The following is a 115,343-nucleotide window of genomic DNA, read 5'->3' on the forward strand; positions in this document are numbered from 1 at the left end:
ATGAACGATTTCTGGCAACACTGTTCCGCATTGCTGGAGCGTGAGTTAACGCCCCAGCAGTACGTGACGTGGATCAAACCGTTGGCCCCGGTCGCCTTCGACGCCGCTGCGAACACGCTCAGCATCGCCGCGCCGAACCGCTTCAAGCTCGACTGGGTCAAGAGCCAGTTCTCCGGTCGCATCGCTGATATGGCCCGCGATTTCTGGCAAGCCCCGATCGACGTGCAATTCGTGCTGGACCCGAAAGCCGGCATGCGCCCGCAGCAGGCTGCGTCGGCACCGGCGCGTCCGGCTTCGTCCGCGCCCATGGGCGGTAACGCCGGCGGCGGCGCAGCCGTGGATGCCGCCGTCGGCGCCGTGCAGGCGGCGCAGTCCGCGCGCGCGGGCGGCATGAATCCCGGCATGCAACAGCAGGCAAACGCCCGCGCGGCCTCGGCCGCCGCGGAAGATGCCGCGGACCTTGACCTGCCCAGCCTCGACGCGAACGAAGCCGCGGCCGCGCGCCGCACGTGGCGCCCGGGCCAGAGCGCGGGCGCGAGCGGCAGTGCCGAAAGCGACTCCATGTACGAGCGCTCGAAGCTCAACCCGGTGCTGACCTTCGACAATTTCGTGACCGGTAAGGCCAACCAGCTGGCGCGCGCCGCGGCGATCCAGGTCGCGGACAATCCCGGCATCTCGTACAACCCGCTGTTCCTGTACGGTGGCGTGGGCCTCGGCAAGACCCACCTGATCCACGCGATCGGCAACCAGTTGCTGATGGACAAGGCCGGCGCGCGGATCCGCTATATCCACGCAGAACAATACGTGTCCGACGTGGTGAAGGCATACCAGCGCAAGGCGTTCGACGATTTCAAGCGCTACTACCACTCGCTCGACCTTTTGCTGATCGACGATATTCAGTTCTTCTCGGGCAAGTCGCGCACGCAGGAGGAATTCTTCTACGCATTCGAGGCGCTGGTCGCGAACAAGGCGCAGGTGATCATCACCAGCGATACCTATCCGAAGGAAATTTCGGGTATCGACGACCGTTTGATCTCGCGCTTCGACTCCGGCCTGACGGTGGCGATCGAACCGCCCGAGCTGGAAATGCGCGTCGCGATTCTGATGCGCAAGGCGCAATCGGAGTTCGTGAGCCTGAATGAAGACGTCGCGTTTTTCGTCGCCAAGCATTTGCGCTCGAACGTGCGCGAACTGGAAGGCGCGCTGCGCAAGATCCTCGCGTATTCGAAATTCCACGGCCGCGAAATCACGATCGAGCTGACCAAGGAAGCGCTGAAAGACCTGCTGACGGTGCAGAACCGTCAGATTTCGGTGGAAAACATCCAGAAAACGGTCGCCGACTTCTACAGCATCAAGGTCGCGGACATGTATTCGAAGAAGCGTCCGGCGAACATCGCGCGGCCGCGGCAGATCGCGATGTATCTGGCCAAGGAGCTGACGCAGAAGAGTCTGCCGGAAATCGGCGAATTGTTCGGCGGGCGCGACCACACCACGGTACTGCACGCGGTGCGCAAGATTGCCGACGAGCGCAGCAAGGACGCGCAACTGAACCACGAATTGCACGTGCTGGAACAGACGCTGAAGGGCTAAGCGGCCCCGCTGGAAAAATCGACCTGTTTATTTCCGAACTCGCCCCCATTTTAGTGAGGCGGTTCCTTTTTCAGGCACAATACAGGTTTAACCGCCCGGCGGCCGCGGGCGGGTTTCACGCCGTGACAGGCGCTGCGTGGCGCCGGCGCAGAGTCGCGGCTGTGAGCTGCAACGCTTACCTGGCAAGGCGCGCAGGCCGTTATATCAACGAAGGAACTCTATGCAACTGGTCAAGACCGAACGCGATAACCTCCTCAGGCCGCTGCAAACTGTGAGCGGCATCGTCGAACGCCGCCATACGCTGCCGATCCTCGCCAATTTGCTGATTACCAAGAACGGCCCCGACGTGTCGTTCCTGTCCACTGACCTCGAGTTGCAAATCACCACGCGCGCGGATTTCGGCGTGGGCGGCGACTCGGTGGCGACCACGGTGGCGGCAAGAAAGCTCCTCGACATTCTTCGCGCCATGCCCGACGGGCAGGTCACGCTCACGCTGAACGACAAGCGGTTGACCGTGCAATCCGGCAAGAGCCGCTTTGCGCTGCAAACCCTCGCGGCGGACGAATTCCCGACGGTCGCGCAAGCTAAAGACTACGGCGCGAACCTTGTGGTTCCGCAGAAGACGTTCCGCCAGTTGCTCGGCATGGTCCATTTCTCGATGGCCCAGCAGGACATCCGCTACTACCTGAACGGCATGCTGCTGGTAGTGGACGGCGACCAGCTGATGGCAGTCGCAACGGACGGCCACCGCCTGGCGTTTTCGTCGATGAAGATCGAGGGCTCGTTCTCGCGTCAGGAAGTGATCATCCCACGCAAGACGATTCTGGAACTCCAGCGTCTGCTGGAAGACATCGACGACACGCTGAAGATCGACATCGCGCAAACGCAGGTGAAGTTCACGTTCGGCCAGGTCGAACTCGTGTCGAAGCTGGTGGAAGGCAAGTTCCCCGACTTCCAGCGCGTGATTCCGAAGTCGCACAAGAATCAGTTCGTGATTGGCCGTGAAGAACTGCAGCGTTCGCTGCAGCGTGCCGCGATTCTGACGTCGGACAAATTCAAGGGCGTGCGCTGCATTATCGAGCCGGGCCAGTTGAAGATCATGTCGACCAACGCCGACCAGGAAGAGGCGCAGGAAGAACTGGAAATCGCATACGACGGCGACAGCGTCGACATCGGCTTCAACGTCACGTATCTGCTCGACGTGCTCGCGAACCTGAAGGTCGACATGTTGCAGGTGAGCCTTGGCGACGCCAGCTCCAGCGCGCTGATCACGATTCCCGAGAACGACGAATTCAAATACGTGGTGATGCCGATGCGCATCTGACGCGTCCAACACCTAGAACACACCAAGGGGCGCAGCGCCCCTTTGGCGTTTTTATGGCGTTTTGAAAAGTCCCGAGCAGCAACCTTGCAGTAACGCAGAACCGGAAAAAATCCATGACTGAAACGAACAATACGCAACCCGACAACAGCTACGGCGCCTCGTCCATTCAGATCCTCGAAGGTCTGGAGGCTGTGCGCAAGCGGCCGGGGATGTACATCGGGGATACATCGGATGGCACCGGTTTGCATCACCTCGTGTTCGAGGTGCTCGACAACTCGATCGACGAAGCGTTGGCCGGGCATTGCAACGACATTCAGGTGATCATTCACGCCGACAACTCCATTTCGATCACCGACAACGGCCGCGGCGTGCCGACCGGTCTGAAGATGGACGACAAGCACGATCCGAAGCGCAGCGCCGCTGAAATCGTGATGACGGAACTGCACGCCGGCGGCAAGTTCGACCAGAACAGCTACAAGGTGTCGGGCGGCCTGCACGGCGTGGGCGTCTCGTGCGTGAACGCGCTGTCGGCATGGCTGCGTCTGACCGTGCGTCGCGACGGCAAGAAGCACTTCATGGAGTTCCACCGCGGCGTGCCGCAGAACCGCGTGATCGAAGAGATCGACGGTGTGGCCGTTTCGCCGATCCAGATTACCGGCGACACCGAAAATCGCGGTACCGAAGTGCATTTCCTCGCCGACGAAACGATCTTCGGCAATATCGAATACCACTACGACATTCTGGCCAAGCGGATTCGCGAACTGTCGTTCCTGAATAACGGCGTGCGGATTCGCCTGCTCGATCAGCGCAGCGGCAAGGAAGAAGATTTCGCGTTCGTCGGCGGCGTGAAGGGCTTTGTCGAGTACATCAACAAGAACAAGTCCGTGCTGCATCCGAATATCTTCCACATCAGCGGCGAAAAAGACGGCGTCGGCGTGGAAGTGGCCATGCAGTGGAACGACAGCTACAACGAGAACGTGCTGTGCTTCACGAACAACATTCCGCAGCGCGACGGCGGTACGCACTTGACCGGTTTGCGCGCGGCGATGACACGGGTGTTGAACAAGTACATCAACGACCATGAAGTCGCGAAGAAAGCGAAAGTCGAGACCTCGGGCGACGACATGCGCGAGGGTCTGTCGTGCGTGCTGTCGGTGAAGGTGCCGGAGCCGAAGTTCAGCGCGCAGACGAAGGACAAGCTGGTGTCGTCGGAAGTGCGCGCGCCGGTGGAAGACGTGGTCGCCAAGGCGCTCGAAGAGTTTTTGCTCGAAACGCCGAACGACGCGAAGATCATCTGCAGCAAGATCGTCGACGCCGCACGCGCGCGTGACGCGGCTCGCAAGGCGCGCGAAATGACGCGCCGCAAGGGCGTGCTTGACGGCGTGGGTTTGCCCGGCAAGCTCGCGGATTGCCAGGAGAAGGATCCGGCGAAGTCCGAGATTTACATCGTCGAGGGTGACTCGGCAGGCGGCTCGGCGAAGCAGGGGCGCGACCGCAAGTTCCAGGCGATCCTGCCGCTGCGCGGCAAGGTGCTCAATGTCGAGAAGGCACGTTACGACAAGCTGCTTTCCTCGGAGCAGATCGTGACGCTGATTACCGCGCTCGGCTGCGGGATCGGCAAGGAAGACTACAACCTCGAGAAGCTGCGCTATCACCGCATCATCATCATGACCGACGCTGACGTCGACGGCGCGCACATCCGTACGCTGCTGCTGACGTTCTTCTATCGTCAGATGCCGGACATGATCGAGCGCGGCTATATCTACATCGCGCAGCCGCCGCTGTTCAAGATCAAGGCGGGCAAGGACGAGCGGTATCTGAAGGATGAGGCGGAGGTGAACGCGCACATCCTCAAGCTGGCGTTGCAGGGCTCGGAACTGCTGGCGTCCGAAGGCGCCACGCCGATCACCGGCGACGCGCTCGGCGAACTGGCGCGTGCGTATTTGCTGGCGCAAGCCGTGGTGAACCGTCTGAGCCGTCTGTACGACGCGGGTGCGCTGGAGGCGGTAATGGACGGCGTGGTGATCGATCTGTCGAGCGAAGCCGCGGCGGAAACGTCGGCGAAGGCGCTGGAGGCCAAGCTGCGCGACGACGCGTTGAAACCCGAGGTGACGGTGACGACGATGTACGACCCGGTGCGTGAACTGCGCTCGTTGAAGGTCGCGCGTACGCATCACGGCAATCAGAAGATTTCGGTGCTGGATGAAGAGTTTCAGTTGACCGCCGACTATCAGCAGTTGATCAATACCGCGAATACGTTCAAGGGTTTGATCGGCGCCGGTGCGGTGATCAAGCGCGGCGAACGCAGCATGGCGGTGACGGACTTCAAGAGCGCGATGAAATGGTTGCTTGCGGATGCCGAACGCAATATTTCGAAGCAACGCTATAAGGGTCTCGGCGAGATGAATCCCGAGCAGCTTTGGGAAACGACGATGGATCCGGGTGTTCGTCGCCTGTTGCGCGTGCAGATCGAGGACGCGATTGCGGCCGATGGGATCTTCACTACGTTGATGGGGGATGATGTGGAGCCGCGTCGGGCGTTCATTGAGTCGAATGCGCTGAGGGCGGGGAATATTGATGTTTGAGGGTGTTGTTTCTCAGAATAGATGGCCGAATTCTCACAAAGTTGTCCATGAGAACGTTTGTGAGAACGACGGCTGTCCCCGATGCTGTCTCCTCTGTTGACGTGAAAGTCTCTACGAAGTAGCAGCCCAAGGGGGCGAGGGTAACGCGTTTATTCAGCCAGTATCTTCTGATGCGGATAGGTCTCGACATCGAACTTAAAAATGCGTACATGGCGCTATTCAACGCCATCTTGCGCGAGGCCGCAGTGTCGGAACGCAAAGAACGCAGCCACGTATGGGGAATATGACCAGTCGAGAAGTGGCGTCGGATAGCCGTGGTGCTGCAACAAATGCAGAAATCCTCCGCGGCTATCGTTATCGAGCATGTTCATTGGCTGCGGCAAGGAGCCGCTCAAACGGTTGTACAACAGCCGCATGTCTTCAGCGTCATACCGGAATCCGCCCGGCTTTCACGGTGGTAGAGGGAACGTAGGGGCCACTCGGAATTCACGTATGCCCTATAGGCGCAGGTGCGGTAAGGGCTACGCGCTAGATGACACGGGACTTTCGCTCGATTAGACTTAGGCAAAGACTGGGGGATATATGGGTAGTGGAGAACTGGGAACCGCGAATTCCTCGCAAAATGGATTGGCGCTTACTGCAGAAATGGTGGCGCGCGCGTGGCGCGATCCTGATTACCTTGCCAACTTGCCCCCTCAATTGCAGGCTCAAGTCCCCCCATCGCCAGTTGGCCCGTTGGACTTGGGGTTAGTGGGTCGGGCAGGGCAAATTCAGATTCACGCTGGAACAATCGCGGCGACCTGCAGTACCATCGCAGCACGCTGCAGTACGATTGCGGCGAGCTGCAGCACTATCTCCGCAGGTTGCAGCACCATCTCCGCAGGATGCAGCACGATCTCGGCGGGATGTAGCTCCATTTCCGCCACGTGCAGTACCGTCGCTGCAACATGCAGCACCGTAGCAGCCAAGTGCAGCACGATTGCGGCAACCTGTAGCACCATCGCCGCCAGTTGCAGCACCATCGCTGCAAACTGTCGTCCGAGAAAACGCTAAGCATCGTAATCGGTTGTCGCAAGTGTTGTTGAACCGAGCCCTTGGAGTTCTGGAACGCGCTGGCTGTTCCGATGAATTCAATGATGTAATTGCCGAAGCGAGGCTCCAAAGGTGGCTTGAGAGCCCTGCGTTTTCTAACCGGCGTGATTTTGAACAATTCCTTCGGGATTGTAGTGTTAGCGAGGAGACCTTCACCCGCTGCTTGGGGATCGTGCCGGACAGTGAAGGTGTCCAGTCTGTACCCTCATCTTGGTTCGCCAACGAGGCGATACCGTCTGGCAAGGCGTTTGCCTCCGAGAATGGGATTGGTTCGTACCTTAGCTTGGTCGAACCATTGCTGCGCGAATCGACGAGCCAAGTCCAGGCGACAGTTGATGCGCAGAATGACAGATACGGCTCGGAGTTATTTTCGGGGCGTGTAGTCGAGTCTCTGGCAGATGCTCTCTACGAGCAAATACTACTGGTGATTGTGAAGCCGCTCACCCTTGAGCTTCGTATCGCCAGCATTTCTGGAACGCTCCGCGGTGACGTCGGAGAGGATCGCTTTAAGGATTTCGCTAACGACCTTTGTCGTCCCGAGACGCGACAGCGCCTGTTCTCGCAATATCCGGTGATGCTGGCACACTGCCTTCGAGTCTGCGATCAATGGCGTAGATCAGTTACGGAGTTTCTGGAAAGAACAGCAAAGGACATTCTTCTGTTGCAAAAGTCGTTCTGCGTTGGTCAGCAGGTGCTTTCAGCCCAAGTATCAACTGGTGATGCGCACAACGAAGGGCGACGGGTCGTAATCGTAGACTTCACAGATGGGAAGCGACTTGTTTACAAGCCCCGATCCTTGAAGGTCGAGTCGCATTTTCAAGATCTGCTTCAATGGCTGAACGACAAGGGGCTTGATCCAGCGCTGAGAACGATTCGAGTACTGGACCGAGATTCTTACGGTTGGAGCGAGTTCGTTGAAGCTTCCGACTGCGTCTCGATGGAAGATATCCAGCTCTTCTATAGACGAGTAGGTGTATTGCTAGCGCTTCTTTACGCTGTCGGCGCTACGGATGCGCACTTCGAGAATCTAATCGCCGAAGGTGCCCACCCGGTTCTGGTTGACCTAGAGACACTCTTCCATCCGAGCTTGGCCATCGATAACGATGGCTCCGGGAGCACAACTCCTAGTGCAGCAAATCGATCTGTCCTATCTGTGGGTCTACTACCAACGCCAGTTCGTGTTGGAGATCAGATTGTCGACATGAGTGGCCTCGGTGCAAGACCTAATGAAAAAACGCAGCTGCAGACAATGGGGTTTGATGCGGTCGGAACGGATGAAATGCACATCACCAGGGTGCAGTTTGTGCCAGAAACGACATCGCATCTTCCGAGATTACAAGGTCGGCAGCACAGGGCAACGGAGCACATCCAATCTGTTCTCGAAGGGTTTCGTACAGGCTACAGGTTGCTCGTCTCTTGTGCAGGAGAACTTTTGGCGGCTGAGGGACCAATAGCCGTCTTTGCAGATTGCGAGGTGCGCGTCCTGCTCCGGCCTACCGCAACCTACGCGTCTTTATTGCAAGAGAGCTATCATCCACACGCATTGTCGGACGGCACTGAGTGCGATAGGGTCCTCGCTCAAATCTGGAGCAATGCGACGAGCAACCCGATATGGGCGGTGGCTGCGCCGCATGAATTCGCGCAGCTTCGTCGCGGGGACGTTCCATACTTCTCCTGCCATACTGCAAGCACAACGGTCTCATCCGGGGACGGAACTCAGTTGAATTCTATTCTGTCATCAACAGGGTTCGAAAGCGTTCAGTTACGTATCGTGTCTATGGATGAGGCAGATCTATGTCGGCAAGAATGGATCATCTGCGCGTCTTTCGCGTCGCTTGGTGAAGGCGGAACTGATGGAAGCGATGCGTTAAAGGGCTGTGAACCTTGGCGAGGGTGCGGTAGTGAGAATGCTCAAATTGCCGCAGTAAGGATGTTGGACACCCTCGCTTTCAAGCATGGCGACAGTGCAACATGGCTGACATTTGCGCCAGTTGCGTCTAGGAGTTCGGCGTCATCGCTTGACCATATCGTCACCGAGGTGGGCATCGATCTCTACGATGGACTGGCAGGCATTGCCTTCTTCCTCCTGGCCTCTGCCAAGTTCGCTGGAGACTCGCGCGGTCTCGATTTGGGATGGGCAGCATTGAATGAGCTCGAACGGCGTTTAGCAATGACGGCGGCAGACCAGCCATACGGAGCGTTCTCTGGAATTTCAGGTGTGTTATATGTATACGCTCACGTAGCAACGTGGTTCCCAGAAGTACACGAACGGCTCAAGGCAAGGACTGGGCTATTGGTGCCAATCGTCGCCGAAAAATTGCGCGATGACGAAGCGTGCGACCTGATAAGTGGACGAGCAGGAACAATTCTTTGCCTCCTTGCAGTTCACGATGCTGGGCTCAACGAAAGCGCGCTAGATCTTGCCACTCAGTGTGGTAGCGAAATTGTCCGCATCTTGAACAAGGGCGCTGCACATGAGGTGTCGCGCCTAAAGCTTCCGAACTACCGGGGCATCTCTCATGGACTATCCGGCGTTGCCATGGCAATGGTGGCGCTCGGCAATGCTACGCACGAGTCGATCTTCGTCACTACGGCCCTAGCCTTTTTTAGCCTGGAAGGTAACATGACCGAAGGCGGAGTTTGGACGGACCCGCATGACTTACATCATGTTGGGCAGGCCACGTGGTGCCACGGGGCCCCTGGTATCGCACTAGCGCGATTGACCGCGTATTCACAGTTGTTGGGTGAGCCGCTGATCGAGCGGGAAGCTCGGAGGGTGCTTGGTGAGTGCCTAAAATTACCGCTGATTGACAACGAGTCGCTCTGCCACGGAAATCTCGGCAACCTCGACGTACTCGCACTTGCCGTAGATGTTTTCCCTTGCGAGCAGCTTTGGGGAGATGAAATCGAAGAGAAACGGACAAATGTCCAAGCTTTGATCACGCGGGAAGGATTGCGGTGTGCAAGACCAGGATACATCCCTGTTCCAAGCCTAATGACTGGAGTCGCTGGTATCGGCTATGGAGCGCTCAGAATGTCTTTCTTATCCGGGATTCCTTGTGTCTTGACGCTCGCGCCGCCATTTTCGACATTTGACGACTGTGGCAAGGAAGAGCAGCGGGTGCTCAATCGCCGTAAACCAGCGACGTGATCGAGTAAGCCTGTATTAAAGAAACCGGCGAAAACTTCCGTCCAGGCAGCGTGGCTGTAGACGGTACCCCCAGTCTTGAGTAGCCGCGCGAGGGTGCATCGTGAGTGACCGTTGATGCCGCGGGATCGAGGCAGTGTCACCCGTGATTTGCTCGCCGCAAAGTGGTCGTTGAGCAAGGGCCCAGGAGACCCCGGTGGAAACTGGACGACGACCTTGAACGGCCGTTCATGGCCGATGACCGCCTGGTGCGGTCGGCGCAAACTGCCCCATTGCAACCGTTCAGGTTTCATTGAGCAATGTCAGCTTTGCAGAAAGCTGACCTTCTCCGTCACTCGCCGCACCGTCTGCCCCATGACACATTGTTGCCCCAGAGCGAGTAGGTCGAATCTTGAAAGACCTGGATGTCCGCCTGCAATGGAGGCTGGGTACATGGAAATCCGTAAGGGCCTCACCCTCACTCCTTGAGCCAAGCCTTCTTGATCGCCTCGAAGTTGAGCTGCTTCCATTCTTCCTTCCAGAGCTGGTAGTACGGGATGTCGGTCGACGAGGGCGGCGGGTCGCAACGCTGGACCTTGACTAACGACGGCATCACCACAGACTCACCGATCAGCAGTGCCTCTCCGGCGCTCAAGGTCGGTAGCTTGTCGCAAAGATTGCCAAGCGTGTCAGGCAGCAGGCGTGCGACGTAGCTCTGGTCACTCGGGTTGGTCAGCCGCATCGCAAGGAAGTTGCTGCACTGGGAGAAGATCGTCTCGGAGATCTCCGACGGGCGCTGACTCGACAGGAGCAGCGTCACACCGTACTTGCGACCCTCCTTGGCTATGCGTTCGATCGAGAACTTGGACGCACGAAAGCGCGCCAGGTCGCTGTTGGGTACGTACTTGTGGGCCTCCTCGTACACGAGCAGGAGCGGCGTGTCGGTGTTGATCTTCTCCTTTGCCGCAGTCCGCATCACCTTGTAGTGGTACCCGTACTCGAACAAAATTCGCGAGATCAGCGACACGGTGATGCTGAGGACCTCGAAGGGGACGCCGCTCAAGTCGACGATCGTGACGTTCGACTGTTCGTCTCCGTAGCCGATCAGGCTCTTCAGGGTCCCCACCAGCGTGGCTGTGTCGGCGGACGGACCGAAGAGAAACTGCAGGCGGTCCTGCTCCACCTTGGCCTCGAAGCGCGCGAAGAACTTGTCCAGCGACTTGTCTGCGTAGCTGCCCGGGGTGATGCTCTGGCCTTTGGTCGGATGGAAATCGAGTCGCTTGGCAAAGTACAGATCGAGCCGCTCGTTCGCGGAGAGCTGCAGGCCGTGGCTGTTGTCGGTCTTGCCTTCGGGCAGTAGCGTGTAGCTGCCATCCACCACCATGTACCGCGCCTCGTTCTTCGAGTTCACGGTCTCGCTCTTGATGTTGTACAGCGCGTTCAGCACCTCATGGATGTTGAACTTCAGCGGGCTGTCGTAAAAGACGTTCTTCGCGCTGGTGTTGTGGCGCCTCTTATTCTCCGTCACCAGCTGACGGAACACGGCCGACTGGTCGTAGTTGTCGCGCTCGCCCGTATCCAGCAGCACCTCCTCAAGTTCCTCGCTATTGAGCAGCCAATAGGGCAAGGTCAACGTACTGGCGTCGAGGAAGTTCGCATCAGGGAAAGCCGTTCGGTACTCGGAATGGATGTCGAAGATGACGACGTGCGAGTTATTCAGCGAGTATTGGCCGTTCTTCGCGCTCACCGCCGTCTGGATGATCTTGGCTATCGTGTGGGATTTACCGGCACCGGTGGACCCCACTACGGCCAGGTGTTTGTTGAAAAACCGATCGCCGTCCACCGGCACGGTGATCTTGTCGTTGGACACCAGAGCGCTGAAAGCGAACTTCTTGGCCGGGTCGACCGAATCCTCGAAGATCTTCTTGATGTCGTCTTCAGTCGCCGGCGTCACGCCCGTTGGCGGAATGGTCAGCGTGTCGCCGCCGCGGATGAACTTGCCGTCGGCGATGATTCCCAGTGGGAGCGCCTCGATGATGTGGCGGCGCTCTGCCTTGTCGTTCACTTCAATGCAGAAGTTCTCGATGATAGCGATAAGCGCGCAGTCCTCGCTGTCGGTGACGCGCAAGTACGAGCCCACCTTGAGGCTCTTGTCGTTGGCGAACGCCGAGATGTTGCCAACCGAGATCTTCACCTTGTCTGGGAAGACCGCGATCACTTCGGCCTTGATGTCTTGAGAATCGCTCATGCCTGCATGATCTCCTGAAGTAGATAGGCACTGTCACTCTTGATCGAATGAAGCCCCCTGGCCTTTGGCACGAGGGTACTGTCGAGTGGCGTGGCCTTGTAGAAGTCGTAGACCTCGACGACCAATCCGGTGCAAGCAGCGATGGTCGGCGCCAGCTGCTGTTCACCGGGGACGAACTTGATCGTCCAAAGGTTGTCCTTGGTGGGGGCCGCCGTCAGCATGGCGGGCGAGAACTCGGCGCCTTGGAATGGATAGCCATCATTGAAGACCACGCCCTGCGTCCATAGGCTGGCCTTGAGCTCGATCAACTGCTCGGTCGTCACGCCCCGCAGCAGCACGTAGGGGCAGAACCGGTCGGTCGCAGGCGTTCGCTGGAGCTCCTTGTGCGAGAAGAACTGGCCGATTCGAACGAGCATGCGGGTGGCCTTGTCCACGTCGTAATCATCGGCCATGTCCATCACGAAGAACCTGGCGGCCTTGGGTAACTTTGTCTTGCCGAAGTAGAAGTACCTGCGACGGACCATTCGCGCGAAATACTCGCGTCCCAGGTGCTCCCGCAGCCAAGCGCTGAAGACCACCTCCTTGCGGTTGATGGCCCTCAAGAACTGATCCTTGGTGATCTTTCGCTTGGCCTCGTCCGCCTCGATGGCCAGCCCCTGAACGACGTTTATCGCTACCGGGTAGAAGAAGCTCAGCGCGTCGCCGGTCGAGCAATCGGGGATCTCCGACTCTAGGAGCTTGAGCACGTTAGCTTGCTGATTGTCGTAGGACAGAGCGTTCACATCAATGTCCAGCAACGCACGAAAGGCGGCAAGCTGGACATCGGTGATTGTCAGTTCCTCGTGCACCTTGTGGACCTGCTTGTCCTTCGTGTAGGTTAGGAAGTGCTCTTTCAGGAACTCGTCCGTCAGCGGGAGCGTGAGCTTGTGCTGACCGCCGCGGTAGTGGCCGTACAGCCGGTACCTGAACACCTGGTCGGTAGGGCAGCCCGCGGCATGGAAATGCCGCAGCATGTGGATTACCTGTTGATACGCGCATAAAACTGACCCACTTCCGCTAGAAATTTGCATCGAAAATTGACCCACATGTTCAACTGCCTGCTTGGACGCCAAGCAGGAGAACGGAGTGATAACCGTGAGCATGTTGGCCAAAATTCGGCGGATGCATTTCCGCGATGGCGTCCCGCTCCGGGACATTGCAAGACAGACAGGGCTTTCGAGAAACACTATTCGACGATGGTTGCGCGAACCGTCGGAAAGCGAGCCGAAATTCGCTAAGCGCATCAGCAACAGCGTCGTCGACCCGTGGTCAGAGCAACTGCGACTATGGCTGGTCGCCGATACGAGGCGTACAAGACGGGAACGGCGCTCGGCAACGCAGATGTATGAGGATTTACGGGCGGCTGGCTACGACGGGAGCTACGACCGCGTGTCTGCCTTTGTGCGCAACTGGAAGAAGGAGCGCGATTCCGGAGCGCAGCGTGGCGCCTTTGTGCCGCTCGCCTTTGAGTATGGTGAAGCATTCCAGTTCGACTGGAGTTGCGAGTATGTCTTCATCGGTGGACTCAGACGACGCGTAGAGGTCGCACACATGAAGCTCGCCGCGAGTCGTGCCTTCTGGCTTGTGGCCTATCCGACCCAAAGCCATGAGATGCTGTTCGACGCCCACGCACGAGCATTCGTCGCGTTAGGCGGCATTCCCCGGCGCGGCATCTACGACAATATGAAGACTGCCGTCGACAAGGTTGGCCCGGGTAAGGAGCGAGCTATCAATGCGCGCTTCCACGCGATGTGCGGCCACTACCTGTTCGAGCCTGAGTTCTGCAACCGGGCCGCTGGCTGGGAGAAAGGCATCGTTGAAAAGAATGTCCAGGACCGCCGCCGGCAGATTTGGCACGATGCAATCGGTATCCGGTGGGAATCGCTTGAGGTCCTGAACATATGGCTGGCAGAACGCTGCCAACAGGCCTGGAAGCAACTGAGACATCCGCAATGGCCTGAGCTCAGTGTGGAAGACGCCCTCGCGGATGAACGCCCTCGGCTGATGCAGGTTCCAAAGCCGTTTGATGGCTACATTGAGAAACCCGTGCGCGTCTCGCCGACGAGTCTGGTACATCTCGACCGGAACCGTTATAGCGTGCCGACGGAGTTTGCACATCATATTGTTAGCCTGCGTAGCTATCCGACCTACATCAGCCTGGTGGCTGACGGCATCGAAATTGCCCGCCACCCCCGCAGCTTCGACCGCTACCAAACCTTTTATGACTGGCGGCACTACATCGCTTTGGTGGAACGAAAGCCCGGCTCTTTGAGAAACGGCGCGCCGTTCCTGACGATGCCAGAACCGATGCTTCGCCTGCAGAGACACCTACTAAGGCAGACCGGTGGCGACCGCGTAATGGTCCAGGTCCTGGCGGCCACCCCCGTTCATGGCCTGGAGGCCGTGCTGGTTGCCGTCGAGCTTGCGCTCGAGTCCGGACGTCCCAGCGGAGACCATGTCCTGAACATCCTTGCCCGACTGAAAAGCCAGTCGGCTCAATCGGGCGACGGGGTGAGGACAGCAATAACGCTCAAGGTCGAACCGCTTGCAGACGTCTACCGTTATGAACGACTGCGCGTAATGCGCGACGAGGAGGATGGTCGTGTCGAATGAAACTGCCGCACTTCTCAAGGCGCTAAAGCTTCACGGAATGGCGCAGGCGTGGCCCGAACTGGTAGCACAGGCACGACACAGTGACTTTGAACCGGAGAAATTCATGCAGATGCTGCTGAAAGCAGAAACGGCTGAACGGCAGGTTCGGTCAATCAACTACCAGATGGCCGCCGCACGCTTCCCCGCGCACCGTGACCTTGCCGGCTTCGACTTCGAGCAGGCTAGCGTCGATGAAACTCTTGTGCGAGAGCTCCACACTGTCCGCTTCTGCGAGTCCGCGCAGAACGTAGTGTTCATCGGTGGACCTGGCACAGGAAAGACGCACCTGGCGACGTCCATCGGTATCGACGCGATACAGAATCATGCAAAGCGGGTCCGGTTCTTCACTACGGTTGAACTCGTCAACCAGCTTGAAGCCGAGAAGGCAGCCGGCAAACCAGGGCAACTGGCAAATCGTCTCATGTATGTCGACGCCATTGTTCTGGACGAGTTGGGCTATCTCCCGTTCACTCAAACGGGCGGTGCACTGCTGTTCCATCTGCTCTCGAAACTTTACGAGCGTACGAGCGTTCTCGTTACAACCAATCTGAGCTTCACTGAATGGTCGAACGTCTTCGGCGACGCGAAGATGACAACTGCGCTGCTTGACCGGCTCACCCACCACTGCCATATAGTGGAAACAGGCAACGATTCCTGGCGCTTCAAAAACAGTACGGCGGGGCAGCCCGCTTCGCGGGCTGCAACCCGTAAAAGCTCACCCAAACGACAAAAAGAGGAGGAAATCGACGCACCAGATTGATGTTTATCAGCATCAGGGGTGGGTCAATTTTAGATGCAAAAAGTGGGTCAGTTTCCAGTGCAAATCAACAGCCATGCTCTTTCCCAAGATCGTAGGCGTAGACGCGGCCGTTGTTTTCCTTGATTGAATCCAATAAATCCATATTTCACCAGTTTTGTTAATTTTTAAAACTACCGGAAATCTAAATCCACGTTTCAACGGGAAAAGTCTAGCGGGCGTTTCTTTATCCAAAAAATACGACGCCTTGATTTGAATCAAGCGCGTGCGGCGTTCATCCCGATTGCGGAAATGCCTGCAACCATGCAGCGCGTTTTATGCAGGAAAAAAGGCTAACGCCACCACGTCGCCGGTCATTTCGTCCACTGGAACCCATCTCCACTTTGTGTAGACGCATTTACACCGTGACGCCAAAGGACTTGAATTAAGATGCGCACGACATTGCGGCGAGTCGAATACCAGCAGAAGCAATAAATACACGCATCGCCCATCCCGCTTATTGAAAGAGGTCGATTCCGGGCATCGACGGATATCGGCACATAACCCGTTGGCAATTAAAAAATAAGGACTTTCATGAAACCCCTAGCGATGGTTGTCCTGGCTGCATGCCTCACCTTGACGGCGTGCGGCGGTGACGACGTATCTGACGGCAGTGGCACCTCGTCGTCCTCGGGAAACGGCGGTCCCGGCTCGTCGGGCAATCCGTCGTCCCCCGGAAACGGCGGCACCGCCCAGGCGCAGGCCGGTTGGTCCACCGCCGCGGCGATGGACGGTAAAGCAGCCGAGTTCGAACCCAGCACAACGATCGACGCCAAGGGCAATTCGCTCGTCACGTGGATGTCGAACGGCCCCAGCGGCACCACCGGCAACGAGATGTGGGGCTCGCGCTACGTCGCCGGCTCGGGCTGGTCCACGCCGACACGCCTCGACACCAGCGATGGTAGCGACGCCATGACGGGCACCGGCACCGGCGCGCCGCAACTCGTCGGCAATGCCAGCGGCCAGGCGGTCGCGTTCTGGACTCAATGGATGCCCGCTGCCAGCAAGTATGCGTTGTGGGCGCGCCCCTATAGCCCGAGCGCCGGCTGGGGAACGGCAACCGAGATCGCGCCGAACATCACCAGCTTGACGTACACCGCGGGCATCGACGCTCAGGGCAACGCGCTCGTCGCGTGGCCGCAATCGATCAGCCTGCTCGACTCGCGCATCGCATGGACACGCTACACGCCGGATGGCACGTGGTCGACGACCGCGCTGATCCAGATGCCGGCGCAGACCGGCCCCGGCGCCGTCACCGGCGACACGACCAACGTGCGCCCGATGATTTCAGTGCTGCCGTCCGGCAGCGCGGTCCTCGCGTGGGGGCAGACGAACAGCACGCAGTCGGCGATCTGGACCGCCACGTTCGATCAGACCGACGGCTGGACCAACATCAATCAGGCCGTCTCGAACACGAGTCTGTTCACCTCGATCGACACGCCGACAGCTGGCATGGACGCGAAGGGGAACATCACGCTGGTGTGGGGGCAACTCGATGCAACCGGCGGCAAGCTCTACACCACCACGATGTCGCAGCGCTACGTCGCGGGCACCGGCTGGCAGGCGGCGCAGGCTGTGGCGCCGGAGATCACCGAAGCGGGTGGTTTCATCGCCACGCCGATACTCAGCGTGGGTGCGAACGGCGTGGCCGCCGTCATGTGGGCGCAAGGCGGCGTCGCGCTGCAGGCGAGCGTTTCCGACGCCAACGGCAACTGGGGACCGCTGCATCAATTGACCGCGAGCATCGACCCGACGACGGTGCAGTATCCGCCGATCGTCGTCGATCCGGCCGGCAACGTGACGGCGGCGTGGCAGGACGCGGGGACGCCGGGCTCGTCGGATGTCATCGCGGCCAGCTACCGGAACGGCGCGTGGACCACATCGACCCTGTTCGGCCAGGACCCGCAGGACGCGTCGTGGCCCGCACTGGCCGTCAACGCATCCGGCGCGATGTCGCTGGTGTGGCAGTTGTACATCAACAGTGTCGGCCCCGAATTGCAGGCCAGCTTCTATACGCCGGGCACGTGATCGCGTCGTAGACATCGCGCAGAAAACCGTCGTCGTCGCCCTCGGCGACGACGCGGGCGCGCGGCGCGGTCGCCACGACGGCGGCATCCGCGTCGTCGCGCGGAAAGATTCAACCCATCGAAAAGGCATCGCCATGCAAATCAAGCTTGATTCGACGCTGCGAACGATCATCGGCGTTGGCATCGTCAGCGCCGTGCTGTCGGCGTGCGGAACGACGAAAATGAACATGATCGACGTACAGCGTTCCACCGCGAAGACCATCGGCCTTGCGTCCTCCGACGAGCTCACCATCGATAACGTGCAGTACGGCCAGAAGAATGGACTGGGCGGCCAGCAGGTGAGTTACGACGCCACCACCGGCAAGGGCCGGCGTTTCACCTGTACCGTGTTCATGATTCCCGGATTAACGCCGATCGACAGACCGACGTACAACAACTGGGAATGTCACCCGCATAGTTAAGGGCTTGAATGACGACCACGATATGCGTCCCACGCTCAGCGATTTTCGAATCGCCGGATGAGGCAATCCTGCGATAGGATTGGCAGCGATTGAATTCGTTTGACGCGTCGGCAGTATCGGCAGTATCGAAAGCCAGGCGCACGAAAAAGGACTGGTCGTCACTGAAAATCGGTTTGATCGTACTCGTTGCCATGAATCAACTGGATGCCGTTCCCGTTTTCAAATTCTCCACGGTCGATTATCCCGAGCGGGACCGTTTTCACCTGTGGGTCAAAGACAACCTCTGCGACTGCAGATTCGAGGACGACGGTTACGGTCCGTTCAATGCGGAAGCGACCGGCGCCGCGCTCGGCCCGCTGATTCTCTCCGGGCGTCGCTGGCCAGACCGGGCGAAGCCGTTGACTTACTCGGTGTATCGCAACGCCCGGCGCATCCGGATGGACGGCCAGGATTCGTTCCGCTTCACGTTGTTGCTGGGCGGGCGGTTCTTTTGCCGGTCGATGAGTCCGGAGTCGATCAAGACGCCCGGCCATCTATTCTTTTACGACGTCGCGCAACTCAACGATTGCACGGTGGAAGCAGGCGACGTGATCAGTATCGTCGTGCCTCGCTATCTTCTGCCGAGCCACGCCGCGTTGTTGCACGGTCACACGTTGACGAGCGGTGTCGGCCGTCTTCTCGGCGACCACCTGCTGTCGCTGTTCCGCAACCTCTCCATGCTGCGTCAGCAGGACGTCCCCAACATCGTTCAATCGACGCTGCTACTCATGGCCGCCGCCGTTTCCCCAACCGCCGACGCCGTGCGCGAGGCGAGCGGTCCGATACACACGGCATTGCTGGAGCGGGTTCGTCATTACATCGACACGCATTTGCTGGAGCGCGATCTCACACCCGAGCGGATCTGCCGCGATATCGGCTTGTCGCGCGCCAAGCTGTACCAACTGTTCGAGGACGACGGTGGGGTGATGCGGCAAATCCGGCGCAGAAGACTTCGGCATGCGTATCACGTGCTGGGCGACCCGCAGCAACAGCATGTCCGTATCGCGGAGATTGCCTGGGCGCATGGCTTTCCGGATGAAAAGTACTTTTATCGGCTTTTCAAAGCGGAATTTGGCCACACGCCGAAGGAGACGGTCGAGCAGCGGTCGGGGCCGGTGTTGCTGCCGTATGGCAAGGTGGGGCAAGAGCAACGCATCGGTGCGGGAGGGTTGCCGGGGTGGACGTTGCCGTTTGGGGTGTTGAATAACTGACGGGCTAACGGATGGGCTACCTGACTCGCTAGCTGCTAAGTAGGCGCTTTATCGCCGGCCGGCGAGTCTCGCTGACTGACCGGCCGGCCTGGCATACACCGCTACTCAACCGATTCAACCCCGTCTCAATCCACCGCCTTCAAAATCGCCGCCAACTTTCCGCAATTCGCCTTCCCGCCCGTCTCCAACGTATCCGGACAAATCAGACCTTCATAAAACGCCACCTGTTGATCGCGTACCGACGATTTGCAGTTTTCGTATTCGAGTTCCGCATCCGGCGCGGGATTCTTGCCCCAATCGTTGAACGCTTCGCGCTGGAGCGCGCAATCCGTGTCCGCCTTATACGTCCACACCAGCAGGTTCTTTTGCAGCACGTCGCGCTGCGCGTCGGGTACATCTCGCCGTAGCGCTTGATAAAGCTTGTCGGCCCGCGCAGCCTTGGCCGCGGTCTCCTGTTGCGCGCAGGCGATTTCCTGATCCCGGTTGAGATTGCTTGCATCGCAGTCGGCTTTCGCGTGCGCGGTGGAAGCGATCAAAGCCAGCGCGCCTGACATTGCGAGCCTGACGATACGCAACGTAATAGGTCTCATGCGAGCGTCCCCCTCGAAGTAATGAAAAAGCGATTGCACCGTCCGCACGATTTTCCAGAATCGAACGGCAGGTCGTCGTTTTGTTTAAATTCACCGATATGCAAATATGCGACACGCATCTGATTAATTTCGGCGTCGCCATAGCTTCTTCGATTCGACTGCGATAATCAACTCCGTTTTACGATTCGCCCATTACCCAAGCCCGATCACTCCGGCTACCATACCGACGCGTCACGCCTTTTCACCGAAACGAAATCGAATTGTTTATGTCCGCGTTTCCCACGCCCGCCGAACTCAGCCGCCTCCTGCCGTTCGCCGCGTCCGCCAGGCCGTGGCGTCTGGTGCGCTACGCGTGCACGGATTGGCTGGTCATCGCGCTGTGCTGGGTGGCGATGGCGCGCGTCCCGCATCCGCTCGTCTATGCCGCCGGCGTGTTGCTGATCGCCGGCCGTCTACAGGCGCTCGGCGTGATCCTTCACGACGCCTGCCATCTTCCGTCGCGACGCAGAAACCTGCCGCTCGTCATCGTCGAGGCGCTGGCCGGCTGGCCGATCGGGTCGTCGATCGCGGCGATGCGCTATCACCATCTGCGGCATCACCGCGCGGTGTGCACGCCGGAAGATCCGTATCTGCACCGTCTGGCCGCACGCGGCGGCTGGATCAAACGCGCGATGATGCTGCGCGGCGCCTTGCTGCCCATCTGGTGGCCGCTGCGCGCGGTGATGTCGCCGCTCGCGTTGCTGTGGCCGGCGTTCCGTCCGTGGTATGCGCGCGGCTTTCTTCAGGAGCGCTCGAAGCGCGATCTGCGCCGGCATCCCGAGATCATCGCGTGCGCGCGTGCCGATCTGCCGCATTGTGTCGCGTATCTGCTGGCGATCGCCGCCGTCGTCCATTGGGATCTGCCGTTCTTGACCTACTACGGGCTGCCCTGGGTGCTTGGCGGGATCATGAACGCGAACCGCGTGCTGATCGAACACGATCACGTCGAGCAAGGCGAGCGCTCGCAGCAAGCCGTGTGGGCGATGACGCATACGTGGCACTACGGCTGGGCCGGCAAGCTCGTGCTGTTCCCGCGCAACATCGGTTTCCACCAGGTGCATCACGTCTATCCGGCGTTGGCGCTGGAACATCTGCCGGCGGTGCATCGTCATCTGCTCGAACGGATTCGGGCGAGTTCGCAACAAACCTGAAGCAACGCGGCGCGAGAGTTCGCGCGCGCGTCAGATTTCGAACTTCATCAGCTTCTCGCCGCGCTGCGCCTCGGGCAAGGTTTCGCCACGCCGCACGGCAGCCAGCAAACGCTCGATGCCCACATGCACCACGTCCGCGCGAACGTTGTGCGGCTCGAAGCCGGGCGCGTTATCCAGTCCCTGCCGATGCGCGCGCATGATACGCACGTCCTGCTGAATCACGATGTGGGTATAGAGATGCAGCAGCGGTCTGATCGCGCGCAACACCCAGCGCGGCAAACGGAAACGGTACGCGATGTAGGTGTACACGCGTGACCGCCGGTCATCGATCGGCGTGATCTGGCTGACGATCAGAAACCCCGACCGGCTGCCCCACAGATAATCGCAACGCGTGACGTTCGGCGCGAAAAAACGATCCGTATGAACGAGCGGCTCGCGATCGGGATTCGTGAGCCAATCCATCATGCCGATCTTGTCCTGCTCGTCGTGATAGGTCACTTCGACGCTATCCGCCTTCAGCGCCACCGACGCCTCCATCGCACTGCCGCGGCTCGAGCGGAAAATGCCGTCGTGGACGAACACGGTGTGCGGCACATCCATGAAATTCTGCGCGAGCATGCCGATGTCGCCGTCGAACGTGTTCACCATGAAATACGACTGCCACGGCGCTTGATCGTAGAACGGCATGCGGAAGATCGGCTTTGCATCGGTATCGGCATCGCCTTCGCCGAGGAATACCCAGATCAGGCTGTCGTGTTCGCGCACCGGCAAGCTGCGTTGCTTGAATGGGTAGTCGCTGGGGGCGGCGGCGGGCTTCACGCCGTCGATCGTCGGAATGTGGACGACCTGACCGTCGCCGTCATAACGCCAGCCGTGATACGGACAGACGAGGCAATCGTCGGCCAGCTTTCCTGCGGATAAACGCGTGCCGCGATGCACGCATTGATCGATCAAGGCCGCGACATCGCCATTGGCGCGTCGAAACAGCACGATGCCCAGACCGAGAATTTTGACGCCGAGCGGTTTTCCGCGCCGCAATTCGCGCTGCGTGCACGCGACGAACCATTGTTCGTGCATGCCGTCACGGGTGGCGCTGGAAGTAGCGGAGGCCGAGGCACGAAAGGCAATCGGTTGTTCGGGTTCGCGATCTACGGTCGGCATGATGTCAGTCGCCGGTCAGGGCAAGAAGTGCGCTCGCGGTATCGAGCCGGCTCACGAGCATGCGCGGCTTGGCGTCGCCGGCGCGAATGCCGGTTAGCTCCGCGGCGTGTTGAATCGCATGGGCAAGCCGCTGGGGCAAGCCTTGAAGCTGCCGTACTCGTACGGGTCCGAGTTGGCCGAGGCGGCGCGCGTGAGCGTAGTGGAATGCACGCTGCAACGCGGTATCGACTATCGACGCTAACGCAGCCGTATCGCTTGACGTATTGCCGCCCGCCACCAGCAGCACGTAATGCGGTGTTTGCGAGTCGATGCAGGGAACGAGGCACAGCGTGTCGTTGATATCTGCAAACGTGTCGGCGAGCACGCTCGTGACTGTCGCCTCATCGAGCTTTTCGCCGACGAGGTCGCACTGCGCGCCGGCTCGGCCCGCGAATTCCACACGCGGCGTACGACCAGCGAAGCCCGTGACTCGCACCCGATCGCCGAGCAGGTAGCGATACAAACCGCCAGCCGTCGTCACAACCACCTGCACGACATCTCCGACGCGCAGATCGGCCGCATCGCACACGCGACCGTCGTCGAACACGAACTCCAGAAAGTGGCTTTCGATCGCGAGCGGGCAGCCGTCGTCCGAACCGAACGGCAGCGTGACCACGGCCTCCGTCGCGAACAGTCCCTTAGGCAGCCAGCGCGCATGCGGAAACCGCGTGCGCAATTGAGCCGCGTAACGGCGGCTCGGGCCGTCCATCCAGCAACTGACGGCGGCAAGCCGGGGCCACAGCGGCTCGCATGTGCCTTCGGAAAGGGCGGCACGTAGCGCGGTTTTGCGCGCGGCCGGCAACATCGATTCCAGCCACGCCAGCGTCGCGCCGTGATCCGCCTCGTTGCCTTCGAACAGCGGACGCAGGAGGCTCGACAGAAACGTCGGACTCCACACGCTGATGAAGCTTAGATCGTCAGCGGCAATCAGCGCCAGCAAGGTCTGCCGACGCCACGCGTCGGTGTCGTCGGAAAACGGCGGCACGATCAGCGTCGGCGCGAGACCCGCGACGATGCTGCCGCCGAGATAATCCAGATCGCTCGCCGAGCCGATCGGAATGCCGTTCGCGGCGCATCCGTTCGCTTGCAACGGCGGCGACATCGACCAGTACGCGCGACCGTGTGCGATCTCCGGCACTTGCCCATAAACGTCGGCAAGCCACACCACCAGCGCGCGTTGCATTTCGTCGAGAAACGCCGGCGTGTACGGAATCAGCTTCTGCAACGCGCTGTTGCCGCTGGTGCGCTCGAAAAACCGTGGCGCCTGCGCGCTCAGCACGGGTTCCGTCTCGCGTTGCGCGCGCTCGATCCACGGCAGTAAATCGGCATACGTCTGCAGCGGCACGCGCTCGCGATACTGCGCGGCATCGCGGATATCGGCAAAACCGTATGCACGTCCAAACGCCGTATCGCGATTCGTGTCGAGCAATTGCCTCAGGCGTTTTGCCTGCGTAAGCGCCGGGTCGGCAATGGCCGCGTGCCACGTATCGAGCGCGGGATGTGCGGCAGCGAGGAAATCCCGCCACGCGTCGCGCGTGACATTCGAGTCCGTCGTCATCAGAAGTACGTCTTGTCGAGCCGGGACAGATCGTCGGGCAAGCGTTGTGGCGGCAAAAAGATCTGCAGCCAGCCGAACCACAACGGCCGCGTTTCCTTCACGTTCGACGCCGCATGCAATTGTTGCCACCGCAGATTCGGCCGCCGATGATGCGTGAGGTTGTAGTTGAAGTTCAGGAACGCCCAGCGCACGAGCGTCGGCGCGCGCATGTTGTACGTACCTTCCACTGCATCGAGCGGCGTGCGCATGTGATACACCCACTGCAACGACGACCACGAAAACGCGAACGCGGCGTAGGCGATCAGAACGACGTCGAGCGTCCAGTGAAACAGCCAGCCCGCGAACAGCCACGCGGCCACACCGCACAGCACTTCGATACGAATCCGCTTGAAATCGCGCAGCGAAAAGTCCTTGAAGGCCGCGGCGTAGGTATTGTCGTCGCCGCGTTTCGACCAGCTACTCGCGATGCCGGCCGGCAGCAGGGCCAGAACGATACTGCCCACCAGTCCGCCAAGCCAGATGCCGCCCAGGATCGCCGCGTAATACTCGATCCGCTTGCGCAGCAGCGATTCGTCCAGCGTCGCGAAATCGGCCCGCTCGGCGCGCGTGCGATTGCGCACGTGGTGGCCGAGGTGGTTGATATGAATCAGCGTGGCAGACGCGCCGAACATCGTCGAGGCCCACCACATCATCAGATAGTTGAGTGTGCGGTGCCGATGTCCGAAGCCGTGAAAGGTCTCGTGCATCATCGAGAACACGCCCTGCAACACGAGGCAGAACGGAATCAGGATCAGCCATTTGAGCGGACCCGCGTGGGTGGTCGATAGCCACGTCAGCACGGCAATCCAGAACGCCGTCTGCAACGTCAACACGACGAGGTTGGCGAGATCGAAAGCGTGCGATTGCGTGGCGGTATTTTTCTCGGTCGAAATGGGCATGCCGGCGTTGAAAACTTAATGTACGCGAAGGATACCCCGGATATCGCCGATTAATCCAACAAGCGCAAACCGGTCGTTCAGGGGCATGCGAATTGAATAAGAAAATCCCGATTAGACTTGGCGAACGCGTGCATTCCCTTTATCTTTGCCACCTTCCAATCCGGCGCCCGGCCTGTCGATCGATATGATTTTTTCCCGCAAACGCGTCAGTGAATCTCCGCCGGTTGCCGATATCGTGCAACGCGATTTGCGCTTTACGCTCGACGACACCATTCCGCGTTACTGGTATCGCGGCTGGTGTCACGTCACCCGATTTTTCGACGCGTTTTCGATCATGTTTCCGCTCGGCGAAAAGTTCTTTATCGACAGCGTGAAGCAGTTTCGCGATGAAATACCGGCCGGCACGCCGCTCGCGCGGGATGTGGCGGGTTTCACGCATCAGGAAGCCACGCATATTCGCGAGCATCGGCTGTATAACCAGCGTCTTGCCGCGCAGGGCGCGCCGACCGCCGAACTCGAAGCATTGATCGCGCGTCGCCAGCAAGGCAGTTTGCGCAACATCTCGCGCACCACGTGGGTCGCGCTGACCGCGTGCCTCGAACACTACACCGCGATTCTCTCGGACCAATTGCTGCGTCACCCCGAGATATTCGATGGCGCCGATCCCGCCATGGCCGCGATCTGGCGCTGGCACGCGATCGAGGAAACGGAACACAAGGCCGTTGCCTTCGACGTATTGACGGCCTTCGAACGCAGACCGCTGCGCCGCTACGTGATCCGCTGCGGCGCAATGCTCGGCGTGTCGGTGTTCTTCGTGATCGACCTGGTTTATTTCGTCTACCGGCTGGCCGCGTGCGACCGGCAACGCGGCAACTGGCGCGAGTGGTGGCGTCTGCTGGGCTGGCTGTTCGTGCGCCCCGGCATCTTCACGCGCGTGATGCCGTCGTGGCTGTACTGGTTCGCGCCGTGGTTCCACCCGAACCGGATCGACAGCCGTGAGGTGCTGGCGCGTGCGCGTCGCTCGCTCGACGGGGAATCGGCGACATGACACCTGACTTCCTGCTGCGAGATCCACGATGAATGCGACACGTCGCTGGACGCCGCTCGGCTTCGACGACTGGCAACGCCATTTTCCGGCGACGCCCTTCGCGCGCCAGACCGACGGACTCGACTGGACCGATCGCTTTATCGACTGCTGGAATCACGCGTATCCGCGCTTGCCGCGCGATACCGTGGTCGTGCTGGTGGCGGGCCTGTACTCGGAGTGGCTGCCGCGCTGTCATCGCGATGCGTTGCTCGCGCTGCGCGGCGCCGGTTATCGCGCGATGCGGCTTCCGGTTCGCTCGTCGCGCGGCGTGATCGCGCAAGGCGCGCGTATTGCCGCGATGCTGCGGACACGGTTGAAAGACGGCGAGCGTTTCGTCGCGTTGACGCATAGCAAGGGCGGCATCGATACGCTTGCGGCGCTTAACCACGCGCCGGATCTGCGCGCGCGCTGCGATGGCCTCGCGTTCGTGCAGCCGCCGGTCGGGCCGGCGTCGATCGTCGACGACATGCTCGGCTTCAATGCGACGCCGGCGTTGGCAAGCACGCGTTTGCAGGACCGCATCGGGCGGCGCTTGCTGCGCACCCGCTGGGTCGCGCAAGGCACGCTCGATATCAGTAGCCGGCGCGATCCGCGCGTCGCGACGATGCTGGCGGCAATGCCGCGTGATCTGCATTGCGTGCATGCGGTGACGTGGTCGATCGAACGCAGCTCCCGCTTCGACGCTTACCATGAGCGGCTGAATGCGCGGCGTCCCGGCTGCGCGCACGATGGGCAGTTCTATCTCGAACATCAAGTGCTGAACGGCGTGCCGCAAATCTGTCTGCCGGAACTCGATCATGGGCAGCCGGTGCTGGGCGGTTTGGGTTTCGATGCGGGGCGTTTCTGGCTGGCGTTGGCGGATCTGCTGCATGTGAGCCGCGAGTCGACCATCCGGGTTGCCGGTGACGCGCTAGCGCGGTCCGACGCCTACACGAGATAGATCTCGAAGCCCGGAATTCTCGCAGCCGATGCGCTGTCGATGGCCGCGCCCGCGCGTTCGCTCGACAACGTGTAGAGGTCCATCGGCACCCGCGTCAGGCGATAACGCGCGAGTGCGGGCCACAACGGATCGTCGTCGTAGAGACAAAGCTGCACCAGCGCGTACCGGTTACGCAGCGTCGACCACGCGGCGTCGAGCAACGCGGCGAATATCTCGGGGTCGCGTTGCTTCACCTGCAGATGCGTCAGATAGACGTCGAGCAATGCCTCGCCGGGCGGGGCGATTCGAGGACGGCCGAACATCGGCGCGAATGCGTTGAACGCCACGCGGATCGCCTGCAGCGATAACGGCAGCTTTTCCAGCACGATTCGCTTGATGCGTCCGGCGTCCCACGGCGCGACGCAGCCGACGAGATTGCCGCGCGCATCCAGCGCGAGCAGAAACGATTCGATGCCGAAGTCTGTCCAGGTACTCAACCGGCGTTCGAACTCGCGCTCGTCGAACACGGGGCCGAACGGTTGCGCTTTCGACTCCGCGTCGAGAAACGCCCGGAGTGCGTCGGCATGATGCGATTGCGCGCGCACGACGCGGATCGGTCGGGCGGGGCGTGAGGTTATGTCGTCATCGCGGTCATGCAGCGCATTGAAGCCTTGCCAGCCCTTTCGGCCATGAATCGACACGTTGCCATAGCCACGCCAATGCGTCAGCGGCAAACGGCCATGACGCCTTGTGCCGAGCAAGGATTGCGCGGCCAGCTTGTTGTCGCGAATCATGCAGCAATACGCGTGTTGCACGCCCGCGTCGCGCTCCAGATCGGCGAGCCGGCCGCGCACCTCGTCCATCCAGCTGCGCGAGAGCCGCCGGTCGGGCACGATGCGCAGATCGCCGAGATACGCGACTCGCTGCACGCGATCGTGCAGATAGCCGTCGCGCACGACCAGACTTGCGATGCCCTTCACGTCACCAAGCGCATCTTCCGCGAGCCACGTACGATGATCGTCCGCGTGACAACGATGCAGCGCGAAGTAATCCGGCGACCGATCGAAGCGCAACGGCAGCGCGCCCTGCATCGCGTGGTGTTCGCAGAAGCCGAGAATAGCCGGGTTGTCCGCGGACGACGCGAGGCGGATCTTCATCGGTCAGCCTGCTTCGCCGCCAAAGAGCCGCCGCGCCATGGGGCGAAGATTGGCCGGCGACAGCTCGCACAGGCACACGAGTTCGTCGCCGCGCGCGTAGTGCGGATTGCGTTGCAGAAAATACGCGACGTCCGGCAGCCTGAGATGCGCGTCCGGAATTTGCGCAAGCTCCGGTGTCAGCCGACCCTGCGGCTTCTCGAACGACAACACGCCGGTGGCGCTGTCATAAGCAGCGCCGAAGCGCTGGGTGGCCAGATGATCCATCAGCGCCTGTCGATCCGGCGAAACGGACAGGTCGCTGCGTGGCGCATAGTCCCGGGCGAAGGCACGCAAATACCGGTACGTGCGGTGCCCCTTGCAGATAAGAAACCAGTAAAGCGGCACGTCCAGATTTTGCCGTTGAAGTTCGCCGGCAAAACGAATCCACGCAAATGCCAGTTGCTGACTGCCCCAATGCGCGGGATCGATAATCGTATCGCCGGAAAAAATCACCCGCAGCGGCGTGCCATTCCATTCGCTGTCGTATAGCTTGAGCGTGGAAAAACCCTGAATGACGTGATCGGCGTCGCGCAGAATAATGCAATGGCTTTTGTCGTTCAGATCCTGCCTGAACAGATCGCGCTGCGCGTCGCAATAAGACGCCGAATAAAGCGCGTACATCCGGTCGATTTCAGCCGTGCTCAACGTGGCACGTTCAATAGGCGTCGCGCTGAGGCGCATGAGTCGATTTTGTCTGGCGGAGCGGGTTGATATGATACCCGACCTATTCCCGCATTCCGCATCTCATGCCCAACCCAGTCACGCGATCGGCCGCCAACTCAATACCATTGAAAAAGCCGTGGACGTGTCTGGCGATTTATCTCGTGCTATCCGGCGCTTTGTATTACGTCGTCACGCATTTTCCTTTTGGCACGATCCGTATTATTTCGCCTTCTATGCTGGATGAATGGACGCCGCTTTTACCCGCGACGGTGCCGCCGTATATGAGTTATCTGCTCGTCATGCCATTGCTAGTCTGGTATGGACGCGACAGGGCGTGGTTATTGCCGGCTTTCTTTGCGGGCGCATTGGCGACGAGTCTCTGCCTGCTGAGTCATCTGTTCTGGCCGACGGAGATGGCGCGCCCCGTGGTGGCGGCCGGCTGGATCGCATGGCTGCGGTCCATCGACTCGCCGCTCGCCGCATCGCCGAGTGGACACGTGGCGTTGCCGATCGCGATCACCGTCGTGCTGGCGACGCTGCGCGTGCGCGCGGCGGCGTGGTTTGCCGCATGGAGCGTGGTCTTGATGGTGACCGTGCTGACGACGGGACAACATTTCGTCGCCGATGTCGCGTGGGGCGCCGCGGTCGGTTTACTGGCCGCCGCAGTCACCGCACTCGCGATGCGCTGGCGCGTCGACCTGCGAACGCTGGCGATGATCCTGCTCGAATGGCTGTGCGTTGTCGTGACGCTACGCGTCGCGTTCGCGTTGGACGACTGGCGTCTCTATCTCGTCGCGGCCGTGATTATCTCCACGCGACAGCACGCGCTTTTCATTCTCTATCACGATGCCGCGCACTATCATCTGACGCGGCATCGCCGGGTCAACGATTTTCTGATCAACGTGGCGATCGGCGTGCCTGGTGTCGTACCGGTCGAGTTCTACCGGCCTCTGCATCTCGCGCATCATCGGCATGTGGGAAGCGCGCTGGACCCCGAGCGGCAGTTTCTTTACCGCGACCAGCGCTGGCAGTTCAGACCGCTCGGCACGTGGCCGCTCGTCAGGCAATTGATTGGCGATCTGCTTTTGCTCAACACGCTGCGTACCATGCGCGCCTATCGACAAGCCGGCGGCGCAGCGGTCCGTCCTACCGTACCGATACTCGCCGCGTGCGTCGTGTGGACGGTGATTGCCGGCTGGCTGATTTATCTGTGCTCCGCGCACACGTTGACGATGCTTGCGGCGCTCTGGTTCGGGCCGCTCTTCACGGTAAGCGTGTTGCTGCAGAAAGTGCGCAGCTTTTCCGAGCACAGCGGCGGTCCGGGCGTGACGCCCGGCTGGAGCGACTGGACTTACTCGTGGTGTGTGGGTTGGCTCGGCCGGGCGTTCATCTGGCCGTATCACATCAACCTGCATCTGCAGCATCATCGCAATCCGAACACGGCGTGGTACGACCTGCCGTCGCAAGTGCGGTCAAGCGATCATGTGATGTCGTCGCGCGGGCTCGTCGGTCTACTTTGGCTCGGCAGACGACGCGTTTCAGACACGCGGCGTGAACCGCAACGCAATTAGAAGTCGCGCCTCACGCAGTACCACAGCGCGCCCGGCACTTCTCGCAGCGATGAATAGATGTCGCGTCGCTCGAAGAACGCCGGATATGTGCCGCTCACCTCATCGACGCCAAAGCGCTTCAACGCGATGATCGCGCGTGGCACGTGGAAGTACTGCGAGACGGCAATCGCGCTGCGCAGGTTGTGCGCCTTCATATAAACGCTGGCGTTGCGCGCGGTGTCCCAGGTGTCGAGGCCCTTGTTGTCCATCACGATGCGATTTTCGGGAACGCCCTGGCGCATCAGGTCGCGTTTCATCGCAAGCGCTTCGTCGGTGCCGTGTTTGTCGATGCCGCCGCTCACCATGATCTCGCGGCACAGTCCTTTCGCGTAGCACTCGCGTGCCGCGTCGAGCCGCGCGGAGAGCCGCGCCGACGGACTGCCGTCCGCATGGACCTTATTGCCGTAGACGATCGCGAGATCCGCTTGCCGGGGCCGCGCCAGCAGACCCGCGCACGCGACGATCAATGCCGCGGCCAGCCAGAGGCCGACGGCCCATTTGAGTAGTGAAGTCAGCACAGGTTTTTAGTCCGCTGCGGTTGAGACGTCGTGTTAAATGCGCGGTCGATCGATTGGATCTCGCTCGTGTCCGCTTTTCATATGTTCTCCAGCAGACGGGCAATGACTTCAGGCGAAGGCAACTGATCCTTCAGCTTTCTCGGCAGTGTCTTGGTAATTTCGTAGGTTGCTACGCCAATCGGCTTGCGCGCGTCGCGCAATGCGTACTCGACGATCGTGCGCGTTTTCTCTTTGCACAGGATGATACCGATAGACGGATTTTCGTCCTCTTGTCGTACCTTTGCATCGAGCGCCGCAAGATAAAACTGCATCTTGCCGACAAACTCCGGCTCGAATTCTCCGATCTTCAACTCGATGGCGATTAACGCGCGCAAGCGTCTGTGGAATAGCAGCAGGTCGATGAAGTATTCCTTGCCTTCCACGTCCAACCGGTACTGGCTGCCCATAAAAGCAAACATGCCGCCCATGGCGCGCAAAAAATCCTCGATACGAACAATCAATGCTCTTTCCAGCTCGCGCTCGCTGTGTTGATCGCCCAACTCGAGGAAGTCGAAGGCATATTCGTCCTTCACCGCTAGTTTGGCCTGCGCGCGCAGGCTTGGAGTTAGCGTCTGGTCAAAATTGGTTTGGCTCAGCAGTGATTTCTCGTAGCTCTGATTGTCTATCTGGTGGACCAGCACGTTTTTTGACCATCCGAGCTTGCGTGTCATGCGCAGGTAGAACTCCCGCTCCTGAGCGACTTTGCAGCGTTGCAGGATGATGAGATTGTGTGACCACCCAACTTGTGCAACCAGTGGTTGCACTTTTGCGTCGCTGCGGTAGAGCAGATAGAACTCACGCATGTAGAACAAATTGCGGCGGGAAAAACCGCCCACGCCAGGAAAGGCGTCCCGCAAGTCGCCGGCCAGCTGCTCTGCGATGGCGGCGCCGTGGGTGGCGTCTTTCTGCCGCTCCACGATCAGCTTCCCAATGTCCCAATACAGGCCGACCAGCTCCTTGTTAACTGCGCGCAGCGCCGCGTACTGCGCGGACTGGATGCGCGCCTTAACTTCGGCCAATAAGGCCGGATACTCCTTCGTCGTCGTGGCCGGGACTGTGCCGGTCTTCCGCAGCGCTGGCGCTTATAGCTTGCGAGACGTTTTCTTACTCGTCACCAATGATCTCCTCGTCGGCGCTGACGGGCTGTCCGTCACCAGCGTGGAAAGCGACCATTACCAAAAGACGACAATCCGCATGGTTCTCTCGCTAACCTAACTGTTTGCGTTGTGGGTAGGGCAATGTGTTACCTGCTCATTGATTTTAAGGGGGGGCGCGAGAAAGGAAAATAGTTGTGTTGCCGCGGCAAACGGCCGCTTAGGGAAAGATCCCTGCATTCAATCCCCAGTTGCGTCGTCCGCGCAATCCCACACAATCCGCTCGAACAACGCCTTCAACTTCTCACCCCGCGCCGCGTTCAGCATCGCCACATGCGCGACCCGGCCCGCGAGATGCGCACGAAAGTCGGAATGATCGTCGCGATTCTGCGAGCGCGGTCCGTGCCTGACGCAATTGGTGAGCGTCGCCTTCAACGCATCGAAAGCGGGCCGCGCGATATTCGGGTGCGTATTGACGACCACGCCCGCCAGATGTTGACGCGCGCCGCGACGCATCACACGCGTCTTTCTCAGATTGAGCGTGAACCCTTCCTCGATCGCGATCGCGGCGACGCGGATCGATAGCCGTTCGGCCATGCGGGCGAGATCGTCGCCGCCGGAGAAGGCGAGGTCGTCGGCATAACGCGTGTAAGTCGCGCCGATCGAGCGCGCGAGTCCGGTCAAGCGTAAGTCGAGTTGATAAGCGCAAAGATTCGCCAAAGCCGGCGAGCTCGGCGCGCCTTGCGGCAAATGACGGTTCCGGTAACGCTGTCGTTCGAGCCAGTCGATGCGGTCACGGACATCGGCTTCAAGCAGACGGCCGCTGGGGATGCGATTGGTACACAGCGCAGTGATGGCGCGGCTAATGGCCAATGAGTAGCCCAAAGCGCGAATCGTCGAGTAAACGCGTCCCGCATGCACCGACGCAAAAAAATCGCTCAGATCGAAGCGAATCACCACCGCTTTGTCCGCATGCGGCGCAGCGAAACTCACGATGTTCCTGCCCCGCCGAAACCCATGCGCCGCCTCATGCAACGGAATGCGATCGAGCAAACCATGCAGCACTTTCCGCTGCACGGCCCGCAAACGCGTCTTGGGAATTTCGATGAGTCTGCAACGACCGTCGCGCTTCTGAATCGCCTTATAGACATAGTGATGCAGCGGCGAGCTCGCGGCGTGCGCCGGTACCCGCCAGCGATCGGCCAGCCAGTCGAGTTCGTCGCACCCGGCATCGAGCCACGCGGCGAGGTCCGCAAGCGTGGCCAGTTGCGGCAAAGCCACGCCCTGCAACCACGGCGGCGCGGGCCGCTGAACCGGCGGACGCATCATCACACGCACCACGCGCGGACGGGCATCGCTACGCCACGCCGACACGAACCCCGGCGTTTCCGCGATCAATGTCGACAACTCGCGACGATCGACGCTGTCCCATCGCGCGCCAAAACGCGTTGCGGCTAGATGCGCCAATCCGCTCATCCACGCGGCGGGTTCGCCCAACGCGAGCGTCATCCGCGCGACGAGGGCATCGGGCTCGGCGGTGCCGGACAGCATCGCATCGGCAATCGCGTAGGTGACGTACTGCAACGAAGATGACGACATAGGGAAGAGAGGGCGGGCCGGCCAGTCAACGCGTCGAGTGCTGCGTGAGCCGTGTTGCGCACCGCGCAAGTGACGCTCATGCGACGAACTGCGGAGGTGATGTCGATCCACGGGGTAACCCCGTAGTGCCCGAAACGGATGCTGCTCGTCTCCAGGCGTGCTTGACCAGCCGTCCCGCGAGGCGACGATAAGCGAGCGGGACATTGCGTGTCAATGCGACCGAACGTCGACCGCGCGCCGAGATTTCCGAATCCGTCAGCGCGATCGCGACTTATCCACAGCATCCTCTGGACAACTTTTGTAAAAGCCTGCGTATACGGTGTGGGCGCGTTGTGGGCGAAACCTTGATAAAAATGCCGAGGCGTCTCGCCGGCCAAAAGTTTTCCCTGGCTCCGTGGGGCTGTCCGCGCGCACTACGCAGGGTTATCGATTCGGCAGAGCGTTGATCCGTATACGAAGTTTCAGGTTATCCACAATGCAGCGCGAGGCTTGTTAACTATTACTACGTATACGTATACGAAGATTATAAAAACCCTAAAGACGCCACCGCGCAGCGAAGGTCACTGCTCAAAGCAACGGTAAACAGATCTCCGTGACAAGATCGGGAGGCGCCGTATCCTTAGGGCTATTCAGATACTCCTCGAACACCGGCGCATCCGCCGCTTCGCGATCCGACTGCACGAGCCAGGTGCCGTACAGCCACTCGTACGCCGCGCGCATGTCGCTATATGGACCCTTGTGCCGCAGCACCGCGTATTCGCCGCCTCTCACCTGCGCGACCGAAACCGGCGGACTCACCGTCACCGATGCCTGAACCGGATGCGGCAGCAATACGCCGGCTTTCGAGCGCAACAGGTTTTCGTCGACCACGCCGGGATCGTCGTAGTAAACGCCGACCATCCGCATTTGCGCCGCCAACAGGTTGTGTGCCGCCAGCCAGCCGAATAGCGCATCGAATGCCTTGCCGACCTGCATATACGAACCGACGTGATCGACCGCCAGAATCTCCATCGGCGCCACGTGACGAATTTCCACTTCACGTATCGTCATTGCCTTGTCTCCTGAAAGTGCCGGACGAAACCGGCTATGCGTGCCTTGCTTGCGATACTGCGCTGGCGGCACGCCGAACACCGCGCGAAACGTGCGCGAAAACGACTGCAAACTGCTGTAGCCGGACCGTTCGGCGATGTCGGCGATCGACATCGAACCGTTCGCGAGATAACCCGCCGCGCGATGCAGGCGCAACCGGCGCACTGTCGTGGCGACCGTCTCGCCGTACATCGCCTGGTAGATGCGGTGCCAGTGATACGGCGACAGACAGGCGATCTGCGCGAGGCGATCGATGTCGAGCGGCTCGTCGAGGTGATCGTAGATATGGTCGAGCACGCGGCCGAGGCGGGTTTCGTAGCGCGCCCGATGGGCGGATTCGTTCATGACTGAGTCGACTGGAGAATGACCGGTTGAATGGAAAACAAAGTATCACGGCGGCGTTTACCAAATCCTGCGGACTTTATCGCCGCGATCTTTGCCGAATTTCGATAACACCTCGAATAATGGCTCACTACCATCGGTTGAAACCTCTCCGCCCATGCGCCGCAACGCCTTGCGGCGCCGAGTAAGCGGCCATTACAGGGAGCTCCGATGAAACCGGAATCGAAGAGTCAGCACGTCGGCAAGGTCACCCATCACGAGTTGAAGCAGACGCTCGGCACGTGGCAACTGTGGGGGATCGCGGTCGGTCTCGTGATTTCCGGCGAGTATTTCGGCTGGAGCTACGGCTGGGCAAGCGCCGGTACGCTCGGCTTCGTGATTACGGCGGTGTTCATCGCCGCGATGTATACGACCTTCATTTTCAGTTTCACCGAACTCACCACGTCGATTCCGCATGCGGGCGGTCCGTTTGCGTATGCGCGCCATGCGTTCGGTCCAACCGGCGGCTATCTGGCGGGCGCCGCCACGCTGGTCGAATTCGTGTTCGCTCCGCCGGCGATTGCGCTCGCGATCGGCGCTTATCTGCACGTGCAGTTTCCTGGCCTCGAACCGAAGCACGCGGCGATGGGCGCGTATCTCGTCTTCATGGCGTTGAATATCGTCGGCGTGCAGATTGCCGCGGCCTTCGAATTGTGCGTGACGTTGCTCGCGATTTTCGAATTGCTGGTGTTCATGGGCGTGGTGTCGCCCGGTTTCCAGTGGTCGAACTTCACGAAGGGCGGCTGGGCCGGTGCGGACACTTTCAGCATGGGTTCGTTTCACGGCATGTTCGCGGCGATTCCGTTCGCGATCTGGTTCTTCCTCGCGATCGAAGGCGTCGCGATGGCCGCCGAGGAAGCCAAGAACCCGAAGCGTTCGATTCCGATCGCCTACGTCACCGGCATTCTGACGCTGGTCGTGCTTGCCATCGGCGTGATGGTGTTTGCGGGCGCGGCGGGCGACTGGACCAAGCTGTCGAACATCAACGATCCGTTGCCGCAGGCGATGAAGTTCATCGTCGGCGAACACAGCGGCTGGATGCATATGCTCGTATGGCTCGGCCTGTTCGGGCTGGTCGCGTCGTTCCACGGCATCATCCTCGGCTACTCGCGGCAGATCTTCGCGCTGGCGCGCGCTGGTTATCTGCCGGAGTGGCTGTCGAAAGTGCATCCGCGCTTCAAGACTCCGCACCGCGCGATTCTGGCGGGCGGCGTGATCGGCATCGCGGCGATCTATAGCGACGAGCTGATCCAGTTCGGCGGTCAGACGCTCACCGCGAACATCGTGACGATGTCGGTATTTGGCGCTATCGTGATGTATATCATCAGCATGTTGTCGCTGTTCAAGCTGCGCCGCACCGAGCCCGGCATGGAGCGCCCGTTCCGCGCGCCGCTGTTTCCGGTCTTTCCGGCGTTCGCGCTGGTGGCGGCGGTGATCTGTCTGGCCACGATGGTTTACTTCAACTTTCTGGTGGCGATCGTGTTCGCGATCATCCTCGCGCTGGGCTACGTCTACTTCCTGTTGACGCGCCATCAGCGCGAAGCGGCGCCGTCGGACGCGTTGCTCGAAGAATGACGAAGCGAGCCGCTGCGCGAGCAGCGGCGATGGAGTCGAGATGAGCTACACCGAAACGATCGGCAGCCGCACGTATCGCTTTGCCGATCTGAAGACCTTGATGGCGAAGGCCAGTCCGCAACGTTCGGGCGACCAGCTCGCGGGCGTCGCGGCGGCGAGCGAGGAAGAGCGCGTCGCCGCCAAAATGGCGCTCGCGGCGGTGCCGTTGCGCACGTTCCTCGACGAAGCGCTGATTCCGTACGAGAGCGACGAAGTCACGCGGCTGGTGATCGACGAGCATTCGCCGCAAGCGTTCGCCGAGATCGCGCATCTGACGGTGGGCGATTTTCGCAACTGGCTGTTGAGCAGCACGACGGATGCCGACGCGCTCACGCGCATCACCGCCGGCCTCACGCCGGAGATGGTCGCGGCCGTGTCGAAACTGATGCGCAACCAGGACCTGATCGCGGCGGCGCGCAAGCGGCCGGTGATCACGCGCTTTCGCAATACGGTCGGCTTGCCGGGCCGCATGTCGGTGCGCCTGCAACCGAATCATCCGACCGACGACGTCAAGGGCATTGCCGCCTCGATGCTCGACGGCCTGATGTACGGCTGCGGCGACGCGATGATCGGCATCAACCCCGCCAGCGACAATCTCGCCGCGATCACCAGGCTCCTGCTGATGATCGACGACTTCCGTCTGCGCTATCAGGTGCCCACGCAATCCTGCGTGCTGACCCACGTCACCAACACAATCGCCGCGATCGAGAAAGGCGCGCCGGTCGATCTGGTGTTTCAGTCGATCGCGGGTACGGAGAAGGCGAACGCGGGTTTCGGCATTTCGCTGGCGCTCTTGCAGGAAGCGTACGAAGCGGGGTTATCGCTGAAGCGCGGCACGGTCGGCCAGAACCTGATGTACTTTGAAACCGGCCAGGGCAGCGCGCTGTCGGCGGATGCGCATTTCGGCGTCGACCAGCAGACCTGCGAAGTGCGGGCCTATGCGGTCGCGCGCAAGTTCAAGCCGTTTCTGGTGAACACGGTGGTTGGATTCATCGGACCGGAGTACCTGTACGACGGCAAACAGATCACGCGCGCCGGTCTCGAAGATCACTTCTGCGGCAAGCTGCTCGGCGTGCCGATGGGTTGCGACATCTGCTACACCAACCACGCCGAAGCCGATCAGGACGACATGGACAATCTGCTCACGCTGCTCGGCGTGGCGGGCATCAATTTCATCATGGGCATTCCCGGCGCGGACGACGTGATGCTCAACTATCAAAGCACCTCGTTTCACGACGCGCTGTACGTTCGCGACGTGCTTGGCTTGCGCCGCGCGCCGGAGTTCGAGGAGTGGCTGGAGTCGATGCAGATCACCGACGCGCGCGGCGCGCTGCTGAGCGCATCGACGCAGCAACCGTTGCTGGAAGGCGCGAACGACTGGATGGGCATCGCATGAGCGACTTCCTCGAAAAGAATCCGTGGAATGCGCTGCGACAGTTCACCAACGCACGCATTGCATTGGGCCGCGCGGGCAACAGCTTGCCGACCGCGCCGCTGCTCGCGTTCAACCTCTCGCATGCGCAGGCGCGCGACGCCGTGCATCATCCGCTCGACACCGGCGTGCTGCACGAGCAACTGCGCGCGCTGAACTTCACGACGCTCGACGTGCACAGCGCGGCGCCCGATCGCGAGCATTATCTGCGGCGTCCGGATCTCGGGCGGCGCTTGTCGGCGGAGAGCCGCGCGGCGCTCGCGCAACAGCAAGCCGATGCGCCGGAAGTGGTGTTCGTGATCGGCGACGGGTTGTCGGCCTTCGCCGCATCGAAGCAGGCCATTCCGCTGATCGAGGCAGTGCGCCCGAAACTCGTCGACTGGAAAATCGGCCCGGTCGTGGTCGCGCGGCAGGCGCGCGTCGCGCTCGGCGACGAGATCGGCGAGCTGCTGAAGAGCAGGCTGGTGGTGATGCTGATCGGCGAACGGCCGGGGTTGAGTTCGCCGGATAGTCTCGGCGTCTATCTGACCTATGCGCCGAAAGTCGGCTGTAGCGATGCGCAGCGCAATTGCATTTCCAACGTGCGGCCCGAAGGACTCGACTATCCGCATGCCGCGCACAAGCTGCACTATCTGCTGATGCATGCGAGGCGTTTGGGTCTCACCGGCGTGGGTTTGAAAGACGATAGCGATGCGCTGCTGGAACGCGCACCAACGGTATCCGCGCTCGGCGATGAGTCCGAGCCGCCGGGCGCGGTGTAAGAGCACGGAGACATCGAGCGGTTTGACACGACACCGCCCGCACCATCGTTACCCTTCCGCCCGTTCCACCGGATGCGTTTCCAGCCACGCGTTCTCGGCATCCTCGAAGAGCCGCGAACGCGTCAAAAACCGCAAACCGCTCGGGCGCTCCAGGGAAAACATCCCGCCGTTGCCCGGCACCGCGTCGATGATCAACTGCGTGTGCTGCCAGTATTCGAATTGCGATTCGCTCATGTAGAACGGCACGTCCGCAATCACGCCGAGCTTCACATCCGACCCGCCGACCATAAATTCGCCCTGCGGAAACATCATCGGTGCGCTGCCGTCGCAGCAGCCGCCCGATTGATGAAACAGCACGGCACCATGTTCGGCGCGAAGCTTACCGATCAGTTCGACGGCGGCCGGCGTGGCGACGACGCGCGCGACTTCCTTCACCTCTTCCATCACAGGCCTCGCTGAAAAAAGCGCGAGCCGCAGGAGGTGGCTCGCGCGGACAGGGTTGCGAGACTTAGAAGAAGCCGAGCGGCTTGTCGCTGTAGCTGACCAGCAGGTTCTTGGTTTGCTGGTAGTGGTCGAGCATCATCTTGTGATTTTCACGGCCGATGCCCGATTGCTTGTAACCGCCGAACGCCGCGTGCGCCGGATACGCGTGATAGCAGTTGGTCCACACGCGACCGGCCTGGATCTGCCGGCCGAAGCGGTATGCACGCGTGCCGTCGCGCGTCCAGACGCCCGCGCCGAGACCGTAGAGCGTGTCGTTGGCGATTTCGAGCGCTTCTTCCTCGGTCTTGAACGTCGTGACCGATACCACCGGCCCGAAGATTTCCTCCTGGAAGATGCGCATCTTGTTGTGACCGCGGAACACGGTCGGCTTCACGTAATAGCCCTTGCTCAACTCGCCTTCGAGCTGATTGCGCTGACCGCCGATCAGACATTCGGCGCCTTCCTGCTTGCCGAGATCGATATACGACAGGATCTTTTCCAGCTGCTCCTGCGAGGCCTGCGCGCCGATCATCGTCTTGCTGTCGAGCGGGTGTCCCTGCGCGATCGCGTCGACGCGCTTCAGTGCGCGTTCCATGAAGCGGTCGTAGATCTTTTCGTCGATCAGCACACGCGACGGACACGTGCACACTTCGCCTTGATTCAGCGCGAACATCGTGAAGCCTTCGAGCGCCTTGTCGAAATAGCTGTCGTCGGCGTTCATCACGTCGTCGAAGAAGATGTTCGGGCTCTTGCCGCCCAGTTCGAGCGTGACCGGAATGATGTTCTGGCTCGCGTACTGCATGATCAGGCGGCCCGTGGTGGTTTCGCCGGTGAACGCGATCTTCGCGATGCGCTTGCTCGACGCGAGCGGCTTGCCGGCTTCGAGCCCGAATCCGTTCACGATGTTCACGACGCCCGGCGGCAACAGATCGTGAATCAGTTCCATCAGCACGAGAATCGACGCGGGCGTTTGCTCGGCCGGTTTGAGCACCACGCAGTTGCCGGCCGCGAGCGCGGGCGCGAGCTTCCACACGGCCATCAGGATCGGGAAGTTCCACGGAATGATCTGGCCGACCACGCCGAGCGGCTCATGAAAGTGATAGGCGACCGTGTCGTGATCGATCTCGGAGATGCCGCCTTCCTGCGCGCGCACGGCGCCGGCGAAATAGCGGAAGTGATCGATCGCGAGCGGAATGTCGGCTGCCATGGTTTCGCGCAGCGGCTTGCCGTTGTCGATCGTTTCAGCCACCGCGATGCGCTGCAGGTTGGCCTCCATGCGATCGGCAATGCGGTTCAGGATGTTCGCGCGCTCGGCCGTCGAGGTTTTGCCCCACGCCGTTTTCGCACGATGCGCGGCGTCGAGCGCGAGTTCGATATCGGCTTCGCGCGAGCGCGGGATCGACGTGAACGGCTCGCCGGTGATCGGCGATACGTTATCGAAGTACTCACCGCCCGCGGGCTTCACCCATTCGCCGCCGATAAAATTCGCATACTGCTTTTTGTACGGGAACTCGGTCGTCAGAAACTGCATCTCCGCGTGATTCATCTGTGTGCTCCTCACATGTTGAATGGGCTATATTCGGCGCGATATTTCGCTTGGCCGCGAGTGGCTAGAGCCAGAAGCGTGCCAATGCACCGCGCTGGTGAGCCGTGCACGCGCAGCAAGCAACCGCGCACGGGGCGAGGCGTAGCGCTGTTCAATCCGTCACGAATGAACGCGCCGTTTCTGATCAGCGTGTGTCGTGCTGTTCAGGAATTGAGCAGCGCACGCCGTAGGCCGACACGGCCAGGTAGAACGGGCCGGGCCGCGACGGCGTTCGGCATGGGAATTGCCTTCCTGTCCCGCTTCGATATCCGTTTGCGCAGTTCGCCATGACGATCGACATCCGAGCCCACCGAGAGACCAGTCCGACACTCACGCCGCAGCCGAGCTTTCGCGTGCAGACCTGCATCGCTCACGACGCCGACGAACAGGCGCGCAACCTGCACGGCTGGCATCAGACCTACGACCAGCTGACGGCCGGCAGTTTCGTCGGCGAATTGACGGAACTGTGCCTCGATCACATGCAGGTGTTCGTCGAGACGACCAGTCATACGCTGCGGCAAACCTGCGAGGTGCAGAAAGACGCGTACTGGTTCGGGATTCCAACCTGTCCAGCAGGGTCGGGCCGCATCGACGCGCAGGTGATCGCGGGCGATGCGCTCGCGTTCCGTCCGGGCGGCATCGAGTTCGAGCTGCTGACGTCGGCGGGTTACGAAATTTTCGGCGTGGTGGTGAAGGGCGAAGTGCTGCGCCGGTATGCGGCGGATGTCGAGCGTGTCGGGCTTGCCGATCACGTGCCGCACATGGAGCACACGGAGGTCGTGCCGATCGGGCGGGCGCGCAAGGAGCGGCTGTGCGCGTCGCTGCGGCATCTGCTCGACGACGGCGCCAAACGCGGCACGCCGCTGTCTTCGTTCGCACGCAACAACTTGCAGGCCTCGGTGCTGGCTTCGCTCTTCGACGTCGGCGCGTTGACGGCCGCCGAGCCCGTTGCGATGCCGGCACGTCCGCGGCGGCAGTCGATCGTGGCGCAGGCGCGCGAGTATGTGCTGCTGCATCGCGACCGCGCGATCGGCGTGCCGGAGTTGTGCGAGCAACTGCACGTCAGCCGGCGCACGCTGCAATACTGCTTTCAGGATGTGCTGGGGATGGCGCCCGCCACCTATCTGCGGGCGATCCGGTTGAACGGCGCGCGCCGTGAACTTTCGACGGCGGCGCGCGAGGCGCGCTCGGTGCAGGATGTCGCGGCGTCGTGGGGTTTCTGGCATCTGAGCCAGTTCGCGACGGACTATCGCAAGCTGTTCGGTATGCGGCCTTCGGAGACCTTGAAGGCCGCGCCGCTTTCCTGAAGCGAGGGCGAGGGCAACGTGTGGCTTCGCCCCATCGCCGAATTATTTCCGCAGCAACCGCAAGCCGTTCGCGACCACCAGCAGGCTCGCGCCCACGTCGGCGAACACGGCCATCCACATCGTGCCGAGACCCATCACGGTCAGCACGAGGAACACGCTCTTGATGCCGAGCGCGAGCGCGATGTTCTGCACCAGTACCGCATGCGTGGCCTTCGAGAGCCGGATGAACGACGGGATCTTGCGCAGATCGTCGTCCATCAACGCGACGTCGGCGGTTTCGATCGCGGTGTCGGTGCCCATCGCGCCCATCGCGAAGCCGATGTCGGCGCGCGCCAGCGCGGGCGCGTCGTTGATGCCGTCGCCGACCATGCCGACCGTCGCGCCTTGCTGCGACCATTGCGTGATCGCATTCAGCTTGTCTTCCGGCAACTGGTCGCCGCGTGCTTCGTCGATGCCGACCTGCTGCGCGATCGCGGCGGCGGTGTGCGGGTTGTCGCCGGTGAGCATGGTGGTCGCGATGCCGAGGCGCTGCAATTCGGCGACGGCGGCGCGGCTCGTCTCCTTCACCGTATCGGCGACCGCGAACAGCGCGAGCACGCGGTCGGCGCCGGCCAGCATCACGACGGTTTTGCCTTGCCGTTCGAGCGCGTCGAGCCGCGCTTCCAGCGAGGGCGAACAACGTCCCAATTCCTCGATCAGCCGGTGATTGCCGAGCCAGTACGACAGGCCGTCGATGTCGCCGCGCACGCCACGGCCGGCGAGCGCCTCGAACCCGTCGACCGTGACGCTGGCGATGCCGTCGCCCTTCGCCGCCGCCGCGATCGCCATCGACACCGGATGATCCGAGCGCCCCGCGAGACTCGCGGCGAGCGAGCGGCAGCGGGCGCTGTCGACATCGGCGAGCATGGCGAGATCGGTTTGCACCGGCTTGCCGTGGGTCAGCGTGCCGGTTTTGTCGAGCGCGAGGCGGCGTAGCGTGCGACCTTGCTCCAGATAGGCGCCGCCCTTGATCAGGATGCCCTTGCGCGCGGCCGCCGCGAGTCCGCTGACGATCGTCACCGGCGTCGAGATGACCAGCGCGCACGGACACGCGATCACCAGCATCACCAGCGCCTTGTAGATCCATTCCTGCCATGCGCCGCCCAGCAAAAGCGGCGGCACGACCGCCACCGCGAGCGCGACCGCGAACACGATCGGCGTGTACACGCGGGCGAACTGGTCGACGAAACGCTGCGTCGGCGCCTTGGTGCCTTGCGCTTCCTCGACCGCGTGGATGATGCGCGCGAGCGTCGTGTTGCCGGCGACGGCCGTGACGCGATAGTCGAGCGAGCCGGCCTGGTTGATCGTGCCGGCGAACACCGCGTCGCCGACGGTCTTGTCGACCGGCAGGCTTTCGCCGGTGATCGGCGCCTGATCGACGCTGGAGCGGCCCGCGACGATTTCGCCGTCGAGCGCGATCCGTTCGCCCGGCTTCACGCGGACCAGCGCGCCGATGGCGACCGCGTTCAGGTCCGTCGACCGCCAGCTGCCGTCGGGCTGCTGCACGCTCGCCTGTTCCGGCGTGAGTTGCATCAGCCCCTGAATCGCGTTGCGGGCGCGGTCGAGCGATTTCGCCTCGATCAGTTCGGCGATCGTGAAGAGCACCATGACCATCGCGGCTTCCGGCCATTGGCGCAGGAGCAGCGCGCCCGTCACCGCGATGCTCATCAACGCGTTGATGTTCAGGTTGCCGTTGCGGATCGCGAGCCAGCCCTTCCGGTAGGTCGTCAGGCCGCAGGAGACGATCGCGAGGAGCGCCAGACCCGCCGGCACCCAGATGGGCGCGCCGAGCCAACTGGCGGCTTCCGACGCGGTCGCGGCGACGCCCGCAAGTGCGAGCGGCCACCAGGGTTTGGCCGGCGTGGCCGCGGCGGCGGCTGCCGATCCGCCGGCAGTGGCGTCGGCCACTTCGGGCGTGAAGTCGAGCGAGCGCAGCGCGGCGAGAATCGATTCGAGTGCGTCCGGCGCGTGCACCACGGTCAGCACCCGCTGCATCAGGTTGAAGTCCATGCTGCGCACGTAGGGCATGCGGCTGAATTTCTTGCGGATCAGCGCTTCCTCGGTCGGGCAATCCATCTGCAGGATGCGGATGGCGGTGCGCATGTCGCTGCCGACGGCTTCCGATTGCGGCAGGCGCAGCGGGGTGGCGAGCGGCGCGGGAGAGCCGCAGCAACCGGCTTCGGCGTGGGCGTGGCTGTGGCCATGATGACGATCGTGACCCGCGTGATCGTGCCCCGCGTGATCGCCGTCATGGTCATGGCCGTGTTCGTGTTGATGCCCATGAGCATGCCCCTCGTGCCCATGGGCACAGGCTTTGACCTGCTCCGGACGATCGGCTTCGGCGTGTTCGGCGTGAGACATGGTGGCTTCCTGGTTCGATTTGTGGTCTAGTAAACACCTTGAAGCCACTACAAGGTCAAGGCCGCTATCCGGAGGGTCCATGAAAATCGGCGAACTCGCGAAAATCGCCCATTGCACGACCGAAACGATCCGTTTCTATGAAAAAGAGGGCTTGTTGCCCGAAGCGGAGCGCACCGAGGCCAATTACCGCAGCTATACCGGCAAGCACGTCGAACGGCTGCGTTTCATCCGCAATTGCCGCGCGCTCGACATGACGCACGACGAGATCCGCGCGCTGCTGCGTCTTACCGACGCACCCGCCGAAGGGTGCGGCGGCATCAATGCGCTGATCGACGAGCACATCGCGCACGTCGATACGCGGATCGACGAACTGCGGCAGTTGAAGGCGCAACTCACCACGCTGCGCGAGCAATGTCACGGCGAACAGGCCGTCGAAGACTGCGGCATCGTGCAGGGCCTCACCGACATGGATGTGAGCGCGCCGCGGGCGCGGCATACGCATCTCGGTTGATGCCCGAAGCTTGAAGCTTTGAAGCAATAGCGTCGTCGCAAAGCAGAACAGCCCACGTCAGCGCATGCCTGCGCTGACGTGCGCGTGCCGGTAGTCGGCGTTCACGGGCGCTCGCCGGTGAACGCACCGAACCCATCATCGAATCCAGTTGGAGAATCAACGTGTTTACCTGTAGAAACCAGTCCTGCGAAGCGCAGTGGGAGCAATCGGACGTCGTCATCAAGAACGAAGGGCAGGGGCTGCTGTTCCGCTGCCCGATGTGCGGCGCGCGCAATTACGTCGAGCGTTTCGACGCCGAAGACGGATCGGTGCTGTACGAACAGCTCGAAGGCCGTCCCGACTCCGGCCCGATGGCCGAATAACTTTTGCCTTCAGCCGACAGCGAGCTCCCTCATGAATAGTCCCACCTCCGCCGGCGCGCCGTTTAGCCAGCTACCGTTGCCGGCCGCCGCGCTCGCGAACCTGACGCAACTCGGCTACGTCGAGATGACGCCGATTCAGGCCGCGAGCCTGCCGATCGCGCTGGCCGGTCACGATCTGATCGCTCAGGCGAAAACCGGCAGCGGCAAGACCGCCGCGTTTTCATTGGCGCTGCTCGCGCGGCTCGATACCCGCAACTTCGCCGTTCAGGCGATGGTGCTGTGCCCCACGCGCGAACTCGCCGACCAGGTCACGCAGGAAATCCGCCGCCTCGCGCGCGCCGAGGAAAACATCAAGGTGCTGACGCTGTGCGGCGGCACGCCGATGCGTCCGCAAACCGCGAGCCTCGAACACGGCGCGCACATCGTGGTCGGCACGCCGGGCCGCATCATGGATCACCTGGAGCGCGGCAGCCTGCCGTTGCAGTCGCTGAACACGCTGGTGCTCGACGAAGCCGACCGCATGCTCGACATGGGTTTCTTCGACGATATCGCCACGGTCGTCAGGCAATGTCCGAAGGAGCGCCAGACGCTGCTGTTCTCGGCGACGTACCCCGAAGGCATCGTCAAGCTGAGCCAGCAGTTCCTGCGCAACCCGAAGGAAGTGAAGCTGGCCGAGCGGCACGACAACACCAAAATTCGCCAGCGCTTCTACGAAGTCACCGAGGACGAGCGTCTGCACGCCGTCGGTTTGCTGCTGAACCACTATCGTCCGGTCAGTACGCTGGCGTTCTGCAACACCAAGCAGCAGTGCCGCGATCTGCTCGAGGTGCTGCGCGCGCAAGGTTTTCATGCGCTCGCGCTGCATGGCGAACTCGATCAACGGGAACGCGATCAGGTGCTGATCCAGTTCGCCAATCGCAGTTGCTCGGTGCTGGTCGCGACGGATGTCGCCGCGCGCGGTCTCGACATCGCGCAACTGGAGGCGGTGATCAACGTCGACGTGACGCCGGACCCGGAAGTGCACGTGCACCGCATCGGCCGCACGGGCCGGGCCGATCAGGAAGGCTGGGCGCTGAGTCTCGCGAGCATGAACGAGATGGGCCGCGTCGGTGGTCTGGAACAGGCGCAAAAACGCGAGGTGGAGTGGCACAAGCTGTCCGAACTCACGGCCACGAGCAACCAGCGCCTGCTGCCGCCGATGGAAACGCTGCAGATTCTCGGCGGCCGCAAGGAAAAGATCCGTCCGGGCGACGTGCTCGGCGCGCTGACCGGCGAAGCCGGCTTCGAGGGATCGCAGATCGGCAAGATCAACGTGACCGAAATGTCGACCTATGTCGCGGTCGAACGCGGCATTGCGCGAGAAGCGGTGCGCAAGCTCAGCGACGGCAAGGTGAAGGGCAAGAAGGTCAAGGTCCGCAGGATGACCGACGCCTGAACGGTACTCGCGCGCCATGACGTAAACGCATGCCGCGCATGACAAAGTTTCGATTGTTGCGCTTCATTGGCTGATGCCTAATCACCGGACTGGATAGCACCGCCTCGGCGTTTTCGTGCCGAGGCGGTGACGTCGCCGGATGGAGAAAGGGAGAAGCCTTATGCAGAGCGCCACGCAAGCCCGCTCGAAACTGCCCGACGTGGGTACGACGATTTTTACCGTGATCGGCCAGCTGGCCGCGGAGCACGACGCGCTGAATCTGTCGCAAGGCGCGCCGAATTTCGCGCCGGACGCGAAGCTGGTCGACGGTGTCGCGCGAGCCATGCGCGCAGGTCATAACCAGTACGCGCCGATGGCCGGCATCATGGCGCTGCGCGAAGCGCTGGCCGACAAGGTCGAAACGCTGTACGGCGTGCGCTACGACCCGGCGAGCGAAGTCACGGTGATCGCGAGCGCGAGCGAAGGCCTGTATTCGACGATCAGCGCGCTCGTGCATCCGGGCGACGAGGTGATCTACTTCGAACCTTCGTTCGACAGCTACGGTCCGATCGTGCGTCTGCAAGGTGCGACGCCGGTGGCCATCAAGCTCTCTCTGGATGGTTTCCGCGTGAACTGGGACGAGGTCGCCGCCGCGATCACGCCGAAGACCCGCATGATCATCGTCAACACGCCGCACAATCCGACCGCGACCGTGTTCGGCGAGGAAGACATCGCGCGCCTGAAAGCGGTGACGCGCGACACCGGCATCGTGATCCTCGCCGACGAGGTCTATGAGCACGTCGTGTTCGACGGCGCGAAACATCAGAGCATGGCGTGTCATGCCGAACTCGCGGAACGCAGCGTGATCGTGTCGTCGTTCGGCAAGTCGTATCACGTGACCGGCTGGCGCATCGGTTACTGCCTCGCGCCCGCCGCGCTGATGGACGAGATTCGCAAGGTTCACCAGTTCATGGTGTTCTCCGCCGACACGCCGATGCAGTACGCGTTCGTCGATGCATTGGCGCAGCCCGACAGCTATCTTGGCCTGTCCGCGTTCTACCAGAAGAAGCGCGACCTGCTCGCGGATGCGCTGCGCGACTCGCGGTTCGAATTACTGCCGAGCGAAGGCAGCTTCTTCATGCTCGCCCGCTTTCGCGGCTTCTCCGACGAGAGCGACAGCGACTTCGTGTTGCGTCTGATTCGCGACGCGCGGGTCGCGACGATTCCGCTGTCGGCGTTCTATACCGACGGCACCGACTCCGGTCTGATCCGCCTGAGCTTTTCCAAGGACGACGCGACCTTGATCGAAGGCGCGCGGCGTTTGTGCGAAATCTGATTGCTCGCTGTTCTCATTGCTGACCGTTGATTGTGGCTTGCGCGTACAACGACGGCTTTTTTGACCACAGTAAGATCGTGGCGCCTTCGCGTGGCAGCGTGTCGCGCAAAGGCGCCAAAAACAGAATCGAAGCAGAACCGTAGAGAAGGGGACCTGTTATGAAATTGCTCAAGCCGCTCGTGGCATTGGCCTGCGCATTCGCGTCGCTCGCGGCGTCGTCCGCCGTCAGTGCAGCCGACACGTCCACGTTGCGCTTCGGACTCGAAGCGCAGTATCCGCCGTTCGAATCGAAGGGGCCCAACGGCGAGTTGCAGGGGCTGGATGTCGACGTCGGCAATGCGGTGTGCGCCGCCGCGCACATGACCTGCAAGTGGGTCGAGACCTCGTTCGACGGTTTGATTCCCGCGCTGCAAGGCCGCAAGTTCGACGCGATCAATTCGGCGATGAACGCCACCGAGCAACGCCGCCAGGCGATCGATTTCACCAGCGTCGTGTATCGCGTGCCGACGCAGTTGATCGCGAAACGCGACAGTGGTCTGCTGCCGACGCCCGCCTCGTTGAAGGGTAAGCGGGTCGGCGTGCTGCAGGCGTCGATTCAGGAAACCTTCGCGAAGACGCATTGGGAACCGGCCGGCGTGACGGTCGTGCCGTATCAGGATCAGAACCAGGTCTACACCGATCTCGTCGCCGGGCGGCTGGACGCGACGCTCGTACTCGCGCCCGCCGGGCAAACGGGTTTTCTGTCGAAGCCGAACGGCAAGGACTATGCATTCGTCGGTCAGCCCGTGCGGGACGACAAGATTCTCGGCAGCGGCATCGCATATGGAATTCGCAAGGGCGATACCGCGCTGCGCAACCAGTTGAACGCAGCGATCGCGAAAGTGCAGGCCGATGGCACGGTGAAGACGCTGGCAGCGAAATATCTCGGCGATATCGATGTGAGCGCGAAGTAAGAAGCCGGCGGCCAAAGCGCCGCGGTCTGCGCGCTCGCAACGGTGTCGACAAAGGCCACTTGCAGCGAACGAATTGCTGTCGACAAAGGCGAGCGAACCCGCCGCGCTCGCCGCGTCCGTTGACCTATTCCGCATGGACGCTGCCGAAATGTTGCTGTAAAGTGGTCCGCCTCCAGGCCCACCGCGCGGCATGCGCTGCCACCTCAAACAGCCGTCTATGGATGATTTGCTGCCCTACTACGAGCGGGAGCTGACGCTGCTTCGACAGACCGCGCGGGCGTTCGCCGAACGCTATCCGAAGGTCGCGAGCCGCATGCTGCTGACGAGCGGGGCCGACGGCGGCAGCGAAGATCCATCCATCGAGCGTCTGTTCGAATCGTTCGCGTTGATTGGCGCGCGGGCGTCGCAGAACATCGAGAACGACTATCCCGAGTTCACCACGGGGTTCATCGAGGCGCTGTATCCGCACTATCTGCGGCCGTTTCCATCGTGTTCGATCGCGTGCTTCGAAGTGGACAGCAGCCGGGCCGCGCAGATGTCCACGTCTGTCGTGATTCCACGCGGCACCCAGCTGTACAGTCCGCCGGTTCGCGGCGCCAAGGTGTTTTTCCGCACCGCGTTCGACGTCACGCTGTCGCCGCTGCAGGTGAGCGGTGCGCGCTTTCATGCGATTGCGCAGGCGCCGCGTTCGTTCCGTTTGCCCGCCAATGCCGGCGCGCAGATTTCGATCACGTTCGCGATCCAGTCGGCGCACGCGTCGATCGCCGATCTGAAGCTCGAGACGATCCGTCTTTACGCGCGCGGCGAGCCGCTCTTCAGCGCGGCGCTGCGCGACGCGTTGTCGATCCACACGCTGGCCGCGTACGTCGAACCGGCGTACACGGGCCGCTGGATCGCGCTGGATCGCGTGCCGCTCGCCGCGGTCGGCATGACGCGCGACGAAAGCCTGATGCCTTACCCCGAAGCCGTCGACGCGGCCTATCCGCTGCTGACGGAATACTTCGCCTTCCCCGAGAAATTCGGTTTCTTCGATTGCGATCTGCGCCAGGCCGGCCGTCTGGGTGGGCGCGAGTTCACGCTGCATCTGCTGCTGAAAGACATTCCGGTCGAGTCCGACGCCGCGCGCCTGCTGGAGTCGCTGGGCCCGCAGCATCTCGTGTCGGGCTGCACGCCCGTCGTCAATCTGTTCGACACGCAGGGCAAGCTCGGCAAGCGGCTGAGCGTGTCGTCGATCGGCGACGCCTATCCGCTTCTCGCGGACGAGCAGAATGCGCACGCCTACGAGGTGTATTCGGTCGATGCGGTTTCGCAGGTGACGGAGACGCCGCAAGGCGAAAAGTTGACGACGTATCCCGCGCTGCACTCGCTCAGCCACGACAAACGCGCGACGCTCTACTGGCGCACGCATCGCGACCCGCTGGTCGCGCGCAGCCAACCGGGGCACGAAGTCGCGCTCGGTTTCGTCGATGAGCGGATCGAATCGGTGACGCCGCCGAACGCGCTGGATTTCAAACTCACCTGCACGAACCGCGACTTGCCGGAGCAACTCGCTCACGGCTCGCCGGCCGGCGATCTGCTGATCGAGGGCGGCACGCTGGCCCGGCGTATCACGCTGCTGCATCGGCCTACCCGATCGCTGTACTTCCGTCACGATCGCGGCGTGCTGTGGCGGTTGATTTCGCAACTGTCGTTCAATCCGCTGCTGTTGAACGCGGGCCCCGCGCCGATTCGCGATCTGTTGCGTCTGCACGATCTGGCGGGCACGCCGGTGTCGGCGCGACAGGTGGAGGGCGTGGTCGATGTGACCGAGCAGGCGGTGACGGCGTGGGTGCCGGACAAACCCTTCGCGAGGGTGGTGCGGGGCATCGAAATACGCGTGACGGTCCACCCGAATCACTTCGTGGGGACCGGCCTGAATGTGTTCGCGCAACTGCTCGATTCGCTGTTGAGCCTGCATATCGCGCGCAGCGGTTTCACCCAGCTGGTCTTGCTGTCGAGCAGTGACGGCGCGGAATTGTTGCGTTGTCCGCGCCGCTCGGGGCGCGGACATCTGCTTTAAATCTGCCTGACCCAGACGCGTTACGTCCGACCGCTTTACGTCCGACCGCTTTACGTCCGACCGCTTTACGTCCGACGCCTACGCGGACAACGCGACAGCCTGCTCTACCGGCGGCAGACTGACGAGCATCACGCCGCGCGCATTGGCATCGGCAGTGGTGACGGCGAACGTGGGTTGCTGTTCCGCGAGACTGTGCGCGCCGGCCACCGCGACCGCGCTTAACGCCAGCACCGCGTTGCTCTCGCCGTTGGCGAAGCCGAGGTGCAGGCCGTGCGCTGCCGTTTCCGAAGTTGCCGCCGTCTCCGTCCCGCTGTCTCCGTCCGGCCATTTCGCTTCGACCACGCTCGTCACTTCCGCACGACGGCTGATGCGTTGATCCGCGTCGCTGACCAGCGCACAGGACGCGATCTCCAGTCCCGGCACGGCCGCTTGCGTGGCTTGCGCGCACGCCGCGTCGAGCAGGCGCGTAACGGTGTCGCCGCGTTGCTGCGCGGTCTGCTCGATCGGCCCCGCGAGCGGTGCGCTGACGAGGCGGTGAATGTGCGCGACCGGCACCATGCCCGCGGCGGCCGGATGCGCGAGCAGCAGCGCGCACGCGCCTTCGCCGAGGACGTGGCCGTCGGGATGCTTTTGCTCGTAGAGCTGGCCGAGGTTGTCGAGCGTGTCGACGGTTTGCTGGCCGAGCGACGAGTCCAGCGCGAGCACGACGTGCCGCGTGGTGACGGGTTGCTGACGAAGCGCGACGCTCAGTTCGTCCAGCACCGTCAACGCCTGCACGGGATCGGCCACGCTGACCGGGGGCATGCGTTCCATGCGCGGCATCCAGCGTTCGCGCGCGATGTGCGCGTCGAGCCATGCCGCGAGCGTCGGCGCGACAGGCTGCCAGCGTTTGGGGATCAGCAGATGCAGCCGGAACGATAGAGCGTCGCGGGCGTCGCGGGCGCCGCTCGCGTTGTGAGCCGGCGCGTCGTCGTCTGCATCGCCGAGCTGGACCGCCTGGCGCTCCATCAACTCGTCGAGCGTGTCGGCGGCGAGCAGCAGTGCGCGGCGGTGTTCGTCCTGCAGCGCGTGCGTCGAGCCATCCGGCAGCAGGTCGTCGTCGAACCGGCCGGGCGCGAGCGCGGCGACGCCGCCGGCAAAGACCTTCACGCCGTCCTGACGCGCCAGTTCGTCGTGCAAGCCGATCACGCCGGCCGCGCGCGCGGCGTCGGCGACTTCGTCGGGCGTGATGCCGGCGGGCAGCCGCAGGCTGCTGTCGAGCAGTGCCGTGGTCCAGTGCTGCATCGCGACTTCGTTCGCGGATACGCCGGCCGGCGCGCCGGCGGTTTGCGCGGCCGCGGCCGGACGTGGACTCGCCGGCGCCGACAGCGCACGGCGCGCGGCGATGACCCCGGCGGCCAGCAGCGCCGGCAACGCGAGCCCATACAGCAGCAGGTCGCGCCCGGTGGGCACGTGGTATGTCGTCTTCCAGTACAGCACCGCGACGACCCACACCGCGAGGAAAACGGCGACGACCGACGCGACGGTGCGCCACATCGAACGCGGGCGCGGACTTTCTCCGGTGGCGACGCTGGCCATGCTCATGCGCCGCCGGTGGTCGTCTGGCTGGCGATCAGCGTCGCGCCGCAGGCGGTTTTATAACCGTCGCGCGCCACGGCTTCGTTTTCGACAATGGCCGTATCGTCGCCGTCGGTAATGTGATTGGGGCCGTGAATCGGGCAACTCACCTTGTCATTGCGGCGAGCGATATTCTTGCCGGCGATTTTGGCGTTCACTGCCGCGCTCGTCACCGTGCCGCCGTGACTATGTTTGTCGCCGAGGACAATGAATGGACGTGCCATGCGCTGGTTTCCCCTTTTGTTCTATCCGTTCAACCGCCGGATATTGGATTGGCTGGATTGGCGGCGCACCGCCGGTCGAATGACTGCGATCGATTGACTGAAACGGGTCGCCCTGATTTTACTTGCTAATGCCGATGGAAGGCGATATTCCAATCGCGCCGCGGCATTCGTGCATTTAACAATTCGGTCAATGAGCGGGTGGACAAGCCATCGTCATTCTTCTGCGCGCTCTATCGCACCGGTATTGCCGCGCCAATCCCGGTAAGTCCCTCCAAACTGAAGTTTTCTTATAGCGTAAATATCCGTGGCTCATTTAAAATACCGCACCGAAAACGGGGGCGCAGGGCATTCCGAAGTTCATGAATAATTCGTGAGCGTGGCCAGAAACGGCCGAAAGCGGCCTGAAGCGGTCATATTGGCCGACTAACGGAATCCTGTTTTCTCGATGCGGCAATATGTACTTAAAAAGTGGTCGTCACTGAGAGCGGGGCCTTCATGAGCGTTATTGCGCAATACACGTCTTTGTTTGGCACATTTAATCGCCTGTATTCGCTCGAAGGAGCCGGTCCGCTATCGGCCATGCAGATAGAACGCTGGTCCGGGCGTGAAGCGCTTTGCAATAACTATCAATGGGATATCCACGCATTGGCGACCAGTCCGGCATTGGATCTGGAAGCCATGCTCGGGCAGCGCGCCACGATTCGCATGGCGCTTGGCGACGGCACATCCGTCACGCGCAGCGGGCTCGTGGCGGAAGCCGAATGCGTCGGCTATGACGCCGGCCTCGCCCGCTATCACCTGCAACTGGTGCCCTGGCTCGCCGCGTTGACGCAGGGCCGCGACGAGCGCACGTTCGTCAACCGGTCGGTGGCCGAGATACTGGAGCAGGTGTTTGCCGATTACAGCGCGATCGCGCGCTGGCGTTTCACCACGGACGCGAACCAGCGCATCGAGGCGCTGGGCGCGCGCGACTACGTGGTCCAGTACCGCACGCACAGTCACTACGATTTCGTTCGCCATCTGCTGGCGTCGGCGGGCCTCGGCTTTTGCTTCGTCGAGGACACGGATGCGCCTTCCGGTCACACGCTGCTGATTTTCGACGACAGCACGCAGCTTCCCGAGGACGATACTTCCGCGCGGCTCGGCGGTGTGCCGCAGCGCCTGAGCGACATGACGACCGCGGCGGACGACATGATCCTCGGCATCGGCCAGTCGCTTTCGTTGACCGCCGACCGCGTCACGCTGCTGAGCAGCGACTATCGCAGCAACCAGTCCACCACGGCGGCGGCGAGCCTCGGCAATCCGTCCGGCAGCCGCGAGCTGTACGACGATGTCGGACCGGAAGCCTTCGCGAGTCTGCGCGAGGCCGAGACCATCGCGCGCCGGCAGGCCGACGCGATCGTCTCGGCGGCGCGTTTCTGGACCGGTTTCAGCACGTTGCGCACGGCTGCGTCAGGCCGCGCATGGCGGCCGACCCAGGCGCCATGGGCCCAAGCCCAGGCGGGCGGCGGTGCGCAGGCGCCCGACGCGTTCCTGCTGAGCGCGGTGCAGCACGTCGGCGTAAACAATCTGCCGCAGACGGCCATGGCGGCGGTCGCGCAGAATCTCGGCGCGCTGCCGGACGCGGATCTCGATCCCCGCGTGCTCAAGCAGGCGCAGACCGGCGGCTACGCGAACCGCTTCGAGGCGGTGCCGCGCTCGCAGGTCTGGCGTCCCACGCTGGAAGACGGCACGGGGCAGCGTCTGAATCCGGTGGCCACGGCGCTCGGCGCGCAGTCCGCGATCGTGGCCGGTCCGCAGGGCGAGTCGTCGCCGGGCGCGACCGGGCCGGTGCATATGGATTCCCAGGGGCGTTTGCGCGTGCGCTTCCACTGGCAGGCCGACAACGACAGCGGCACCTATCCGACTCGCGCGATGCAGCGGCTCGCCAGCGACGGCCACGGCCTGCAGCAGATGCAGCGCATCGGCCAGGAAGTGCTGGTGCAGTTCGATCACGGGCTGATCGATCGGCCCATCATTCTCGGCGGCCTGTTCAACGGACGCGGCGAGGGCGGCGAAGCACCGACGCCCGGCGGCGAGGCGGGGCAGCCGCTCGACGAATCGGTCTACCGTCAGGCGAGCGATCAGATGGCGAGCGCGCAAGGCAATCTCGCGGGCGGCAACGCGCCGGCCTGGCACGGCGCGGGCGCCGGCGCGAGCCGGCACAACCACGCCGGCGCGCTGTCCGGTTTCAAAAGCCAGGGCTTCGACGGGCAAAGCAGCAACCAGCTCGTGGCGGACGACAGCGACGGCATGGGCCGTCTGCAAATGAGTACGACGCACGCGTCGACCCAACTGAATCTCGGACATCTGCGCTATCAGGCCGACAACTACCTCGGCAGTTTTCGCGGACAGGGCGTCGAGTTGCGCTCCGACGCGTATGGCGCCGTGCGCGGCGAACGCGGCGTGCTGATCAGCAGCTATGCGTCGAACGCCGGTCAGCCGGCGGGCGACATTCCCGCCATGCGCTCGCTGCTCGCGCAGCACAACAAACTGGCCCAGCAACTCGATCAGAGCGCCGACACGCATCTGACGCTACCGCTCGCATCGCAACGCGGCGCGACGAGCGCAGGGCAGTCCACCATCAACAGCCAGGCCGCGCCGCTCGACGCACTCGCGCAGAGTTTCGGCACCACGGTCGGCGCGGGCGGTTTCGCGCAAAGCGTGACCGATGCGTCGAGCCGTTCGACGGACAAGGCCTTGCCACATACCGGCGACGCGGTGCTCGGCATCGAAGCGCGCGGCGGCCAGGGTGTGCTCGCTGGCCAGGCGCTGCAGTGGACGGCCGGTGAAACCTTGAGCGTCGGCAGCGGGCGCGATCTCAACCTCGCGGTGAACCAGGCGCTGCGCGTGCACAGCGGCCAGGGGATCGGCTGGCTCGCGGGCGGCAATACATCGAACGGCGGCGGTCTTAGCGTGATCGCCGGCAAGGACAACCTCGATCTGCAAGCGCAGCACGACACGCTGGCGCTGCGTGCGCGCGACGAATTGAAGGTCGCGTCCATCGGCGCGGATGTCGAACTGAGCGCGCAAAAGACCGTGCATCTGGCGGTGAGCGGCGGCGCGCATCTGACCATCGAAGGCGGCAACGTCACGTTCGGCTGTCCGGGCGCGTTGACGATCCACGCGGCCCAGCATTCGTTCGACGGACCGGCGCAACTGGATACGCAAATGCCGTATTTCCCCGAGAAGGTGTGTGTGGAGTGTCTGCTGCACGCCATGCAGTCGGGCAGTGCACTGGCCGCGAAGGCAGCGTGATGACGACGGACGCTTCCAACTGGATCGACACCTATCCGTCCGATGCGTTGCCGCGTCTGCGGCGCGTGCTCGACCGGCCGGCCGACGAAACCGCGCGCCATTGGTACGCGCTGCTCGACATGGGTTTCTCGCGCGTGCTGCGTGAGCATCTGCACGAGCTGTATCCGGATGGTGCCGTCGTCGTGCTGTACGAAGGGCTGTACGACGGCGAAGACTTGCTGCCCATTTCGCCGTGCCTCGTGCCGCTGCCCGCCGACGCGGAGCGGCGCGCGGCCGTGTGCGATGGCTTGCTGCGCCACACCGATGGCCGCCCGATGCTGAGCCTGTTGCATACCGCGTACGAGGCGGACGCGTTGGCGGCCCATCTGCGTCGCCAGTTCGAGGCGCGCGCCAGCGACGACGAAGCGTTTCTCGTGCGCTACGCCGATACGCGCTGCCTGCCGTCATGGGCCGACGTACTGAACGAAACGCAGCGCGCGCGGTTTTTCGCGGGGCTCGACAGCTGGTGGTATTTCGATCGCGCGGCGGTGCTGACGCCGCTGCGATTCGACGCGCAAGCCGAACGCATCGACCGCGACATCGAAGTGAAATCACCAACAGACGACCCGTATCGCCTCGACCCGCAACAAATGGCTGCGCTGCGGCGGGCCGCGAAGATCGACACGTTGATTTTCCATATCCGCCAACGTCCGGAGAGTTTCGGACAGTTGCAGGCGAGCCCGTCGCAGGTGCATGCGGCCGTCAGCGCGGTGTGGACCGATGAGCCGGCTTCACCGGGCGCGGCGGCGCGCGCGGCGCTCGACGCGCTCGCGAACGCCGGCATGCTGGTGCCGCTCGACACGCGCGGCGAGCTGACCGTCGCCTGAGTACCGATCAAAGGATGAAGTGATGAACCGTAGTGTCGTATCGATGAAAAGTGTCTGGCATGGGGTCGTTTTCATGGCGTTGCTGCTGGGCGTCGTCGCTTGCTCGCCGGCACAGGATGGCGCGTCGAAGCAGCCCGTGGACGAAACGCTGAGCCTGAAACTGAACTCGCTGAATTACACGGATGTGCCCATCGGCATTTTCTATGTCGACGGAACGTGGGGCGGTACGTCGCCGAGCCGGCTCGGTAGCGGTGGGGGCAGCATTCTCTGCTGCGTTTCGTTGCCGGCCAAATGGCATCCTGGCCTGACGGTCAACCTCTCGTGGCAGGACGACCTCCTCTACAAGAAAGACGAAAACGCGATGGCGCATCGCGTCGTGCCGGTGGAGAAGTACGACTTCTCTTCGGACGGGTACTTGTGGGTGCTGTTTTTTCCGGACGACAAGATCAAGGTCTATGCCTCGCCGTGGATGCCTGGCGGCGCCGGTTTTCCGGAGGGGTTGCAAGCGCCGGATGAAGCGTGCCCGGTCAACTTCAAACTGCGCAACAGTGATCCGCGCTGTCCGAAGCCCGACCCGAGGATAAAGCCATGAGTTTTCGTTTTGCCACAGCGGAGCGGCCCGATGTTAGCGTGGCCGTTTTCCTGGCGTTGCTGTTGGGCGTCGTAGCCTGTTCGCCTGCACGGGCTGACGTGTCGAAGCGTCCCGTGGACGAATCGCTGAGCCTGAAACTGAACTCGCTGAATTACACCGATGTGCCCATCGGTATTTTCTATGTCGACGGAACGTCGGGCGGTACGTCGCCGAGCCGGCTCGGTAGCGGTGGGGGCGCCATTCTTTGCTGCGTTTCGTTGCCAAAGAAATGGCATCCCGGCCTGACGGTCAACGTCTCGTGGCAGGACGACATCCTCTACAAGAAAGATGAAAACGCGATGGCACATCGCGTCGTGCCGGTGGAGAAATACGACTACTTCTCCGACGGATTCCTCTGGGTGCTGTTCTTTCCCGACGACAAGATCAAGGTCTACGCGTCGCAGTGGATGCCGGGTTTCCCGGGTTTTCCGGAAGGCCTGCAAGCCCCGGACGAAGCCTGTCCAGTCAATTTCAAACTGCTTAACCGTGATCCGCGTTGTCCGAAGCCCGACCCGAGGATAAAGCCATGAGTTTTCGTTTTGCCGCGGCAGAGCGGCCCGATGTTAGCGTGGTCACGCCTGACGAACAGGCGGCGATTCTGCACAGACTGGCCGAGGACGACGGACTGAGTTGCTGCAAGACCCTGCACATCGGTCTTTTCTTCGACGGTACGCGCAACAACGCCGAACGGGACGCGCCGTCAAAGAAGCACAGCAATGTCGCGCGGCTTCGTGATGTTTTTGCTGTGGATAAATATCACCGCGTTATTTACGTCGCAGGCGTCGGTACGCCGTTCGTGGATGAGGTCGGCGATTACGGGTCGGGTTTGCAAGCCGCGGCAGGAGCGGCCGCTGGTTGGGCAGGGGAAGGACGCATCAACTGGGCGCTGTTGCAGATTCACAACCTGCTGCACGAATACGTTCACGATATTTCGCTGAGCGTCGCGGCTGGGAAGAAAGACAAAGACCTCGTGAAATCCATGAGCGCCGACATGAATTTCAAGGGCATCTACAGCGGCGGCACGCCGCCCCAACCCGGCAGTCTCGGCGACATCAAGGCGCGTTCCAGCGCCGGCGCCGGCGCGCTCAAACTGATGGCCGCCGAAAAAATCGGCGTCGAGCTGGAATGGAGCGTGGACTCCATCTGGGCGCAGTTGAAAGGCCAGTTCAGCACGAACTGGGTGGCCGCGATGCACGCCTGGGACATGAAACGCCGTCAGATCCTGAACGAGCGCCGCGACGATTTAAAGAAACGTATCGGCGCGCAACTCGCGCAGGCCAAGCCGAAACTGCAACGCATCCGCCTGTCGGTGTTCGGTTTTTCGCGCGGCTCGGCCGAAGCGCGCACTTTCAGCAACTGGCTCGTCGATGCACTGGACGCGAACGGCGGCGGATCGGACGCGCCCTTCAGCCTGGCCGGCGTGCCGGTGTCGTTCGATTTTCTCGGCATCTTCGATACCGTGGCCTCCGTGGGCATCGCGCAGGGTACCGCCGCGACGGCATTCGACGGTCACGGCGGCTGGGGCCGCAAGGAACTGATGGCGGTGCCCAGCTATGTGCGCCGTTGCGTGCATATGGTGGCCGCGCATGAGCCACGCGGCTCGTTCCCGCTCGATCTGATCGACCGCCAGACGGCCGGACGCGAAGAGGTCGTTTATCCGGGCGTGCACTCGGATGTGGGCGGCGGCTACGGCGCGGGCGAACAAGGCAAGGGCAAGGACGACGCCGACAAGCTCTCGCAGGTTCCCCTACTCGACATGTACCGCGAGGCACGCAAATCCGGCGTGCCGCTCGACATCAAAGGCCCGGGCGTCGCGGCGCGTGCCGCCGACGCGTTCAAGATATCGCCTGGCCTGAAGCAGGCGTTTTCCGCGTACGTGAAGACCAGCGCGAATTACTACTACGCCGCCGAAAACGGCACGCCGGGTCTGATGCGCGCGCACTACGGGCTGTATCTGCGCTGGCGTCGCATGCGGCTTGCCGATCTGAAATCGCAGGCCTGTTTCAAGGCGTCGCTGGCCAGCTATCCGCAGGACGCGACGGATCTCGACAGCGCCAACGTCGAGCTAAAGGCGGAATGGGACGATCTCGCCGACATCGAAAAGAACGGCGGTGGTCCGCCGACCGTCGGCCGTTACGTGCGGCGTTACGCGGACACCTGGGTTCGCGACAATCCGATGAAGGCCGCGAAGTACGCGCCGGCCGTGCTGCCGGCCGCCGCCGCGATCGGCATGTTCGCGGGCTTGCCCGGGCTATACGGCGGCCATGAGGTGGAACTGTTCCTGAACAGACAGCTCGCCGATAAATGGCAGGAGTGGCTCGAAGTCAAATCCGACTGGTACATGGGTCCGCCCGAGGCGCCCATCAGCGCGCTCTACGACAACTACATGCACGATTCGCGCGCCTGGTTCAAACCGTTCGGCGCCGACGACGACGCGTGGAACTACGGCCAGATCCAGGAGATGAAGGACAAACAGGCCGCGTATCAGCGCGATCATGCGGCGTGGCAGGCCAGCACCGGTGGTAGCTCGCCGAGTACCGCGCAGATTCTGCAGGCGGTCGGCGCGGGCGCGATGGGCATGGGACCGGCCGGCATGGCGACGCCGGCCTCCGAGCCCAAGCCGCCGCTCACCGCCGCGCAGACCGATGTGTTGAATCGCTACGACGCAGCGTCGCAGGCCGCGCAGAAGGCGCGCGCGGCGAAAGACCCGTCGGCGCCGAGCGACAGCGCGGTGCTCACCGATCCCGCCGTCACGAAGGGGCTCGCGCTGCAGAACAGCGGTCGCGAGTTCTACTTCCAATGGGGCTATCTGCGTTGGCGCACGGTGTACATCAACGGTGAGCGTTGGGTCGCGCCGCATGTGCCGACCGCGCAGGAGGACTACGAGGCAGCGCGCCAGGCGGCGCAGATGAACCTCGATACCAAGGGCCTTGGAGCGATCTTCCAATGATGCGCGCGTCATTCATCGAGCCGGCAACCGCGACGGCCGCGCGTCGCATCGGGTATGAACACGGGGAACCGACATGGATCTAGCCGCCGCATCGACGGGTGCGTTGAACGCTGCGTTGACGGGCTACGCGCAGACTACCCGCCACATCCAGATCGATACCGCGTTGCCGGGCAAGTTCGCGGTCGAACGCTTTCACGGCCGTGAAGCGCTGAACGAATCGTTCCGCTTCGAGATCGACGTGCTGTCCACCGAGCCGTTTCTCGACCTGACGCCGCTGATCGGCAGCGCCGCGCGTCTGCGTCTCGCGACCGGCGCGGGCGAGCGTTGCTGGAACGGCTACGTCACGCATGCCGCGTATGCGGACACCGACGGCGAAGTCACCCGCTACCGGCTCACGCTGGAATCATGGCTGGCGCTGCTGCACCTGCGGCGCAACTGCCTGTACTTCGTCGACCTCGACACAGAAGGCGTGTGCGAGCGTGTCTTCGGCGACTATCCCGAGGCGCGCCGGCGCTACGAACTCAAGGAGCCGCTGCGCACCTTCGCGCTGCGCGGGCAGTACCGCGAAACGGACTTCGCGTTCGCGATGCGTCAACTGTCGGAAGCGGGCCTGTCGTTTCGTATCGAACATGCGCAGGACGGCGGCAAGACACCGTCGGGCGATCACACGGTGGTGGTGTTCGACCGCCGCGCCGAATTCGCCAAAGGCAGCACCATCGCGTTCAATCAGCAGGACGTGGGCGACCCTGACGGCGTGATGACGCAATTCACCGAACGTCATCAGATCGTGCCCGACCGCGTGGTGGCGACGAGCTGGAAAGCCGGCGAACTGCTTGCGCTCGCGGGGCATGCGCAAGGCCAGCCCGACGACGGCGCGCCGGTCATGCCGGTGCGGGAAATTTTCGACGGTCAGCGCGCGGGCCGCTTCGATACGAGCGATGGCGCGCAGCGCTACGCCGAACAGCGTTTCGATGCGCTGCGTCTGCCGAAACTGACGCACCACGGCGCGGGCTCGTCGCGCACGCTGGAGACCGGCAAGGTGCACACGCTGACCGGCTATCTCGGCAAGACGATCGAGTTCGTGCCGCTGTCGATCGACCACGAAGCCGTCAACAATCTCGGCGCCGACATCGCCGGGTTGCTCGAACGCGGCGAGCTGGAGCAGGGGCATTACCGCAACCGCTTCGTCGCGGTGCCGGCCGGCGTGCCGATCGTGCCGCCGTATCGCGACCGGCCGACCGTGCATGGCGTGCAGACCGCGATCGTGGTCGGCGAGCCGGGCAACCGGGTCAGCAGCACGCGCGATCATCAGGTGCGCATCCAGTTTCCGTGGATGCGCGGCGCCGCGCCGCTGCCCGGCGGTCTCACCGATACCGCGAGCCGGTCGAATCCGGCCGGTCACGCGCCGGGCAATCATCAGTCGGGCGTCGTCGCGCGTCTCGCGGAGCAAACGGCCGGTCCTAACTTCGGACACAGCTTCACGCCGCGCGTCGGCGCGGAAGTGGTGGTGGGGTTCGATTCCGGCAACATCGACATGCCGGTCGTGCTGGGCCAGGTGTATGGCGGGCGCGTTCAGCCGCCGTTCGCGGCGGGCGAAGGCAGCAGCGCGAATCATCCGGGCACGCTGACCGGCATGCAGAGCCAGACGCTCGACGGGCAGTCCGGTAGTCGATGGGTGATGGACGATGCGTCGGGGCAGTCGCGTCACGAGGTGGTCAACGCGGTCGCGAACAGTGGTCTCTCGCAGGGTTATCTGATCGCGCAGCAAGGCGCGGTGCGCGGCGCGTATCGCGGCGAAGGGTTCGAGCTGGCGACGCAGGGCTGGAGCGTGGTGCGCGGCGGCGAGGGTGTGCTGGTATCGAGCACCGCGCGCGCGCAGGCAACGTCGAGTCAGATGGATATCGGCGAAAGCGTCGGGCAGTTGAGGCAGGCGGTCGATACCGCCAAACGGCTCGATGGCTCGGCGACCGGCGCGAAGGCGGGCGGCCTCGCCGGCAACACCGCGCAGGCCGATTTCCTGAAGGCGATCGATCCGCAGCAGGACGGCAAGTACACCAGTGCCGTCAACGGACAGAGCGCAACCCGGCCGACCGCGACGCAGCGCGAGGGCGGCGACCCGGTCGAGCGTTTCGCGACGCCGGCCGTCGTGCTGGAGTCGCCGGAAAGCATTGCGCTGACCACGCCGGCCAGCGCGGTGTCGTATGCGGCGGAGTACACGCATGTGACCGTGCAGGGCGATGCGCATCTGGGTGCCGGCGCGACGGTGGCGGGTGCGTCGAACGACGCGGTGAGTCTGTTCAGCGCGGCGGGCGGCGTGAAGGCGATCGCCAATCAAGGGCCGGTGAGTGTCGAGGCGCACACCGCCGCAATGGACATTCTCGCGGACCAGACCGTGCGGATCGTGTCGACCGAAGACCGGCTCGACGTGCTGGCGCGCGACGCGATCGTGCTGCAGCAGGGACCGAACCGGATCACGCTGAAGGGCGCGGATATCACGGTGGAGACGCCGGGGCAGTTTGTGGTGAAGGCGGGCTCGCATCCGTTCCCGGGGCCGGCGACGACGTCACCCGCACTGCCCGCGTTGCCGGTTTCGCCGCCGCCGGGCGATGCGTGCGATTTTCTGGCGAGTGGATTTGCGGGTGGCGGGGCGTCGGCGTCGTCCACGTCGGCGGCGGCGATGGCCACGGCGTCGAGTTCGACAACCGGGACGGCGGTGGCAACAGCTGCGACAGGCACGGCCGCTGCCGCTGCATCGGCGGGGGCGACCGCTGCGCTGTCATCCGCCGCGCCGCAGGCGTCGGCATTGGCATCGGCCGCTGCATCGGCTGCGGCGCCGGGCACCACGCAGGGCGCCAATCCAGCAGCGCCCGCGGCCGGCGCGTCAGGACCGAAGCCGTATATCCCGATCAGCAGCGAGCTTTCCGGGCCGCCGTCGAAAGTGCCGCCGGCGGCGCCGAGCATCTGCGCGCAGCAGCTGCAGGCGGCGAAGCAGAACGACTACACCGTCAGCATGGGCGCGATCGACTACTACGAGACGGACGCGTCGGGCAACGCGGTGCTGGACAATCAAGGTCAGAAAAGGCTTCTCAACTTCGCCAACTCGAGCGGCACGTTCGACATCGAGTACGCACCGGGCACCACCACGCTGACCGCGACCGTTCTCATCAAGGTCGTGCTGAAGGATCAGTATCTGCTGGATGCCAGCAACCAGCTCGTGCTCGACGCCGCCGGCAAACCCAAGTCGATTCCGTTCAACACCGACGGCCTCGCACCAGGCGTCAAAATTCGCCCGATCAACCGGACCGGCGGCGCGGCCAGCATCGCCGGATTCCAGCGGCGGATCGAGAGCCGTCTGAATCAGGACCACTACTATCTGCGGCCGAAAGCCTGCCCACGCGGCGGCGCCTGCACGTGCAAGGTGAAGGTCGCGATGAAGGTGCAGTTCGTCACCACGGGCCGCTCTCACGCGAGCATCAATCTCTATCCGAGCGCGACCCGGCCGAACTCCGCGAACTGGGGCGAAGTGCAGGTGATGTGGGATTCGAACGTGCAATGGTATGTGCCGATCTCGACGCAGAACGCGATCTCCCACGAAACCGGTCACCTGTTCGCGTGGCCGGACGAATATTTCGTCGGCGCGGGGACGGTCTATAAGGGGTACATCAACGCGCAGAAACTCGTCGACGTGCAGATGGCCGAACTGGTCGACAACTGGCAGCGCACGACCGATACGAATCTGATGGGGCAGGGCATGTACAACGCGAACCCGGCCATCCAGAAGTACTACATGCATGGTTTTCGTGACTGGTTCGAAGGCCGGACCGGCATTCAATGGGACGTGTTGAAATGAAGCGGACAGCGGTAATGGCGTTGGTTTCCGTAGTTCTTTTCGGAGTGACAGACATGGCAAGCGGCAAGAATCCGTCCGACTTTTTCGTCGTTGACGACGGGGCGGGATCGATGGATCGCCAGCCGCCCATGACCATCAAGGTCACGGACGGCGAGATCGCGTACTACGCGCGCGGACGCGACGTCGGCGTGTTCCCGGAGACGACGTACAAGGGCATCGGCAAATACGTGCTGAGCGTCGACAAGGCCGGCGCGCGGCAACAGATCGACGCGTTGAAGACGGCGCTGAGCAGCCGCAGCTTTACCGGGCCACTCACGCGCGGCGGCGCGGTGTTCGACTTTTCGTTCGAGAAGGACGGCCGGCATTACGAGGGCAAATACGATTACCAGCCGGGTGAAGCGTTCAACTCGCGGCTCGATCCGTTCTACGAGATCGCCGACAAGGTGCTGAAGGACGGTCATCCGGACATCAAGCTTCATCCGGTGTTCGCCGCGCATCCGGGCAAGGAGGGATTCGTCGTCGATCTGACGTTCCGCAACGAAGGGCAGGAGGCGGTCAGCATCGCGGGCCCGGATACGTGGACGCCCGATCTCAACCGGCCGGATCTGCGCAACGTGGAGATCGGGGCGATCAACCAGGCCGGCACGTCTTTTCACGTGCGTCTCACGAGCCGCTACCTGAGCGAGGCGTCGCGCGGCTACGCGTCGACGATCGCCGTGAAGCCGGGAGAAGCGGCGACGCTGACCTTCGAGGTTCCCTATTCCGATGTCACCTTCGGCAGCACTTCTTCGTCGCGGCGGATCACCTCGGGCAGCTACCGCTTTACCGGCCGGATGAGTATCGACCTGCTCGCGCCGGCCGAACTGCACGGCAACGTCCGGACTCCGATGAACGACGTGCAGCCGGTCGAGTTGCAGGCGCAGTGATATCTCGCGGCGGTTCGTACCGCCGCAGCGAATTCGAGGCATAGAGACATGGTGACGACTCCGGATATTCGACAGGCACTGTTCGGCGGCTGGTCGCAGCAGAACCGTTTCCTGCGGCTGACGACGTCGCTGGGCAGCGATGCGCTGGTCGCCGAAAGCGTGCAAGGCTGGGAGGCCATCGATCACGGCGGCTTCCGCCTGCAGGTGACCGCGCTGTCCGAGCGTCCCGATCTGCCGCTCGCGCAGGCGCTCGGCACGCCGGCGCTGATCGAGTGGCAAGCGGCAGAAGGCGGCGATGCGCGCCGGCCGCTGCATGGTCATGTCGTGTCGGCCGAACTCGTCGGCTATAACGGCGGGCTCGCGCGCTACCGGTTCGTGGTCGAGCCGTGGCTCGCGCTGCTGCGTCAACGGGTGGACAGCTACAACTACCAGGACGCGAGCGTCATCGACATCAGCGAGCAGATTTTCGGTTATCACACGCGCGGCGCGGTGACGCCCGCGTGGCGCTGGGCGCTCGGCGACCGCGCGAAATATCGCAAGCGCAGCTTGAGCGCGCAGGCCGGCGAGTCCGATTTCGATTTCCTCGCGCGTCTGTGGGCCGAAGAAGGTCTCTTCTACTGGTTCGAACATACGGGCGATGCCGGGTCGGCTAGCTTCGGCACGCACACGCTCGTGCTCGCCGATTCGAATCAACGCTTCACGCCCGACACGCCCGAGGTGATCGGTTTTCACCAGACCAGCGACGGCGATCCGCAAGGCAGCGTGCAGCACTTCATGCCGGCGCAGCGCTGGCGGATCGGTAGCGTGGTGCGCGCGAGCTGGGATCACCGCAGCCTGTCGACGCGACCCACCGGCGCGCGGGCGAGCGGCGCGGTGGTGCCCGGCGTCGATCGGGACGTCGCGGGTCCGTACGCGTTCCAGACGGGACCGGCGGGCGATCAGCGCGCGCAGCAGCAACTGGACGCCCAGCGGGTCGCGGCGACGCGCAGCGCGGGCGCGAGCACGCGCCGCGACATGCGGCCGGGTTTGCGCTTCGCGCTCAGCCAGCATCCGACGCTCGGCGCATCGGATGCGTTCGTGTGTCTGCGCGTCGAACATGAAGCGCGCGCCAATGTCGATGCCGCTGTGCACAGCGCAATCGCGCGCCAGGTCGGTGCGATTCCGCGCATGCTCGACGTGCAGGCGGACGGCCCGTCCGCCATCGGCGCGCTTGTCGGCGGCTCGCCGGCCGACGGCAACGCGCCGGTCTATCGCAACCACTTCTCCGCGCTGCCGGTCACGCAAACCTATCGCCCGCTCGCGGATGGCGGTCATGGCGCGCGCTCGCATCCCGTGGCCATCGTGCCGGGTGCGCAGACGGCGATCACCGTGGGCAGCGGCAATCCGGTTCATACCGACCGCGATCACCGGATCCGGGTCCAGCATCACGCGCAGCGCGGACAGAATGCCGCCAGCCGCGAAGATCATCCGCACGCGTCCAATGCGCCGGCGGATCAGGGCGCGGGTACGTGGACGCGGGTGATGACGCCGGTCGGCGGCGACAACTGGGGTGGCGTGAGCATTCCGCGCGTCGGCCAGGAGGTGTGGACCGAATGGCTGGAGGGACAGCCCGATCGTCCGGTGGCGGTGGCGGCGCTTTATAACGGTCAAGGCAACGAGGACGCGCAGCACAACGGCCAGGCCGGCGGCCCGAGCGGCAGCACCGGCAACGCGGCGGCCTGGTTCGCCGGCAATGGGCATCCGGCCGCGTTGACCGGCTTCAAGACCCAGGACCTCGGGCAAAGCCAGCAAGGCACGGGCGGCTACCGGCAGTTCATGCTCGACGATACGGCGGGACAGTCCGCCGCGCATCTGTACACGACGGACCGCAACAGCGGCTTGACGCTCGGCCACATCAAGCAGATTCAGGACAACCAGCGACAGGCCGATCGCGGCTACGGCGCGGAGTTGAGGACCGATGGGTCGAGCGCGCTGCGCGGCGGTTCGGGCATGTTGATCAGTTCCGCGCCCGGCGTCGGCCAGATGGATGCGGGTGGACCGGCTCAGGCGCTCGCGCAGAGTCAGCAGACGTTGAAGAACCTCGCCGATACGGCGCAGAAGCATGGCGCGGAGTTTGGGGCGGCGGCATCGGCCGCGCCGGCGGGTGGTGCGTCTTCAGGCGTTGCGGCTAGCAGTGCCGCATCCGCTGCGCCGGCCGCCGGCGCCGGTGCTGGCGCCGCGCAGGCCTCACCGCTGGCCGCGCTCGCCGGCATTCAGGCCAGCCACGACGCGCTCGGCGCGGTGCGCCAAAGCAGCGACGCCAACGAAGGCGGCGGCAGCGGCAGCGCGGTCGCGTGGAGCCGTCCGCATCTCGTCGCGCACGGCGAGCAGGGTCTGGCCGCGATTTCCGCGAAGAGTCACGTGTGGGTCTCGGGGAAGGAAACGGTATTGAGCGCCGGTCAGGATCTGCAACTGATCGCCGCGGGCAAGACGAGCGTCGTCGCCAACAAGGGCATCGCGCTCTACACGCAGGGACAAGCGGGCAAGGGCCGTCCGGTGTCCGGGCAGGGCATCGCGTTGCATGCCGCCAGCGGCGCGGTCAGCGTGCAGGCGCAGAACGGCGGCACGCTCGCCGCGTCGGCGCAGAAAGCCGTGACGCTGGCCAGTGCGCAGGCGGCGGTCAACGTGCAGGCGCCGAAGCGCGTGCTGCTCAACGCGGCCAAGGCCTATCTGAAGATGGAAGGCAACGGCATCGAGATCGGCGCGCCCGGCACCGTCGAGTTTCATGCGGCGAGCCATAGCCTGACCGGACCGCAAAGCGCGAGTGCGCAAGCCGACATGGCGCGTAGCCAACCCAAGCTGTGCGAATACACCGCGCGCGGCGCGGACGCGATCGGCGCCGGCACCATGAGCGGGGCCTGAGATGCCGGTATCCGCTGTGCTGGACGAGACGACGTTCCGGTCGTATCCGTACGCGCTGATCAATCCGCTTCAGGTGGACGACACCGAGTGGCGCGACTTGCGTTCGGAGCCGATCGTGCCGCCGCGCTTCAAGGACCAGGCCGAACTGTTTCCGCGTCTCGTCGAGCTGTACGACATGGACGAACGCGGCCGCGACGATCTACTGGCGCGCGCCCGTCGATGGGAAGCGGAATGCGGCACGCCGTATTTCTGCAGCCTGCTGCACTCGCAGGCCGAACCCGCGCGAGTGCGCGAGCACCTCGCCAGGCAGATGGTGCAGTACCACCACGCGCGCCGCGATTACGACGTGGTTCGGCTGCACGATCCGCGCGTGCTGTGGCATTTGAACTGGCTGCTCGGCGCGTCGCAGTGGGCGAGCCTGCTCGGGCCCGTGCAGCGTTGGGCGTGGCCGACCGCCGACGGCGCGTGGCAGTCCCGCGAACAGACCGCCGCGGCACACAGCCCGCGCGATGCACAGGAACCGCAAGAACCGCACGATGGGCACGCGCGCCTGCTCCTCGCGCCGAAGCAATGGGACACGCTGCTCCGGCTTGGCGACATCAACGAGACCTTGAAGCACTTGCGGCGGCGCGCGCCGCAGGTGCCGGTCGATGCGGCGCTTGCCCGGCGCATCGATGCATCGATCGAGATAGCGTGGACGCAGCATCGCCTGGCCGACGCCAGCGATCGTCAGCTCTACGCGGAGCAGGCCGTGCGTTTTCATGCCGACATCCATGCGCATCCCGAACTGCTGGCCTGTCTGGCTCGCGCGCAGGCGGGCGAACTCAGCTACGTGGGCGCTTGCCGTCATCTGAACGAGGCGGCCATGCAACGTTTAAGCCGTGAACTAGATCAATCGAAGGAACGCATATGACTGCCGCCGCCAATCCGCCGGTTCAAAGCTGCCCGTTCTGCGACCGCAGCGGCCTGCCGATTCTGCCGCTGCGTTACGCGGTGGCGCGCACCGATCTCGGCGGCAAGGCGCCGGACATCGTCGCGCCGTTCGACGCGGGCAGCGTCAATTTGCCCAAGGACAGCGCCAAGCACACGCTGCGGATTCTGCGCCCCGGCTATCTGTACGTGTTCGACGAGGTGCGAGGCGAGTGGGGCGGCTACGTGGTCAACAAGCGGGGGCTGCTCTACCACTTCGACGTGCACGCGAAGACGCCGCCGCAAGTGCCGGACAAGGCCTTCAACGATGCCTGCGTGCGCAAGGCCGACCCGTATCTGGCGCGCTGCATCACGGTGAAGGACGCCGCGCACGCGGGCAAGATCTGGCTGGCGTTCTCCGACGTGATGTGGACGGAGAACGTCCTCGCCGCGCATTCGGAGGCGGCTTACCGGAAGCGCCACATGCGCTGCATCGACATGGCCGACGTGCGTGCGCGCAAGGCCGCCGCGCACATGGATTCGTTCGATCGATTGAAGAACGTCGCCGAGTTCAGCAAGGTGCTCAAACCCGACACGAGCGCGACGCAGACGCACGATGCGCTGACGAAACAGGCCGCGGCGCTCGAACAGCAACTCAAGCAGATGCAGCAGGCGCGCGCGGCGCATCCGCTGACCGGCGCGGCGGCCAGCGCCGCGCAGAAGCAGGAAGCGCAGACGCAGGCGCAACTCGCGTCGGTCAAGCAAAGTCTGGCGGGGACGTGGCTGCCGGAAATCACCGTCGTATCGGACCGTGCGATCGGGTTTTCGCAGCAGCCGCTCAATATCCTCGGCGATCAGACCCAGGGGCTCACGGACTGGGGCAAGCAGGTCGCGAAACCGTACGAAGCCGTGATGGTGGCCGTGCCCGATCCCGCCGGCGTGGCCGCCGAACTCGCGCTGCTGATGCGCATGCGGATGCAGGCTTTCATGCGCGACGAACGCAGCGACAAGGACCGGCCGCGCAAGACCGCGCTCTCGGGCGTGATCGAACAGATTCGCGACGCGATCCGGACGCAGGCGGAACAGGATTTCATCAATGGCCGCGAAGAACAGGCGCAGCGCGACGAGAACGGCTACGTGATGTCGGGCGGCATGATGGCGATGCCGGTGGCCGGCAATGCGTCGCTCGCGGCGCTGGACCGCGCCATTACCGCGGACCAGCTACGCAAGGCCGGCGACGACGAGTGGAAGAAATACGACGAGCTGTATTCCGAGCCGCAGCGCGTGGCGTGGCAGAACAGCTTCAACACCGCGTTGCAATCCTTCGATCAGAACGTGCTCGGTCCGCTCGCGGTGGCCCATCGGGATCTGCTGAAGGGCGACAGCTTCTACAACTATTTCGACTGCAATTTCGACAGTCAGGTGGTGCAGAGCGGGATCGTCTACACGATGGTGTTCGGGCAATGCATCGCCGGCACGCAGGACAAAAGTTGTAGCGCGGATCTGTACAACCAGTGGCTCCAGGGCGACCTGACCGACAAGCGCAATATCCTGCTGCGTGCGCTGTGCGCGCATCAGGATACGCAGGCGAAGGCGATCCAGAGCGCGGTGCAGAGCAGCGTCGCGTGGGCGGAGTTGCCGTGGGACAAGCTGATGGGCATCGGCAAGGCGACCTTCGATCAGTTGCTCGAAGCGCAGCGGGATGAAATCGGCCGGCTTGCGACGCTGGTGGCCGGCGCCATCACCGCGACCTTGAAGAAGGTCGGCGAGAGCAAGCAGATTTATGCCGGGCTCGTCGCGCTTGGCGTGGCCGCGCAGCGGCCCTACGTGCTGGTCACGATCGAGGGCGGCAAGAAGGCGTTCCGCGCGTCGCTGATCAGGAACATGCTCAAGCTGAGCGGCAAGGCCAAATCGATTCCGCAGAACAAGATGGAGAAGGCAGTCGCCGACGAACTGCGGCGCCAGGAGATCTGCGGCGTCGATACCAAGGGCAACGACAAGAAAACCTGGCTCCTGATGATCGACCCCGACGAGGTCGGCAAGATGCCGAAGAATCTGAGCGTCGACGATCAGGCCAAATGGCTCGCGAAATCCATCCGCACGCCGCAGCAGGTCGACGATCTCAATCTCGCGGACTATCGCGAGTCGGTGGTGCGCGGCAGCGAGCGCATCAAGGTCAATCTGCCGTTCACCTTCGCCGTGCTCGCGCTGCTCGCGAACGGCTGGGCCATGCACTCCATCATGCAGGGCGAACAGGATGCGCTCGCGGTTCACCAGAGCGAGATGCGTCGCCGGGTCTATACGCAGGGGCTGGCGATCTTCGGCGCGATCGCGGATGCGATCGAGGGCGGCCTCACGCGACTGTCGGTTGCCGGGGTGCGCATGGGCCAGGCGGCGCTGGAAACCGGCATCAAGATATTCGGCGTCGTGGGACGCGCGGTCGGCGTGATCGCGGGCATCATGATGGCCGCGTGGGACGGCTGGCGCGCGTACGAAGAGTCCAAGGCCGGCCACACCGCGGCGGCCGGCGCGTACGCGGCGTCCGCATTGCTGGGCGCGGCGGCGACGGTGCTGCTGTTCATCGGCTGGACGGGTTGGGGCTTGCTGGTGGTCGGTTTGATGGTGGCGTGGGCCTTCGTGATGACGCTGCTCGTCAATAACAAGGTGCAGGACTGGATCGAATTGACGTACTGGGGGAAAAGCAAGGACACGCAGGCCAAGTACAAGACCTCGGAAATCGAAATGCAGCAACTCGAAGTGGCAACCAAAGGCTGAACGATGGAATACACCGGGCTCATCAACAAGTACAAAGTCAATCGTCCGCTGACGGACGAAGAGCGCCGCAACCGGCTCGATCCGGCGAAACGGCTGGAGGTCGAGCCGAACTACTACAGCGCGACGATCAGGATGAACAGCCGCTATCTGGAAGTCGCGGACAAGTACTACGGCTGGAAAGGCGCGTTGACCTTCGTGACGGTGGCCTTGCTGCTCGTCGGTGTGTTCACCACGTGGGTGTCGGCCACCATTTTTCTCGGCGGCTTCGCGGAGAACGTCGACGACCGGACGACCCATCTGGTTTTCGGCGGCGTGCCGTTGCTGATGGGCATCGCGCTGGTCTGCGCGCTGCTCTGGCTGCTCGCGCGGGAATGCTTCCGCCTGACGCACTATCCGATTCGCCTGCAGCGCGATCAGCGGATGGTGCATGTGTTCCGGCTGGATGGAACGGTGCTTTCGGTGCCGTGGGACAAGGTGTTCTTCACGCTGGGCCGCGGCAATCGCGCGTTCGGCATTCAAACCTGGGACGTGCGCGGCCATGTGCTGGCCGACGATCGCGTGACCGTCGTCGAGTCGTTCGCTTTCGCGCTGTCGTGGCCGGAAATCGCGGGGCTTCACCGGTACTGGGAATATGTCCGGCGTTACATGGAGGACGGGCCGGGCGCGATCGTGCCTTATACGCTCGCGTACCTGCCCATCGCCGAGCGGCGGGAAAGCTGGGCGTTCGGCTTGATGCGGCTCGCGTTGAATCTGCCGGGCCTCACCTTCGTGCAGGTGATCATGGCGCCGGCCTTCCTGCTGTTCTCGTTCGGCCGATGGCTGGCGATGCGAACCTGCCGGATTCCGGTCTGGCCAGCGCATATCGAAGCCGCGTGCGCCATCGACGCAGGCGATCCGTTCGCCAAAGATGCGCGCTCGAATCCTTCCCAACTGTGGAAGGTGATGTGATTTTGATTTGACCGGACAGCCGGTGGCTTGCGAAACGCCGGCGGCATTATTGCTCTAACGCCCCGATTCACCGCTTTTCCACGCCTTCGACCTTTCATTCGATGCGCATAATGTGTTGCATTTGCGCATTCTTCACAATGTTTTACGCCGCCGAAACTCAAATACAAGTAAATTACGGCCGGTTACAAATCGAAACACTCGGTAATAAATAAAGCGCGTCTGTCAGCTTGCGTCGAGCAGGCTGCGGGGCTTGCCTGACGCTCGATGCTGGAAACAGTCATCGGGCGCGGCATTCAGACGCGTTAAAAAAGAATTGCGTCATGAAAAACAATGAATCGGGCCGGATTGCGCGGTCGCCGGAACCGGCGCGCGCATTCGGGGGAAACGCTCGCGCTCAGCGGCGGCGTGGCGGTCGGATCCTGACCGTCGGCGTCTTTTGCGCCGCCTGGATCGCACTCTCGCACTCGCCTCTTGCACACGCGCAGGCAAACGATCCGCTCGCCGAACAGGCGCAGCGTCAGGCCGTGCGCGATCAGGAGCAGCGACTGCGCGCGCAGGAACAGGCGGTCGAACGTGAACGCTCGCTGAACGCGCCGAAGGTCGAGTTGCAGGCGCCCGCGGCCGTGGAGGTCGACGACGGCAAGCTGCCCGTCGAAACGACCTGCTTCAAGGTCGACACGTTGATGCTCGAGGTGCCGTCCGGTTTGAGCGAGACGGTGCAGGCCGCCGGTGCGCGCGCGCTGTCGCCCAACCCGCTGTTCCCCGGCGAATTGACGTTCGCCAACGACTATCTGCAGCGCTATCGCGGTCAATGCATTGGACGCGAAGGGCTCAACGTGATCGTGCATCGCGTGATGGTGCGCATCATCGAGCGGGGGTATTCGACCACGCGCGTGGTCATCGCGCCGCAGGATCTGTCGAGCGGCACGCTGAAGCTGCAACTGATTCCCGGCGTGATCAGCGCGATCCGTTTCGCCGATCCGTCGACCTACGGCACGTGGCGCAACGCGTTCCCGACGAAGGCCGGCGATCTGCTGGATCTGCGCAGGCTCGAACAGGGTCTCGAGCAGATGAAGCGCGTACCGAATCAGGACGTCGACATGCAGATCGTGCCGGGGCCGTCGGCCGGCGAGAGCGACGTCGTGATCGCGGTGAAGCGCACGAAGCCATGGTCGCTTGCCATCAGCGCCGACGACAGCGGACTCAAGTCGACCGGACAGCTGCAAGGCAACGTGAGCGTGACGCTCGACAATCCGCTCGGCCTGTCCGACCTCTTCAACATCAGCTACAGCCACGACATCAACGGCCATACGAACGAGTACGGCACGTACGGCAGCAGCGCGTACTACACGATTCCGTGGGGCAACTGGACGCTCACCGCCACGGCGAGCCGCTACAACTACCACCAGGAAATCGCGGGCGCATACGGGTCTTATGTGTCGAGCGGCAACTCCAGCACCTACGACGTGAAGACGGAGTACCAGTTCTTCCGCAATCAGGTGCAGAAGAACACGCTCGAATTCCGCTTCGGCAAACGCTTCAGCGACGCGTTCCTCGACGGTTCAAAGATCGACGTTCAGCATCGCGACAGCACGTATGCGGAGCTGGGCTGGGAGCACAAGCATTACTTCGGCGCCGCGCAACTCGACAGCACGCTCGCGTACCGCTGGGGTGTGCCGTGGTTCGGCGCAAGCCAGGATCTGCCGAGCGTCAATTCGACCGCGCCGACCAACTACTACCACATGGAAACGCTCGACGCGACGTTGAGCGTGCCGTTCGCCATCGCGGGTTTTCCGCTGCGCTACGTCGCGACGGTGCGGGCGCAGAACTCGCCCAACACGCTGTACGCGACCGAGTACTTCTCGATCGGCAGCCGCTACACGGTGCGCGGTTTCGACGGCAACACGATGCTGGCCGCCGAGAAAGGCGTGTTCATGCGCAACGACCTCGAGATTCCGCTGGGACGTCTCGGTCAGGCGCTGTATCTCGGCCTCGACGGCGGCGAGGTGTTCGGTCCCGGTGCGGAGATGCTGCTCGGCCGTCGTCTCGCGGGCGCGGTGGTCGGCCTGCGCGGCGGCGCATTCAAGCACGTCAGCTACGACGTTTTCATCGGTGGTCCGCTGTATCAGCCGGCCCGTTTCCCGAACCGCTGGCCGGTTGCGGGCTTCAGCGTGAGTTTCCTGCTATGAACAAGAATATCTATCGCGTCATTTTCAATGCGGCACGCGGCTTGTGGACCGCCGTGCAGGAAACCGCCACCGGGTGCGGCAAGGGACGCTCGACGGGGATCGCGCGCCGTGCGCCGGTCTCGTTTGCGCGGGTCGGCTTCGTCGATATGCTGTCGATGCGGCACGTCGCGTTCGCCGCGTTGTGCGCGCTCGGCATGCAACCGCTGTGGGCCGACGCGCAAGTGGTCGTGGCGCCCACGCCGGGCAGCCGGCCCGCGGTCGGCGTAACGGCCAACGGCATACCCATCGTGCAGATCGCCACGCCGAACGGGGCCGGCGTGTCGAACAACAACTACACCACGTACAACGTCGGCCCGAACGGGTTGATCCTGAACAACTCGGGGAGCAACGTCCAGACGCAGCTCGGCGGCTACGTGACGGGCAATCCGAATCTCGCCGCCGGCAGCGCGCGCGTGATCGTCAACCAGGTGGTGGGCGGCAATCCCAGCCAGTTGCTCGGCTTCACCGAAGTGGCGGGTCAGCGGGCCGAGGTGGTGATCGCCAACCCGTCGGGCATTTACTGCAACGGCTGCGGCTTCATCAACACGAGCCGCGGTGTGTTGACGACCGGCACGCCGGTGTTCGGCGGCACCGGCAGTCTCGACGCGTTTCACGTGACCGGCGGGCAGTTGCAGATCGGCGCGGCGGGCTTGAACGGCAGCAACGTCGATCAGGTCGATCTGATCGCGCGGAGCGTGGCGATCAACGGCAAGGTGTGGGCGGCACAGTCGCTGAACGTCGTGGCGGGCAATAACGATGTGCGCCACAGCGATCTGAACGCGCAGTCGCTCGGCGCGGACGGCAACAAGCCCGCCGTCGCGATCGACGTCGCGCAACTCGGCGGCATGTACGCCGGCAAGATCATGCTGGTGGGCACCGAGGCGGGCGTCGGCGTGAACAGCGCGGGGACGATCGCGTCGCAAGCCGGCGACGTGCAGATCAGCAGCCAGGGCAAGGTCACGTTGTCGGGCTCGACGAGCGCGAACGGCAACCTCGGCATCTCCGCCGCGGGCGACCTCGCGAACAGCGGCGCTGTCTACGCGACGCAAACCGCCGCGTTGACGAGCGGCACGGCGATCGGCAACAGCGGCACGGTGGCCGCGCTCGGCAACACGGCGGTGACCGGCGCGAGCATCACGTCGACCGGTTCGCTCGGCGCGGGTGTCGACGCGAACGGCAATCTCACCGGCAGCGGCAGTCTTGCCGTCACCGGCGCGGGCAACGTGACCACCACCGGGCAACAGATGGCGGGCGGCAACCTCACGCTCTCGGGCAGCAGCGTGAACATGAGCGGCGGCCAGACGCTGGTGAAGGGCGGCGCGTCGCTGACGGCGACCGGCGCGGGCGGCGACACGGGCAACCTCGTGCAAACGGGCGCGTCGCTGCAGACCGGCGGCAGTCTGAACGTCAACGCCGCGGGCAGCTTCACGAACGATCAGGCGAAGACAGGCGCCGGCCAGATCAGCGTGACGGCGGCTGCGCTATCGAATCGCGGCGGCACGCTCTCGCAAACCGGCGCGGGCGCCACCACGCTGAGCGCGACGGGCGCGCTCGACAACACCGGCGGCACGATCACGACGAATGCGCAGAGCGCGACCATTCGCTCGGGCAGCCTGACCAATACCAACGGCACGATCAGCCAGGCGGGGACATCGTCGTTGATGCTCCAGACTGGCGCGCTCGACAACGCGCACGGCAGCATCGCCACGAACGGCATCGCGACGATCACCGCCGCGAGCTTGCGCAACGGGGCCGGGTCGATCACGTCGACGCAGGCGCTGAACGTGACGTCGAACGGCGACATCGACAATACGGCGGGCAAGCTCGAAGCGGCCGGCGCGGTGAACGTGTCCGGCGCGAACGTGCAGAACACGGCGGGGCGCATCGTCTCCGAGAACGGCGATGGGCTCACGCTCAGCGCCAGCGGTCAGATCACGAACGCGGCGGGCACGACGGCGCAGGGCGCGACGGGTGGCGTGATCGGCGGCAACGGGAACGCGACGATCCATGCGGCAACGCTCACCAACAGCGCGACGCTGACGGCCGCGCAGAAGCTCGCGGTGACCACCTCGGGCGCGCTCGACAACAGCGGCGGCGCGATGAGCGGCGCGGTGCTCGACGCAAACGCGGCCTCGCTGGCGAATGCGGCCGGCACGATCAGCGGCGACAGCGTGTCGCTCGCGGTGCCGCAGCTCGATAACAGCGGCGGCAAGATCACCGCGACGCAGCTCACCGTCAGCGCGACCAATCTGACCAATCACAACGGCTCGGTCACGCAGCTCGGCGCGGGCGCGATGGGCGTCAACGTCAGCGGCACGCTCGACAATTCGGCCGGCGGTTTGCTGCAAACCAATGCGAAAGATCTGACGCTCGCACCGTCCACGCTGAACAACAACGGCGGCACGATCACGCACGCGGGCACCGGCACGCTGACGATCGCCGCCGGCACGCCGGGCGGTCTGGCTGCGGGGCAGGGCATGGGCGCGCTGACGAACGTCGGCGGCAAGATCGTGACCAACGGCATGGCGAATCTGTCGACCGGCAGCATCGACAACACCGGCGGCACGATTTCCGCGCAGACCGGGTTGAACGCGAATGTTGCCGGTGCGCTGAACAACACGAACGGCGTGGTCGCATCGAACGACAGTCTCGATGTCACGAGCGGCGCGGCGGTCACGAACGCGAACGGCACGATCACCGCGACCAACGACGCGACCGTGCAGGCAGCGTCGCTGTCGAATACCGGCAGCGTGACGGCAGGCCGCAACCTCAACGCGACCATTAACGGCGCGCTGGACAACAGCGGCGGCACGTTGAACGGCCAGGCGTTGACCGCGCGCGCCGCGTCGCTGAAAAACGCGAACGGCACGATCAGCGGCGACAGCGTGTCGCTCACCGTGCCGCAACTCGACAACAGCAGCGGCAAGATCACGACGAATCATCTCGCGCTGAGCGCCACGAATCTGACGAACGCGCACGGCACGATCACGCAGCTCGGCACGGGCGCGATTCAATTCGGCGTGAGCGGGACGCTCGATAACTCGAACGGCGGTCTGATCCAGACGAAGAGCGTGGATTTCGCGCTCGCGCCCGCCACGCTCGATAACAACGGCGGCACGATCACGCACGCGGGCAGCGGCACGCTGTCGATCGATGCGGCCAACGGCACGGGTGCCGTGACGAACGTCGATGGCACGATCGTCAGCAACGGACAGGTGACGTTGAACGCCGGCAGTCTGGACGATACGAACGGCAGCATCGGCGGACAAACGGGCTTGAGCGCGACGGTGGCCAATGCGCTCGACAACACCAGCGGACAACTTCGTTCGAACGGGAACGTGAGTGTCACGAGCGGCGCGGTGCTGGCGAACACCCACGGCACGATCGCCGCGTCGGGCAATAACACGGTGCAGGCCGGGACGTTGACGAACGGCGGCAGCATCACCGCCGGACAGACGTTGAGCGCGACCGTGGGCGGTTTGCTCGACAACGCCAACGGCACGTTGAGCGGCCAGACGGTACGGGCGAATGCCGCGTCGTTCAGGAACGCGAGCGGCGTGGTGAACGGCAACGCGGTGACGCTGTCGAGCGCGCAGTTCGACAACAGCCACGGCCAGATCACGACGAACCAGCTCGGCCTGAGCGCCACCAACCTGACCAACGCAAGCGGGTCGATCACGCAACTCGGCAGCGATGCGATGAGCGTCGATGTGAGCGGGACGCTCGATAACTCGAACGGCGGGGTGATCCAGACGAAGAGCACGGACCTGGCGCTGGCACCGGCAACGCTGAACAACAACGGCGGCACGATCACGCACGCGGGCACCGGCACGCTGTCGATCAACGCGGCGAACGGCACGGGCGCCGTGACGAACGCCGGCGGTACGGTCATTAGCAACGGTCAGGTGACGTTGAACGCGGGCAGTCTCGACGACACGAACGGCAGCATCGGCGGGCAGACCGGATTGAGCGTCACATCGGCCGGCGCGCTGAACAACACCGGCGGACAGCTCCGCTCGAACGGCAATGTGAGCGTGACCAGCGGCGCGGCGTTGACGAACACCAATGGGACGATCGCCGCGTCGGGCAATAACACGGTGCGGGCCGGGTCGTTGGCCAACGGCGGCAGCATCACGGCCGCGCAGACGCTGAGCGCCACCGTGAGCGGCTCACTCGACAACACAGGCGGGACATTGAGCGGTCAGACGGTGCTGACGAACGCCGCGTCGTTCAAGAATGCGAGCGGCGTGGTGAGCGGCAACGCCGTGACGATGTCGAGCGCGCAGTTCGACAACAGCCACGGCCAGATCACGACGAACCAGCTCGGCCTGAGCGCCACCAACCTGACCAACGAAGGCGGGTCGATCACGCAACTCGGCGCCGACGCGATGAGCGTCGACGTGAGCGGGACGCTCGATAACGCAAACGGCGGCCTGATCCAGACAAAGAGCACGGACCTCGCGCTGGCACCGGCAACGCTGAACAACAACGGCGGCACGATCACGCATGCGGGCACCGGCACCTTGTCGATCAACGCGGCGAACGGCACGGGCGCCGTGACGAACGTCGGCGGCACGATCGTCGGCAATGGTCAGGTGACGTTGAACGCAGGCAGTCTGGACGACACGAGCGGGAGCATCGGCGGGCAGACCGGATTGAGCGCCACATCGGCCGGCGCGCTGAACAACACCGGCGGTCAGCTCAAAACCAACGGCAACCTGAGCGTCGCGAGCGGCGCGGCCATCGTCAATACCAACGGGACGATCGCCGCATCGGGTAACAGCACGGTGCAGGCCGCATCGCTGACGAACGGCGGCAGCATCACCGCCGGGCAGACGCTGAACGCGACCGCAAACGGCCTGCTCGACAACGGCAACGGTACGCTGAGCGCGCAGACCGTCACCACGCATGCCGCGTCGTTCAAGAATGCGAACGGTTTGGTGAGCGGCAATACCCTGTCGTTCGTCGTGCCGCAGTTCGACAACAGCAACGGCAAGATCACCGCGAATCAGTTCGACGTCACCGCGACGAATCTGACGAACCAGCACGGCACGCTGACGCAGCTCGGCACCGGCGCGATGGGCATCGGCGTGGCGGGCACGCTGGACAATTCCAATGGCGGCGTGATTCAGACCAACAGCACGGACCTGACGCTCGCGCCCGCCACGCTCGATAACAACAGCGGCACGATCACGCATGCCGGCACGGGTACGTTGACCGTCAATGCCGGCGGCGGCGCGGGCGCGCTAAGCAACGTGGCCGGCAAGATCACCAGCAACGGCAGCGCGACGTTGACGGCGGGCAGTCTCGACAACACCGGCGGCACACTCGCGTCGCAAGGCGTGATGTCCGCGATCGTGCAGACGGTGTTGAACAACACGCGTGGCCGCTTGTCCTCCGGCACCGGCTTGACCGCTTCGAGCGGCGGCGCGCTGACCAATGCAGGCGGCGTGATCGGCGCAGGCGGCGTGATCGCCGGCAGCACGTTGAGCCTGAGCGCGGCTTCCATCGATAACTCCGGCGGCGCGGTCACCAACGTCGGCACGGGTGCCACGACGGTCAACGGCGGCACGTCGCTCCTCAACAGCAATGCGGGCGGCGTGACGGGCATGGGCTCGATCAGCGGCAACGGCAACGTCACCGTCACGGCGTCGTCGGTGTCGAACACGCAGGGCGGCCAGCTGAGCGGCGGGAATCTGCAGATCAACACCGGCAACCTCGACAACAGCGGTGGCCGGATCGGCAACGTCGGCAACGCGGGCGGCGATGTCGGCATCTGGACCGGCGGCAATCTGACCAACTGGAGCGGCCAGATCGGCGCGTCGCGCAATCTGTCGTTGAGCGCCAGTTCGCTGGTGGGCGGCGGTGCGTACAGCGCGGTCAACGACCTCACGCTGAATCTGCAGGGCAACTTCACCACCGCCTCCAGCTACAACTTCAGCGCCGGTCATAACCTGACCTTTACGTTGCCGGGCACGTTCACCAACTACGGTGCGATCAGTGCCGTCAATGGACTGATCATCAATGCGGGCGATGTCCAGAACAGCGGCTCGATGGCCGCCGGCGGTTTGCTCGCGACGCATTCGAACACGCTGACCAACACCGGCGCGATCGTGGGCGCGAGCGTGTCGCTGAACGCGGCAGGCTTGCTGTCGAACCTCGGCACCAGCGCACTGATCGGCGCGACCGATGCGGGCGGCAAACTCGAACTGCTGTCGGCCGATATCGAGAACCGCGACGACACGACGGCCACCGACTCGGCGGCCGCGACCACGATCTACGGCCTCGGCAAGGTCGTGCTGGCCGGCGGTATCGACGGGAACGGCCATTACACCAAGGCGAACCTGGTTCACAACCAGTCCGGGCTGATCCAGTCGGCCGGCGATATGGAGATCGACGCAGGTACGGTGACGAACACGCGTCGCGTGATGGCCACCGGCGGCTTCACGTCGGCGGTCGATCCGGCGTTGTTGCAGAGCCTCAATATCACGCTGGTCGGCTGTGACGCGACCTACATCGACGCGTGCAATCCAAATCATCCGCAGGTGCTGGGTTCGCGCGGCGCAGCGACGTTGATCGGCGGCGTACCGGTTGATCCGCCGCACGGCGGCCAATGGAACAGCACGTATCAATACACGACGTACACCGGCGTCGCGGTGGCCAATACCATCACGTCGATCAGTCCGGTGTCGCAGATCATCGCGGGCGGCAACCTGAATGCGTCCGGTGTCGGCACGTTCCAGAATTACTGGAGCCAGGTGGCCGCTGCCGGCAACCTCGCGGCGCCGGTCAATCTTGATCAGAACAGCTGGCGCGACCAGAGCGCGCCGCTGGTGCAGGTAACGTACTCGGGGCAGTACCACTACGACAATTACGACAACAGCGAACACAACTGGCAGTTGCCGTTCGGCGACGCGCCGTTCGTCACCTCGCGTCCAGGCGGTTATCCGCAGGCGGCGCCGGCCGACGTTCGCAAGTGGGCGCTACCGGGATACGAATCGTCGTTCACCGCGGGCGGCACGCTCAGCGGCAACGGCGTGACGATCCACAACACGGCGGGCAATGCAGGTGTGACGCCGCTCGGTTTGTTGCCGGGGCAGACGGTATCGGGTACCGGCGCGGGCACCGTGAGCGGCACGATCGGGACGAACGGCGTTGGCCAGATCGGCGCGGGCGCGGTGAGCGGCATAATCGGCACGAGCGGCGTCGGTGCGATTGGCGCAGGCGTGGTGAACGGCACGATCGCCACGAACGGCGTCGGCGTGATCGGCGCGGGTCCAGTGAACGGCGGGATCGGCTCGGGCGGTGTAGCGCATGCGAACTCGGCGGTGATGCAGGGCGGCGGTCTGCTCAACAGCGGTCTGCAGAACTTCAACAACCCGATCATCGCTGCCGCGGCGGCGGTTTCCGTGTTGAACAACATCACGGTGCCGAGCGGCGGCCTGTTCCATCCGGACAGGGCGCCGAACGCGCCATATCTCGTCGAAACGAATCCGGCCTTCACGAATCAGCAGCAGTGGCTGTCGAGCGATTACTACTTCCAGCAGATGGGCACCAACCCGAGCCAGATCCAGATGCGGCTCGGCGACGGGTTCTACGAGCAGAAGCTCGTGCAGGACCAGGTCATGGCCATGACCGGCAAGTCCGTGCTGACGAACTACGCGAGCGCGCAGGACGAGTACAAGGCGCTGATGACATCGGGCGCGCAACTCGCGAAGTCGCTCCACCTGGCGCCCGGCACCGCACTCTCGCCGGAACAGGTCGCGCAACTGACGAGCAACGTCGTGATCATGCAGACGCAGATCGTCGACGGTCAGCCGGTGCTGGTGCCGGTGGTTTATCTGGCGAAGGCCAACCAGGAAAACATGGGCAATGGCCCGGTCATCGCCGCGACCAACATCGATCTGCAGAACGCGCAGACGGTGACGAACAGCGGCACGATCAAGGCGACGAACAGCTTCGCGATCAGCGGGCAGAGCATCGACAGTTCGTTCGGCACGCTGCAGAGCGGCGGACAGATGTCGCTGGTGACGACGGGCGACGTGAATCTGACGTCGGCCACGTTGAATGCGGGCAGCCTCGGTTTGCAGACCGGCGGCAACCTCGTGCTGAATACGGCGTTGAACACGTTCAATCAGGTGAGCGATACCGGCGCGACGCGCGTGACGACGACGCTCGGGCCGTTGGCGAGCATCAACGTGACCGGTAACGCGGCGATCGTGACGGGCGGCAACTTCGAACAGAACGCGGCCGCGTTGAACGTGGGCGGCGCGCTGGGGATGAACATCGGCGGCAACTGGAATCTCGGCGCGCTGGAGACGGGCGAGACGAAGGTGGTGGCGCGCGCGAACGGCGTGTCGGACACGCATGTGGTTAGCGATGTGGGGAGTTCGGTGAAGGTGGGTGGGGTGTCGAACATCGCCATCGGTGGAGACTTGACCGCACTCGGCGCGCAGATCGACCTCGGCAAGGGCGGCACGATTGCGGCGAAAGGCAACGTGGTGCTCGGCAGTGCCAGCGCGACATCGACAGTGAATAGCAATAGCTCGGGTAGCGACTTTGGCCGAAGCTATGCGGAGACACACCATACGTCCGATCAAACGTTGACCGGTACCTCCCTTACGGGCGGCGATACGGTGAACATCGTTTCCGGCAAGGACATCACGCTAAGCGGTAGCACGATCAACCTCGATAAGGGGAGTGCGAACCTGCTGGCGACAGGTAACGTAAATGTCGTCGCCGCGAGCGAAACGCACGAGTTCAATGCACATGAAACGCACAGCCACAACGCGATTGTGAGTGGCTCGAAGGTTGCCAGCGGCATCGATCAGACGATGACGCTGAACCAGAGCAGCACGATATCGGCCGATGGCGTCAACATTGTCAGCGGCAAGGACATCAACGTTACTGGCAGCAATATCGTCGGCACGAACGACGTCGCGCTGAAAGCTGCGCATGACGTCAACATCACGACTTCGCAGGACACGCAGTCGACGCAGACCGACTACCGGAAGAGCGAATACGGCTTCCTGTCGGGGATGACTGTTCTGAATCAGCTTGACGGCGGTTTGCAGGGCTACAGCTTCGGCGCGCGCAAGACGACCGACGCGCAGCAATCCAGTCAAGTTACCAACAACGGCAGCATGATCGGTTCGCTGAAAGGTAATCTTACTGTGAGTGCCGGGGACAATCTGCACGTGACCGGCAGCACTTTGCACGCGGCAGACGACCTGAGCTTGACTGGCAAGGCGGTCACAGTCGACGCGGCGCAAAACACGCAGACACAAAGCGAACAGCAGTCGTTCAGCCAGACGGCGATCACCGGCGGCATCAGCAATCCGGTGCTGGCGGCCGTGCAGACCGCAAACCAGATGCGCAAGGACGTGAAGCAGGTCAAGGGCGATCCACGACTCGAAGCGCTCGCCGCAGCCACGACCGGGCTGGCGGCGAAAAATGCAATGGACGCGGTGATGAGCGACCCCAGCGCAGTCGGCGGTGTCGGCATCAACATCTCGCTAGGCACAAGTCACAGCAACAGCAATTCGACGGCAACGTCGAGTACGGCTGCTGGCAGTACTGTGTCCGCTGGCCACAACCTCACGATTACCGCTACTGGCGCGGGTGCGGACAGCAACATCAACGTGGTCGGCAGCGATATCTCTGCGGCGAACAACGCAACCCTCAACGCTCAAGGAAATATCAATCTCCAGGCCGCACAGAACGCCGATAGTCAGACGAGTACAAACAGCGGATCGAGTGCGAGCATCGGTGTGACGTTCGGCGTCGGGAAGTCGAACGGGATTTCGTTCCAGGTTGGCGTGTCCGGCACGAAGGGTAATGGCAACGGCAGCGACACTACATGGACGAACACACACGTCAACGCTGGCAATACGCTCTCGCTGCAATCCGGAGGGGATACCAATCTGAAGGGCGCGGTAGCAAATGGTGAACAGGTTGTCGCGAAGGTCGGCGGCGACCTGAATATCGAGAGCCTGCAGGATGTCAGTCACTTCGATTCAAAGCAAACAAGCGGCGGCGTGTCGGTGAGCGTTTGCGTGCCGCCAATCTGCTATGGCGCGTCCAGCGCGTCAGGGAGTTTCAATCAGCAGAAGATGAAGAGCGACTACGCGAGCGTCAACGAGCAGTCGGGCATCAAGGCGGGCGATGGTGGTTTTCAGGTCGACGTGAAGGGTAATACGGACCTGAAGGGCGCAGTGGTCGCGAGTAGCGACAAGGCGGTGCAGGACGGCGTGAACAGCCTGAGTACCGGCACGCTCACGACCAGCGATATCGAGAATCATGCGGCTTACGACGCATCGTCGCTCGGCGTATCGGGCGGGTATGGCGGATCGATCGGCAAGAACCAGAAGGGTACGGCGGACAACGTCAACCCGGTGCCGGGTACGACCTTGCCGAAGAGCGACGGAGGATTCACGGCCGCGCCTCCGGTGGCGCTAAGCGCTTCGGGCGATTCGAGTTCGACGACGCGCAGCGGCATCAGCAGCGGCACGATCAAGATCACTGATCAGGCCGGTCAACAGAACCTCACCGGCAAGACGGCGGATGAGACCGTGGCCAGCGTGAATCGGGACACGTCGAATACGGGGGCGCCGCTCGCGCAGATCTTCGACAAGGACAAGATCGAGGCTGGCTTTGATATCGCGAGTCAGTTCATTAACCAGACGGGGACGTTCGTCGCTAACCGCGCGGCGGAAGCGGATGCCGCGAAGAAAGAGGCAAGCAATCCCGCACTCTCGCCGGAGCAGCGAGCCGCTGCGCAGCAGAAGGCCGACGAACTGAACGCCGACTGGGGACCGGGCGGGACGTATCGTCAGGTGCTGACGGCGTTGTCCGTGGCTGCCGGTGGGAACGTGACGGGCGGTATGGGCCAGTTCGCGCAGAGCGCGACGATTGCGTACCTGCAGGAGCTAGGCGCGAATGGCGTCAAGAAGATCGCCGACGGGTTACAGGACGAGAGCGCACGGGCGGCACTTCATGCGATTGTAGGTTGCGCGGGGGCGGCGGCCAGCAGCCAGAGTTGCGGGGCGGGTGCGCTGGGGGCGGCAACGAGTTCGGTGCTTGGGAGCCTGCTTAAGCCGACTGACGGGATGACGACGAGTGATCGCGAGGCGCGCGATAGTCTGGTGACGAGCCTTGTTGCCGGCGTGGCGGCGGTGTCGGGTCAGAATGTGGCGACGGCAGCGGGGGCGGGGAAGATTGAAATTGAAAATAATCAGGTGGCGCCGCCGATGGCGTCGCCGCCGCCTTGGCTGGCGGGGTTACTCAAGCTGCCGGGCTTCAAGGGGGAGGCGGCTGGCAAGGGTGACGGCGTAATTGCTGATCCGGCGACTGAACTTGATCCGACGATCAAGGCGGGGCCGTTGGTAACGCCGCTGCCGGGACCAACGTTTGTCGAGACGCTGATTACTGAGGCGACTCCGGATTGGCTTAGAACGCTGGTGACCGACACAGTTACGATGGCGGGTTACAACCCGAATCAGGGCGGGGTCGGCAACATGGGCGCGTTCCTGGATACGCCGGGGTTTGGCACGCAATTGGGAGACGCGTCGCAGAAGACACGCCTGCAACAAATCGACGGGCAAAGCGTTTACAAGGCAACTGATGATGTAGGTTCTATCAACAAAGGGGATTATTTTTACCTTGATGGCATGCACAAAGATCACCTTGAAGTATTTGATAGCAGAGGAAAATTCAAGGCTGTTGTAAACATGGATGGCACTGTGAACGGTTCTAAAACAAATGCAGGACAGGGCCGCAGGATTAATGTTAAGTGAGAGCTATGAAACTGAACCGAATCAAACTCCTGTTGCAAGATTTGGCACTGTCGCACGGCATGACGGATGCTGATTTGAGTGCCTACAATGAAGAAGTGGATGATTTCGAATGGTATATCAACTGGAAAAAGGATCAAGGTGCGTCCTTGGACGAAAGAATGTGCCGTCTCGAAGCGGCAATTGATCTCTATGATTCTGCGATGAAGAAAGGAGACAAGCTGACAGCAAAGGCGGGGTTGATTCATGCCGGAATCCAGCTTCAAACTTTGGCAAGCTTTTTTGATGGGATGACGCACGATATCAAGAAGGCCTACGGTGATCCTCGCTTCGGCTGGCCCGAGTTTCCAAGCGGTGATTGGAAGATTCCTCCTGAATATGGTTTCAAGGAGTGAGGCCGCACGGAACAGGCAGAGCTAATTTGCGGATTTAAGGAGAATGCCGGTCACGTCTACGAAGTCGTTTTGACGCGTGGTGAATTTCAGTCCGTTGTTGTTGAGAATAATCAGGCATCGATGTTGCCGCCTTTGACTTCGTCATCGCCCTCGTGGTTGACGGGCGCGACGATCGGCAAGGGCGATGGTTTGATTGTTGATACGGCGACGGAGCTTGTTCCGTCGATGAAGCCGGGTTCATTGATCTCTCCGATGCCGGGGCCGAAGGCATGGTCAGCAATGCGGTGACGGGTGCGTTGCCGGATTCGCTGGGTAGCAGCATCTTGTCGAGCATTGCGGCGGGCGCTGCGGGCGCCGCGGCGGGTGGAGCGCTGGGCAGTACAGGTGGTGCGATGAGCGGCGCGAATGGGGCGTTGGGGGCCGATCTGTATAACCGGCAGCTTCACCCTGACGAACGCAAATGGGCCAAGGACAACGCGAGCAAGTTTGCTCAGTTCTACGAGGAGAATACGGGCCAGAGTATCACAGCAGATCAGGCGCAACAGATGCTACTCGCCAATGGCTATCGTCTGGTTGATTCAGATGCCAGTAAGGAACCGGGTGGGAATGCGGTAGCGGTTGCGTTTATCAGCGCGAACGCGGGCAACATGTTCACCGCGACGCCTAACGAATACAAGAACCCGGACCTGTATGGCAATGCCGATCATTCGTTGACGCCGGAGCAGAAGGCGTTTCCCGCGTCGGCGGCGAATCCGGCAGCAGGGGCGGCGATTGTGGGAGGGCTGGCACCGGAACTCCTGGCAGGTGGGTCCGCAGCGACTGCCTATGCGCAAGAGTTTCTGGCGGCTTATAAGGCAGCACAAGCAGGATATTCATTGACTACGGCAGCTGGGACAGGAGCCGCTGTATCCGGTGGCATTTACACTGGAACGGCAGGCCTTGGCGCAGCTATCGACAACTACTTGCATGGGACGCCTTATGCAGACGCTTTTGCTAATCGATTTTCAGGTGTAGGTTTTGCGGCAGCGGCTACGTTTGGCGCGTATGCCAATATCTTCACCACGCAAATGTTCAATTGGGTCGGAGTTCCAAACTCACTTCAAAACGCCGCCACTATCCCAGGGATCGTGATTCGAGGAATAAAGTTAGCGCTTGGCCAGAGCGCAGGGAAGGCGGTACAGGCTGCCGTAAATGCAGATGGATCAAAAAATAAGTAGGAGTGAACTGTGTCAGGAGAAATATTAAGTGGAGTCATAGGCGGCTTGTTTGGACAGTTGATCAGCAAATTTCTGGGTCGGTTTCGACTTTGGAAGGTATTCGTGATTACGATAATTTTCATCTATGGAGCACTTTTTCTTCTAGGTCTTTTTCTGGTCGGTTACAAGATGACCTTGTTGCGATTCGGACAGTTTTTTACTCTTCCGGCCATCCTGTCGTTTTTTGCAGTGGCTGGCTTTGTGACAATAGCGGCATTTTTGGGGAAAACTGCGATGAAAAATCGCGAAAATTCCAACACACGGTAGCCATTGCATACAACAGCGCGGACGTGGCGCTAGCCGTTGAATGGACGTTGGCCCCTTTACGGCTCATGCGAGCCGCACGTTCTCAACGGGCGCCCGGCACTTGGGATCAAAGTGCGAATGCATTTTGCGGGCAGGCGACGCACGAGATATCGTCTGCAGATGGCAACAGCGATCGGAGCTGTGTGTTTAAACGGCTAGCACTTGCACGTATTCCACATACTGTCGGGACCGTCTCGGGATAAACAATCCTTCGCAGTCGAGAACGGAAGCAGGCTGTATTCACTAAGAAATGAGGAATGTATGCGAGTTTCAGATTTAACGAGTGGCAAGCTTTCGGTGCCTGATGGCAGCGAAGTTACCATTGAAGGGATTTTTGTAATGGTGCATGGGGTCGGATATTTGGTGGAAAGCAAGGAAAATAAGGACCAGATGGAGCTGGCGATTGCAGTGCGTCATCCAGACCTGGAAAGGCGATTGCTAAAGCGTGTTCCCGCTTTGGGTGGCAGTAAATATAGTTATTCTAATAATGCGAGAATCTCGGGAAAGCTATCGATGTCAGTCGATCCTGATTTTTGGGGAGTTATAGACGCTATCCACGATTTTACAGTTTATATTGAGGAGCTATCTTTCTCGGTTGAACTGTAAGCATTGTGGTGCGTCGAGGATTATCAGACCTCGACGAAAGCGATCGGCAGCATGATTTCGGCGGATGGCGTCACGGTTGTCAGCGGCAAGGACATCAACGTCGTCGGCAGCAATGTGGTGGGCTCGAACTCGGTTTCGCTGGCCGCGAAGGGCGACGTCAACATTCTGGCGGCGACCGAAACGTATCAGGATGATGAGTTCCACGACGTCAAGCATTCGGGGCTGTCGGGGAGCGGCGGGATTGGCTTCAGTGTCGGGTCGAGCGAACAGAAGGATCAGTACAACGCGAATTCGGTCACGCAGAGCCAGGCGCGTAGCTCGGTGGGCGCGGTGCAGGGGAATGTGGTTATTTCGGCGGGGAAGGATGTTCATATTGGGGGGAGTGACATTGTTGCCGGCAAGGCGAAAAGCGACGTCACCGCCGCGACGGGCAACATTGCGATTGTGGGGCAGAACGTCACGATCGATCCGAGCCAGGATACAGCGCATTCGCACGATCAGCAGGACGCGCGTTCGAGCGGTCTGACGGTTGGCGTGACGGGCACGCCGCTCGATGCGGTTCGCGACGCGAGAGCGAATGCATCGTCGGGCACGGCGTATCAGCGGGCACAGAACACGCTGAATGGCATCGGTGCCAGCGCGGCCGATACGCCGTCGATCTCCGTGTCGTACGGACGCAGCCAGAGTTCGAGTACCACCGATGTCTCGAGCCTGACCAACGCGGGCAGCACGATCCGAGGCGGCGGTAACGTGTCAGTGACCGCGGCGGGCGGCGCCGTGAAGGACGCGAACGGCCAGACGATCGACGGCGATCTGTCCATCATCGGCTCGACGATCAGCGCCGGCGGCACGGCGACGCTGGCGGCGAACCGCAATGTGACGCTGCAGGCGTCGACGGATCAGTTGCAGCAGAGTTCGCAGTCGAGCAGTTCCAGCATGGGCATTTCGCTTGCGTCGCCGGGGCTGGGCGACCTGACGCGCTGGGTGAGCGGCACGGCGAACAGCGGCGGAACGAACCCGTCGCCGTATAACGCGAGTCGCAATAACGCCAACGGCACGCAGGCGCAGAGCACGCAGACGGCGACGGTGGTGTCCGGCAACAGCGTGATCGTGAAGAGCAACACGGGCGACATCAACGTGATCGGCTCCGGTATCAGCGGGACGCAGGGCGTCGACCTGGTGGCGAGCCAGGGCGCGATCAATGTGCTGGCCGGGCGCGATACGAACACGAATCACCAGGAGTCGAGCGGTCAGCGGATCGGTAGCCTGGGGAGTAACGGGACATCGACAGGGTTCAGCGTCGGCGTATCGAACAACCATAGCGTGCAGGACTCGGCCGCGCAGACGCAGAGCACGATCCGCAGCCAGATCGTGAGCGGCAAGGGTAGCGTTTCGCTGGACGCGAACCAGGACGTCACGATTGCCGGCGCCGATGTGAGCGCGAGCAAGGATCTGACGCTGATCGGCAGGAACGTCAACCTCGATCCGGGGCTGGACGCCATGCAGAACAGCATGAGCCAGAGTTCGAGCCAGTTCGGCGTGACGCTGGCGCTGGGCGGTGCGGTGGGCAATGCGATCGCCACGGTCAACCAGAGCATGAACAACGCGAGCCATGCGGGTGATGCGCGCCTGGTTGCACTGGACACGGCGCAGGCCGGGCTCGCGGTCTATAACGCGTACAAGGTCGCGACGGCTACCAACCCGAGTCAGCAGGCGCTGATCAAGGCGACGGTGAGTATCGGCGGCGGTTCGAGCAGTAGCGAGTCGCAGAGCAGTCAGGTGGCCAACGACGGCAGCACGCTGCACGCGGGCGGCACGGTCAATGTGGTCGCCACGGGCAGCGGCGCGAAGGACGCGAACGGTATTGCGACGGATGGCGACATCAATTCGCGCGGCACGCAGATCTCCGGGCAGAACGTCGTGCTGAACGCGGCACGGGACATCAACCTGCAGAGTGCGCAGGATACGAATCAGGAGTCGAGCCACAACAGCAGCAGCGGTGGAAGCATTGGTGTCGGTGCGGCCCTGGGGGGGCAGCAGAACGGCTTCACGATCGAACTCGCGGCGAACACGGCGAGCGGGCACGCCAACGGCAACGGTGCGACCAATCGCGATACGCAGATCAGCGCGACGGACAAGCTGACGGTGACGAGCGGACGCGACACGAATGTGCGCGGCGCGGAGGTGTCGGGTAATACGGTGGTGGTGAATGTCGGGCGCGATCTGAATATCGCGAGCCAGCAGGACACCAACACGTACGACAGCAAGCAGACGAGCGGCGGGTTCCAGGTGAGCCTGTGCATTCCGCCGATCTGCTACGGGACGACGGCACAGGGTTCGGCGAGCTTCAGCGATCAGACGATCAAGGACCGCTTCCAGTCGGTCAATCAGCAGAGCGGATTCTTTGCGGGCGATGGCGGGTACAACATCAACGTCGGCAACCATACGCAGCTCGATGGCGGTGCGATTGCGAGCACGGCGACGGCGGACAAGAACTCGCTGTCGACGCAGACGCTGGGTTTTAGCAACCTCGAGAACCATGCGGAGTATTCGGGTTCGACGATCGGGTTCAGTGCGAGCGGTGGCTTTGGAAAGAGCACGCCGGAAGGGGTGAACTGGAACACGCCGGTGAAGCAGACGGCGAATAACACGTCCAGTTCGCAGAACTCGCAGGGACTCGGGCCGAGTGGCTTCGGGATGGCGGGGACGAGCGACAGCGCGTCGGGTACGACGTACGCGGCGGTGAGTCCGGGGACGATTACCGTGCGCGGTGATGCGGGGACTGGGCATGACAGCACGGCTGGATTGAGCCGCGATACGGCGAATGCGAATGGCTCGGTGCAGAACACGTTCGATGCGCGCAAGGTCGGCGATGATATGGCGGTTCAGCAGGGGGCCGTGCAGGTTGGGATGCAGGTGGCGGGGGATATTGCCGGGGCGCTTCAGGACAGCGCGCGCAAGAAGATGGACGACGCGAATGGCCGGTTGAAAGCGGCGCAGGAGTCTGGTGACACGGCGGCTGAACAGCAGGCGAGGGCGGACCTCCAGGCGGCGCAGTCTCAGTACGCACTGTGGGGTAACGAAGGTGCGGGACGGATCGGTGCGCATGCGATTGTGGCAGGGGTTGGTGCTGCGCTGGGCGGCGGGAATGTGTTGGGTGCGGTCGGAGGCACGATTGCCGGCGATATAGCCAGCAATGCAGTGACTGGGGCGCTGCCGGATACGCTTGGCACCAGTATCTTGTCGAACATTGCGGCGGGCGCTGCGGGCGCGACACTGGGTGGAGCGCTGGGCGGTACAGGTGGCGCGATGAGCGGCGCGAATGGGGCGCTGGGGGCGGATCTGTATAACCGGCAATTGCATCAGACCGAAATCGATGCGATCCGAGCAAAAGCGAAACAATTGGCCGATGCGGGTGTGACCAGTTACGACGACGCACTGCAACGTTTGTCCTCGCAGGCGCTGCGCGATGTAGATCTGCAATATGCAACTTCGCATCCTGGCGGCGATGTTCAGGCGCAGGCGTGGCTTGATCAGGTCAAGTCGTCGAATCCCGCCGGCTACGGCAACATGCCGCTATTCCAGGCGACGAGAGATCAATACCAGAATTCGGGCTTGAACGCAGACACGAAGTCGTCGAATCCCGATATCTATACGGCGGCAAATCGTCCGCCGCTGCCGGGGACAATCAGCCCGACCGGGCCAACTTTATCTGCGCTGGTCACGGGGCCTGTGAAGGCAGCGGGGAACACTGTAATCAGTGTGTACAACGCGGCCCTTGGGGTTGCTTTGGGCTCGGAAGGTACAAGCTTGAGTTGGCCGCCGATTCCGATGTCGCCCGATGAGGCTGCAGCAGCGCAGGCGGTTGGGGCGATGGCGTTGCCGTTTGGTCTTCTCGGGAAAAGTGGTACGAGTGCGGAAGTTGTTGGCGCGCCCAAGACATACGCTGGCGGCGGAGCCACGCTGGTGGATGACGCTCAATTTTTGCTTGGCGAGCGTCAACTTCCGCGAGCGACTGGTGTTCTGAGTGGCGATGCTGAATTGCCCCCGCTCAATGCTCCGGCGGACCAGGTAAGATCGATAGCACGTCAGAATGAAGCCGCTGAAGTATTGGCAGACCACGGGCTGAATGTGGAACAATTGCCCAATACGGGGAAACCCGGCGCGAACCCAGACATCAAGATAAATGGGCAGGTCGCTGATATCTACTCGCCGACATCGGGTAACTTGCAGACTATACGAGATACCGTCACGACGAAGGTCAACACTCAAGCTTCCAACGTTGTGATTAACCTCGCAGATTCGCCATTGACCGACTCCCAAGTGGCTCAATATCTTCAGCGCAACCCCGTGGCAGGATTAACCAGTGTTACTCTGATTAAGAACGGCGTCGTCACTGTAATTGGAAAATAACTATGTCTTTCATGTTGATACTTGAGGCCGATTCGCACGCATCCGAGGGTGACGTGCGAGCAGCTCTATCTTGTTGCGGTGCTGGCGAGTCCGTCGAACGCGGTGTTGGGTTTGACGGCAACTTTCCTATTTCAAACATGTTTTTTTCTTACGCACCCGTCGAGGGTGAGGAAAGTAATATTCGCGCTGAGAACTTGGAAAACGTGGACTGGAAAGTAGGGTGCCGAGTCGTATTCGTTTTTGTCACCACGCATTCTCGCGAATGCAGTACACAGATCAATCGGTTCTTGGAGGCTTTTTGTAAATTAAGTGACGCTAGTTGGGTGCTTTCATTCCAGTACGAAGTTATATACGCTGTTCGGGACGAAAGAGGTATGCGACGCTTGGTCGATTTTTAACCACGCACTGTTAGCCGCGCTGGCTGTAGCGCGACGTGCACGTCTATGTGCCTCAGAATCTGGTCAAGGCAATGCGGTTGCTGATGGCGGCGGGCAACGTGAACGTGAGCGCCGCGACGGAAACACACGTCGACAATTCGCACGAGACGCACAGCCATAGCGGCGTGGCGAGCCATATGAGCGCGGCCAACGAGGCCGATCAGACGGCCACGAAAGCGATCAGCAGCATGATTTCGCCGGATGGCGTCACGGTTGTCAGCGGTAAGGACATTACCGTCGTCGGTAGCAATGCGGTGGGCTCGAAATCGGTTTCGCTGGCCGCGAAGGGCAACGTCAACATTCCGGACGCGACCGAAACGTATCAGGACGATGAGTTCCACGACATCAAGCATTTACGACGGTACTCGACGATGTCGGAGGAACTGTTTACCGCGAGTTGAGACGGCCCCTGGGATCTACGAAGTAGAGTATCAACTTCCCAATGCAAATAAGCCACTTTTGAAAGCTGTATTTGATTCCGCCGTGTATCAGAACATGCTTGACATGGTGAGAACTGCTATAAGCAAAGCAAATAGTTCAATACCAGATAACTGGAGATGTGGCACAGAAGGTTGTCGTCAACGGCGTAAAGTTATTGATTCAGTTAAGAATTAAAAACGGCCAGCCGTATGCTCCATACAGTGTATCCAACTGGAGTAGTGAAATGAAATGGGGAAATTTAGACAATATTGAACCATCCGAAAGACTCTTGTATTGGGCTCTGATTTTTGTGTTAGGTCCGTACTTTGACGAACCTATTGATCATTGGCTCAAGAAAATCTTAAAGAGAGGTGGGGGGGTAGGCGGTGACCCAGGATGGGAAATAGAACAAGTTGATGGATCTGCTGGGGAGGAGTGTTTTCGTGTATGGGCCGACCCGGACGTGAGTGGAATCGAACCGTCAGAGTGGGAGTACAGTGGGGATGTGGTACGCCGGGCAGTTCGAGATTCGCTGCAGGCACTTTCTGCCGCTCACCCAGAAAAGTTGTCCGAAGTTAACCGTGTAATTTCTAAATACGGCTTATAAATCTAAAACGGTGCGACCAATCGCGATACGCAGATCAGCGCGACGGACAAGCTGACGGTGACGAGCGGACGCGACACGAATGTGCGCGGCGCGGAGGTGTCGGGCAATACGGTGGTGGTGAATGTCGGGCGCGATCTGAATATCGCGAGCCAGCAGGACACCAACACGTACGACAGCAAGCAGACGAGCGGCGGGTTCCAGGTGAGCCTGTGCATTCCGCCGATCTGCTACGGGACGACGGCACAGGGTTCGGCGAGCTTCAGCGATCAGACGATCAAGGACCGCTTCCAGTCGGTGAATCAGCAGAGCGGATTCTTTGCGGGCGATGGCGGGTACAACATCAACGTCGGCAACCATACGCAGCTCGATGGCGGTGCGATTGCGAGCACGGCGACGGCGGACAAGAACTCGCTGTCGACGCAGACGCTGGGTTTTAGCAACCTCGAGAACCATGCGGAGTATTCGGGTTCGACGATCGGGTTCAGCGCGAGCGGCAGTGTCGGGCAGAGCACGAAGGATGCGGTGAATCTGAATACGCCGGTGAAGCAGTCGGCGAATAACACGTCCAGTTCGCAGAACTCGCAGGGACTCGGGCCGAGTGGCTTCGGGATGGCGGGGACGAGCGACAGCGCGTCGGGTACGACGTACGCGGCGGTGAGTCCGGGGACGATTACCGTGCGCGGTGATGCGGGGACGGGTCATGACAGCACGGCTGGGTTGAGCCGCGATACGGCGAACGCGAATGGCTCGGTGCAGAACACGTTCGATGCGCGCAAGGTCGGCGATGATATGGCGGTTCAGCAGGGGGCCGTGCAGGTTGGGATGCAGGTGGCGGGGGATATTGCCGGGGCGCTTCAGGACAGCGCGCGCAAGAAAATGGACGACGCGAATGGCCGGTTGAAAGCGGCGCAGGAGTCTGGTGATACGGCGGCTGAACAGCAGGCGAAGGCGGACCTCCAGGCGGCGCAGTCTCAGTACGCGCTATGGGGCAACGAAGGCGCGGGACGGATCGGCACGCATGCGATTGTGGCAGGGGTTGGTGCTGCGCTGGGCGGCGGGAATGTGTTGGGTGCGGCTGGAGGGACGATTGCCGGCGATATAGCCAGCAATGCAGTGACTGGGGCGCTGCCGGATACGCTTGGCACCAGTATCTTGTCGAACATTGCGGCGGGCGCTGCGGGCGCGACACTGGGTGGAGCGCTGGGCGGTACAGGTGGCGCGATGAGCGGCGCGAATGGGGCGCTGGGGGCGGATCTGTATAACCGGCAATTGCATCCTGGCGAAAAGAAGAAGCTGGCGGATCTGCAACAAGGAAAGTCGCCCGAAGAGCAGCAACGTCTGGCGGATGCAGCGTGCTATCTGGTGCAATGCGCGTCGCAGATGTCGGACATGAATCCGGACAAGGCCGGGGAAATGGCCTCGCAGCAACGAGGGGCGGGTTATACGAGCGAGCAGAACGATCTGAAGCATGCAGGCGGATTTGTGTACACGCTGACGGATCTGGCAAGCGATGACTGGTTGCGCAGCGGCGATCGGGGCGTGCAGGAGATCAAATCGGCGGCCCGAGGCGCGGTGAATCTCGCGAATGGTGTACTGGACAAGATCATCGCGAATGGTGGGCAGGGCGCCCCTGCCGATGCCGATCCGTTGACGACCGCGATGAACGGCGGCAAGCCGCCGAGTGGGTCGGCGGGGGCGGTGGTGACGCCGCCAATGATGGCGTGCCCACCTAGCGCAGCCTGTATCATCACACCGCCGATTGTGTCGCCGGGATCGGCGGGGTATGTGCCGAGTAACGCTACGATCAGTAGTGGGAACGGCGATAACGAGGCAGGAGGCAATGGTTCAGGTGACGTCAATCTGGCGTCGCCCGATCGAACGAGCCATATATTGACCGGGGACTCAACGGGCGGAGGTCACCAATGGCCAGGTGGTCCCGGTAAGTCAGTGTTTCCGGAAAACTGGTCGGCCTCGAAAATTATGAACACCGTTTCCGATATCGCTACAGACCCGTCCATTCCTGAGACAGTTCAAGCCAGTGGCAGAATAGTTAAGAATGGCTCTCGCGATGGCATCGACATTCGTGTAGTTATCGAGCCGGCGAGTAAGGGTGGCGGAATCGTTACGGCGTTTCCGACAAATGTTCCTAGAAATCCGAAATGACGATGCAACAAGAACCTTTTGACGAGATTGAACGATTGATGCGTGAATCTCTCGTGCAAGTTGAGAGAGAAATCTCTGAGCAAGATCGCAACGATGTGGCTGAATATATTGAATTCGGCGAGTATGGTGTGGCTTATGAGTTGCTGACTTGCGTTCTTGACAAGCAGCAGATCGTCTACCCGGAACCGCTAAATGTCGCGGGGAAGATGATGGGTATGAGTACCTGACGTAACAAACAGCGAATCCGGCCGCAGCCGGGTTTGCTGTTCGTGGCGTGTTTCAATCCGGCGTGATGACGAGCCTGCCGTGCTCGACCTGGACTCTTACGCGCTGGCCTGGCGGGAAGCCGGCGTGTTCAAGTCAGATGCCGGCAATGCACAGCCACGGGAAAAACCGTGGTGTTCGCCAGGGTCTGCCGGGTTTCCAAGAGGGTCGCCAGCGCATGAGTTCCTGGACGGTAGCGTGTCGTTCGGGATGAGTGGGCAATGCAATAAAATTGGCGTCAGCCATAGTCAACTCCTTTGGTGAGTTGGTGGTGGTCAGCGGCCAGTGAGGGCTCGTAACACTCACTGGCCGCGCTTCGTTTACATCGCTGATGTCTTCCTTCATTAGCCGCCTATCGTCGGCGGTTCATAACGACATTGAGGTCTACGACAAGCGTGGGCTTCACTTTGGGATCTGCGGACCCGGAACCGGTGATCTATATAAGCCCGCAGTTCCAGGACGACGATTGAATAGGTGACAAAAAATGGAAAAGCGCGATTTACTTGACGAATTGAATGCCAATCGGGTAACGCCAGAGGAGGCCGAACAAATTTATGATTTGTATATGGACAACCTAACCGCGGCCGATCCTCCTGTTGTAGAAATGCTGGGATTTTCAAAAAAGGAATGGACGGCGCATGCTCATGGAGCGCCGTTCACGGTAATAGGCGAGTGGCGTAAGTGTGGTTGGCCGGATAGATGCTTCCTTTGTGGTCAACGGATCGTATCCGACGATTATGGATGGTTTCCACGCGAAGACGAGGGAAAGTATGGACTTAGGCATATCGCTTGCCCGAAAGTCGCTTAGCCTCGTGAGAGCAATACTGAAGCTGAGAGTAGTCAGATAGCACGGCGAAAGACTCTACGTTTTGTCGTCAGTGACATCGCCGTCGTGGTCGCGAGTAGCGATAAGGCTGTGCAGGACGGCGTGAACAGCGTGAGTACCGGCACGCTCACGACCTATCGAGAATCATGCGGCTTACGACGCATCGTCGCTCGGCGTATCGGGCGGGTATGGCGGATCGATCGGCAAGAACCAGAAGGGTACGGCGGACAACGTCAACCCGGTGCCGGGTACGACCTTGCCGAAGAGCGACGGAGGATTCACGGCCGCGCCTCCGGTGGCGCTCAGCGCTTCGGGCGATTCGAGTTCGACGACGCGCAGCGGCATCAGCGGCGGCACGATCAAGATCACTGATCAGGCCGGTCAATAGAACCTCACCGGCAAGACGGCGGATGAGACCGTGGCCAGCGTGAATCGGGACACGTCGAATACGGGGGCGCCGCTCGCGCAGATCTTCGACAAGGACAAGATCGAGGCTGGCTTTGATATCGCGAGTCAGTTCATTAACCAGACGGGGACGTTCGTCGCTAACCGCGCGGCGGAAGCGGATGCCGCGAAGAAGGAGGCAAGCAATCCCGCACTCTCGCCGGAGCAGCGAGCCGCGGCGCAGCAGAAGGCCGACGAACTGAACGCCGACTGGGGACCGGGCGGGACGTATCGTCAGGTGCTGACGGCGTTGTCCGTGGCTGCCGGTGGGAACGTGACGGGCGGTATGGGCCAGTTCGCGCAGAGCGCGACGATTGCGTACCTGCAGGAGCTGGGCGCGAATGGCGTCAAGAAGATCGCCGACGGGTTACAGGACGAGAGCGCGCGGGCGGCACTTCATGCGATTGTAGGTTGCGCGGGGGCGGCGGCCAGCAGCCAGAGTTGCGGGGCGGGTGCGCTGGGGGCGGCAACGAGTTCGGTGCTTGGGAGCCTGCTTAAGCCGACTGACGGGATGACGACGAGTGATCGCGAGGCGCGCGATAGTCTGGTAACGAGCCTTGTTGCCGGCGTGGCGGCGGTGTCGGGTCAGAATGTGGCGACGGCAGCGGGGGCGGGGAAGATTGAGGTTGAGAATAATCAGGTTAGCATTTTTGCGCCGAAGAAAAATCTACTGACAACCGATCTGCTGAAGTCGTTCTGTGCGACAGGTACCTGCTCTGACGAGCAGGTCAAGCAACTGATTACGGTGCAGAACCAAATCAATGAGGCGAGCGGTAAGAATGCCATAACTGCGGCCGCTGCAATGGCAATCGTTGCCTCAGTGCCCGCTCTTGCTGTGTTGGGACCGGAAGCTTTGGCGTTGGCGTTGTCGAATCCTGCGGCGGCAGTCAATGGTGGCATCATTACGCTGGAAACCGCTGCTGCGATCGTGACAAAGTCGATAACGCCGAGCGTGGTGATTGAAGGCGCAGCAGCGAAAACAGGTACGGTGTGGGATTCAATTGTCGCGACTCAACCGGTTTATCCTGGCTCAGTGCTTCCAAAATCGTTTGAGTTGGTACTGGAAAACGGACAGAGTGTGTGGGTGCATGGGAATGCGACGGAGCACATTGCGGAATATGCTCAGATGATTGCAAAGAACAATCCACCGGAAATTGTTCGACTTGCGACACAACAACAACTTGAGAGCCTGGAAGGTGCGGTTAATACTGTTACCAAAGATGGTGTGCCATACAATCAATTGATCAATTTCAACGGTTGGGAATTAAAGTTTGCTCCGCCACGGCAAGCCGGGCAGCTTCCCGTGCTGATTCATGCTTTGCCTACAGGTAAGTGAGATAAATATATGGATGTCAAGATTGAGAAGCCGCTCCATTTGAGTTTTGATGTAATCGAAACAGACGAGTACATTCCGTCGATGCGGCTTAAAATTTCTGCGGAGATAGAGCAGTTTGGGCAAAATATTAGTTACCAAAGCAGCCTATGGTTTACTTGTTCCAGTTGGGACGGGTTTGTTTCGGGAATGAATGATCTCGATGCAGCGGGAGCCAGTCTCGTCGATATGAATAATTATTTCATTTTGCGATTCTGTAGATCGGCTGGAGTGTTGGAGCTGTCATGGGAAATCAAGCGCAGCAGCCTAGACGGAACCACTGTGGCTGTATCGTTTGGCTCGTCAATTGACGAAGATACAATGGCGCACATAAAAAACCAAATCGGGCAATTTCCGATATGGTGGTAGTGATTCCCGCGTAAAATTGGACCAGCTACGCCGGCAAGTTTTGCTTTCCAGTTGAAATTGTCGCTATTGAGGATGGTCAAACAATGCTGGAAAAAACCTTCAATGAATCTGTCAGCATCAATTCGTGTTGGTTAGATTCTGATAGCTGCTGTAGGACTGCCACAATCCAGATCGCAGTTGTCGCAAGACTGTCGCGAGGAAACGGCCAAAATTGGGATCCTTACTTGAATGATCCTGCGGGAAATCACTGTGGTTACTGACATAAACATCCTGTCGACCTTAGATGCGTTCGCTGACAATGAATTCGTCTTCCTCCGGCGCGAGATGTTTCCTGACGATCTTTGTCTCAGTGCGACGGAATGGACCACGGATAGGACAGGATCCAGTGCAGCATTTGTCGAGGTACTCGACTTTGTGCTGAAACGAGTATTAGAGCGGCTGAATAACTACGATTGCTGGCTGATGGTCGGTGACTCTGTATGGCTGAGCGATACAAGGATCGTGCGCTACAGAAAACTGTTCAATTCGTTGAAGGCTCGAGGGATAGATTTCGACGCTGCAACCGAGCGTATCGAATCCGTTGTCGAGAAAGACGGCAAGCTCAAATTTTTTGGAGCTGTGCGGCTTGATGCTTCTATGTATCCTCTTGTGTCTCTGACAACGACTCCAGGATCGTGTACGTACATTGTCGCTCGTCCTGCGAGCAGTGATTGGCAATTTCCTATCTCGTTGGGATGGACCGGGGACCGAAATCGGGATAGTGACTTGATCTCAACGGTCGCAGGCAATGGCGGCATAGTACTTCAACGAGTCGGATACTTTGACGATCCCCAGGTAGGACTTATTGCGCTGGCAATTCCGGCAGTGTTGGAGCGCATCGTTGACTAACATCGTTAGATACCCTGAAGATACGATGGAAGCAAATCTACCGATGCGGCGATTACTGGACGAGCTACGGTCAGACCGCATCCTTGTTCCAGCGCTTGTGAGCATCGCGGAAAGTGGATTTGACTCGCGCAACGGATGCCACAGCTTGCGAGCACTCTCCTCGATGGCAAAAACGCCGAGGTCAGCATTTGCGGACTGCACTGCGTACGAATGCTTTGCCAACTCACTGCATATTGCAGACTACGAACCGGAAGAGTCGCTCCACCAGGCGACTCAATTCGTGACGCAAGTTTTCCGTGTGTGGAACAGCGTGCGTGTCACGATGTGCTTGACGGCTATCATCAGTGTGGACGAGTCCCGCGTCGTCGCGAGATTTCACGCAAAACGGGCGCGGGAGCGATGGCTAGGCGACGACATGGAAGCGTATCAGGAGCCGGTTATGTCGATTGACTCAAATGAGAACGTTGGTCTTCTGCTAAGCAAAACACCTTGACGCTAGCTGCTCATACAAGATAGAAAACGTCAGACTGAAAGCTCCGTCGAACCCGTTCAATAGAAAACGACAACGGCCCGATCATCAGCGGCACCACCCATAGCTTTTTCAGTCACCTAAGCGGCCCATCAGCAAAGCGTTGTGCCTTACAATGCGAAAGATAGCGAGCCGCATCTGTCTGAAGCCAAACGCCACGACAACAGTCGCACGAACACCGCCCGGCCCGCGCATCTTCAATGCGAGATCACCACTCACTCACCGCCGTCGCGTTTCTCTCAAGCTTGGCAATACTAACTTCCGGGTGTGCGCATCATCCACGCAATCCATCGAACACGCCGGCGACATCCGCGACAACTCAGCCGTCAGCTCCCGCCCCCGCAACGCCGTCCGCCGATCATTCCGATGACGATGCAAAACTCATCTTCCGATCGAAAGGCATGGCAGACGGCGTGATGTACTGGACAAGCGATTCGAGCGATCCATGTACAGACTTCAAGCCCGTCGGACGAGTGTTCTACAGCGGACGAGACGTGCTGCTGCCGTGGATAGCAAAAATGAACGAGTCGATCCAACGGGGAGTCAGCCGCTCGGAAGCCTCGCGTGAGCGATATGTGAAGCCCGGAACACCGATTCAGATCAAAGGCTATAGCGGGTCGCCGTCTGACGAGGGCCGCCCTAATCCCGAATTTTCCAGCTGCGGTCCAATAGTCACCGCATTCACGCCGGAAAAGGCGAAAACCTATCTCGTCGAATTCGTGTTCAACGGGACGGAAAGCTGTTCGCAACATGTGTCCGACATCACGAACGCATCCAAACCGGTCGCGGTGGGAGCGTATCCGTTGCAATGCAAGCAAGGCAAGCCTGGATACGGGCGTCCATACGGCATTGAGAATTTTCTCAAGGCCGAGCATGAACAAGCGCTGGAAAAGGCACGTAAAGAAGAGGCCGCTGCGACTTCACCCTCGGATAAAGCAGTCGCGATGAATCGCGAAGCGGCCGAACTCGACCCGCTCGGAAAGCCCGACGAAGCGCTCGTCGTCATTGACCGCGCGTTGCCGATGCTCGATACGTCGAAGCGTGCGAGTCTGATCGCGACCAAAGCCGGCATTCTGTTCAATCGCAACGATCCGCAAGGCGCGCTGAATTTGCTGAAGCCTGAACTTGAACGCACACGTAAGGCCGCTAACGCGCAACCCGTTGCGCAACGCGCCGTTGCACTGGGCACATTCACCGAGGGTTTTATCACCGCAACCTTCTCGTATATGCAGTTGGAGCAATGGCAGAACGCCATCAATACGCTGGCAGACGCCGAGTCCCCGCTCGAAGGAGCGGACTTCTATGCGTACCGCAGCCTGGTGTATCGATACATCATGACGCGAGCCAACAATGCGTCGCTGGCCAACCCGATGCTTGAAGAGCGGGCTTTGTACTACGCCGCTAACGACAAGGGATATTACGGCCCTCTGCTTCGCATGTACCAGGGTGAAGACACCATCATGGAAGTGGTGAAGATCACCGCGAAGATGACGGGTTCGGATCAGCAGGATGCTTTTGCTGAAACTTTGTTCTACAGCGGTGCGTACCTCAAATTCGTCAAAGGCAATGAAGCCGGGAGCAAAGCAAAACTGGACGGTCTCAATCGCCTTGCACCGTATGGCAGCATCGAATGGATTTATGGAAAGCGAGTGCTGAACTAGCGCGATTGCAGGCATGTGCTGATGTCGCCGATGGAATCAAATTGCGCGCGCTTTTCGCGCGTGCAATTGATCCGGCTTCTGGGCGATTGCAATCTGTGCGGCGGAAAAGGCATAAAAATCCGCTATGAACATCGTCACACAATGCTGATTGGATATTCCATGCATATCGAGTAATTCGAATACTCCCTCGCACTAAAGTTTCTCCGAAAGCTGCCGATAACGCGGCTGAGTCGTTGAATACAAACTTAAATAAGCGGTTCCACCGGCCGCACCGAAAAGGCCCGCACGTGCATCGATACGTCGGGAAGGAAAGTCATGCAAGGCCCAAAGAACGTTCGCGAGCGCAGCGCTCGTCCTGAGCGCGCTTCGATGCTCGTCCAACCTGCGCATCGCGCATTCCCATTCGTGCACACCCCTACATGGCGAGGCTTATAGCCGCGGCGTGATGCGCGACATGACGTGAAGCGATGTGAAGAACGAGATCGTGCTCCAACGCAAGGCGATGCAACACAAACGTCGCGATCTCTTATCGCCACGAGCCGAGCCGATAACGCCGAATACACCAATAGCGCCAATAACGCATTCGCATTCGTCACCCGAATCGCGCAAACGCAAGCCGCCTCAATCGCGCGAATACCGGACTTCACCTTTTCATCACCGTTCCACCAGCAGGAGTTTCAATGAACACGACCCGAAAGTACGGCGCCGTTCTCGCCGCCGCCATCGTCGCATTGAGCGGTTGCGCGACGGAATCGTCGCGCACGCTGCCGATCGCGCCACCGGTCGCCGTGCAGCGGCCGGCCGTCAACAAGCCGGTGCAGATCGCTGTCGGCAAGTTCGACAATCGTTCGAGCTATATGCGTGGGATTTTCTCGGACGGCATCGACCGTTTGGGCGGCCAGTCGCGGACCATCCTGATCACGTCGCTGCAACAAAGCGGACGCTTTAACGTGCTCGATCGCGACAACCTCGACGAGATCCGCCAGGAAGCGGGCTTCGCGAAGAAAGCGCAAACCATCAAGGGCGCGAACTATGTGATCACCGGCGACGTGACCGAATTCGGCCGCAAGGAAGTCGGCGATCACCAGCTGTTCGGCATTCTCGGCAGCGGCAGAAACCAGGTGGCCTACGCGAAGGTGAGCCTGAACGTCGTCGATACGACCACTTCCGAAGTCGTGGCTTCGAGCCAGGGCGCGGGCGAGTTCAGTCTGTCCAACCGCGAAATCATCGGCTTCGGCGGCACGGCCAGCTACGACTCCACGCTGAACGGCAAGGTGCTCGAATTGGCGATTCAGGAAGCAGTGAATCACCTCGGTGACCAGGTCGACGCCGGCGCACTCAAGCCCGCGCGCTAATCCACGCACGTAAGAGCATTCGATCCATCACTCAAGCTTCAACACAATAACTACGCAACGGGGTTTTACATGAAATACACGGGCCCGATTCGGGGAATCTGTCTGCCGGTTGCGGCAGCTGCAACGCTGGCGCTCGCGGGATGCGCGAATCCCGGCACGCCGCCGCTGTATCAATGGAGCGGCTATGAGCCTGCGGTCTACGACTACCTGAAGGGCGAGAAAGCGCCGCAGGAGCAACTCGACGCGCTCAACAAGGCTGCCCAGCAGATTCGCGCGAAGGGCAATGCGACGCCGCCGGGCTTCCATGCGCAACTGGGCATGCTCTACGCGACGGTCGGCAACGACGGTCAAGCCATGCAGGAATTCGACACCGAGAAGAGTCTGTTTCCGGAAGCGTCGACCTATATGGATTTCCTGATGAAGAAGCCGAAACAACAATAAGGGAGCCGCCGATATGTCCAAATTCTTTTCGCTCAAGCTCTGGCTTGCCCTGTCCGCGCTCGCACTGCTGTCGGCGTGCGTGCATCCGGTGAAGAACGCCGATTACACGGCATTCAAGAATGCGCGTCCGCGCTCGATTCTCATCTTGCCGCCGGACAACACCACGACGGACGTGCAGGCGTCGAACAGCATGATGTCGCAGATGACCATGCCGCTCGCCGAAGCGGGCTACTACGTGATTCCGGTCGCGGTCATGGAAGAGACGTTCAAGCAGAACGGCCTGACGACGGCCGGCGATATCCAGCAGACGTCGCCCGCCAAGCTGCGCGAGATCTTTGGTGCCGACGCGGTGCTGTATTCGAAGATCACGCAGTTCGGTACGTCGTATCGCGTGCTGGATAGCGTGACGATCGTCTCGGCATCGGCGCGGCTCGTCGACCTGAAATCGGGCGACGTGCTCTGGCAAGGCAGCGCGACCGCCAATAGCAACGAAGGCAATAACAATAGCGGCGGCGGGTTGATCGGCATGCTCGTGGTGGCGGCGATCAAGCAGATTTCGAATTCGCTGACGGACAAGAGCCACGATATCGCGGGTGTCACGAGCTATCGACTGCTGCACGCGGGGCCGCCGACCGGTTTGCTTTATGGTCCGCGGTCGCCGAAGTACGGGACGGATTGAGGTTTTGGCGTAGGGCGCTTCGCGCGGTGAGGCGCGACGCCCGTGAGTTGTGTAAAGAAAAGCCCGGGCATTTTTAATGGCCGGGCTTTTTGATTTGGCAGGCAGGCGATGTGGCGTTTGCTTTGGCGCCAACGCGCCTGGTGCATTCTTCGCGGCGTCGCTGCTGGGCGAATGATCGATGTTGCTGCGACCCTGTTGGAACTCAGCAAGCACCGCAAAACAAAAAGCCCGGTCAGCTTTCGCTAACCGGGCTTCGTAATACTTGGTGGGGCGTGAGTGACTCGAACACTCGACCTACGGATTAAGAGTCCGCTGCTCTACCAACTGAGCTAACGCCCCCAACAGAAGCGAAATTATGCAGTAACTTTCCCGCCTTGCCAAGTCCCTTTCGCAGATTTCTTAAAAATATTTGCAGCGAATGGATCGAGGACTCCCTCGGCAGCCGCATGGCCCTTAAAAACGCGCGCCCTTCCTCGTCCCGGTATGATGTCGCGAAAACCTTGCCGCGCGAGCTGTCACGCGGCTTTCCACCGAGGATTGCCATGGATGAGAAAGAGATTATCGAGTTGCTCGACCGCATCCTCGCGCCTTGGGTCCGGTCGCTCACGCTGACGCCGGAGAAGGTCGACGAAGAAAGCGCGACGCTGCGTCTGCCGTTCTCAGGCGGCTTGCGTCACTCGGGCGGCGTGATCTGCGGTCAGGTCTTCATGGCCGCCGCCGACACCGCGATGATCGTCGCCATCTCCGCCGCGCTCGGCGGCTTCAAGCCGATGAGCACGGTCTCGCTCAACATCAATTTCATGCGCGCGGTCCGCAAGGGCGACGTGCTGGTCACCGCGCGCGTGTTGCGCATGGGCCGCAACCTGGTGTTCGGTGAGGTCGAGCTGTTCGACGAATCCGGCAACATGGCCGTCCACGCCACCACGACGTACGCGCTGCTCGACTAGCCGCATCAAAGGAAAAAAACGGGATGTTCGATCAGGTCGTATTCGCCGGCGGCGGCAACCGCTGCTGGTGGCAAGCGGGTTTCTGGGACGTCGTGCAGCCGGAGCTGCGAATCCGGCCGCGCGTCATCACCGGTATTTCGGCCGGCGCCGCGACCGCGTGCATGCTCTACACGCGCGACTCCGACTGGGTAATGCGCTACTACGAAGATGCGCTGCGTCACAACACGCGCAACGCCTATTGGGGCAACCTGCTGCGCGGCGAGTCGGTGTTTCCGCACTACCGGATCTATCGGCAGGCGCTACTCGACATCTACGGTGAAAAATTCTCGACGCTCGCCGACGCGCCCGAGATCCGTATCGGCGTGTCGCATCTGCCGCGCTGGCTCGGCGCGCGCAGCGCGGTCGCCGCGGGACTTATCGCGTACAACATCGAGAAATACGTGCGCAAAACGCTGCATCCGACGCTTGGCCGCTCGCTCGGTTTTCATCCGGAATTCGTGCGCGCGCAGGATTGCGCGAGTGTCGAGGATCTGGCGGATCTGATCCTGCAATCGTCGAGTACGCCGCCGTTCACGCCGGTTTTGCGGCGTAACGGGCGTCCGGTGCTGGATGGCGGAATGGTCGACAATGTCCCGGTCGGCGCGCTCGACGCCGACGTGCCCGGCAACGTGCTGGTCATGGTCACGCGTCTCTATCCGCGCCCGCAGATGTTCGTGGTGCCGCACGGCGTGCAGCAGCGGATCTACGTGCAGCCGTCGCGCAAGGTGCCGATTTCGAGTTGGGACTACACGAGCCCTTCGCAGATGGTGCACGCATACAACCTCGGCCGCGGCGATGGGGAAACGTTCCTTGAACGTATGCCGGCGCTGATGGAAGCCGGCGCGCACGAAGCGCATTGAGTGAAGCGGGGAGCGGCAGCCCTTAGCCGCGACACAAGCGCATCCTTCACCGACGCTTCCGACGCCCCCGCCGCAAAAACTTACCGCCGGCGTCCACCCTGCAACGCCTCGGGATTCGCCACGCTGGCCGTATCGCCGGCATCGAAGGCGAGGATGTTCTTGAACGCCGCGCTGAAATACAGCTCGTAGCTCTCGCGCTCCACGTACCCGATGTGCGGCGTGCAGATCACGTTCTCCATCCGCAGCAGGCTGTAGCCCTGCAGAATCGGCTCGCTTTCGTACACGTCGATGGCCACCATCCCCGGACGGTTGTGCGACAGCGCATTCACCAACGCGTTTTCGTCGAGCAATTCGGCCCGGCTCGTGTTCACGAGCAACGCGGTCGGCTTCATCCGCATCAAGTCTTCCTGCTTGACGATGCCGCGCGTGTCGTCGTGCAGACGCAGATGCAGCGACAACACGTCGCTCTGCTCGAACAGCGCTTCACGACTCTCGGCGACGCCGTAGCCGTCGGCGCGCGCGGCTTCGCGCGAATGGTCGCGGCCCCAGATCAGCACGTTCATGCCGAACGCCTTGCCGTAGCCGGCCACCAGCCGCCCGATCTTGCCGTAGCCCCAGATCCCCAGCGTCTGACCACGCAGCACCTGACCCAAACCGAAGTTCGGCGGCAACGCGGAGGTCTTCAGCCCCGACTGCTGCCAGGCACCTTGCTTAAGGTTTGCCACGTATTGCGGAATGCGCCGCTGGGCCGCCATGATGAGTGCCCACGTGAGCTCGGCCGGCGCGATCGGCGAGCCGCTGCCTTCCAGCACGGCGATGCCGCGCTCCGTGCAGGCCGCCAGATCGATATGGCTCGATACCTTGCCGGTCTGGCTGATCATGCGCAAACGCGGCAGTTTGTCGAGCAGTTGCGAGTTGATGCGGGTACGTTCGCGAATCAGTACCAGCGCGTCGACTTCCGACAAGCGGCTCGCCAGTTGGCCGAGACCGCGCACGGTGTTGTTAAAAACCTTGACCTCGTGGTCGGCCAGCAGTTGAAAGCAGTCGAGCTTGCGGACGGCGTCCTGGTAATCGTCGAGGATGGCAATCTTCATGGTATGTGTCTTGCGGCGCACCATGACGGTGCGGAACGGAGTGTTATGCTGACTGTCCCACCATGTGACCTAGGTCACATGCCGGTCTGGCTGGATGCCTTACCGTAGAAGCTGCCGCGTAGAACGGCAGCGCCACGGCAAGGTCGATTGACATCGTTTTTAACAGTTTGTTGCGTGTTGAGGCAAGCCGCTTTACAGACGGTTGCAGAAGGCCGTCGGCGGGCGTTTCCGCTCAGCAAGCTGTGTGGCCCATGATGACCTGCACAATCGTGCGCCGGGTCGGAGTCGCCCCGGCGTCAAGCATTGAACGCCTCTCGCATGCAGCGTCCTATTGGGCTTGTACCGTTTTTCTATTCGCTTTCAAAACGGAGACAAGTCGATGAATCATCCCTCATTCGAAGGACAGCCCGTCGTCGAGGCGCCCGCGTGGGTCAAGCACCGGAAGCTGCTCGACTGGGTGCAGCGCGTGGCCGCGCTCACCAAGCCCGACCAGATTGTTTGGTGCGACGGATCGCAGGAGGAATACGAACGGCTGTGCGCGCAAATGGTCGAAGCCGGTACGCTCAGAAAGCTCAACCCCGCCAAACGTCCCAATTCCTATCTCGCCTGGTCCGATCCGTCCGACGTCGCGCGCGTCGAAGATCGCACCTTCATCTGTTCCAAACGCCGCGAAGACGCGGGCCCCACGAATAACTGGATCGCGCCGGCGGAAATGCGCTCGACGCTCGACGGCCTGTTTGACGGCGCGATGCGCGGCCGCACGATGTACGTGGTGCCGTTTTCGATGGGCCCGCTCGGCTCGCCGATCGCGCATATCGGCGTCGAACTGAGCGACAGCCCGTACGTGGTGACGAACATGCGGATCATGACGCGCATGGGCCGCAAGGTGTACGACGTGCTCGGCGAGGACGGCGAGTTCGTGCCATGCGTGCACTCGGTCGGCGCGCCGCTGGCGGCCGGCGCGAAAGACGTGCCGTGGCCGTGCAACAGCACCAAGTACATCGTTCATTTCCCGGAGTCGCGCGAAATCTGGAGCTACGGCTCGGGCTACGGCGGCAACGCGCTGCTCGGCAAGAAATGCTTCGCGCTGCGGATCGCGTCGACGATGGGGCGCGACGAAGGCTGGCTTGCGGAGCACATGCTGATTCTCGGCGTGACTTCGCCGCAAGGGCGCAAGCATCACGTGGCGGCGGCGTTTCCGTCGGCATGCGGGAAGACCAACTTCGCGATGCTGATTCCGCCGGAAGGCCTGAACGGCTGGACCATCTCCACGATCGGCGACGATATCGCGTGGATCAAGCCGGGCAAGGACGGCCGCCTCTACGCGATCAATCCGGAAGCGGGCTATTTCGGCGTTGCACCGGGCACGAGCGAAAAGACCAACTTCAACGCGATGGCCACGCTGAAGGCCAACGTGATTTTCACGAACGTCGCGCTCACCGACGACGGCGACGTCTGGTGGGAAGGCATGACCGACGAACCGCCCGCGCATTTGATCGACTGGCAGGGCAAGGACTGGACGCCGGCCGACGCGAAGGAAAGCGGCCGCAAGGCGGCGCATCCGAACGCACGCTTCACGGCGCCGGCCGCGCAATGCCCGTCGATCGACGCCGATTGGGAAAACCCGGCAGGCGTCGCGCTCGACGCGTTCATCTTCGGCGGCCGCCGTTCCACCACGGTGCCGCTGGTGACCGAGGCGCGCAGCTGGGTCGAAGGCGTCTACATGGCCGCGACGATGGGCTCCGAAACGACCGCCGCCGCGGCGGGCCAACAGGGCGTCGTGCGGCGCGACCCGTTCGCGATGCTGCCGTTCTGCGGCTACAACATGAGCGACTACTTCGGCCACTGGCTGAAAACCGGCGAACGCCTCGCGCAACTGAACGCAAAGCTGCCGAAGATCTTCTGCGTCAACTGGTTCCGCAAGGGCGCGGACGGCAAGTTCGTATGGCCGGGCTTCGGCGAGAACATGCGGGTGCTGGGCTGGATGGTCGGCCGCATCGAGGGGACGGCCGGGGGCGAAGAACACGCATTTGGCCTGTCGCCGCATTACGACGACATCGACTGGCGCGGCCTCGACTTCAGCCGCGAGCAATTCGAGCAAGTCATTTCCGTCGACGACGCTGCGTGGCGCGCCGAACTCGCCCTGCACGCCGAGTTGTTTGACACACTGCAACATGGCCTGCCTGAAGCGCTGACACAGGCCAAGAGCGCGCTCGAAGGCAAGCTCGCCGCGTGATCATGCCGATCATGTGAGTATTCACTCCGCATCTCTCCTTGAAAAAACCGCCTTCGGGCGGTTTTTTCATGTCGCCACGACGTCACGTCGAGAGTTTTCCGATCCTGCAATGCCGGGCTCACCTTTACGTCTGTTCGAACAAAAAAGACAGAGCAAGCTGCGGTGCAGCAGATTGTTTCCTTTCCGGGAACAATCCGCGCTCATGCCCTTTATTGGGGAACACAGTGGCACAAAAATCGACAATATTTCCGCATTTGCGGGCAACTTATGCACGATTTCGCGAGTCGTAGGAGAATTCCAAGTTCGCTTCACTGGTTTTCACTAATTGTCAGGAAGCTGTAACACGGCAGGAGTTGTCTTATGGATCATTTGCAGTCGATGCGAGTTTTCGTCAGGGTGGCGGATCTCGGCAGTTTTGCCCGCGCTGCGAGCGCGATGGACATTTCCAATGCAGTTGCCACGCGCCACGTTGCCGACCTCGAAGGCCGTCTGGGTACGCGACTGCTCAATCGCACAACCCGCAGCTTGTCGTTGACCGAATCCGGTCAGGTTTATCTCGAACGCGCGCGCCAGATTCTCGACGAACTGGAAGACGTCGAACAGATGGTGGTGGCGCGCAATCACGAGCCCGTCGGCACGCTGCGAATCGTCGCGCCGGTGGTGTTCGGGCTGCATAACCTCGCGCCCGTGCTGCAAACGTACGCGGAGCGTTACCCGAAAGTGATTCCCGACGTCACGCTGGTCGATCGTCAGGTCGATCTGGTCGAGGAAGGGTTCGACGTCGGCGTGGTGATTGCGCGGCAGATGCGCAGTGCGAGCATCGTCACGCGTCGTCTCACGACCGGCTGCATGACCGTGTGCGCGACGCCGGCGTATCTGGAGAAGCACGGCACGCCGACGCGTCCCGAGCATTTGCTGGAGCATCCGTGCCTCAGCTTGCCGTCCGAGTATTGGGGCGACGAGCGTGTCTTCACGGGACCGGAAGGCGAAGTGCGGGTGCGGCCGTCGAACGTGATCGTTGCGAACAACACGGAAATGCTGCGTCAGTTTGCATTGCTCGGCATGGGCATCGCGATTCTGCCGAGCTATCTGATCGGTCGTGATATGACGCGCGGCAGGCTCGTGCGTTTGCTCGGCGACTACCGTTTGCCGCAGGTCGAAATCAACATTGCGTATCCGAGCCGCCGTCACTTGCCGGCGAAGGTCCGCACGTTCATCGACCATCTGGTCGAGCACTTCAGCCAGACGCCGAACAGCGTGCTTGGCGAGCAGTGGATCAAGGGCGGTGTGGGACATCCCGACGCGTCGTCTTCGTTCGATTCCGCGGATCACATGCCGGAAGCGTTCGACGGCGCCGAGCCGTTGTCCCGTCTGCTGGATAGCGAGTTGCCGCCGTTGCCGGCCACATCGCTGACGAAACCGGCAGGGCGCACGCGCTCCACCGTTTTGTCGACACTGTAAGTTGTCGCCGACGCGGTTTCGATCCGACGGCGAAGCGTTTTTGATTTTCAGGCGCGCGAGTTTCGATCAGCGCGCGACGGTAGATAAAGAAAAAGGCGCAGTCACGAGAGTGATTGCGCCTTTTTTCGTGGCGGGTACGACAGGGTGAATCGACCGGGAGAGGCAGCGGGGCAGCCGTCGGGCCGCCTCCGCTTTCACTTCCACTTCCACCGCTATCGATCAGGAACCCGTTTTACGCGCCACCGTTTTCTTCGCGGGCGCTTTCTTGGCCGCTGCGGTTTTAGCCGCCGGCGCTTTCTTCGCCGCTGCCTTCTTCGCTGCCGGCACCGCCTTCACCGCGACCGCCGCGTCTTCCTCGTCCGACTCCGGCGCGGCCTTGGCAGCCGACTTCGCTGCCGCGGTTTTCGCCGCCGTCTTGGCCGACGGTTCCTTCTTCTCGAATTCGAAACCGATCTTGCCGTCGTTCTGCTTGACGAGGAACGCCTTGAAGTTACGTCCGGTGCGCGACGACTTGAAATTCGTCAACAGGTCCGTACGGCCTTCTTCGAGCAGCTTTGCCATCTGTTCGCGGGCGATCTCCTGCTGCAGGATCACCTTGCCCGAACGGAAGTCGCAGGTCTTCGGATTCGCGACCGAGTTCTCGCAGACGTAGCTCATGCCGTGTTCGAACACGCGGCCCTTGCACTTCGGACATGCGCCGACCGGCTGCTGATCGGAGAAATCGGGCGGTTCGCCGTCTTCGCCGCCGGCATCCTGGCCGAAGTCGAACTCCAGCTTGAAGTTCTTGATTTCGTCGTCGAAGGACAGTTTCAGGATGGCCGAGAACGGCCGGCCCATCTTGCTGCGGAAACCCGACAGCGGACCGATCGTCTTGTTTTGCAACAACTCTTCGACTTCCGGGATTTCGAACTGACGTCCGCCCGGAATCTTCGACATCGAGAACTCGCATTTCGAGCAGGCGAAACGCCGGTAGTTCTCCTTCACCTGACCGCCGCAATGCGGGCAGGGTGTTTCCAACGTCGCGTAATCGCCCGGGATCGTGTCGGAATCGTATTCCTTCGCGCGCTTGACGATGGTCTGCGTCATGCGGGCGATTTCCTGCATGAACGCGTCGCGCGGCAGGTTGCCGCGTTCCATCTGCGACAGCTTGTATTCCCACTCGCCGGTCAATTCCGGCGCGGTCAGTTCCTTCACGCCGAGGCCACGCAGCAGCGTCATCAGCTGGAAGGCCTTGGCGGTCGGAATCAGATCGCGGCCTTCGCGGACCAGATACTTTTCGCCGAGCAGGCCTTCGATAATCGCTGCCCGCGTAGCCGGCGTGCCGAGCCCCTTGGCGGCCATCGCTTCGCGCAGCTCGTCGTCTTCGACCAGCTTGCCCGCGCCTTCCATAGCCGACAGCAGCGTCGCTTCGTTGTAGCGTGCGGGCGGCTTCGTCACCAGTTGATGCGCGGCGATCTTGTCGGTCTTGACCTTCTCGTCCTTCTGCACCGGCACGAGGTTCGCGTCTTCACCGCTGATTTCGCGGCCGTAGATCTGCAGCCAGCCCGGTTCGACCAGCACCTTGCCTTCGGTCTTGAAGTGATGGCCGACCACTTCCGTGATCCGCGTGGTCACGCGGTATTCGGCCGCCGGGAAGAACACCGCGAGGAAGCGCTTCACGACCAGGTCGTACAGCTTCTGTTCCGGTTCGGAGAGGTTCTTCGGCGCCTGCAGCGTCGGGATGATTGCGAAGTGATCGCTGATCTTCGAGTTATCGAAGATGCGCTTGTTCGGCTTCACCCAGCCCTTGTCCAGCACCTGCTTGGCGAACGGCAGATAGTTGTTGCTCTCCTTGAGCATGCCGAGCGTCTGCTTGACCGTATCCATATAGTCTTCCGGCAGCGCGCGCGCGTCGGTACGGGGATAGGTCAGCACCTTGTGCTTTTCGTACAGCGCCTGGGCGAGGCCCAGCGTGTTTTTCGCCGAGAAACCGAAACGGCCGTTGGCTTCGCGCTGCAAGCTGGTCAGGTCGAACAGCGCCGGCGACAGCTGCGTGGACGGCTTCGACTCTTCCGTGACCGTACCGATCTGACCACGGCAAGCCGCGACGATCGTCTCCGCTGCGGGCAGCGCCCACAGACGCGAATCGCGTTTCTCCGGATCGAACTCGTCGCGCTTGAATTTCGGATCGAACCAGCGGCCTTCGTAGAAGCCGCCGGCGCAGACGAACTCCGCCTTCACTTCCCAATAGTCGCGCGGCACGAAGCGGCGAATCTTTTCCTCGCGTTCCACGACGATCGACA

At 62.0% G+C, this 115,343-nt stretch carries 77 protein-coding genes, 1 tRNA gene and 1 pseudogene (1 of these 79 running past the window's edge); 56 read left to right on the forward strand and 23 right to left on the reverse strand.

Annotated elements, in window-relative coordinates; genetic code table 11:
* The 3 genes from dnaA to gyrB all read left to right on the forward strand — a co-directional run bounded on the left by dnaA (window position 1) and on the right by gyrB (window position 5,499).
* On the forward strand, window positions 1-1,590 hold the full coding sequence (gene dnaA, locus LFL96_RS00005) for a chromosomal replication initiator protein DnaA (protein ID WP_280996885.1): 1,590 nt from the start codon (window positions 1-3) through the stop codon (window positions 1,588-1,590).
* Between the two features lie 220 nt (window positions 1,591-1,810).
* On the forward strand, window positions 1,811-2,914 hold the full coding sequence (gene dnaN / locus LFL96_RS00010) for a DNA polymerase III subunit beta (RefSeq protein WP_280996886.1): 1,104 nt from the start codon (window positions 1,811-1,813) through the stop codon (window positions 2,912-2,914).
* Window positions 2,915-3,027: 113 nt separating this feature from the next.
* Complete coding sequence (gene gyrB / locus LFL96_RS00015) at window positions 3,028-5,499, forward strand: DNA topoisomerase (ATP-hydrolyzing) subunit B (protein ID WP_280996887.1); 2,472 nt, start codon at window positions 3,028-3,030, stop codon at window positions 5,497-5,499.
* A gap of 776 nt (window positions 5,500-6,275) precedes the next feature.
* On the opposite strand, the gene LFL96_RS00025 is transcribed toward gyrB, so the two are convergent.
* Window positions 6,276-6,521 carry a hypothetical protein gene (locus LFL96_RS00025; RefSeq protein WP_280996888.1) on the reverse strand — a complete coding sequence of 82 codons (246 nt, stop codon included), beginning with the start codon at window positions 6,519-6,521 and terminating at the stop codon, window positions 6,276-6,278.
* Window positions 6,522-6,580: 59 nt separating this feature from the next.
* Between LFL96_RS00025 and LFL96_RS00030 the strand changes: the two genes are divergently transcribed.
* Window positions 6,581-9,742: a type 2 lanthipeptide synthetase LanM family protein gene (locus LFL96_RS00030; protein ID WP_280996889.1), complete on the forward strand. Its 3,162-nt coding sequence runs from the start codon at window positions 6,581-6,583 to the stop codon at window positions 9,740-9,742.
* 454 nt (window positions 9,743-10,196) lie between these two features.
* Here the strand turns inward: LFL96_RS00030 and herA are convergent, their stop codons facing one another.
* The gene (gene herA, locus LFL96_RS00035; protein ID WP_280996890.1) at window positions 10,197-11,966 is read right to left on the reverse strand and encodes an anti-phage-associated helicase HerA; all 1,770 of its coding nucleotides are present in this window, start codon (window positions 11,964-11,966) and stop codon (window positions 10,197-10,199) included.
* Complete coding sequence (locus tag LFL96_RS00040) at window positions 11,963-12,979, reverse strand: DUF4297 family anti-phage-associated protein (protein ID WP_280996891.1); 1,017 nt, start codon at window positions 12,977-12,979, stop codon at window positions 11,963-11,965. Before LFL96_RS00040 ends, herA begins: the two co-directional genes overlap by 4 nt.
* Before the next feature lie 121 nt (window positions 12,980-13,100).
* Here LFL96_RS00040 and istA point away from each other — a divergent pair, with 121 nt between their 5' ends.
* The 5 genes from istA (at window position 13,101) to LFL96_RS00065 (ending at window position 19,191) form a co-directional block, all read left to right on the forward strand.
* Window positions 13,101-14,618: an IS21 family transposase gene (istA, locus tag LFL96_RS00045; protein ID WP_280996892.1), complete on the forward strand. Its 1,518-nt coding sequence runs from the start codon at window positions 13,101-13,103 to the stop codon at window positions 14,616-14,618.
* Window positions 14,602-15,417, forward strand: coding sequence for an IS21-like element helper ATPase IstB (gene istB / locus LFL96_RS00050; protein WP_280995363.1), 816 nt, complete (start codon window positions 14,602-14,604; stop codon window positions 15,415-15,417). The genes istA and istB overlap by 17 nt, the downstream gene beginning before the upstream one ends.
* A gap of 570 nt (window positions 15,418-15,987) precedes the next feature.
* Window positions 15,988-17,481: a hypothetical protein gene (locus tag LFL96_RS00055; protein ID WP_280996893.1), complete on the forward strand. Its 1,494-nt coding sequence runs from the start codon at window positions 15,988-15,990 to the stop codon at window positions 17,479-17,481.
* Window positions 17,435-17,941 (forward strand): hypothetical protein, encoded by a 507-nt coding sequence (locus LFL96_RS00060; RefSeq protein ID WP_280996894.1) that lies wholly within the window; start codon window positions 17,435-17,437, stop codon window positions 17,939-17,941. The genes LFL96_RS00055 and LFL96_RS00060 overlap by 47 nt, the downstream gene beginning before the upstream one ends.
* A gap of 191 nt (window positions 17,942-18,132) precedes the next feature.
* A complete protein-coding gene (locus LFL96_RS00065; protein WP_280996895.1) occupies window positions 18,133-19,191 on the forward strand; it encodes an AraC family transcriptional regulator in 1,059 nt (352 codons plus the stop codon).
* Between the two features lie 125 nt (window positions 19,192-19,316).
* Here the strand turns inward: LFL96_RS00065 and LFL96_RS00070 are convergent, their stop codons facing one another.
* Window positions 19,317-19,727 (reverse strand): hypothetical protein, encoded by a 411-nt coding sequence (locus LFL96_RS00070; RefSeq protein WP_280996896.1) that lies wholly within the window; start codon window positions 19,725-19,727, stop codon window positions 19,317-19,319.
* A gap of 320 nt (window positions 19,728-20,047) precedes the next feature.
* On the opposite strand from LFL96_RS00070, the gene LFL96_RS00075 reads away from it, so the two are divergent.
* Entirely contained in the window at window positions 20,048-20,971 is a 924-nt protein-coding gene (locus LFL96_RS00075) for a fatty acid desaturase family protein (protein WP_280996897.1), read from the forward strand.
* A 30-nt stretch (window positions 20,972-21,001) separates the two neighbouring features.
* Here LFL96_RS00075 and LFL96_RS00080 read toward each other — a convergent pair whose 3' ends face one another.
* The 3 genes from LFL96_RS00080 to LFL96_RS00090 are packed head-to-tail and all read right to left on the reverse strand — an operon-like array spanning window position 21,002 to window position 24,667.
* On the reverse strand, window positions 21,002-22,132 hold the full coding sequence (locus LFL96_RS00080; RefSeq protein WP_280996898.1) for an aromatic ring-hydroxylating dioxygenase subunit alpha: 1,131 nt from the start codon (window positions 22,130-22,132) through the stop codon (window positions 21,002-21,004).
* 4 nt (window positions 22,133-22,136) lie between these two features.
* The gene (locus LFL96_RS00085; protein WP_280996899.1) at window positions 22,137-23,729 is read right to left on the reverse strand and encodes a GH3 auxin-responsive promoter family protein; all 1,593 of its coding nucleotides are present in this window, start codon (window positions 23,727-23,729) and stop codon (window positions 22,137-22,139) included.
* Window positions 23,729-24,667: a fatty acid desaturase gene (locus tag LFL96_RS00090; RefSeq protein WP_280996900.1), complete on the reverse strand. Its 939-nt coding sequence runs from the start codon at window positions 24,665-24,667 to the stop codon at window positions 23,729-23,731. Before LFL96_RS00090 ends, LFL96_RS00085 begins: the two co-directional genes overlap by 1 nt.
* 235 nt (window positions 24,668-24,902) lie before the next feature.
* Between LFL96_RS00090 and LFL96_RS00095 the strand changes: the two genes are divergently transcribed.
* Together LFL96_RS00095 and LFL96_RS00100 are read left to right on the forward strand one after the other, a co-directional pair.
* Window positions 24,903-25,715, forward strand: a complete 813-nt coding sequence (locus LFL96_RS00095; protein WP_280996901.1) for a metal-dependent hydrolase — start codon at window positions 24,903-24,905, stop codon at window positions 25,713-25,715.
* Between the two features lie 28 nt (window positions 25,716-25,743).
* Window positions 25,744-26,694, forward strand: coding sequence for a hypothetical protein (locus tag LFL96_RS00100; protein WP_280996902.1), 951 nt, complete (start codon window positions 25,744-25,746; stop codon window positions 26,692-26,694).
* Here the strand turns inward: LFL96_RS00100 and LFL96_RS00105 are convergent.
* Both LFL96_RS00105 and LFL96_RS00110 read right to left on the reverse strand, forming a co-directional pair.
* Window positions 26,682-27,830 (reverse strand): hypothetical protein, encoded by a 1,149-nt coding sequence (locus LFL96_RS00105; RefSeq protein WP_280996903.1) that lies wholly within the window; start codon window positions 27,828-27,830, stop codon window positions 26,682-26,684. The two genes, LFL96_RS00100 and LFL96_RS00105, sit on opposite strands and share 13 nt — an antisense overlap.
* A gap of 3 nt (window positions 27,831-27,833) precedes the next feature.
* Entirely contained in the window at window positions 27,834-28,514 is a 681-nt protein-coding gene (locus LFL96_RS00110; RefSeq protein ID WP_280996904.1) for a hypothetical protein, read from the reverse strand.
* Window positions 28,515-28,813: 299 nt separating this feature from the next.
* Here LFL96_RS00110 and LFL96_RS00115 point away from each other — a divergent pair, with 299 nt between their 5' ends.
* On the forward strand, window positions 28,814-30,103 hold the full coding sequence (locus LFL96_RS00115) for a fatty acid desaturase family protein (RefSeq protein ID WP_280996905.1): 1,290 nt from the start codon (window positions 28,814-28,816) through the stop codon (window positions 30,101-30,103).
* On the opposite strand, the gene LFL96_RS00120 is transcribed toward LFL96_RS00115, so the two are convergent.
* From LFL96_RS00120 to LFL96_RS00135, 4 genes are all read right to left on the reverse strand, one after another.
* Window positions 30,100-30,660 (reverse strand): YdcF family protein, encoded by a 561-nt coding sequence (locus LFL96_RS00120; RefSeq protein ID WP_280996906.1) that lies wholly within the window; start codon window positions 30,658-30,660, stop codon window positions 30,100-30,102. The two genes, LFL96_RS00115 and LFL96_RS00120, sit on opposite strands and share 4 nt — an antisense overlap.
* Window positions 30,661-30,737: 77 nt before the next feature.
* The gene (locus LFL96_RS00125) at window positions 30,738-31,718 is read right to left on the reverse strand and encodes a PDDEXK nuclease domain-containing protein (RefSeq protein ID WP_280996907.1); all 981 of its coding nucleotides are present in this window, start codon (window positions 31,716-31,718) and stop codon (window positions 30,738-30,740) included.
* A 315-nt stretch (window positions 31,719-32,033) separates the two neighbouring features.
* Window positions 32,034-33,392 carry a reverse transcriptase family protein gene (locus LFL96_RS00130; RefSeq protein ID WP_280996908.1) on the reverse strand — a complete coding sequence of 453 codons (1,359 nt, stop codon included), beginning with the start codon at window positions 33,390-33,392 and terminating at the stop codon, window positions 32,034-32,036.
* A 567-nt stretch (window positions 33,393-33,959) separates the two neighbouring features.
* Window positions 33,960-34,826 (reverse strand): AraC family transcriptional regulator, encoded by an 867-nt coding sequence (locus tag LFL96_RS00135; protein WP_280996909.1) that lies wholly within the window; start codon window positions 34,824-34,826, stop codon window positions 33,960-33,962.
* Between the two features lie 207 nt (window positions 34,827-35,033).
* On the opposite strand from LFL96_RS00135, the gene eat reads away from it, so the two are divergent.
* From eat to eutC, 3 genes are read left to right on the forward strand one after another with little or no spacing between them, the layout of a single operon-like run.
* Window positions 35,034-36,437: an ethanolamine permease gene (eat, locus tag LFL96_RS00140; RefSeq protein WP_280996910.1), complete on the forward strand. Its 1,404-nt coding sequence runs from the start codon at window positions 35,034-35,036 to the stop codon at window positions 36,435-36,437.
* A gap of 40 nt (window positions 36,438-36,477) precedes the next feature.
* Complete coding sequence (locus LFL96_RS00145) at window positions 36,478-37,872, forward strand: ethanolamine ammonia-lyase subunit EutB (protein ID WP_280996911.1); 1,395 nt, start codon at window positions 36,478-36,480, stop codon at window positions 37,870-37,872.
* A complete protein-coding gene (gene eutC / locus LFL96_RS00150) occupies window positions 37,869-38,669 on the forward strand; it encodes an ethanolamine ammonia-lyase subunit EutC (RefSeq protein ID WP_280996912.1) in 801 nt (266 codons plus the stop codon). Before LFL96_RS00145 ends, eutC begins: the two co-directional genes overlap by 4 nt.
* Window positions 38,670-38,717: 48 nt before the next feature.
* Here the strand turns inward: eutC and LFL96_RS00155 are convergent, their stop codons facing one another.
* Window positions 38,718-39,113 (reverse strand): DUF779 domain-containing protein, encoded by a 396-nt coding sequence (locus LFL96_RS00155; RefSeq protein ID WP_280996913.1) that lies wholly within the window; start codon window positions 39,111-39,113, stop codon window positions 38,718-38,720.
* A 64-nt stretch (window positions 39,114-39,177) separates the two neighbouring features.
* Complete coding sequence (adh, locus tag LFL96_RS00160; protein ID WP_280996914.1) at window positions 39,178-40,698, reverse strand: aldehyde dehydrogenase; 1,521 nt, start codon at window positions 40,696-40,698, stop codon at window positions 39,178-39,180.
* A 326-nt stretch (window positions 40,699-41,024) separates the two neighbouring features.
* On the opposite strand from adh, the gene LFL96_RS00165 reads away from it, so the two are divergent.
* Window positions 41,025-42,044: a helix-turn-helix domain-containing protein gene (locus tag LFL96_RS00165; protein ID WP_280996915.1), complete on the forward strand. Its 1,020-nt coding sequence runs from the start codon at window positions 41,025-41,027 to the stop codon at window positions 42,042-42,044.
* A 42-nt stretch (window positions 42,045-42,086) separates the two neighbouring features.
* Here the strand turns inward: LFL96_RS00165 and LFL96_RS00170 are convergent, their stop codons facing one another.
* Window positions 42,087-44,186, reverse strand: a complete 2,100-nt coding sequence (locus LFL96_RS00170; RefSeq protein ID WP_281000846.1) for a heavy metal translocating P-type ATPase — start codon at window positions 44,184-44,186, stop codon at window positions 42,087-42,089.
* Between the two features lie 337 nt (window positions 44,187-44,523).
* Between LFL96_RS00170 and cadR the strand changes: the two genes are divergently transcribed.
* From cadR to tssF, 6 genes are all read left to right on the forward strand, one after another.
* The gene (cadR, locus tag LFL96_RS00175; protein WP_280996916.1) at window positions 44,524-44,955 is read left to right on the forward strand and encodes a Cd(II)/Pb(II)-responsive transcriptional regulator; all 432 of its coding nucleotides are present in this window, start codon (window positions 44,524-44,526) and stop codon (window positions 44,953-44,955) included.
* 161 nt (window positions 44,956-45,116) lie between these two features.
* Window positions 45,117-45,317 carry a hypothetical protein gene (locus LFL96_RS00180; RefSeq protein WP_280996917.1) on the forward strand — a complete coding sequence of 67 codons (201 nt, stop codon included), beginning with the start codon at window positions 45,117-45,119 and terminating at the stop codon, window positions 45,315-45,317.
* A gap of 31 nt (window positions 45,318-45,348) precedes the next feature.
* Complete coding sequence (dbpA, locus tag LFL96_RS00185; RefSeq protein ID WP_280996918.1) at window positions 45,349-46,752, forward strand: ATP-dependent RNA helicase DbpA; 1,404 nt, start codon at window positions 45,349-45,351, stop codon at window positions 46,750-46,752.
* Window positions 46,753-46,912: 160 nt separating this feature from the next.
* The gene (locus LFL96_RS00190; RefSeq protein WP_280996919.1) at window positions 46,913-48,067 is read left to right on the forward strand and encodes a pyridoxal phosphate-dependent aminotransferase; all 1,155 of its coding nucleotides are present in this window, start codon (window positions 46,913-46,915) and stop codon (window positions 48,065-48,067) included.
* Between the two features lie 158 nt (window positions 48,068-48,225).
* Window positions 48,226-49,020 (forward strand): ABC transporter substrate-binding protein, encoded by a 795-nt coding sequence (locus tag LFL96_RS00195; RefSeq protein WP_280996920.1) that lies wholly within the window; start codon window positions 48,226-48,228, stop codon window positions 49,018-49,020.
* 217 nt (window positions 49,021-49,237) lie between these two features.
* The gene (gene tssF / locus LFL96_RS00200; RefSeq protein ID WP_280996921.1) at window positions 49,238-51,079 is read left to right on the forward strand and encodes a type VI secretion system baseplate subunit TssF; all 1,842 of its coding nucleotides are present in this window, start codon (window positions 49,238-49,240) and stop codon (window positions 51,077-51,079) included.
* A 78-nt stretch (window positions 51,080-51,157) separates the two neighbouring features.
* Here the strand turns inward: tssF and LFL96_RS00205 are convergent, their stop codons facing one another.
* On the reverse strand, window positions 51,158-52,663 hold the full coding sequence (locus tag LFL96_RS00205) for a hypothetical protein (protein ID WP_280996922.1): 1,506 nt from the start codon (window positions 52,661-52,663) through the stop codon (window positions 51,158-51,160).
* Window positions 52,660-52,920 (reverse strand): PAAR domain-containing protein, encoded by a 261-nt coding sequence (locus LFL96_RS00210; protein ID WP_280996923.1) that lies wholly within the window; start codon window positions 52,918-52,920, stop codon window positions 52,660-52,662. Before LFL96_RS00210 ends, LFL96_RS00205 begins: the two co-directional genes overlap by 4 nt.
* Before the next feature lie 495 nt (window positions 52,921-53,415).
* Between LFL96_RS00210 and LFL96_RS00215 the strand changes: the two genes are divergently transcribed.
* The 21 genes from LFL96_RS00215 to LFL96_RS00315 all read left to right on the forward strand — a co-directional run bounded on the left by LFL96_RS00215 (window position 53,416) and on the right by LFL96_RS00315 (window position 97,823).
* Window positions 53,416-56,217: a type VI secretion system Vgr family protein gene (locus tag LFL96_RS00215; RefSeq protein WP_280996924.1), complete on the forward strand. Its 2,802-nt coding sequence runs from the start codon at window positions 53,416-53,418 to the stop codon at window positions 56,215-56,217.
* On the forward strand, window positions 56,217-57,083 hold the full coding sequence (locus LFL96_RS00220) for a DUF4123 domain-containing protein (protein WP_280996925.1): 867 nt from the start codon (window positions 56,217-56,219) through the stop codon (window positions 57,081-57,083). Before LFL96_RS00215 ends, LFL96_RS00220 begins: the two co-directional genes overlap by 1 nt.
* A gap of 73 nt (window positions 57,084-57,156) precedes the next feature.
* Window positions 57,157-57,675 (forward strand): DUF3304 domain-containing protein, encoded by a 519-nt coding sequence (locus LFL96_RS00225; RefSeq protein WP_280996926.1) that lies wholly within the window; start codon window positions 57,157-57,159, stop codon window positions 57,673-57,675.
* Window positions 57,672-58,244 (forward strand): DUF3304 domain-containing protein, encoded by a 573-nt coding sequence (locus LFL96_RS00230; protein ID WP_280996927.1) that lies wholly within the window; start codon window positions 57,672-57,674, stop codon window positions 58,242-58,244. The genes LFL96_RS00225 and LFL96_RS00230 overlap by 4 nt, the downstream gene beginning before the upstream one ends.
* On the forward strand, window positions 58,241-60,664 hold the full coding sequence (locus LFL96_RS00235) for a DUF2235 domain-containing protein (protein WP_280996928.1): 2,424 nt from the start codon (window positions 58,241-58,243) through the stop codon (window positions 60,662-60,664). The genes LFL96_RS00230 and LFL96_RS00235 overlap by 4 nt, the downstream gene beginning before the upstream one ends.
* A gap of 73 nt (window positions 60,665-60,737) precedes the next feature.
* Window positions 60,738-64,514, forward strand: a complete 3,777-nt coding sequence (gene vgrG / locus LFL96_RS00240) for a type VI secretion system tip protein VgrG (protein ID WP_280996929.1) — start codon at window positions 60,738-60,740, stop codon at window positions 64,512-64,514.
* A 53-nt stretch (window positions 64,515-64,567) separates the two neighbouring features.
* Window positions 64,568-65,440, forward strand: coding sequence for a hypothetical protein (locus tag LFL96_RS00245; protein ID WP_280996930.1), 873 nt, complete (start codon window positions 64,568-64,570; stop codon window positions 65,438-65,440).
* A 48-nt stretch (window positions 65,441-65,488) separates the two neighbouring features.
* Window positions 65,489-68,341 (forward strand): type VI secretion system Vgr family protein, encoded by a 2,853-nt coding sequence (gene tssI, locus LFL96_RS00250; protein WP_280996931.1) that lies wholly within the window; start codon window positions 65,489-65,491, stop codon window positions 68,339-68,341.
* Between the two features lies 1 nt (window position 68,342).
* Window positions 68,343-69,254, forward strand: coding sequence for a DUF4123 domain-containing protein (locus LFL96_RS00255; protein ID WP_280996932.1), 912 nt, complete (start codon window positions 68,343-68,345; stop codon window positions 69,252-69,254).
* On the forward strand, window positions 69,251-72,025 hold the full coding sequence (locus LFL96_RS00260; protein WP_280996933.1) for a T6SS effector BTH_I2691 family protein: 2,775 nt from the start codon (window positions 69,251-69,253) through the stop codon (window positions 72,023-72,025). Before LFL96_RS00255 ends, LFL96_RS00260 begins: the two co-directional genes overlap by 4 nt.
* A gap of 3 nt (window positions 72,026-72,028) precedes the next feature.
* Window positions 72,029-72,973: a DUF6708 domain-containing protein gene (locus LFL96_RS00265; RefSeq protein ID WP_280996934.1), complete on the forward strand. Its 945-nt coding sequence runs from the start codon at window positions 72,029-72,031 to the stop codon at window positions 72,971-72,973.
* A 320-nt stretch (window positions 72,974-73,293) separates the two neighbouring features.
* On the forward strand, window positions 73,294-75,162 hold the full coding sequence (locus LFL96_RS00270; RefSeq protein WP_280996935.1) for a ShlB/FhaC/HecB family hemolysin secretion/activation protein: 1,869 nt from the start codon (window positions 73,294-73,296) through the stop codon (window positions 75,160-75,162).
* A complete protein-coding gene (locus LFL96_RS00275; RefSeq protein WP_280996936.1) occupies window positions 75,159-86,996 on the forward strand; it encodes a hemagglutinin repeat-containing protein in 11,838 nt (3,945 codons plus the stop codon). Before LFL96_RS00270 ends, LFL96_RS00275 begins: the two co-directional genes overlap by 4 nt.
* Before the next feature lie 5 nt (window positions 86,997-87,001).
* Window positions 87,002-87,388, forward strand: coding sequence for a hypothetical protein (locus tag LFL96_RS00280; RefSeq protein ID WP_280996937.1), 387 nt, complete (start codon window positions 87,002-87,004; stop codon window positions 87,386-87,388).
* A gap of 269 nt (window positions 87,389-87,657) precedes the next feature.
* Window positions 87,658-88,605 (forward strand): hypothetical protein, encoded by a 948-nt coding sequence (locus tag LFL96_RS00285; protein ID WP_280996938.1) that lies wholly within the window; start codon window positions 87,658-87,660, stop codon window positions 88,603-88,605.
* Between the two features lie 606 nt (window positions 88,606-89,211).
* Window positions 89,212-89,556, forward strand: a complete 345-nt coding sequence (locus LFL96_RS00290; protein WP_280996939.1) for a hypothetical protein — start codon at window positions 89,212-89,214, stop codon at window positions 89,554-89,556.
* A gap of 51 nt (window positions 89,557-89,607) precedes the next feature.
* Window positions 89,608-93,969, forward strand: coding sequence for a hemagglutinin repeat-containing protein (locus LFL96_RS00295; protein WP_280996940.1), 4,362 nt, complete (start codon window positions 89,608-89,610; stop codon window positions 93,967-93,969).
* 445 nt (window positions 93,970-94,414) lie between these two features.
* Window positions 94,415-94,807, forward strand: coding sequence for a hemagglutinin repeat-containing protein (locus LFL96_RS00300; RefSeq protein WP_280996941.1), 393 nt, complete (start codon window positions 94,415-94,417; stop codon window positions 94,805-94,807).
* 158 nt (window positions 94,808-94,965) lie between these two features.
* Window positions 94,966-95,433 (forward strand): hypothetical protein, encoded by a 468-nt coding sequence (locus tag LFL96_RS00305; RefSeq protein ID WP_280996942.1) that lies wholly within the window; start codon window positions 94,966-94,968, stop codon window positions 95,431-95,433.
* A 57-nt stretch (window positions 95,434-95,490) separates the two neighbouring features.
* On the forward strand, window positions 95,491-97,596 hold the full coding sequence (locus LFL96_RS00310) for a hemagglutinin repeat-containing protein (RefSeq protein WP_280996943.1): 2,106 nt from the start codon (window positions 95,491-95,493) through the stop codon (window positions 97,594-97,596).
* Between the two features lie 2 nt (window positions 97,597-97,598).
* Complete coding sequence (locus LFL96_RS00315) at window positions 97,599-97,823, forward strand: hypothetical protein (RefSeq protein WP_280996944.1); 225 nt, start codon at window positions 97,599-97,601, stop codon at window positions 97,821-97,823.
* Between the two features lie 52 nt (window positions 97,824-97,875).
* Here the strand turns inward: LFL96_RS00315 and LFL96_RS00320 are convergent.
* Window positions 97,876-97,921: pseudogene (locus LFL96_RS00320) on the reverse strand (hypothetical protein); the annotation flags it as partial.
* A 423-nt stretch (window positions 97,922-98,344) separates the two neighbouring features.
* On the opposite strand from LFL96_RS00320, the gene LFL96_RS00325 reads away from it, so the two are divergent.
* Entirely contained in the window at window positions 98,345-98,668 is a 324-nt protein-coding gene (locus LFL96_RS00325; RefSeq protein ID WP_280996945.1) for a hypothetical protein, read from the forward strand.
* A gap of 171 nt (window positions 98,669-98,839) precedes the next feature.
* Here LFL96_RS00325 and LFL96_RS37020 read toward each other — a convergent pair whose 3' ends face one another.
* Window positions 98,840-99,055 carry a hypothetical protein gene (locus tag LFL96_RS37020; protein ID WP_348638401.1) on the reverse strand — a complete coding sequence of 72 codons (216 nt, stop codon included), beginning with the start codon at window positions 99,053-99,055 and terminating at the stop codon, window positions 98,840-98,842.
* Window positions 99,056-99,104: 49 nt separating this feature from the next.
* On the opposite strand from LFL96_RS37020, the gene LFL96_RS37025 reads away from it, so the two are divergent.
* The 7 genes from LFL96_RS37025 to LFL96_RS00360 all read left to right on the forward strand — a co-directional run bounded on the left by LFL96_RS37025 (window position 99,105) and on the right by LFL96_RS00360 (window position 106,424).
* Window positions 99,105-100,466: a hypothetical protein gene (locus tag LFL96_RS37025; RefSeq protein WP_348638402.1), complete on the forward strand. Its 1,362-nt coding sequence runs from the start codon at window positions 99,105-99,107 to the stop codon at window positions 100,464-100,466.
* Window positions 100,467-100,475: 9 nt separating this feature from the next.
* Complete coding sequence (locus LFL96_RS00335) at window positions 100,476-100,871, forward strand: hypothetical protein (protein WP_280996946.1); 396 nt, start codon at window positions 100,476-100,478, stop codon at window positions 100,869-100,871.
* Between the two features lie 228 nt (window positions 100,872-101,099).
* Window positions 101,100-101,759, forward strand: a complete 660-nt coding sequence (locus LFL96_RS00340) for a hypothetical protein (protein ID WP_280996947.1) — start codon at window positions 101,100-101,102, stop codon at window positions 101,757-101,759.
* A gap of 930 nt (window positions 101,760-102,689) precedes the next feature.
* Window positions 102,690-103,949, forward strand: a complete 1,260-nt coding sequence (locus LFL96_RS00345) for a hypothetical protein (protein WP_280996948.1) — start codon at window positions 102,690-102,692, stop codon at window positions 103,947-103,949.
* A gap of 680 nt (window positions 103,950-104,629) precedes the next feature.
* Entirely contained in the window at window positions 104,630-105,304 is a 675-nt protein-coding gene (locus LFL96_RS00350) for a CsgG/HfaB family protein (RefSeq protein ID WP_280996949.1), read from the forward strand.
* Between the two features lie 69 nt (window positions 105,305-105,373).
* Entirely contained in the window at window positions 105,374-105,745 is a 372-nt protein-coding gene (locus LFL96_RS00355) for a DUF4810 domain-containing protein (RefSeq protein ID WP_280996950.1), read from the forward strand.
* 13 nt (window positions 105,746-105,758) lie between these two features.
* Window positions 105,759-106,424, forward strand: coding sequence for a DUF799 domain-containing protein (locus LFL96_RS00360; RefSeq protein ID WP_280996951.1), 666 nt, complete (start codon window positions 105,759-105,761; stop codon window positions 106,422-106,424).
* Window positions 106,425-106,687: 263 nt separating this feature from the next.
* On the opposite strand, the gene LFL96_RS00365 is transcribed toward LFL96_RS00360, so the two are convergent.
* Window positions 106,688-106,763: transfer RNA gene (locus tag LFL96_RS00365), tRNA-Lys, on the reverse strand.
* Between the two features lie 203 nt (window positions 106,764-106,966).
* Here LFL96_RS00365 and LFL96_RS00370 point away from each other — a divergent pair.
* On the forward strand, window positions 106,967-107,371 hold the full coding sequence (locus LFL96_RS00370; RefSeq protein WP_280996952.1) for a PaaI family thioesterase: 405 nt from the start codon (window positions 106,967-106,969) through the stop codon (window positions 107,369-107,371).
* A gap of 23 nt (window positions 107,372-107,394) precedes the next feature.
* Window positions 107,395-108,270, forward strand: a complete 876-nt coding sequence (locus LFL96_RS00375; protein WP_280996953.1) for a patatin-like phospholipase family protein — start codon at window positions 107,395-107,397, stop codon at window positions 108,268-108,270.
* 80 nt (window positions 108,271-108,350) lie between these two features.
* Here LFL96_RS00375 and LFL96_RS00380 read toward each other — a convergent pair whose 3' ends face one another.
* The gene (locus LFL96_RS00380; protein WP_280996954.1) at window positions 108,351-109,364 is read right to left on the reverse strand and encodes a D-2-hydroxyacid dehydrogenase family protein; all 1,014 of its coding nucleotides are present in this window, start codon (window positions 109,362-109,364) and stop codon (window positions 108,351-108,353) included.
* A 379-nt stretch (window positions 109,365-109,743) separates the two neighbouring features.
* Here LFL96_RS00380 and LFL96_RS00385 point away from each other — a divergent pair, with 379 nt between their 5' ends.
* Window positions 109,744-111,600: a phosphoenolpyruvate carboxykinase (GTP) gene (locus LFL96_RS00385; RefSeq protein ID WP_280996955.1), complete on the forward strand. Its 1,857-nt coding sequence runs from the start codon at window positions 109,744-109,746 to the stop codon at window positions 111,598-111,600.
* A gap of 360 nt (window positions 111,601-111,960) precedes the next feature.
* Entirely contained in the window at window positions 111,961-113,061 is a 1,101-nt protein-coding gene (locus LFL96_RS00390; protein ID WP_280996956.1) for a LysR family transcriptional regulator, read from the forward strand.
* Window positions 113,062-113,280: 219 nt separating this feature from the next.
* Here LFL96_RS00390 and LFL96_RS00395 read toward each other — a convergent pair whose 3' ends face one another.
* Window positions 113,281-115,343, reverse strand: the 3' portion of a protein-coding gene (locus LFL96_RS00395) for a DNA topoisomerase III (RefSeq protein WP_280996957.1). 601 nt of this gene lie beyond the right edge of the window; only the last 2,063 of its 2,664 coding nucleotides appear in the window; the start codon falls outside the window, past its right edge; the stop codon is at window positions 113,281-113,283.

Source organism: Paraburkholderia sp. D15, from assembly GCF_029910215.1.
Lineage (GTDB): Bacteria > Pseudomonadota > Gammaproteobacteria > Burkholderiales > Burkholderiaceae > Paraburkholderia.

Coding starts and splice junctions, on each gene's coding strand:
- dnaA (WP_280996885.1), top strand. CDS start 1: ATGAACGATTTCTGGCAACACTGTTCCGCATTGCTGGAGCGTGAGTTA.
- dnaN (WP_280996886.1), top strand. CDS start 1,811: ATGCAACTGGTCAAGACCGAACGCGATAACCTCCTCAGGCCGCTGCAA.
- gyrB (WP_280996887.1), top strand. CDS start 3,028: ATGACTGAAACGAACAATACGCAACCCGACAACAGCTACGGCGCCTCG.
- LFL96_RS00025 (WP_280996888.1), bottom strand. CDS start 6,521: ATGGTGCTGCAACTGGCGGCGATGGTGCTACAGGTTGCCGCAATCGTG.
- herA (WP_280996890.1), bottom strand. CDS start 11,966: ATGAGCGATTCTCAAGACATCAAGGCCGAAGTGATCGCGGTCTTCCCA.
- LFL96_RS00040 (WP_280996891.1), bottom strand. CDS start 12,979: ATGCTGCGGCATTTCCATGCCGCGGGCTGCCCTACCGACCAGGTGTTC.
- istB (WP_280995363.1), top strand. CDS start 14,602: ATGGTCGTGTCGAATGAAACTGCCGCACTTCTCAAGGCGCTAAAGCTT.
- LFL96_RS00055 (WP_280996893.1), top strand. CDS start 15,988: ATGAAACCCCTAGCGATGGTTGTCCTGGCTGCATGCCTCACCTTGACG.
- LFL96_RS00065 (WP_280996895.1), top strand. CDS start 18,133: ATGAATCAACTGGATGCCGTTCCCGTTTTCAAATTCTCCACGGTCGAT.
- LFL96_RS00075 (WP_280996897.1), top strand. CDS start 20,048: ATGTCCGCGTTTCCCACGCCCGCCGAACTCAGCCGCCTCCTGCCGTTC.
- LFL96_RS00080 (WP_280996898.1), bottom strand. CDS start 22,132: ATGCCGACCGTAGATCGCGAACCCGAACAACCGATTGCCTTTCGTGCC.
- LFL96_RS00085 (WP_280996899.1), bottom strand. CDS start 23,729: ATGACGACGGACTCGAATGTCACGCGCGACGCGTGGCGGGATTTCCTC.
- LFL96_RS00090 (WP_280996900.1), bottom strand. CDS start 24,667: ATGCCCATTTCGACCGAGAAAAATACCGCCACGCAATCGCACGCTTTC.
- LFL96_RS00100 (WP_280996902.1), top strand. CDS start 25,744: ATGAATGCGACACGTCGCTGGACGCCGCTCGGCTTCGACGACTGGCAA.
- LFL96_RS00105 (WP_280996903.1), bottom strand. CDS start 27,830: ATGAAGATCCGCCTCGCGTCGTCCGCGGACAACCCGGCTATTCTCGGC.
- LFL96_RS00115 (WP_280996905.1), top strand. CDS start 28,814: ATGAGTTATCTGCTCGTCATGCCATTGCTAGTCTGGTATGGACGCGAC.
- LFL96_RS00130 (WP_280996908.1), bottom strand. CDS start 33,392: ATGTCGTCATCTTCGTTGCAGTACGTCACCTACGCGATTGCCGATGCG.
- LFL96_RS00135 (WP_280996909.1), bottom strand. CDS start 34,826: ATGAACGAATCCGCCCATCGGGCGCGCTACGAAACCCGCCTCGGCCGC.
- eat (WP_280996910.1), top strand. CDS start 35,034: ATGAAACCGGAATCGAAGAGTCAGCACGTCGGCAAGGTCACCCATCAC.
- LFL96_RS00145 (WP_280996911.1), top strand. CDS start 36,478: ATGAGCTACACCGAAACGATCGGCAGCCGCACGTATCGCTTTGCCGAT.
- eutC (WP_280996912.1), top strand. CDS start 37,869: ATGAGCGACTTCCTCGAAAAGAATCCGTGGAATGCGCTGCGACAGTTC.
- LFL96_RS00155 (WP_280996913.1), bottom strand. CDS start 39,113: ATGGAAGAGGTGAAGGAAGTCGCGCGCGTCGTCGCCACGCCGGCCGCC.
- adh (WP_280996914.1), bottom strand. CDS start 40,698: ATGAATCACGCGGAGATGCAGTTTCTGACGACCGAGTTCCCGTACAAA.
- LFL96_RS00165 (WP_280996915.1), top strand. CDS start 41,025: ATGACGATCGACATCCGAGCCCACCGAGAGACCAGTCCGACACTCACG.
- LFL96_RS00170 (WP_281000846.1), bottom strand. CDS start 44,186: ATGCGCACCGCCATCCGCATCCTGCAGATGGATTGCCCGACCGAGGAA.
- cadR (WP_280996916.1), top strand. CDS start 44,524: ATGAAAATCGGCGAACTCGCGAAAATCGCCCATTGCACGACCGAAACG.
- dbpA (WP_280996918.1), top strand. CDS start 45,349: ATGAATAGTCCCACCTCCGCCGGCGCGCCGTTTAGCCAGCTACCGTTG.
- LFL96_RS00190 (WP_280996919.1), top strand. CDS start 46,913: ATGCAGAGCGCCACGCAAGCCCGCTCGAAACTGCCCGACGTGGGTACG.
- LFL96_RS00195 (WP_280996920.1), top strand. CDS start 48,226: ATGAAATTGCTCAAGCCGCTCGTGGCATTGGCCTGCGCATTCGCGTCG.
- tssF (WP_280996921.1), top strand. CDS start 49,238: ATGGATGATTTGCTGCCCTACTACGAGCGGGAGCTGACGCTGCTTCGA.
- LFL96_RS00205 (WP_280996922.1), bottom strand. CDS start 52,663: ATGAGCATGGCCAGCGTCGCCACCGGAGAAAGTCCGCGCCCGCGTTCG.
- LFL96_RS00210 (WP_280996923.1), bottom strand. CDS start 52,920: ATGGCACGTCCATTCATTGTCCTCGGCGACAAACATAGTCACGGCGGC.
- LFL96_RS00215 (WP_280996924.1), top strand. CDS start 53,416: ATGAGCGTTATTGCGCAATACACGTCTTTGTTTGGCACATTTAATCGC.
- LFL96_RS00220 (WP_280996925.1), top strand. CDS start 56,217: ATGACGACGGACGCTTCCAACTGGATCGACACCTATCCGTCCGATGCG.
- LFL96_RS00225 (WP_280996926.1), top strand. CDS start 57,157: ATGGCGTTGCTGCTGGGCGTCGTCGCTTGCTCGCCGGCACAGGATGGC.
- LFL96_RS00230 (WP_280996927.1), top strand. CDS start 57,672: ATGAGTTTTCGTTTTGCCACAGCGGAGCGGCCCGATGTTAGCGTGGCC.
- LFL96_RS00235 (WP_280996928.1), top strand. CDS start 58,241: ATGAGTTTTCGTTTTGCCGCGGCAGAGCGGCCCGATGTTAGCGTGGTC.
- vgrG (WP_280996929.1), top strand. CDS start 60,738: ATGGATCTAGCCGCCGCATCGACGGGTGCGTTGAACGCTGCGTTGACG.
- LFL96_RS00245 (WP_280996930.1), top strand. CDS start 64,568: ATGGCAAGCGGCAAGAATCCGTCCGACTTTTTCGTCGTTGACGACGGG.
- tssI (WP_280996931.1), top strand. CDS start 65,489: ATGGTGACGACTCCGGATATTCGACAGGCACTGTTCGGCGGCTGGTCG.
- LFL96_RS00255 (WP_280996932.1), top strand. CDS start 68,343: ATGCCGGTATCCGCTGTGCTGGACGAGACGACGTTCCGGTCGTATCCG.
- LFL96_RS00260 (WP_280996933.1), top strand. CDS start 69,251: ATGACTGCCGCCGCCAATCCGCCGGTTCAAAGCTGCCCGTTCTGCGAC.
- LFL96_RS00265 (WP_280996934.1), top strand. CDS start 72,029: ATGGAATACACCGGGCTCATCAACAAGTACAAAGTCAATCGTCCGCTG.
- LFL96_RS00270 (WP_280996935.1), top strand. CDS start 73,294: ATGAAAAACAATGAATCGGGCCGGATTGCGCGGTCGCCGGAACCGGCG.
- LFL96_RS00275 (WP_280996936.1), top strand. CDS start 75,159: ATGAACAAGAATATCTATCGCGTCATTTTCAATGCGGCACGCGGCTTG.
- LFL96_RS00280 (WP_280996937.1), top strand. CDS start 87,002: ATGAAACTGAACCGAATCAAACTCCTGTTGCAAGATTTGGCACTGTCG.
- LFL96_RS00285 (WP_280996938.1), top strand. CDS start 87,658: ATGGTCAGCAATGCGGTGACGGGTGCGTTGCCGGATTCGCTGGGTAGC.
- LFL96_RS00290 (WP_280996939.1), top strand. CDS start 89,212: ATGCGAGTTTCAGATTTAACGAGTGGCAAGCTTTCGGTGCCTGATGGC.
- LFL96_RS00295 (WP_280996940.1), top strand. CDS start 89,608: ATGATTTCGGCGGATGGCGTCACGGTTGTCAGCGGCAAGGACATCAAC.
- LFL96_RS00315 (WP_280996944.1), top strand. CDS start 97,599: ATGCAACAAGAACCTTTTGACGAGATTGAACGATTGATGCGTGAATCT.
- LFL96_RS00325 (WP_280996945.1), top strand. CDS start 98,345: ATGGAAAAGCGCGATTTACTTGACGAATTGAATGCCAATCGGGTAACG.
- LFL96_RS00335 (WP_280996946.1), top strand. CDS start 100,476: ATGGATGTCAAGATTGAGAAGCCGCTCCATTTGAGTTTTGATGTAATC.
- LFL96_RS00340 (WP_280996947.1), top strand. CDS start 101,100: ATGATCCTGCGGGAAATCACTGTGGTTACTGACATAAACATCCTGTCG.
- LFL96_RS00345 (WP_280996948.1), top strand. CDS start 102,690: ATGGCAGACGGCGTGATGTACTGGACAAGCGATTCGAGCGATCCATGT.
- LFL96_RS00350 (WP_280996949.1), top strand. CDS start 104,630: ATGAACACGACCCGAAAGTACGGCGCCGTTCTCGCCGCCGCCATCGTC.
- LFL96_RS00355 (WP_280996950.1), top strand. CDS start 105,374: ATGAAATACACGGGCCCGATTCGGGGAATCTGTCTGCCGGTTGCGGCA.
- LFL96_RS00360 (WP_280996951.1), top strand. CDS start 105,759: ATGTCCAAATTCTTTTCGCTCAAGCTCTGGCTTGCCCTGTCCGCGCTC.
- LFL96_RS00370 (WP_280996952.1), top strand. CDS start 106,967: ATGGATGAGAAAGAGATTATCGAGTTGCTCGACCGCATCCTCGCGCCT.
- LFL96_RS00375 (WP_280996953.1), top strand. CDS start 107,395: ATGTTCGATCAGGTCGTATTCGCCGGCGGCGGCAACCGCTGCTGGTGG.
- LFL96_RS00380 (WP_280996954.1), bottom strand. CDS start 109,364: ATGAAGATTGCCATCCTCGACGATTACCAGGACGCCGTCCGCAAGCTC.
- LFL96_RS00385 (WP_280996955.1), top strand. CDS start 109,744: ATGAATCATCCCTCATTCGAAGGACAGCCCGTCGTCGAGGCGCCCGCG.
- LFL96_RS00390 (WP_280996956.1), top strand. CDS start 111,961: ATGGATCATTTGCAGTCGATGCGAGTTTTCGTCAGGGTGGCGGATCTC.